Here is a 115,343-nt window from a genome sequence, read left to right as displayed (position 1 = left end):
ATTATATCATAAATTATAATTTATATAATTTATATTTAAACCTAATTATTAACTATAAATTTGAATAAAAGAAAATAATAATATTATGAACTATTTAGGATTAGATAAAGAAAAAATATCATTAACTGTAGACGAACTTAATATTCTTCTTGCAGACTATCATCTATACTACCAAAAATTGAGAAACTTTCACTGGAATGTGATCGGAAAAAACTTTTTCGATTTGCATCAACAGTTCGAAGAAATGTACGACGATGCTAAATTAAAAGTAGATGAAATTGCAGAACGAATTTTAACGCTTCGATTTCAGCCAACTAGTAACTTAAGTGAATATTTAGAGCTTTCCAATTTAGAAGAATCTAAATCTGAACTTACCGATTATAAAATGATCGAACAACTTATTAAAGACCATAGCGTACTTTTAAAACAAATGCGCAAAGTTGTTAAAGCTGCAGATGCTTCTGGTGATGAAGGGACTATAGATTTAATTGGTGCTTACATTAGAGAACTAGAAAAAACAACTTGGATGTTAGATGCATGGAAAATGAAAACTGCAGAAACGCACAAAGCAATTATGGAATAAATAATTAGTGAATGTTTGAAAAATTTAATTTTGAAAAGTCATTAGATTCCTTAGTAGATAAATTAAGCTCTTGGCTTGAAAATATTATCCTGAATCTGCCAAATATTATTTTGGCAGTTCTTGTTTTTGTACTGTTTATAATAGGAGCTAAATATTTAGGAAAACTAGTAAATCGATTATTAACTCCACACGTCAAACAAGATTCAATTCGCTCTATAACTGTTAAGGTTTTAAAAGCAACTATAATCTTAATTGGCTTTTTTATTTCCTTAGGTTTATTAAACCTTAATCAATTATTAACTTCTATTTTAGCTGGTGCTGGAGTTGTTGGTTTGGCAGTAGGTTTAGCCTTGCAAGGACCTTTAAACAATAGTTTTTCAGGAGTAATTTTAAGCTTTTTACCGGAATTACAAATCGGAGATTGGGTAGAAACTAATGGATATGCCGGTACTGTTACTGAAATTAATCTTAGAAGTATCAAGATTAAGCAAAACGATAATAATTTTGTAATCATCCCAAACTCAAAGATTGTAGATGATGCATTTAAAAATTACAGCAGTACAAATAGAACTCGTGTAATTGTAAACTGTGGTGTTGGATATAGTTCAGACCTAGAAAAAGTAAAAAAGCTTACTAAAGATACAATAGCCGACTTGTATACTCAAAATAACCAAGAGGAAGTAGAGTTTATGTATACTGAATTTGGCGACAGTTCTATTAATTTTATAGTTCGGTTTTGGATAGATGCTACCAAAAATTACGAAATTTTAGTGGCTAAGAGTAATGCTATTATTCAGATTAAAAAGGCATTTGATAAAGAAGGTATTAATATTCCGTTCCCTATTAGAACAATTGATTTTTCAAATAATTTGAATTTAAATAAACCTTATACGTCTTCTGAAGAATAAAATTAGAAAGTATATTTTATAAAAAAGCAACGTGTAAATTACACGTTGCTTTTTTATTACAACTTTTTCTTGGCTGCAATTTTATCTAAAGCCAAATTATCCTTACTTCCTAAATGACTGTGTTTTCTTCCTTCTCCTGGTTGATAAGTTCCACTTTGCACCTGTCCTCCTATTTCTTTATAAGCATCTCTAAAACTAGCACCATCGATCACTAAATCATTAATACTATCTACCGTAAACAAGTATTTATATTTATCATCATTTAGATCGATATCCTTAACAATAATCTGAGAAATTGAATATGAAAAAATATCCAAAATCTCTTTTATTCCTTCTACGGAAGTCATACTGTTTTCTTTGATAAGCTGATAATCTCTATGATAACCACTCGGCAAATTATTAGTAATTAAAACCATTTCTGTTGAAATAGCCTGAAGTTTATTCGATTTGCCTCGTATCAATTCGAAAACATCTGGATTTTTTTTGTGTGGCATGATCGAACTTCCGGTAGTTAACTCATCCGGAAAGCTGATGAATCCAAAATTCTGACTCATATACAAACAAATATCCATTGCAAAACGTGCCAATGTGTTTGCCAGTCCTGCAATTGCTGAAGTTACCGTACGTTCACATTTACCCCTGCTCATTTGTGCGGCAACCGAATTATATTTTAAGGTTTTAAAACCTAATTCTTTTGTTGTAAAGTCACGATCTATAGGAAAGGACGAGCCATAACCCGCAGCTGAACCTAAAGGGTTTTGGTCGGCTACTTTTAACGCAGCTTCTAGTTGATACAAATCATCGATTAAAATTTCAGCATAAGCCGAAAACCAAAGCCCAAAAGAAGATGGCATTGCCACTTGCAAATGCGTATAACCGGGAAGCAACTTATCTTTATACTGCTCAGCTAAACTCAAAAGGATATCGATTAATCCTTCCGTTTTTTGATGAATTTCAATTAAATTTTCTTTAAAATATAATTGCATCGCCACCAAAACCTGATCATTACGCGATCTAGCCGTATGTATTTTTTTTCCAGTATCCCCTAAAACTTTGGTCAGCTCATATTCTATTTTAGAATGTACATCCTCAAATTCTTCTTCAATTACAAATTCATCATTTTCAACCTGTTTTTGAAGTTTATCTAATTCGGTTAACAAAGCCGGCACTTCGCTTTTCTCTAAGATTCCGATCTCGCCAAGCATTTTTGCATGTGCTTTCGATGCGGTAATATCATATTTAGCTAGGTACATATCCAATTCCCGATCGTTTCCTACCGTAAATTTTTCTATTTTCTTATCGATGCTTATTCCTTTATCCCAAAGTTTCATTGTGATATATTATTTTTAAACCTCACAGATTTTAAAAGTCAGTGAAGTTTAGTTGATTCTTATTTCAACGCCTTTTCTAATAAGGCGATATATTTTTCTATTCCTTCTTCTACCTCGTTCACATAAATAAATTCATCTGCCGAATGTGATCGTATACTATCTCCTGGACCCAATTTTAGAGAAGAACATTTCAGCATCGCCTGGTCTGATAATGTTGGCGATCCGTAGGTTTTCATTCCTAAATCTAAACCGGCTTTTACCAAATCATGATCTAACGGAATATTCGAAGAATTTAATCGTAAAGATCTTGGCTCGATACTATTTACCGGAGCATTTTTCTGTAAAAAGTCACTAATATCCTGATTCGAATAACAATCGTTCACCCTAACATCAACCACTAAATCAACCTTAGCAGGCACCACATTATGCTGAGATCCTGCTTTAATTTGAGTCACCGTTAATTTCACTTCTCCTAATTGCTTAGAAACTTCAGGAAATTTGACTGCTTCAAACCATTTTAAAACTTCAGCCGTTTTATAAATTGCATTATCTGTATTTGGATGCGCAGCATGAGAAGGCGTTCCTTTTACAACAGCATCAAAAACTACCAAACCTTTTTCAGCAACCGCCAAATCCATTAGCGTTGGTTCACCTACAATGGCCACATCAACTTTTGGCATTATATGTAACATACAGGCAATTCCATTTTTACCGTTGGTTTCCTCCTCAGCAGTACCAGCAAAAATGATATTATAATTTAAATCATTTCTATCATAAAAATAAGTAAAAGTCGCTAGTAAAGAAACCAAACAACCACCGGCATCGTTACTTCCTAAACCAAAAAGTTTTCCATCTAGAATTTCTGCTTTAAATGGATCTTTAGTATAGGCTGCATTTGGTTTTACTGTATCATGATGCGAATTTAAGAGCAAAGTAGGTTTTGCTTCATCAAAAGCCTGATTAGTGGCCCAAACATTATTTAAATGTCTTTTATATTGAATTTTATGCTTAACAAACCACTGCTCTAATAACTGTGCTGTTTGATCTTCTTCTCCTGAAAATGACTGCGTTTCAATTAAATCTTGAAGTAATTGAAGTGCTTCTTGCTGAAGTGCTTTTATTTCCATTATTGAATGATTTTGGTATGCGTTGTATTTTCTTTTAAAGACTGATGATTTCCTAAATGAATTTTCTGAACACCATTTTCTAAGGCTTCAAAACAATTCTGAAGTTTGGGTAACATACCATCAGTTATTACCTTTTTTTCAACTAACGTTTTGTATTCTAAAAAGTCAATTTCTTTAATTATCGATTCATCATCTTCAGCATTTGCTAAAACTCCTTTTTTCTCAAAGCAATAATACAATTCGGTTTCGTAAGACTTACTCATGGCGCGTGCAATTTCCGAAGCGATAGAATCGGCATTCGTATTCAGTAAAACTCCTTCTTTTGTACAAGAAATCGCCGAAAAAACCGGAACAACACCATCGTTCAGTAAAGAATCTATAAATTCAGCATTTACTTTTTCTATATCTCCTACAAATCCATAATCGATATTTTTTACCGGTCTTTTTACCGACAAAATACTTTTTCCATCTGCACCACAAAGTCCGATTGCATTAGTTCCCATTGACTGCAATTTTGCTACAATATTTTTATTGATAAGTCCGCCATAAACCATGGTAATTACCTTTACTGTATCTTCATCAGTAATCCGGCGACCATCTACCATTTTGGTTTCATAACCCAATTTTTCTGAAATCTGAGTTGCCATATTTCCACCACCATGTACCAGAATTTTATGCCCTTCCAGATTTTTAAAATCTTCCAGAAATTCATCGAATTTAATTTTGTCTTCGATCAGCTTCCCTCCTATTTTTACAACTTTTAGTGGTTTCATTTTTTTAGTCGTTAGTAGTTAGATTTGAGATTTCAAGATTTATAGCAAAATAGCAACTCTCTAATCTATATTCTATTTTCGTGATTCTAATTAGCATATTTTCAAATTGAAACATAACCGGCATTAATCCAAACCTTCCAATATTTGTTTTAAAACAGCTTGAACGGCATACGTTCTATTATTTGCCTGATGAATTACAGCTGAATTTTCACTGTCTAAAACTTCATCTGCAATCACCACATTTCGTCTAACCGGCAAACAATGCATCACTTTAGCATCGTTGGTAAGCGCTAATTTCTCTTTAGAAAATGTCCAATTTGAATCGGTAGACAATACTTCACCGTAATTCTCATAACTACTCCAATTCTTCACATAAACAAAATCGGCACCTTTTAAAGCTTCATCCTGATCGTGATAAACTTTAGTATCATTTAGAACTCGGTCGCTTAGATCGTAACCTTCAGGATTTGCAACACAAAACTCAACATCCATTTTCTGCATCATTTCAGCAAAAGAATTTGGTACCGATTGTGGCAAAGCTTTAGGATGCGGCGCCCAGCTTAATACGACTTTTAATTTATCTTTTTTCTTTAATTCGGTGATTGATATCGCGTCGGTTAACGCCTGTAAAGGATGACCGGTAGAACTTTCTAAATTCACTACGGGAACACTTGCGAACTTTTTGAATGCATTAATCACCTGCTCTTCTTCGTCTTTCGCTTTGTCTTTTAACCCAGGAAAAGCACGTACTCCAATAACATCACAATACTGAGACAACACAGCAGCAGCTTCTTTAATATGTTCTGCTTTATCCGAATTCATTATCGCTCCATCTTCAAACTCCAAGGCCCATCCATCTGCACCAACATTCATCGTAAGCACTTCCATTCCTAAAAGTCGGCCAGCTTTTTCTGTACTTAAACGCGTACGTAAACTGGAATTAAAAAACAACAAGCCCAGGGTTTTTCCTTTTCCTAAAGTGGCAGCTGAGTTTTCTTTTTTAAGCTGAATCGCTTCTTGTATTAATTCATCAAGGTTTTCGATATCGTGAACGCTTGTGTAATGTCTCATGAAATTGGTTAATTTTTAGTTTTAAGATTCTGAATTGAATTCAGAATATCTGGCTATATTTTAATATTCTAATAAGATGATGAGATTCCATGCCGAGCACGGAATGATGCAAACTCATTTTGTTATTTTTGATTCGCTAAACTGATCTTTAAAGCTTTAAAGAAGGTATCAAAATGCCGTTTTTCGATATTTAGCGGTGGTAAAATTCTAAGCAACTTTTTGTTAGCAGCAGATCCTGTAAAAATTTGATGTACGTACAGCATGTCTTTTCTAAGATTGGCTATTTCAAAATCGAATTCTAAGCCAATCATTAATCCGCGACCTTTGATATTCTTTATCTGCGGAATTTCTTTTGCTTTCTCCTGAACATAATCGAACATCGCTGAAGCATTTTGCATCAGATTTTCCTTTTCTAGAATGTTTAGCACTGCCAATCCAGCTGCACATGCTAAATGATTTCCGCCAAAAGTAGTTCCCAACATTCCATACTTTGGAGCGATATTTTTATCGATCAAAACGCCACCAATTGGGAATCCGTTCCCCATTCCTTTTGCAATGGAAATAATATCTGGATGAATATTATGCTTCTGAAAAGCGAAAAAATCACCTGTTCTTCCGTAGCCTGCCTGAACTTCATCGGCAATAATCATCGCGCCGTTTTCTTTGGCTAATTTTTCAATTTGCTGATAAAATTCTGTAGTTGCTTCATCCAAGCCACCAACACCCTGAATAACTTCAAAAATAACCGCGGCGACATCTCCTTTTTGTAATTCAGCAGCTAGAGCTTCAGTATCATTAAAAGCGATTTTAGTGATTTTATGACCTTTATTAAACGGCGCCTTAATATTCTCATTATCGGTTACTGCTACCACTCCAGAGGTTCTCCCGTGAAAGGCATTTTCAAAATAAATTACGCGATCTTTTCCAGTTGCAAACGAGGCTACTTTTAAGGCATTTTCATTCGCCTCGGCCCCAGAATTACATAAAAATAGTTGGTAATCTTCACAGCCCGATAATTTCCCTAATTTTTCAGCCAGTTCTACCTGCAACGGATTTTTAATTGAATTTGAATAAAAACCAAGTTGGCGAACCTGATTCGAAATCCCGTTTACATAGGCCGGATGGGAATGACCAATAGAAATTACCGCGTGTCCACCGTATAAATCGAGATATTTATTGCCTTCTTTATCGAAAACATAATTGCCTTCACCTTTTACGGGCGTGATATCAAATAATGGATAAACATCAAAAAGCTCCATATTTATTGTTCTGAAATGTTATTTATTTTTTTAAAAGAGGCTTGTAAACCTTTAATTAGAGAAGAACTTAAACCATTGTGTTCCATTTCGTTCAAACCTTCTATTGTACAACCTTTTGGTGTGGTTACCTTATCGATTTCTTCTTCAGGATGTTTACCCGATTCTACCAATAAACTTGCAGCACCCAAACAGGTATTCATTGCTAATTCCTGAGCATCTTTGGCATCGAAACCAAGTTGTACAGCACCTTGAGTGGTGGCACGAATTAATCGCATCCAAAAAGCGATTCCGCTAGCACAAATTACCGTTGCGGCCTGCATTTTATTTTCGTTAATAATAATACTTGTTCCTAAACGATTAAAAATAGCTTCGGCAATAGCGATTCGCTTTACTCCTTTTTCGTTGCTGCACATGCACGTCATCGATTTGCCTACGGCAATTGCTGTATTTGGCATCGCTCGAATAATAAACTGATCTTTACCGACTATGGCTTCAATTCTATCGATTTTAAAACCGGTAATCGTTGAAATCAATACATGTTTTTCAGTAAGTAGATCTTTAATTTCTTCGAGAATTCGCTCTAATTGCTGGGGTTGAACCGCAAAAATCAGGATATCTGAATTTTTAACGGCTTCCTGATTATCTGAAGTCACCGTAACTTTCGAATATTCTTCGTAAGATTTAATGGCTTCTGTATCGCGTTTAGTTAAATAAAGTGTGGTAAATGCATTGTTTACGATAAGTCCTTTAGCAATCGACTTTCCTAAATTTCCTGCACCGATAATCGCTATTTTCATAGTTTAAGTTTTTAGAAATTGGTTCTAAAAGTAACTGGCTTTAAGATGCAATCCTGAATCTTCAGGCAAACCAAACATCAAATTCATATTCTGTACAGCTTGTCCTGAAGCACCTTTTAATAAGTTATCGATCACACTGGTGATTAACAATTTATCGCCAAATCTTTCTATTTTCAATAATGCTTTGTTGGTATTTACGACTTGCTTTAAATGAATATTTTCATCTGTTACAAACGTAAAAGCCGCTTCTTTATATTGCGCTGCATAAATCTCTTTAGCCTCTTCGACACTACCGGTAAACTTGGTATAAGCAGTTGCATGAATGCCACGAGAGAAATTTCCTCGATTCGGAATAAAGTTTACGGTCGCGCTAAAATCGGGTTGCAGCGATTGTAAACTTTGTCCTATTTCATTTAAATGCTGATGTTCAAAAGATTTATATGCTGAAAAATTATTATCTCGCCAAGTAAAATGTGTGGTTGCTGAAAGTGAAACTCCGGCTCCCGTTGCTCCGGTAACGGCATTAACATGCCATTCGTCTGTTACTTTTTTCGCTTTTGCCAGCGGAAGTATCGCCAGACTTATTGCGGTAGCAAAACAGCCGGGATTCGCAATAAAATTCGCTTTTTTGATTTCTTCTTTTTTAAATTCAGGTAAACCATAAACAAAATCGTGATCACCCTTCATTCTAAAATCGGTACTTAAATCAACAATTTTCGTTTGCGCAGAAAATGTATTTTCAGCTAAAAACTTTACCGAATTTCCATGTCCAAGACAAAGAAAAACGACATCTACTTCAGTATTAATTTCTCCTGAAAATAATAGATCAATTTCCCCAATTAGATCTTGGTGCACTCCTGAAACCGGAGTTCCGGGCCTGGAAGTACTATACACAAAATCGAGTTCAACTTCTGGATGAAAGGTTAAAATTCTAACCAGTTCTCCTGCTGTATATCCTGCACCGCCAATAATTCCTGCTTTAATCATGCTTTGCCAATTTTTCGATTAGTTATTTTCTACTGATTGGTAAATCTTACCAGCATTCGATAAAATCTTGATAAATCCTTTAGCATCGTTAGCTGTCCAGGCTTTATTTTCTTCTCCGTAATTTCCAAAATTACTGTTCATTAGATCGTAAGGAGATGAAATTCCGTCTAAATTAAATCGGTAAGGATGCAGGCTCACAAAAACTTTCCCGGTTACTCGTTCCTGAGAACTTTGCAATAAAGCTTCAAAATCGCGCATTACAGGATCCAAATACTGGCCTTCGTGTAAATGAGTACCGTACCAATTCGCTACATAATTTTTATGTTGTAATTGCCACTTACTAAGCGTATGCTTTTCTAATAAATGATGAGCCTTAATAATAATCGTTGCCGCAGCAGCTTCAAAACCTACTCTACCTTTAATCCCAATGATGGTATCCCCAACATGGATATCTCGGCCTACTGCATACTTTTTAGCGATTTCCTCGAGAATCTGAATGTTATTTTCAGGTGAATCTTCTTTATCGTTAATAGCGGTAAGTTCCCCTTTAGTAAAACTCAGACTGATTTTTCCAACTTCTGTTTCTGAAAGTTGTGATGGAAATGCAGACTCTGGCAAAGACTCATGAGAAGTTAATGTTTCGGCACCACCAACACTGGTTCCCCAAAGTCCTTTATTCACGGAATATTTAGACTTTTCCCAGTTCATTTCAACTCCATTCGCCTTTAAATAATCAATTTCTTCCTGTCGGCTTAATTGTTTATCTCGAATTGGTGTAATAATTTCGATCTCCGGAGCGATAATCTGGAAAATCATATCGAATCTCACCTGATCGTTGCCCGCACCTGTACTACCGTGAGCTATATATTTTGCACCAATCTCTTTGGCATAGTTTATAATTTCAATAGCCTGTACTATACGCTCGGCGCTTACAGAAAGTGGATAGGTATTATTTTTTAAAACATTACCAAAAATAAGATACTTTACCACCTTATTATAAAATGAAGAAACAGCATCGATATTTTTATAGGTGGTTGCTCCTATTTTCTTTGCATTATCTCCAATATTTTGAACTTCTTCATCCGAAAATCCTCCGGTATTCACACTTACTGCATGAACTTCGAAACCTTCGTTAGACAATGATTTTGCACAATATGAAGTATCTAATCCGCCGCTGTAGGCAATAACTACTTTTTTCATTTTTGGTTAGGTTTTAATCTTGTTTGTTTTTTTCTTTTTTATAGAAAAGACTTTGTTTTATATTTTTTAATCGGGTAAAAGTTTTGTCATTAAGGTCGTGCTTTTTTCTATCCTTCTTCTTTTTTTCAGGATCATAAAGCATTCCTGTACACAAACACATTTTACGTTCTGTACGGGTTAGAATATCATAATTTTTACAGGTTTGACAACCTTTCCAAAAGGCATCATCATCGGTAAGTTCAGAAAAAGTAACCGGTTGATATCCCAACTCGTAATTTATTTTCATCACGGCTAAGCCTGTAGTAATTCCAAAAATTTTTGCATCTGGATACTTTTTCCTTGAATAATCGAAAACGGCTTTTTTAATGTCTTTCGCTAAACCCTGATTTCGATAATCCGGATGAACTATTAAGCCCGAATTTGCGACATATTTATCGTGACTCCAGGTCTCTATATAACAAAAACCGGCAAACTTGTCGCCATCCAATGCTATAATGGCATTACCATTCTCCATTTTGGTAATTACATATTCTGGCGTACGACGAGCGATACCTGTACCACGAACTTTGGCAGATTCTTCTATAGTTGTACAAATAATCTCTGCAAATTTTGCATGAGATTTATTAGCAATGACAATCTTCATTTGCTAAACGATTATTAGGATTGAAAAAAATTATTTGAAAGTTCTAACCGAAAGGGGAACCGGACTCACCTAAGTTCCATAAAAATATACACGCACCTACGTGCGGCGGGGAGTGCGGCGATGGCGTACGGGAATAAGGATAAGAGCAGGAGCTGAAGGGCTACTGAATAAAGAAATCAAAAAAAACACCCCTTGATTAAGGAATTTTAAGATTGCTTGTATGTTTAAATTTTGTTTCAATATAAAAAATTTCAAACAATTTTAATTACCAATTATACTATTTATAAAATTGTATCCTGATGTTACTCGTGAAAAATCGATTATTAATAATAAAATTTATTTGATTAATTCATTTAGAATGTGAATATAGGTTTTATAGACGAATAAAACAAAGCTTTTTAATTAAATAATGAACTGAAATAAATCTGGTGTATCATTTAGATACCTGCCATAAAAATTTCGCTCTTTCATTCTATTGATGAGTGGCTCAAAATCCAATTTATTTTTTAGCTCTATTCCTACTACAGCAGGACCATTTTCCCTTTCGTGCTTTTTAGAATATTCAAAATGTGTTATATCATCGGTAGGTCCTAATACCTTATCTAAAAATTCACGTAAAGCTCCTGCTCGCTGTGGAAATGTCACTACAAAATAATGTTTTAAACCAGAGTAAAGTAATGCGCGTTCTTTGATTTCTGCAGTACGTGTAATATCATTATTACTGCCACTTACAATACAAACTACATTCTTACCTTTTATTTCTTCTGCAAAAAAATCTAACGCTGATATTGACATTGCACCCGCAGGTTCTACAACAATAGCATCCTGATTGTAAAGATCTAGGATAGTCTGACAAATTTTACCTTCAGGAACAGTAATCATCTGGTCTAGATTATGCTTACAAATTTCAAAATTTCGACTTCCTACTTTCTGTACAGCAGCTCCATCTACAAAACGCTCTATATGTTCTAATTCTATAAGTTTTCCTTCTTTTAAAGAAGCAGACATTGATGGTGCTCCTTCAGGTTCAACACCGATAATCTTTGTATTTGGTGATAATTCTTTAAATATAGAAGACACCCCAGCTAGCAATCCTCCTCCTCCTAAAGGAGCAAAAACATAATCGATAGGCTCATTGGCTTGTTCTAAAATTTCAAGACCTATAGTTGCTTGCCCTTCTATTACTTTTTCATCATCAAATGGATGGATAAAAACAAGATTATTTTCTATAGCCCTCATCATTGCACTTTTATAAGAGTCGTCGAAAGTATCTCCCTCTAAAACTACTTCTACCCACTCACCTCCAAACATTCTTGTTTGGGCCACTTTTTGGCTTGGTGTAGTACTTGGCATATAAATAACCCCTTTAGCTTTTAATTTATTACAGGCGAAAGCAACACCCTGTGCATGGTTACCCGCACTGGCACAAATTACTCCTTGTTCTAACTGATCTTTAGGCAAACTGGAAATCTTATTGTAAGCACCACGAATTTTATAAGATCGTACTTGTTGTAAATCTTCTCGTTTAAGCATAATATTTGCTCCAAATCGGTTGCTATACGTAAATGATTCTGCTAAAGGTGTATGAACAACAACTTTAGAAATTCTTCCAGATGCTTCTTTAATAGCTTCCAAACTCGGTCTATATGTTTGTGCCAATGCAGTATCCATAATTTATTCGTATATTCTTTTCATTGCTGTCATTGCTTTTCTAAGCTTAGACCCTACTTTTTCTACAGGATGTTGTCTTAGAGCATCATTCACAGCAATCAATTCAAGATTATCAATTCCGGTTTCTTCAGTTCCATAAGCATGACCTATAAAATCTTTGTCTAAATCATTAACATAATCTTTTATTAATGGTTTACAAGAGTGATCGAACAAGTAACAACCATACTCAGCCGTATCTGAAATAATTCGGTTCATTTCGAACAATTTCTTTCTAGCGATTGTATTAGCGATAAGCGGAGTTTCATGTAAGGATTCATAATATGCAGATTCAGCAATAATACCCGCTTCTACCATAGTTTCAAAAGCAAGCTCTACACCAGATTTTACCATAGCGACCATCAATACTCCTTTGTCGAAATATTCTTGTTCAGAAATTTCTTCATCGGAAGCCTCTGTTTTTTCAAAAGCAGTTTCTCCAGTTGCAGCTCTCCACTCCAATAATTCTTTATCATCATTATCCCAATCCCGCATCATTCTAGAGCTGAATTCTCCAGAAATAATATCGTCCATATGTTTTTGGAAAAGCGGACGCATGATTTCTTTTAATTCTTCTGAAATTTCAAAAGCCTTAACTTTTGCAGGATTAGAAAGACGATCCATCATATTGGTGATACCACCATGCTTAAGCGCTTCCGTAATCGTTTCCCATCCATACTGAATTAATTTTGCAGCATAAGCAGGTGCTAGACCATCTGCAACCATTTTATCGAAACTAAGGATAGATCCTGTTTGAAGCAATCCACATAAAATAGTTTGCTCTCCCATTAAATCTGACTTAACCTCAGCTACAAAAGAAGACTGAAGTACTCCGGCTTTATGACCTCCTGTAGCATAAGCATACGCCTTGGCCCATTGTAAACCGATACCTAAATGATCATTTTCAGGGTGTACTGCAATTAATGTTGGCACACCAAAACCTCTTTTATATTCTTCTCTTACTTCACTACCAGGACACTTAGGCGCTACCATTATTACGGTAATATCTTCTCTAATTTGCATCCCTTCTTCAACAATATTAAAACCATGAGAATACGAAAGAACCCCATCTTTTTTAATATATGGCATAATCGCTTTAATTACACCGGTATGTTGCTTATCTGGAGTAAGGTTAATTACTAAATCTGCTGAAGGAATTAGCTCTTCGTAAGTTCCTACTATAAAATTATTTTCTGTTGCATTTTTGTAAGATTGCCTTTTTTCTTTAATGGCTCCTTCTCGTAGCGCATAAGAAATATCTAGACCACTATCTCTCATATTTAAACCTTGGTTAAGGCCTTGAGATCCGCATCCTACAATAACTATTTTTTTATCTTTTAAGGCAGCCACTCCATCACTAAACTCATCTAGTTCCATGAACCTGCACGTTCCCAGCTGGGCTAATTTTTCTCGTAAAGAAAGGCTGTTAAAATAGTTTTTCATGATATTGAATTTGTAGTATTAAATTTTTCTAAGATTCCTGTTATTGGCATTTCACTTTTGGTAACTGCTATAGTTCCTGAACGTACAAACTGCATTAAACCATATGGTTTAAGTGTTTCGTACAATGTGTTTATTTCGTTATGCTTACCGGTTTTCTCGATTACAAAGAATTTTTGTGTAACGGTAACAATACGAGCATTTGTTGCTTTAATAAAATCTTGAACATTAAAATCATCTAAAAATTCCGAAGATTTTATTTTGTACAATGCAGTTTCTTGGTAAACCATTTCTTCATCGGTGTGATAAAAAGCTTTAATAACTTCTATTTGCTTTTCAATCTGACCGATAATTTTTTTGACTTGCTCTTCGGATACATGTATAACAATAATAAATCGCATTACTTCCGGCACTTCACTTGGAGATGCTGTAATACTCTCTATATTAATATGTCTTTTTAGGAAAATAGCCGCTATTCGACTTAATAGTCCTAAGTTATTTTCGGTATATATCGAAACGGTAAAATTCTTCTTTTCCATTATTCTAAAATTATATCTGAAACAGATGCTCCTGTAGGTACCATAGGGAATACATTCTCTTCCTGTTCTACTTTAACTTCTAAGAAATAAGCTTCTTTTGATGCTATCATTTCTGCTACAGCATCTTTAAGCTGACTACGATCGGTCACTCGTGCTGATTTTATATGGTATCCTTCTGCTATGGCTACAAAGTCAGGGTTTGTCATTTCGGTAGAAGCATACCTTCTATCAAAAAATAGTTGTTGCCATTGCCGAACCATCCCTAAAAATCCGTTATTTAAAACCACAATTTTAACCGGAATTTTAGTTTGAAAAATAGTTCCCAATTCTTGAATCGTCATTTGATAACCACCATCTCCTATAACGGCAACTACTTCTCGCTCTGGAGAACCCATTTTAGCTCCAATTGCAGCTGGTAAAGCAAATCCCATAGTTCCCAAACCTCCACTGGTTATATTACTTCGAGTTTGCTTAAAATCTGCATAACGACAAGCTGCCATTTGATGCTGACCTACATCGGAAACAATTACGGCTTTACCATCGGTATTTTTATTGATTTCTTGAATAACTTCTGCCATTCCCATATCCTTCTTGTTTACATCAAGATTAAGGCTTATGACTTTATCGTACTCTATTTTATATAATTCTTTAAATTTATTATGCCACTCTTTATGTTGGTTTGGTTTTACTTGCTCTAAAAGTAATTGCAATGTTTCTTTTACATTACCCAAAATTGGAAAATCTGCTTTTACATTTTTATCGATTTCAGCAGGATCAATTTCCATATGAATCACTTTAGCTTGCTTTGCATAATATTCTAGATTACCGGTAACACGATCATCAAAACGCATTCCTATGGCAATAAGCAAATCACATTCATTAGTTAATACATTAGGTGCATAATTTCCATGCATTCCTACCATACCTACATTTAATGGATGTTTAGATGCTAATGCTGATACACCTAGTATTGTCCAAGCAGCTGGTATTCCGGTTTTTTCAACAAATTCTTGAAATAATGCTTCTGCTTCACCAAGAATAACTCCTTGTCCAAAAACTATTAAAGGTTTTTTAGCTGTATTAATAGCTTCCGCAGCTTTTTCTATCTGAGAATGATTTACCTCAGGGTTGGCTTTGTAACTACGAATGCCTTTACATTTTTTATAGTTAAACTCTAAAGAAGCAAATTGTGCATCTTTAGTAATGTCTACCAAAACCGGACCTGGACGTCCTGATCTTGCGATATAAAATGCTTTTGCAATTATTTCTGGTATTTCTTCTGCTCGAGTTACTTGATAATTCCATTTTGTAATAGGTGTTGAAATACCTACAATATCTGTTTCCTGGAAAGCATCACTCCCTAAAAGATGAGAACCAACTTGGCCTGTTATACAAACCATAGGTGTTGAATCTATCTGAGCATCTGCAATTCCAGTAACTAAATTAGTTGCACCTGGTCCGGAAGTTGCTAAAGCAACTCCAACTTTACCACTTACTCGTGCATATCCTTGGGCAGCATGAGTTGCTCCTTGCTCATGCCTAGTAAGGACGTGATGAATTTTATCCTGGTACTTGTACAATTCGTCGTACACCGGCATAATAGCTCCTCCAGGGTAGCCATAAATAGTCTCTACACCTTCTTCTAACAAACACTTTATTACTGCTTCTGCTCCAGAAACAGTTGTTGAAGTATCTGCCGATGTTTTTTCAAAACTAGCTGTTTTTACTTCCATAATTCACCTTTTTAAAATTCATCAGTCACACATCCGTTAGATGCTGATGATACTGTTCTTGCATATTTATATAACACACCCTTACTGAATTTTAAGTCGGGTGCTTTCCAGTTCTGTTTTCTTTCTGCGATTTCTTCATCGCTAAGTGCTACCGTTATAGAATCATCTTCAGCACTTATTGTAATTTTATCACCATCTTTTAGTAGGGCAATCATTCCACCTTCTTGTGCTTCCGGTGTAATATGGCCTACTACAAAACCATGTGTTCCTCCTGAGAATCTACCATCGGTAATTAAAGCTACATCTTTTCCTAACTTGGCTCCCATAATAGCTGATGTAGGTTTTAACATTTCTGGCATTCCTGGACCTCCTTTTGGACCTTCATAACGAATAACGATAACATCACCTTTTTTTACTTTTCCTCCTGAAATTCCATCATTAGCTTCGTATTCGCTTTCAAAAACTCTAGCAGTTCCGGTGAACTTAAGTCCTTCTTTTCCAGTTATTTTTGCTACAGCACCACCTTCTGCTAAATTCCCATGAAGAATGCGAATATGCCCTGTTTTCTTTATTGGTTTATCTATTGAATAAATTACATCTTGATTTTCTTCTAAATCTGGTACATTTTCAAGATTTTCGGCTAATGTTTTTCCGGTAACCGTCATACAATCTCCATGCAACAAACCATGTTTCAGCATATATTTTTGTACTGCTGGGATACCTCCAATTCGGTGAATATCTTCCATAGCATACTTACCACTTGGTTTAAGATTTGCCAAAAATGGTGTACTATCTACAATTTTCCCGAATTCTTCTATGCTCAATTCTATTTCTGCTGATCGAGCAATGGCTAAAAAGTGAAGTACCGCATTAGTTGAGCCTCCTAGTAAAGTTAATAATCGGATTGCATTTTCTAAAGATTTCTTTGTTACTATATCTCTTGGTTTTAAATCTTTCTCTATTAAAAGTTTCATAGCTTCTCCAGCCTGAATACTCTCTGTTTTCTTTTCTTCACCTACAGCAGGATTAGAACTATTATAAGGTAAAGACATTCCTAAAGTCTCAATTGCTGAAGCCATTGTATTAGCAGTATACATACCTCCACAAGCTCCAGCTCCTGGACAAGCTTTCTCTATTACACTATCGTACTCTTCTTTATCGATATCTCCACTAACTTTTGCTCCCCAAGCTTCGAAAGCTGAAACAACATCTAATTTTTTTCCTTTATGACAACCTGAAGCAATTGTTCCTCCGTATACTAATACAGAAGGTCTATTTAAACGTAGCATCGCCATTAAAGCACCTGGCATATTTTTATCGCAGCCCACTACAGTTACTAAACCGTCGTAAGACATTGCATTTACTACAGTTTCCATAGAATCTGCGATAATATCACGAGAAGGTAAAGAGAAACGCATTCCCGGTGTTCCCATTGAAATACCATCACTAACACCAATTGTATTAAAAATTAGCCCAACAAGGTTTTTAGAAATTGTTCCTTCTTTGACTAACTTAGCTAAATCATTTAGGTGCATATTACAAGGATTACCTTCATAACCAGTACTTGCAATTCCTACAAATGGTTTATTAAAATCTTCTTTAGTTAGGCCTATTGCGTGAAGCATGGCTTGTGATCCTGGTTGTGAATCACTCTGTGTTAAAATGCTACTATATTTATTGTTCATTTCTAATATTTCTCTACTCGTTAGATAAAAATACTTTCTTAAGAATGCCTGTGTTTTGAGGTGAATATTGCTAAATTACTCTCAACGCATGATTAAACAAACTAACAAATTAATTATCAACATTTTAAATGACATGTTATTACGATTTCTGATAGAATTAAAAAGCATTAATTTTCTACTCTTTTAACAAATCTACGCTTTAATTAAGATGAATTAGGCTACATTTTAAGATGGATTATATAAATACTATAAAAAAGCCATCTTAAAAGATGGCTTTATAATTATCAAGAAAAACATAAGTAAAAAAGCTTATTTTAGCTTAATTTTTCAACTCTAAAGTATATAAATCACCACGCCTATCTTTCAAATTACGAACGCTTCCGAAATTGTGTAGTTCTTTAAGTAAATCTAAATCAACATCAGCTAACAAGGTACTTTCTGTATTTGGAGTAGCTTCTGCTTTAACTCCATTTACCGGAAATGAAAAATCTGATGGCGTTAGTACCGCACTTTGTGCATACTGAATATCCATATTATTAACTTTTGGCAAGTTACCTACTGAACCAGCAATGGCTACGTAACATTCATTTTCTACAGCTCTCGCCTGAGCACAAATTCGGACTCTAGAATATCCATTTTGAGTATCCGTCATAAAAGGCACAAAGAGAATACTCATCCCTTGATCTGCTAAAAGTCTGGATAATTCTGGGAATTCTACATCATAACAGATTAGTACTCCTATTTTGCCACAATCGGTATCAAAGGTTTGTAATTTTGTTCCGCCTTTCATTCCCCAAGCAGATTCTTCTGCAGGAGTTATGTGCAATTTTTCGTAACGCTCATAACTTCCATCTCTTCGGCATAAATAGCCCACATTATACATGTGCTCACCAATTACTTGAGGCATGCTTCCTGTTATAATATTTATATTATATGTAATTGCAAAGTCGATAAAAGTTTCTAATAATCGATCGGTATAGGATGAAAGTCCTCGAATAGCCTCCGCTTCATTTAAACTATTAAACTCAGCCATTAAAGGCGCATTAAACAGCTCAGGGAAAAGAATAAAGTCACTTTGATAATCACTTACTGCATCTACAAAAAATTCTATTTGGGAGACTAATGCATCAAAATCCTTAAACAAACGCATTTGCCATTGCACTAAACCAAGACGAACTACTGTTTTAGTACTTTCTACTAATTTTTGAGATTTCGAATAATAGATATTATTCCACTCCATCAAAACAGCATACTCTTTACTTTCGTAATCTCCAGAAAGGTATCCTTTAATAACTTTTTTTACATGAAAATCGTTAGAAAGCTGAAATGATAATACTGGATCGTGTATTTCTTTTAGTTTTACTTTTTCTATATATTTTTTGGGAGTAAGCTCCTCAGAGTACTTAGAATAGTTAGGAATTCGACCTCCAAATATAATAGATTTTAAATTGAGTTGCTCACAAAGTTCTTTACGAGCTTCGTATAGACGTCTCCCTAATCTTTTCCCTCGGTATTCCGGATGGATAAAAACATCTATTCCATATAACACATTACCCGTTTTACTATGAGTATTGAAGTTATCGGTTCCTAAAATGTCTAAATAAGTATGATTATCGTCAAATTTATTGTAATCTACAATTATAGAAAGTGCGCATCCAGCAATTTTATTATCTATAACTATACAAAACTGGCCGTCAGGAAATTTTGTTACTAATGTTTTAATATCTTCCTCACTCCAGTAGTCATCGGGCATTCCGCGATAACTTTTTATCATAGAAACTTTAAGCTCTTTATAATCTTGAACTTTTAAATTTCTTAATTCAATTTTAGCAGTATCCATTTCTTAGAAATCATAAAATAAGAAACGAAGATACTATCTAAACTACCAAGTTAATATAATATTATTATAAAAAGTAATACTTTAAATATCGTAAAATTTATGCTTAACACTATATACAGCAAGTCCTTGCCTACTTTTTACGTTTAATTTATTAAATAAACTTTCTCGGTATCCATCTATAGTTTTAGGGCTTAGATGCATTTTATTTGCAATCTCTTTGTAAGTTAAATCTGTACATACATATTTTAAAAATTCTTTCTCCCTGTTCGATAACTGAGACTTGTCGCTTTTAAAGTTTTCTTTATTTTCTTTCACATCTAACGTATTGTAATAATATCCCTTTTTATCTACATCATCCAAAGCTATTTTTAGTGTCTCTAAATCAATATTTTTCAATAGATATCCTCTACAGCCATAACTTAACATTTTGAGTAAAGTATTTTCATCACTTGCCATAGTAAGGGCGAGCACCTTTAAACTTGGAAAATTACTTTTAAGCCATTCCATTGTAGCAACACCGTCTAAAATAGGCATTCTAACATCTAACAAAACGATATCAGGAACTATTAATTTTTTCTTGAGAAAATCTTGAAGTTCCTTTCCGTTTTTAAATAAATGCAATACCTCATATTCTTTATAAGTATTTATAACTTCTTTTAAAGATTGACCAAAAAGAATATGATCGTCTACAATAACGATTGATTTACTCATAATATATATAGGCTAAGTAGATTTTGGTATAACAAAGATAAATAAGTACAATTACGACGCCAAAGCTTTTAACGTTCAATTAGCTGTATAATAAAGGCTATCAAGGATCTTATAAGTAATTGAATCAAATTATTAAACTAGTATTTAGAAAATTGTTTGAATTGTAGATATCTATTAATAAGACATAATTTAGTTATAAATAATGCACTAAATTAATAAAAAATCCAAATTCATTATTCTTTAAAAAATTGCTTTTTAATTCAATTTTAATCAATGCTTAAAATTGATTCATTAAAATAAATTCACTTTTTAACAATTTTCACATGATTTTATGATAATTATTTAATTTTTAGGGGGTTTTTCCCCTTGAAAACGTTGGAGTATTAACCTACTTTTGAAGTATCATTTTAGTTAGCTAAGGTGTTTTGGGGCAAAAAAGTGTCGCTGAATTGTGAAGTAATTCTGAGTAGGGTCTTTATTACTTCGTTAAACATTCATTCGGCACTTTTTTATTTTACAATAAATCGAATTTTATCCGTAGTAAATTTTTGTGCTAATCTGCACAAACTACTCTCGCTTACCTGTAAAATACGAGGATATCCTCCTGTTGTTTGGCAATCTCTCATTAAAATTATTAATTTTCCAGATGGTGTTAATTGTATTGTACCGGGTAAAACACCTCCTGTTATTATTGGCTCCAAATTATTTAAAAGAACTTCCTCTAGCTGGTAAGCCATACGGTTGTTATTTTTTCCTATGTGGAAAATCTGGTTTTCAATAAATAATTGCTGATTTCTATCTAATTTATGATACTCAGGACCCGGAAAAACTTCAATTTGTTCATTCTTTAAATACATATTTTCATAAATTATTGAAGAATGCGTTTGTACCAAATCGTTGGTAGTGGTTTCAAAATTAAGAATTGAGCCTTTAGCCAATCTTCCATAAGATGTAATCCCTTCATACCAACTTTTACTCCCAAATATTCCTTCAGTTTTAAAACCTCCAAATACAGAAAGATAACTTCTGGCGCCTTCCTTTTTTTGACCAAAACTTAAAACATCTCCCGTATCAACCACATGCACTTTATTATTATCTACTAACTTATCATTTAATTTTGGTGATAAATTTGCTCCCGATATTGCTATTTTTGTAGGATGATTAAATTTCAACTTCGGTCCCATAACTGTTATCTCTAAAACCGCATCATCTGCATTATTACGAAGTAACAAATTAGCAACTTTAGCGGCATATCTATCCAAAACACCACTACTAGGAACACCATATTTCAATAATCCGCTTCTCCCTAAATCTTGAATCGAAGTGTGAAGTCCAGGTTTAATAACGCTTAGTTCACCTATCATATTTAGTTGATTTTAATTGATATTGCTGTTGCTTTACTTTCTCTTTAATATCTTTATATTCTGCTATTGAAACTGGGAAAAATTTTATAAAATCTCCAGCCTGAATTGGTGAAGGAACTTCTTTACTTTTATCAAAAAAATCAATAGGACAATTCCCAATAATTTGCCAACCACCGGGACTTTCTTGTGGATAAATACCTGTTTGTTGCTCTCCAATTCCTACGGCTCCTTTTTCGATTTTTAATCGGGGTTGTGATTTTCTAGAAATATGAAGTTTTTTATTTAAACCTCCTAAGTATAAAAAACCAGGTAAAAAACCCATAAAATACACACGATATAAAGCTTGCGTATGTAGTTTAATAATGTCTGATACAGCAATGTGATTTGTGTTACTGATATAGTCCAAATCTATACCAAACTGTGCATCATAACAAACTGGGATTTCAAAAATAGTTTGTTCTTTTTTTTGTTTTGTATTATAAGTTATCCCAGCGAGTAGCTTTTTTAAGTCTTTAAAATCACTTTCAATATTTATAAGTTCAGAATTATACAAAACCAAAATTTCACGGTATGAATTACTGATTTCTACATTCTTATCTTTATAAAATCGTTTTAATTTCTCTTGAATATATAAAATTTCATCTAAAAGTGCTTCGCTTATTTTCGGTGTAAATTGAATGAGAATAGATTGTTCTCCTAGTTTAGAAATCTTCGGATAAGTACTATCCATAGTATTAAATTATAATATTTTTTTCAGCAAATTTTTTGTGTAAGTATTGCAATATTTCTACTGAATTTGGAGTATCACTATGCAAACAAAATGTGTTAGCATGGCAATCTAATTTATGATTATTTATAGTTGTAATTGAATTTAATAGCACCATTGAAGATAAGTGGTTTAAAACAGTATTTTTATCTGTTATAACAGCATTTTCTTCAGATCTAGGTACTAGCTGATAATTATCTAAATAATTTCTATCTGCAAAAGCTTCTATAACGACCGATAGTTTCCCAAATGCTTCTGAAGCTAATACTGATTCTTGTGGAGCATAAAGAAGTAGAGAATCATCTATAGTACAAATTGCATCTATAATAATTTTAGCAATCTCAGAATTTTTAGCTGCATCGTTATATAAAGCTCCGTGTGGTTTTACATGAGATAAAGTACCACCTTCTGCCTCTACTAACTGTTTTAGACTCAAAATTTGTGCAACTAAACTAGTTTTCAAATCTTCTAAATCAATTTTGATAGACTGACGACCAAAATTCTCTTTATCAGGGTAAGAAGGGTGAGCTCCTATTTTAACTTTATAGTCTAAAGCTAAACTAATAGTTTTTTGCATAGTTTCTAAATTACCTGCATGACCTCCACAAGCAATATTACAACTAGAAATTAAGGGCATTAGTTCTACATCGTAATTACCGCCTTCACCAAGATCACAATTAATATTGATTGTTTCCATAGTTTATTTTAGTAATTCTAAATATAATTTTTTTGTAGAATTAAGAAAGCTTTTTAAAAGGGCATTTAATAAAACTTGCTAAACTACTTCTTTGTATTTAATGCGTAAATAGCAAAAGTAGCTAACCAATGTCCACCTTCGTAAGAATCGTTTACAACATTAGAAAATGAATGGGAAATATGCCTATTTGCAAGTGTTTTTAAATGTCCAAATTGATCAGGATACTGATTTGCCAGACCATACAAAACCCATCCTCTGCTAAAGTTAAGTCCATCTAAATGTACTAATTTCCCATCTTCTCTATCCGATACAATTCCGGGCTCTAGGTCATAATCTGTATTCATTAAGTCAGGCATAAAATCCTTAATCCATAGTATAAAGGCATTTTTCGGCATTGTTTTTCGCATTATATCTATCTCTTCCAAACATGGCGACAAAAAATCGTAACCGCTAGGTTCCCAACCTATAGGGCAATTATCATCTTCTAAATAAAAACTATTTGCACGTTTCGATATCAGATTTTGAAACTCTTTATTATCTGTAGTTACTGCATAATCAAAAGCGAAACTTAACGAAAATGCGGTATTTGTATGTTCCCCTACTCGAATTGGATATTTTAGTTTTGGTAAAAATTCCGAAAATTGATTTACAATATAATTGGTTAAAGGTTGCAAATTTTGGTCTAACTCAGTTGCAAGTGGATCTTCCCAAGTTTTTATTTCTTCAGCTAGTTTTAAAAGCCATGCCCATCCATAAGTTCGCTCGAAACTAATTTCTGATGGACGCTTAAAATAAGCCAATTCAGCCTGTATATTTTCTGCTGAAAGTGATTTTTTTAGTAAACTTCTTACTTGCTCTGCTTGTTTTAAATCTGGATAATTTTTTAATAATGACACTAAGGACCAATGACCATGAACTGAGCTGTGCCAATCAAAACAACCATAAAAGGCAGGATGTAAATTCTTTGGAGTATCTTGGTCGCTATTTTTTTGTAAAGTTTGCCCTGGCTTATTAGGAAATTCTCTACCAATACACTCTAAAGGTAATTTTGCCAGTCGATTTGCTTCCTTTAAAGTAAGCATTATTGGCTCTTCTTCTGTTAGTTCTAAAAAATCAGAATTTTGATCTTTTGAAGTAAACTCTGTAATTGTATCTTTTTTGGTTGGTTGAGTAGTACGTGTTTTTTCATTTTTGCAGCTCGCAATAATACCCGAAAAACATAAAACGAGAAGTAATTTTTGCATTTTCATTAAAATAGTTAATTAAGAAGCAAAGTATTAAAATTATACACGTAACCATAATAAAATACTCCTAAAATTAGCCTAACCAACCCTCTCTATCCAAACTTCTGTATTGTATTGCTTCGCCTACATGAGAAGGCTGTATTTGGCTACTTTCTTCTAAATCTGCAATGCTTCTTGCTACTTTTAGAATACGATCGTAAGCTCTAGCTGATAATTGTAATTTTTCCATTGCCTTTTTTAAAAGCGAAAGCCCTTCAGTATCTAACTCGCAAAACTTTGCTAATTGCCTAGTTCCCATTTGTGCATTATAGTGAATATTCTCCTCTTCTTTAAATCGAATAGTTTGTAATTCCCTTGCTTTAGCAACTCGCTTTCTAATTTCAATACTACTTTCTCCTTTTCGCTTCGCACTTAATTTATCAAAAGGAACAGGAGTTACTTCAATATGAATATCGATTCGATCTAAAAGCGGACCGCTAATTTTATTCAAATAACGTTGAATTTCGGTTGGTGATGAAGTTAAGGGAGAATCAGGATCGTTAAAATACCCACTTGGGCTAGGATTCATACTAGCTACCAGCATAAAACTAGAGGGATAAGTTACTGTAAATCGAGCTCTAGAAATAGTTACTTCCCTATCTTCTAAAGGTTGCCGCATAACCTCCAATACACTTCGTTTAAACTCCGGCAATTCATCTAGAAATAATACTCCATTATGAGAAAGAGATATTTCGCCTGGTTGCGGATAAGCACCACCTCCAACTAAAGCTACATCTGAAATTGTATGATGTGGGCTCCGGAAGGGTCGATAAGTCATTAAGCCATTATGATTCTGAATTTTTCCAACAACGCTATGAATTTTAGTTGTTTCTAAAGCTTCATGCAAAGTCATGGGAGGTAAAATAGATGGTAACCTTTTAGCTAGCATTGTCTTACCTGCTCCGGGCGGACCTACAAGTATAATATTGTGACCTCCTGCAGCTGCTACTTCCATACAGCGCTTAATTGATTCTTGCCCTTTTACATCTGCAAAATCAAATTCTAACTGGTTTAAATTATTGTAAAACTCCTGCCTGGTGTTAATTATGACAGGTTCTAACGGATATTTTTTATTAAAGTGATTGCAAACTTCGGATATATTATCGACACCAAAAACCGACAATTCTGAAACTATTGCAGCTTCTTTTGCATTTTGTTTAGGTAGAATGAAATGCTTAAATCCTTCTTGTTTTGCTTTTATAGCAATAGGGAGAGCTCCTTTGATGGGTTTTAAACTTCCATCAAGAGATAACTCTCCCATTATTATATATTCTGAAATATTATTGGCCTTAATCTGGCCTGAAGCAGCTAAAATCCCTATAGCAAAAGTAAGATCGTAAGCAGAGCCTTCTTTTCGAAGATCGGCCGGAGCCATATTTATTATAATCTTCTTACCAGGAAACTTGAAGCCATTATTTTGAAGTGCAGCGGCAATCCTAAAACTGCTCTCTTTTACTGCATTATCGGGTAATCCTACTAAATGATAGCCAATACCTTTGTCGATATTTACCTCAACTGTAATGGTTGTTGCTTCTACACCAAATACGGCACTTCCATAAATTTTCACTAACATTTAAAAGAGTATTTCTTTTAAATTTAGCAAATACGATAATATAGAGTGTTTATTTTGAACCTATTAACACATTTTTACGATAATAATCTACAATACCATCGATTGGTCTTCTTACGATATTTCCAATTTCAATACCGTATGGTTGAAGAACTGCTCGAATAATATCTTCACTAAAAAATGCAATAGAACCAATAAAATGTACAGGTACAGTACGACATTCTTTATATGGTAATACTCTAGATTTTATAAAATCTTCTAAACCTTCGTGTACTAGTTTATAGAAGTATCCATTTCTTTCGTTTGTGAAAATAAATTCTGCGAAAGATGCTAAATACGTATTTGGATTTTCTTGCTGATAGATATTACGTTTAATTTCGTCACTATCTAATACAAATTTTTCTTCAAATTTAACAACCAATTCTGGAGGCATTCTTTTATAGAAATAATCTCTAATTAGTCGTTTTCCGAAGTAATTTCCACTAGCTTCATCCATTAAAACGTAACCTAAAGAAGCTACTTCTTGATGAATGTCTTTACCGTCGAAATAACAAGAATTAGAACCTGTTCCTAAAATACAAACTATCCCTGGCTGATCTGTTGCAGCATATACTGCAGCTACCATGTCTTCTTTAACTAAAACATCATCAGCATTTGTAAAAAAGTTTGCTATTATTCCTGCTAAACGGCTACTTGGCTTTTCAGTTCCACAACCAGCTCCGAAAAAATGCACACGTTGAACTTGATCTTTAACTTCCCTTAAATCAGCATTTTCTTCAATACGCTGTTCTAAAACTAATTCGGGAAAAACCGCAGGGTTTAGACCTTTTGTACGGGTCTTAAAAACTTTCTCCCCTTCGGCGTTTAATAAAATCCAGTCGCACTTTGTAGAACCACCATCTGCTATTAGTATCATTTAATATAGTATTGATTAGGAGAAAAAAAAAGCCTAAAAAATCATGCTCAAATTCAGCAAAACTGAATAAACCACATGTTTTTTTAGGCTTAGTTAAGTTTATAGAGAAGCAATATGTACTGCTAAGTCTATTAATTTTGCTGAATAACCATATTCGTTATCATACCAAGAGATTAATTTGAAGAAATTATCGTTTAATGCGATACCTGCTCCAGCATCAAAGTTAGAAGTATGTGGATTAGACACATAATCTTGAGATACTACTGCTTCTTCTGTATAAGAAATTACTCCTTTGTAATCTCCTTCTGCAGCTTTTTTGAATGCAGCTTTAATTTCTTCATAAGAAGTTGCTTTTTCAGTTTTCACTGTAAGATCTACTACAGATACATCAGTAGTTGGAACTCTAAAAGCCATACCTGTAAGTTTTCCTTTTAATGAAGGAATAACTTTAGTTACTGCTACTGCTGCTCCTGTTGAACTAGGAATGATATTAGCCATAGCACTTCTTCCTAATCTATAGTTTTTTCTAGATGGAGAATCTACCGTGTACTGAGTAGAAGTACTTGCGTGTACTGTAGTCATTAATCCTTCTACTAAACCAAACTCATCATCGATAACTTTTGCAAGTGGCGCAAGGCAGTTTGTAGTACAAGATGCGTTAGAAACGATATTTTGATCTGCAGTTGCTTCTTTATGGTTAACTCCCATAACGAACATTGGTGCAGTTTTAGAAGGTGCAGAGATTGCAACTTTTTTGGCTCCAGCTTTAAGGTGAGCATCTGCATTATCTAAGTCTGTGAAAATTCCTGTACATTCTAATACAACGTCTACTCCAATGTCAGACCATTTTAAATCTGCAGGATTTTTTTCAGCAGTTACTCGTATTGTTTTCCCGTCTACTACAAGACTTCCGTCTTTTACTTCAACAGTTCCTTTATAATTACCGTGAACAGAATCGTATTTTAAAAGGTAAGCTAAATGATCTACATCTAATAAATCATTAATACCTACTACTTCTACTTTATCACTTTGAGCTGCAATTCTAAAAGCGATACGTCCTATACGTCCAAAACCGTTAATTCCAATTTTTGTACTCATGTTTCTATTTTTAAATTTAAACTGAAGTGATGTTTGCCACCCTTCTTAATTCTTTATCATATTTTGCTTCGCCATCAATGGCATCTTTAAGCGGTACTCGAACAACTTTTTGATGATTTAGACCTATCATTATTTTAGAATCGCCTTCTAACAATGCTTCTACTGCTCCTACTCCTAATTTGCTCGCAAGAACTCTATCGAAACAACTTGGCGATCCTCCACGTTGTGTGTGGCCTAAAACTGAAACTCGAATATCGTAACCTTCCATATGGCTACCTACATATTCAGCTAGTTCGAAAATATTTTTACCACTCTTTTCCCCTTCGGCTACGACAATGATACTGGAGAGCTTTCCGGCTTCTCGGCTTCTTTTTAGTGATTCAATCAAGCGTTGTAAACCATCGGTTTCCTCCGGAACTAAAATTTCCTCAGCTCCAGCACCAATTCCACTATTAAAAGCTATATCTCCTGCATCTCTACCCATAACCTCGATAAAGAATAATCGGTTATGAGAACTGGCCGTATCTCTAATTTTATCTATGGCATCAATTGCAGTGTTAAGTGCTGTATCATAGCCTAATGTAAAATCTGTTCCACTGATGTCATTATCTATTGTTGCAGGAATACCTACTATAGGTAAGTCAAATTCCTGACTAAAATACACACCACCTGTAAAGGTACCATCTCCGCCAATTAATACCAAAGCGTCGATGTTATTTTTTGTTAATTGCTCGTATCCTCTTTTTCTACCTTCTTTGGTTTTGAAATCCATGGAACGAGCTGACTTTAAAAAAGTACCTCCCTTATTTATAATATTACGTACAGATCTGGCATTTAACTCTTCAAAATCACCTTCCATTAAACCTTGGTAACCTCGATAAATACCTACACAATCTATTTTGTAATATTTACAAGCTCTAACTACCGCTCTAATTGCGGCATTCATACCAGGTGCATCCCCACCTGATGTTAATACGCCTATTTTTTTTATCTTGTTTGCCATTACCTCAAAGCTATTTTAATTCTCAAATAAAACCTAATTTATTAAAAAACTAAATCGATTTCGGTTAATAACTAATAAAAACAGCGCAAAAAAGGGGCTGTTTTTATCAAATTAATAATTTATATATTATTTTATTAAAATTTTATATTCCCAAGCATTAAATCTTATTTTTTTTCCTTTTTTAAGAACGAAATCTTTTTCGTTATTTAAATAATCAATAAAATCACCTTCTATACTAACAGTAAATGATCTAGTTTCGTCTGTTAAATTTCCGATAAAAAATATACTCTTATTTCCTTTTTTTCGCTGAAATGAGAAAATAGATTCCTCATCAGAATTTTGAATTTCGATAAATTCCGCTGGTGTTTTTGATCCATCTAAAGCAGGATTTTCATTTTTGAGTTCACCTAATTTCGATAAAATTGGCCAGAATTTATTTTTTTGATGCGGAATGGTATCTTTTTCAAAAAAGCGAAGACGTTTTTGCATATCATATTCCTGTCCACTATAAATTAAAGGTATACCTGGCAGCGTAAAGGTTAAAGCTGTCATTACTTCAGCAGCATCTCCCATTCTTTCTTTAACCGAACCATTCCAACTATTTTCATCGTGATTGGTTACAAAATTCATTAGATAATCATCGTCCTCGTAAGTAGAATCGATCTTTTTCATATAATCGCTTAAATCCTTAGCATTTTGTTTTCCTTGCGCAATTGCATTTAAAATATGATGTCCTTCCCAATTATATCCCATATCGAAAGCTTCTTTAAAGAGATCTTTATCTTCAGATTCTGCTAGCATAAAAATTGGTTTAACCTTTTTAAGGTCCTTTACGGCAAACTCCCAAAATTCGGTTGGTACTTCTCCAGCAACGTCACATCTAAATCCATCGATATTTTGTATCTCCACCCAATAGCGCATATCTTTCCGCATTTCCTTCCAAAGCTCTTTATTATCGTAATTTAGATCGGCTACATCATCCCATCCCCAACTTTCACCGGTTTCAGAATTTATAGGATCTATAATTTCACCATCCTCATTTTGGGTGTAAAATTCAGGATGCTCTTTTATCCAAACATGATCCCATCCGGTATGGTTCGCTACCCAATCTAAAATAACGTACATTCCGTTTTCATGTGCGGTTTTAACTAATTCCTGAAAATCTTCTAAAGTTCCAAATTCAGGGTTAATACCCGTATAATCTGAAATTGCATAATAACTCCCCAAGATCTTTTCACGTTCTACTGGATCTTCTATATCCTCTGCAAATCGGCCATCTGCTGCTTTTCGTTTTACTGAAGATATTGGGTAAACCGGCATTAGCCAGATCACTTTTACACCCAACTCTTTTAGCTGCGGAATATCCTTAGTGAACTCATTAAAAGTACCTTCTGGCGAATACTGACGGATATTCGCTTCATAAATAACCGATTGTCCCAAAATGCTATCATTTATAGGGGCTAATTTTTGAGCTTTTTCGTCTTGAATTTTAACCTGCTTTCCTGAAGTTTCATTTTTACAGGCTGCAAGCATAGAAACTGCAAGCGCCGCTATTATAAATCTTTTCATTTTTATTGAAGTTGAATTAACATTGCATCTTGTGCAGCGATACTTAATTTTTTGTTTAGTGAAATGTTTTCTCCAGAAATAATTTCTTTTCCAGATGTTGAATTTTGAATTCCCTCAACATACTTCATTAAATCTAAAGTCTGTTCTTCAGCACTATTATTGATAACAACCATCACTCGGTTTTCATCATTATATCTGAAATACACATATACATTATTTTCAGGCAAAAACTGAAGCATCTTACCAAATTGTAATACTTCATTTTCATTTCTGAAATTCAGCAGTTTTGAAGTTAAATCGAAATATTTAGCTTGAGTTTCATTTCTTCCTTCCGCAGTAAAAGCCGATTGCTCATCGCCTTCCCAACCACCGGGAAAATCCTGACGAATCGCTCCATCACCTTTGCCTTTATCGCCTCGCATTCCTATTTCATCTCCATAATACAATTGCGGAGTACCTCGCACCGTAGCAATCATTGTCATTGCCATTTTGTATTTTTGATAGTCACCATCATAAATTTCATTAAATCTACCAGTATCGTGATTTCCCATAAACACCAATAAATTATCGGTATTGGCATATAAAAAATCATTTACAAAATTCTCATAAGCTTTAATCATCCCTCGATCCCAGCTAGCATTCTGCTCATGAAACATCGATGTCATGGCATCATGTAAAGTGAAATCCATCACCGATGGTAAATTAGAATTGTAATCCTGAATTGCACCTATAGGGCTATCTTTTTGCCAGTAGCTAATTTGTGCCTGATCGTGCATCCAAACTTCCCCAACAATATTAAAATATGGATATTCATCCATTATCGCTTTTGTCCATTTTGCGATCCCTTCTTTATCATTATAAGAATAGGTATCTACACGAAAACCGTCTAATCCTGAATATTCGATCCACCAAATAGCATTCTGAATCAAATAATTAAGTACCAACGGATTACTTTGATTTAGATCAGGCATTGTTCCTGTAAACCAACCATCTACACAATATTTAAAATCACGTGCTGATTTGTGCGGATCGTATTGCGTAGTCATTCTATAATTAGAATTTTCGTAACCCGGGAATTGGTGTACCCAATCGTAAGTTGGTAAATCTTTAATCATCCAATGCTCACCTCCCCAATGGTTGGTTACATAATCCATTATTAGCTTCATATCTTTTTTATGAAGCTCATCTGCTAAGCGCTTATAATCTTCGTTAGTTCCGTAACGCGGATCGATTTTATATACATCGCTTTGCGCATAGGTATGATAAGAATAACCGGCATCATCATCGGCCAATAAAGGGGTGCTCCAAAGTGCTGTAACGCCCAGATTCTCTAAATAATCTAAATGATCGATCACCCCCTGAATATCGCCACCGTGACGACCACCTTGTTTAGAGCGATCGGCTTTTTCTTGCATTTCTCTAGAAGAATCATTTTCTGGATTTCCATTAGCGAAACGATCGGGCATAATTAGATAAATTGCATCACTCGCATCAAAACCTTCACGAAGTGCCGAACCTGCAGCTCGTTCTTTTAACTCAAAAGTTTTTTTGATGTCTTTCTTTCCTTTTTTACTAAAGGTAAACTCATAATTTCCCGCAGGAAGTGCTGAAGAATTTATTGTTACAAATACATAATTTGGATTCTCGGTTTTTCGAATATTATTGATGATTAGATCATCTTCTGAAGAAACTTGATAAGTACCGATATTTTTTCCGTAGAACATAATCTGAAGTTCTTCCAAATTCATATTACTCCACCAAAAAGGTGGTTCCATTTTATCGATTTGCGCTTGTAACACTCCTGAAAATAATAGCAAGAGGACAACAAGACTATGGGTTATTTTATTTTTCATTTTGTATGTTTTATTTAGATTTCTGAAGTAGAGATATTATAATTTCAACTTTAATGAAGCGATTTTAAAATACTATCCCGGATCAAGTCCGGGATAGTATTTTAAATTTCATTTATAAGAATATCTATTATTTAAAAGAACTATTTTTTTTCGAAAATACTTATCGCATAACCTCCACCCGGTGCTGAAGTCATTTTTAAAGTAGTTCGATTAGTTACTGTTCTTTTAGTAATTTTATACGCCTGTGGATTGGTTTTGTAATCAGCATCTTTAGCATCAGCGTAAATAATTGCCTCATATTTTTTTCCATCTTTTAAGAAATCAAGCTTAATTTTTGACGTTCTTGATTCATTTCCGTTTACATTTCCTACAAACCAATTTCCGGTTCCTTTTGCTTTACGAGCAACTGTAATATAATCTCCCGGTTCAGCTTCTAAATACAGACTCTTATCCCAATCTACCGCTACATCTTTTATAAATTGAAAAGCATCAGGAAAACGCTTATAATTTTCAGGAAGATCGGCTGCCATTTGTAATGGACTATACATGGTTACATACAACGCTAATTGATTCGCTATTGTAGCATTTAAATGAGAATTGTTATCTGGATTCAGTTTGCTAATATCCATTTCAAAAATTCCCGGTGTATAATCCATAGGGCCGCCAATTAGTCGTGTAAATGGTAAAATAGTCACGTGATTAGGTTTAGAGCCTCCAAAAGCTTGATATTCGGTTCCTCTAGCCGATTCATTTCCAATCAAATTTGGCCAAGTTCTGCGTAAACCAGTTGGACGCACTGCTTCGTGAGCATTTACCATAATATGATAATCTGCAGCTTTTTTAACTGCATATAAATAATGATTCACCATCCACTGCCCGTAATGAGTTTCGCCACGTGGAATAATATCGCCTACATAACCGCTTTTTACCGAATTGTAACCATATTTTTTCATAAACTGGTAAGCAGTATCTAAATGACGTTCGTAATTTCTTACGGAACCTGATGTTTCGTGATGCATCATCATTTCCACACCTTTAGATTTTGCGTATTGCTGAAGTTCTTCTACATCAAAATCGGGATATGGAGTTACAAAATCGAATACATAATCTTTTGATTTCCCAAACCAGTCTTCCCAACCTTCATTCCATCCTTCGACTAAAACCGCATCAAAACCATTTTCTGAGGCAAAATCGATATATTCCTTTACATGTTTTGTATTGGCCGCATGAGTTCCGTTAGGCTTCACTTTAGAAAAATCGGTTTCACCCAACTTAACAGATGGTAACTCATCAGTATACGACCACGTGCTTTTACCGGTAATCATTTCCCACCAAACACCAATATATTTAATAGGTTTTATCCAAGAAGTATCTTCAATTTTATTAGGCTCGTTTAAATTCAAAGTAATGTTTGAAGCTAAAATATCACGTGCATCATCACTCACCATAATTGTTCTCCAAGGTGAAACTGCTGGTGCCTGAATATAGCCTTTGTTACCTTGTGCGTCTGGAGTTAACCAAGACTCAAAAATTAAATTTTCATCATCTAAGTTTAAACTCATTAACGAATAATCTTTTAAAGCAGCTTCGTGTAGATTAATATACAAACCATCTTTAGTTTTCATCATTAAAGCGGTTTGTACTCCGGTTTTAGAAAACTGTGTTTGTGAAGCATTAGAAGTTACTGCTCCATCAAAATTATCACGTATTTCGGTTAATTTGGATTTTGTATAATCGTATTCCTGTGTATCATAATCTCCGGGAATCCAATACGCCGTATGATCGCCCGTCATTGCAAATTGCGTATGCTCTTCTTTGATGACGAAATACACTAAATTTTCTTGCTCCGGAAATTCATATCGAAAACCCAATCCGTCATTGAATAACCGAAACCTAATTATCATTTTTCGATTTTCTGAAGGCTGATTTAAAGTAACTGCCAATTCATTATAATGATTTCTAATTTCAGACTGTTCTCCCCAAACCGGTTTCCAGGTTTCATCAAAAGTTGATGTTTTAGTATTTTCAATTTCAAAAGAATCTAATAATGATTTTTTATCATCTTTAAGTTCTAAACCTAATGTACTGGGTTTTATAACTTCTTCGCCCTTATAAAACAACTGATAACTTGGTGTTCCGTCTTCTTTTAAACTGAATTTCATCTTAAGATCACCATCAGGAGATTCTAACTCCTGAGCTTGTAATCCTAAAACCGAAAGAAAAACTGTTATTACTGCTATAATATTTTTCATCTATAAAAATTTAAAAAATGTACTGAGTAAGCACTTTTAGCTATTTACGGTGTTTTGTACTTTAACCGCTTCCCCGTTTAATAATACGGTCATTGGCTCATTTCCATCTACAGAAAAAGTAGTATCATTTTTACCAATATTGATCTTTAGAATCTGGTTTCTGAAATTGACCTTAAAACTAAAACTTTTCCACTGTCTTGGCAATTTTGGTGTAAACGATAATTTATCATTCACCACGCGCATACCTCCAAAACCTTCTACAATACTCATCCAAGTTCCCGCCATACTGGTAATATGGCAACCTTCCTTAACTTCGTGATTATAATCATCCAGATCTAATCGCGATGTTCTTAAATAAAAAGTATAAGCCTGTTCCATTCTACCCAATTTCGCTGCCTGAATGCTATGCACACAAGGAGACAAAGATGATTCATGTACAGTAATAGGTTCGTAGAAATCAAAATGTTTTTTCAGGTTTTCTTCAGAAAAATGATCTTCAAAGAAATAGAATCCCTGAAGTACATCAGCCTGTTTAATGTAGCAGCTTCTTAAAATGCGATCCCAACTCCAATTTTGGTTAATGGGACGCTGCCTTTTGGTAAGTGTACTCACCGGCTCAATTTCCTTGTCTAAGAAACCATCTTGCTGAAGATACACTCCAAATTCTTCAGAATATGGGAAATACATATTTTCAGCTACATCATTCCATTTGGCAATTTCTTCAGTTTCCAAATTAGTTTTAGCCATAATTCGAGTATAATCTTCAGCATATTCCGCTTTAATTTTCTCGATATTTTCGATACAATATACGATACACCATTTCGCTAAATAATTGGTATACCAGTTATTGTTCACATTATTTTCATATTCGTTTGGACCGGTAACTCCAAGAATTACATATTTATTCTTGTCTTTACTAAAATTTGCTCGCTGTTGCCAGAACCTTGCGATGGCAATCATCACTTCTAGTCCCATTTCTGGCACATAACTATAATCATCAGTAAAGCGAACATAATTGTAAATGGCAAAAACCATTGCTCCGTTTCGGTGAATTTCCTCAAACGTGATTTCCCATTCGTTATGGCTCTCCTCTCCATTCATCGTGACCATTGGATAAAGCGCCGCACCATTAGTAAACCCTAATTTTTGTGCATTTTCTTTTGCTTTTTCTAAATGATTGTAACGATAAGTTAGTAAATTCCGAGCGACCTGCTGATCTTTGGTCGCCATGTAAAACGGAATACAATACGCCTCGGTATCCCAATAAGTACTTCCGCCATATTTCTCGCCAGTAAATCCTTTTGGACCAATATTTAATCGTTCGTCTTTTCCTAAATAGGTTTGATTTAGCTGAAAAATATTAAAACGTATTCCCTGTTGTGCTTTTACATCACCATCGATAGTAATATCGGCCATTTCCCAGATCTGCGCCCAGGCTTCTTTTTGCTCCTGAAGTAATTGTGCGAAACCAGAAATTGTAGCTTTACTAAGCACATTTTTAGCCGCTTCAATTAATGAATCTCTTTGGTGATTCATATCGGTTACATAACCTGCATATTTTTGAAGCGCAATTTTCTCTCCCTTATTCACTTTTACCGAATACGAAATACTTACCTGATCATCAGCTTTTTCTACTTCACCTTCAACCTGAATTTTTTCTCCACCTATAGTAATTTCAGATTGCATATAGGCACCTACATGATATTCGGTTTTCAAAGTTTTAGAAACAACAAAAGCCTGATTATTTTCAGCCTCAATTTCTAAAGTCTGCCAGAAACGCTCTTCCCAATTCGCATCTCTATTGGTAATCCCACCATCCAAATATGGCATAAATTTTATAACAGCATCGCTGTTTAGAACCTCAACTTCATAATTTATAGCACCTAATTCATCATCTACTATAGAAAGGAAACGAGTTGCCGTAACTTTTATTTCAAGATCATTTGGCATCACCGCAACAAAACTTCTTTGGTGATAACCTTCTTTCATATTTAGTTCACGCACAAAATCTTTTACCTCTTTACAGGTGTGTAAATCTAAAGCTTCATTATTTACACTAACATTAATTCCTATCCAGTTTGGCGCGTTTAGTACTTTAGCGAAATATTCCGGATAGCCGTTTTTCCACCATCCTACTTTTGTCTTATCGGGGTAAAAAACACCAGCGATATAATTTCCTTGAAAAGTATCGCCAGAGTACTGCTCTTCAAAATTGGCACGTTGCCCCATGGCTCCGTTACCAATACTGAATAAACTTTCAGAAGATTCGACATGTGTAGCATCGAAACCTTCTTCTATAATGGACCATGCATCTGATTTAATATAATCCTGATTCATTGTTGATATTATTTATTTTTTGAGGATTTTTTTAAAAAATTCGATCGAGATTTCAGTAAAATCATTGAAGATATAATTAGCTTCAAAAAGTGTTTTTTCTTCACCAATGCCAATACTAAGCATCCCTCCTCGATTAGCAGCTTCGATACCGGCTACGGCATCTTCAAAAACGATACATTGTTCGGGATTTCGTTGTAAACGTTTAGCAGCAATTAAAAAAACTTCCGGATCTGGTTTAGCTTTACTTACATCGGTACCATCAACAATAGCGGTAAAACTATTTTTCAGGTGTATTTTCTCTAAAATATGTTTGGCATTTTTACTGGCAGAACCTAATGCGTAGGGAATGTTATTTTCTTTGAGAAAATCTAATATTTTTTGTACACCAGGAAGAATCTCAGATTCATCCATTTTATCGATATAGGATAGATAATTATCATTCTTCAATTTCATTTGGTGATTGAATTCTTCTTCTGATAATTCTTTATTTCCCCAATTCAATATTTTTTTTAAAGATTCTACTCGGCTTACTCCTTTTAATTCTTCATTTTGAGCTTTAGTGAAATCGAAACCCAAATCGTTAGCTAGTTTTCTCCATGCCAAAAAATGATATTTAGCAGTGTCTACAATCACGCCATCTAAATCAAAAATGACTGCTTTTTCAGTATTCATAATAATATCTTCTTTTTAGTATTTATTTAATCTTCGCTATCGGTAATGCGAAGGGTTAAAATAGCGGCAATAAAAAAGGCAATACCGCTTGTCATTAACGCATAGATAGGATTGCCTCCATATAGATATTTCACTAATGGGCCACCTATAAGCGCATTGATTATTTGAGGAATTACAATGAAGAAATTAAAAATCCCCATATAGACTCCCATTTTTCGGGGAGGAATAGAACCTGCTAATATTGCATAAGGCATAGCTAAAATACTTGCCCAAGCAATACCGATTCCTACCATGCTTAATATCGCCCAATTTTCATTAGGCATAATATAAATAGATAGTAAGCTAATCCCTCCAATAACTAATGAAACAATATGTGTTTTTTTACGACCAATTTTTTTGGCGATAACCGGTAAAAAAAATGCAAAAATTGCTGAAACAGCATTGTACACTCCAAACAATATTCCCACCCAATCTCCAGCATCTTGGTAAGTTTCACTACTAGAATCGGAAAGTGGTAATCCGTAAATGTGATGTGCAATAGCTGGTGTGGCATACACCCACATTCCAAACAACCCAAACCAAGAAAAAAATTGCACCCAACTAAGCTGACGCATTGTATGTGGCATTTTTACAAAATCGGTAAAAATATCAGTGATTTTGGATTGTTCTTCTTTAGCTACTTCATCTTCTCCGCCATTATCTTCAAATGCTGCTAATTCTTCCGGGCTATACTCTTTAGTGCTAAAAACTGTAATTAGAATACTGATTAGTAAAACTGCAGCTCCTAATATAAAAGAGACTACTAAATTTAATGGAATTTCTCCTTCTGCAGCTCGGTTAGTTATACCAAACCAATTAGTAAGTGCATAAGGTAACCAAGAGCCAACTACGGCTCCAATCCCAATTAATACGGTTTGAATACTAAATCCCAGTGTCCGCTGGTCACTTGGTAAATTGTCGGCTACTAATGCTCTAAAGGGTTCCATGGCAACATTAAAAGATGCATCCATAATCATAAGCATTCCAGCACCAACCCATAACGAGGGAAGCATAGCAGTAAAAAGACCGGCATTAGGCATTAAAATTAATCCTATAGCGGCCAATATCCCACCCGCCATAAAAAACGGACGGCGTCTACCCAACTTGGTCCAAGTACGATCACTATAATATCCAATAATTGGTTGAATGATCAAACCGGTAAGCGGAGCTACAATCCAAAACCAGGAGAGATGTTCTACCTCTGCACCAAAAACTTGTAGAATTCGGCTTGCATTAGCATTTTGCAGTGCAAAGCCCATTTGAATTCCCAAGAAACCGAACGTCATGTTCCATATTTCCCAGAAACTTAATTTGCGTTTTTGCATATCGTTCTTTTAAAAGATTACGATAAGCACGAAGACTTATCAAAACTTATTTTTAGGTAGGAAGTAAAAATATAAGTTTTGAAAGTTTATTTATTTTGAGGGTAAATATAAGCGATTTCTATTAATTATGAGTATGATTTTATTTATTTGTTGACTCTCTTTCCACTAATCCCGTTTCGATAATTATGGTTTTATAGGAATCTTCTTCAGTAGATTTAGTTTCTAATCGTTCAATCAAAAGCCTTGCTGCTTCTTCGCCCATTCGGCTTCCGTGCTGACTAATAGTTGTTAAACTTGGTATAAACCGTTTTGATAATTCGCCATCGGTAAAACCGATCACCTGAACATCAGCAGGAACAGAAAGACCTTTTTTCTGAATGGCTCGAACTGCAGCAACGGCAAAATGTTCGTTAACTGCAAAAATACCATCAACTGTTGTTTGTTCAATAAAAGATGAAATTTCTTCATCTATATCATCGATATTCTCTATTTTCAAGATATTTTTTTCATCAATATTAAATCCATTTTTTTTCAAAGATTCTATGTAACCTTTAGTCCGTAATTTACCAACGCTTATATAATCTACTGTTGAGATTATTCCAATATTTTTACAGCCTTTATCTATTAAAAATTGGGTAGCTTTTTTGGCTCCTATTACATCATCAATAATCACTTTATCTGACGGAATTTCCTCTACAGACCTGTCAAAAAGCACTAATGGCATTCCCTGATTTACAACCTCGGTTAAATGATGATAATCGCCCTTTTGCATGGTTTCCTTAGCAACAGAAAGTATAAATCCGTCTATACTCCCATTGGCTAACATCTCCATATTTAGCACCTCTTTGTCAAAACTATTATCAGAAAGGCAAATTAATACACTATACCCTTTTTCGTTAGCTACTCTTTCTATCCCACTAATTACAGTTGTAAAAAAATGATGTACAATTTCAGGAATTACAACCCCTATAGTTTTAGTTTTTCGATTTTTTAAACTTAAGGCAATGTTATTTGGCTTATAGTTATATAATTTAGCAAAAGCTTGAACTTTTTTTCGAGTATCTTCCCCAATATCTGGGCTATCTCGTAAGGATTTAGAAACAGTAGAGATAGAAACTTCTAACTCTCTGGCAATTTGCTTTAAGGTTAATTTTGGTTTCATAAAATAGTTTTCTGCCTAAGTACTTTCGGATTTATATTCAAAAATAAGAATTTCAGTGCCCTTTCTTATCAATACTTTAATTAAAAACGAAAAGAATTAAAAAAGTTGTCAACACTACAACGTTGTAGTCTCATTATTTTACGATATTCTCAAAAAAAAATGAAATAATTTATATAATTTTAATCTCAGGAAGTAAAAATATAAGATTTAACAAGTAAAATTCAATACTGAAATTTATGAGAACTATTACTAAAGGAATAATAGGGTTACTTTGCTTGTTGCCGATTCAATTCTTTGGACAGGAACAAGTCTCTGGAACAGTTACAGAATCGGCTACAGGAATGCCAGTACCTGGAGCGAATGTAATTGTAAAAGGAACATCTAATGGAACGATAACAGATTTTGATGGTCTATACACTATCGAAAACCTTGTAGTCGGAGACACTATTGCCTATTCATTTTTAGGATTCGAGACTAAAGAAGTAGAATTTACAGGGCAGAAACAGATTAATATATTATTAGAAGAAAATCAATCTCAATTAGATGAAGTTGTAGTGGTAGGTTACGGAACCATACGTAAAAAAGATGCTACTGGAGCTGTTAATCAAATCTCTACTGAAGATTTTAATAAAGGACAGGTTAATACAGCCAGTCAGCTTATAACTGGTAAAATTGCTGGTGTAAATGTCACCTCTGGTGGTGGTGCACCCGGCGAAGGCCAAAATATTAATATTCGGGGTGTGGGTTCTTTATCTTTAGATAGCTCTCCTTTATTTGTTGTTGATGGAATTCCATTAAATAACGAAAGTATAGGAGGATCTCGAAACCCTTTGGATTTTATTAACCCGAATGATATTGAAAGTATGACGGTTTTAAAAGATGCCTCTGCTACTGCTATTTATGGTTCTAGAGCTGCCAATGGCGTCATCATGATTACTACTAAAAGAGGTAAAGGCCAAGATTTTAAATTCAATTATTCTAGCTCAACTACATTATATAGACCTACTGACTACGTAGATGTTTTGGATGCTAATCAATTTAGAGATCTTGTTAACAAAGTCGGAAATGAATCGGCTATTGGATTATTGGGAGATGCAAACACAAATTGGCAAGATCAAATTTATAAAGATGCTATTGGTTTTGAGCATAATTTAAGCACAACTGGTAATATTGGAGGTTTTATGCCAACTCGAGCATCAATAGGTTATACTGACCAAGATGGGGTGTTAGATTCTGATAATTTTTCTAGAACCACGGCTTCTGTAAGCTTACGCCCTTCTTTTATGGATGGTCATTTAAAAATAGCTGTAAATGCTAGAGGAATGTATACTGAAAATACTTTTGCCAATAAAGATGCTATTGGTGCTTCGGTAGACTTTGATCCTACTCAAAATATTTACGATGAAGCCTCTCCATTTGGCGGGTATTACACCTGGTTAAATTCAGATGGATATCAGCAAAATTTAGCTCCTACCAATCCGGTTGCTTTATTACGCTTAAAAGATGATACCTCAGAGATTAGACGTTTCATAGGAAATACTAAAGTAGATTATCGATTCCATTTTTTCCCTGAGTTAACTGCAACGGTTAATATTGGTTTAGACAAAACCAATAGCCATGGTCGAGTAATTACTTCTAAGGAAATGCCTTCTTCTAATACAGATTGGAATGGTTCTTTTACAAACTATCAAAACGAATCTACCAATAAACTATTAGATGTCTACCTTACTTATGATAAGGACATTAACGACAAAAATAATTTAAAAGTAGTTGCTGGATATTCGTACCAAAGTTTTGAAACGCACAAGTTTGATTATAATAGTCTACAAGAAAAAGACGGATTAAATCCAAATACTGTAAATAAATATAAGAGTGTTTTGCTATCATATTTTGGTCGTGCCAATTATAATTTTGATGATCGGTATTTAGTTACTGCAACATTACGTGCTGACGCTTCCTCAAAATTAAATCCGGATGATAGATGGGGATACTTCCCTTCAGTAGCTGTAGGATGGAATATTAATAATGAAACCTTTTTCAATTCAAAAGCTATAAGTCAATTAAAACTTCGTGTGGGTTACGGAGAAATCGGAAACGTAAACGGATTAGGAGATTATAAATTTTTAACTCGATACCAAAAAAGTATCGCTGGTGCTGATTATCAATTAGGCAACAATTATTACCAAACATATCGCCCTGAACCTACCAATAAAAACTTGCGCTGGGAAGTAGGAAACACCTTGAATGCAGGTATCGACTATGGCTTTTTTGATAACAGAATTTCAGGATCTGTAAACGTTTACATGAAAAAAACGCAAGACTTAATTAGTAATGTAACGGTAGATCCTTTTACCAATTTTTCAAACAGAATTGAAAGTAATATTGGGGATATGGAGAATAAAGGAATTGAATTTGAATTAAATGTAATTCCTATCCAAACAGAAGATTTTAAATGGAATATTGGTTTCAATATGGCATATAATAAGAATGAAATTACCAATCTACCCGACCAAGTTGAAAAGGGTGGAATAGACGGTGGTACTGGTAATACTGTACAATTACATAAAGAAGGATATTCTCCTTTTAGTTTCTGGGTATACAAACAGGTTTATAATGAAAACGGAAAACCTATTGAAGGGGCTTATGTAGATAGAAATGGCGACAACCAAATCACTGAAAAAGATAAGTATTTATATAAAGATCCGTATGCCAATGTTACAATGGGCTTAAACACAAATCTAAACTATAAAAACTGGGATTTAGCAGTAGTAACTCGAGCTAGCTTGGGTAATTACGCCTACAATAACATGGCTTCCAGTCGCTCATATGAAGATAAAGCTACTATAAATGGTATTTTAACCAACTTGCACAGCAATTATTATGCTACTGGTTTTAAAAAATTAACAGAGGCTAATTTGAGAAGTGATTATTACGTTCAAGATGCTTCTTTCTTTAAAGTTGATAACATTACACTAGGCTATACTTTCAATCAAATTTTCAAAGAATCTAGCTTACGTATTTATGGATCTGCTCAAAATGTATTAACTATAACCGATTACGATGGTTTAGATCCAGAAATTTATATAGGTGGTGATAATCCAACAACCGGTATCGATAATAATTTTTACCCAAGACCTCGAGTATATACTGTAGGTGTAACCCTTAATTTCTAAAAAATTATGAAAACGATAAACTTGATAAAAAAAATGATGCTAGCTTTACCAATTGCATTGCTAGTATCGTGTCACGACGATCTCGATCAAGATCCTAAAATAAATCCTAATAACTTTACTGAAAATGATGTTTTCTCAAATGCAGATGAAGCAAAAAGCGCTTTAGCAAAATTGTATGCCAGTTTAGCATTAACTGGCCAAAAAGGCCCTTCTGGAGAACCCGATATTACGAGTATAGATGAAGGGACTTCCCAATATTCGAGAATGCTTTTTAACTTAAACGAATTAACTACCGATAATGCCGTTGTTAGCTGGGGAGACCCAGGTTTACCAGATTTACATGCTATGAACTGGGGAGCAGGAAACATTTTTACAACGGCTATGTATTATCGCCTAGCACAAGAAGTATCTTTCTGTAATTCTTTTATTAATAATGCAGAAAGTTTAAGTGAAAATTCTGAAGTAGGTTTTTACATAGCTGAAGCTCGATTTTTACGTGCATTTGCCTATTATAACCTTATCGATTTATATGCGAATATTCCAATAGTAACTGAAGTTTCTACTTCCCTTCCTACCCAAAATTCAAGAGAAGAGGTATTTAATTTTGTTGAATCTGAATTATTAGATGTTCAAGATCAATTAAAAGAAAGCGGTGCCAACGAATATGGACGAGTAGACCGAGTTGCTGCTTGGGCTTTACTTTCTAAATTATATTTAAATGCCGAAACTTGGGTTAATGAAAACAGATATACCGATGCAATTACTTATGCTCAAAAAACAATAAATTCTTCATATGCAATAAATACAACTGATGCTAATGGAAATGGTTCTGCTTACGATGAGCTTTTTCTTGCAGACAATAATAGCAATGGTGCTCAAAATGAATTCATTTTTGTATTAAATTTTGATGGAAATAACTCTAGAACCTATGGAGGTACAAGCTTCTTAGTACATGCTGCTATTGGTGGATCGATGACTGCTTCAGACTATGGAGTAAATGGTGGTTGGGAAGGATTACGGACTACTAAAACATTAGTTTCTAAATTTGATTATGCAGTAAACGAAACGGATGAAGATGGTAATCCAACTTCTTGGAACGATCACCGTGCTTTATTTTACACCGATGGTCAGAATCTAGAAATAAATACAATTGCAAACACTTTCTCTGATGGTTATGCAGTTGTTAAATTCACCAACATAGATAGCGAAGGTAATAGTGGAAATGATAAAGCTGGAAATTTTGTAGATACCGATTTACCCCTAATCCGATTAGCCGATATTTATCTGGTTTATGCAGAAGCTGTAATTCGTGGTGGTTCAGGTGGAGATGTTCAAACGGCTACTAATTATATTAATGAATTACGAGAACGCTCTTTCGGTAACACAAACGGAAATATTTCATCTTCAGACGTTAATTTAGACTTTATTTTAAATGAAAGAGCTCGAGAATTATATTGGGAAGGCCAACGTAGAACCGATTTAATTCGATTTAAAAAATATACATCTGCTAATTATTTATGGCCTTTTAAAGGAGGGGTACAAAATGGAACTTCCGTTTCAGATTATCGAAATGTTTTTCCACTTCCAAGTGACATAATAGCAATTAATTCAAATCTTACACAAAATCCAGGATACTAAAATATTTAAGACTATGAGAAATTTTAAATACCTTTTAATCGCTTTTTTAGGAATTATCAGCTTATTTTCTTGTTCTGATGATGACTTCACATTTATTGCAAAGCAAGATCCTAACGGAATTTCATTCTCCAATACAACATCAGAGGTTTATACCTTAGATGCAGTAAATGCCGATAATCTAGCAGAAAGATTTGTATGGAATTCGGTAGACTTTGGTGTACAAACTCCGGTAAGTTATGAATTACAAGGTGCTACTTCTTCATCTTTTGATGAAATAGACCCTATAAGTAATGGTAAAGAAACAAATGCGGCAGTAACTATAAAAAATATGTTAACATTAGCTAAAGATGCCGGATTAGATAACGATCCTGATACAGAAGCTCCAAATTCTGGAGATCTATTTTTTAGAGTACGTGGATATGTTGGTAGTAACGGTGGTGGAAATTTAGTGGAACAATATTCAGATACACTAACTGTCAGAGTGATGCTTCCAGAAAATACAGATGCTGTAGAACTAAAAAGAGAACTTTATTTAGTGGGGGATGCAACTGCAGCAGGTTGGAGTAACGATAACAACAATACTCCTCTTTTCAGAGATTCTGAAAATGACGACTTATATTATTTTGAAGGTCGTTTTGCAGGAGGTGCCGATGTTGAAGGATTTAAACTATTAGAAAGTTTAGGGAAATGGCAACCACAATGGGGAATTTCAGAAGAAATGGTAACCAGTAGCGAAATTTTAGGTAATGACCCTAATGCTTTTAAAGTTACTGAAGATGCTTATTTCAATCTTACCGTTAATGTTGCTGACGGTACTTATTCTATGGAAAGTATTGATGAAAGCTCTGCTACTTCTTATACAAGTATAGGAATTATTGGGGATGCTACTCCAACCGGTTGGGATGCTGATACAGATATGACACAATCTGAATTTAATTCACATATTTGGTACATTAATGATTTAACTCTAACAGATGGTGAATTTAAATTTAGAGAAAATAATGACTGGGACGTAAGCTGGGGAATTGTTTCTGATGCTTTGAGTGACAAAGCAGAATTAGGAAATTCTAAAAATATGACAGCTTCTTCAGGCATCTATGATATTTGGTTTAATGATCTTGACGGACGTTATATCTTAATTCCACAGATTTCAGAATAAACAACTTAATTGATAAAGGCTGCTGCGGCAGCCTTTTTTAAATCACCTTATTATATGAAAAAGTTAGTTACATCTAATACGCTTCTCTATATATTTATTTTGGTTATTTTCAGTTCTTGTTCTTCTGATGATGATGAAAATATAACTCCTGAACCTGAACCACCAAAAACTGTGAACCCAATTAATCTAGCCGATTTCGACAACGGAAACCGAGTTATGATGCAGGCTTTCTATTGGGATGTAGAACCAAGATTCGAATGGTGGAACACCATAGAGGAACAAGTTAGTGGTTGGTCTGAAAACGGTATCGATCGTATTTGGTTACCCCCTGCAAGTAAAGGCCAATCTGGTGGGTATTCAATGGGATACGATCCTTCAGATTATTTCGATTTTGGAAATTTTAATCAACATGGTACCACTCCCACCCGATTCGGAACAAAAGAAGAGCTCGAAAACCTGATTGCTACAGCACATCAGAATAATCTTGAGGTTATTGCTGATATTGTGCTAAACCATAACTCTGGTGGTGGTTTAGAATACAATCCGTACCGAAAAAAAGAAACCTATACCCTATTTGATGAAACACATGGAAATGCTTCCGGAATGTTTAATAGAAATTATGAAGATTTTTACCCAAATAGTGTAAGTAATTACGATCCGGGAAGTTTATTTTATGAAGAAACCAACCTCGACCATCACCGTGAACACGTCCAAAATTGGTTATGGAAAAACGATAATTCTGTAGCTAAATATTATAAAAACACCATGAAATTTGATGGCTGGCGTTTCGATTATGTATTGGGTTTTGAACCTTTTGTAATTAAAGATTGGCTAAATGAAGTAGGTGGTTTTGCTGTAAGTGAACTTTGGGATGGAAATCCGGAAGTATTGCGAAAATTTGTAAATGAAACGGGGAGTAGCGTATTCGATTTTTCAACATTTTACAAATTAGAAGAAGCTTTTGATAGAAATAACGATCTAACCATATTACAAAAAGATATGCTTTGGAAATCCAATCCGGATAAAGCAGTAACTTTTACTGCCAACCATGATACTGAAAAGGATGAAAATGAAAACAATTTAATTTCAACTGAAAATAAATTAAAAGCCTATGCTTATATTTTAACACATCCTGGATATCCTTGCATATTTTATTCTGATTATCAAAACGAAGCATTTCAAGAATCTATTCAACAACTTATCAAAATTCATAATAGCTTAGCCATAGGCGATGTTACAATTTTATATGTAGATGATGATGAATATATTATGCAAAGAGGTGGCTCCGAAGGTAATCCTGGTTTAATTTTGTACATAAATACTAGCAACAATAACAAACGTAGAGCTATTACTACAGATTGGGAAGATAAGGTTTTAATGGATTATACCTCACATTCAAACTATCAACCAAAATCAGAAATTTTCGGAAAAGTAAGTATAGAAGCTCCCGCAAACTCGTATGCAGTATGGTCTATTATGGAATAAATTAAATAAGAAAAAGTCTATTTAAAGAACAATAAAAATCCGACACTTTTTTGTCGGATTTTTTTGTTAAAAAACAGTTCAATTTAATGGGAAATAATTAGTTTTGCATGCACTTCTTTCTTTATAAGAAAAGTACTATTCTTCAATAAAAGCAAAACAAAAACATTATTTTTTGTTGACTTTCTTATTTTTAATTTTAAATAAAATATTGAAAAACAAGTTATTAACAATCAATATTTGATAACTTTTATATACTTTTTTAGTTGAAACTTTTCAATAATTAATTACATTTATCACTCTTAAATCTTAGTTAGTATTATTTAACCGAAGTGATTTTATGCCTGTACAAACAACACCTCTAAAAGCAACAATTTACACACAAGATGAAGCTTATAAAGCTGCTTTAGAATATTTTAAAGGAGACGATTTAGCCGCTCGTGTTTGGGTAAATAAATATGCTCTTAAAGATTCTGATGGAAATATTTATGAAAATACTCCTAACGATATGCACCACCGGATTGCAAAAGAAATAGCGCGTATCGAGAAACGGTACCCTAACCCGATGACGGAAGATGAAGTATTCGATTTAATTAAAAACTTCAAATATATTGTACCGCAAGGAAGCCCAATGGCCGGAATTGGAAATCCGTACCAAATTGCTTCACTTTCTAACTGTTTTGTTATAGGTAATGATGGTGATTCTGATTCGTACGGTGGAATTATGAAAATAGATCAAGAACAAGTACAATTAATGAAACGCCGTGGTGGTGTGGGTCACGATTTATCACATATCCGTCCAAAAGGCTCACCTGTAAAAAATTCGGCTTTAACTTCAACCGGTATTGTTCCGTTTATGGAACGCTATTCAAATTCTACTCGAGAGGTAGCGCAAGATGGTCGTCGGGGAGCTTTAATGCTTTCTGTTTCGGTAAACCATCCGGATGCTGAAGATTTTATCGATGCTAAAATGGAACAAGGAAAAGTAACGGGCGCTAATATTTCAGTGCGTATTGATGATACGTTTATGAGGGCGGTAGAAAACAACGCTACTTATCAACAAAAATATCCGATTTTCAGTAAAAATCCATTAGTTTTTAAAGATATTGAAGCTGATAAAATTTGGAAAAAAATTGTTCATAATGCATGGAAATCAGCTGAACCAGGAATCTTATTTTGGGATACTATTATTAATGAATCTGTTCCAGATTGTTATGCAGATTTAGGTTATAAAACAGTATCTACCAACCCGTGCGGCGAAATTCCGCTTTGCCCTTACGATTCGTGTCGTTTATTAGCGATCAATTTATTCTCTTATGTAGAAAATCCGTTTACTAAAAAAGCTAATTTTAATTATAAGCTTTTCAAAAAACATATTGAGGCCGCACAACGAATTATGGATGATATTATCGATTTAGAACTAGAAAAAATCGATGCCATTTTAGCCAAAATCGATGCTGATCCGGAAAACGAAGACGTAAAAGGAATTGAAAGAAATTTATGGATTAACATTAAGAAAAAAGCGCAAGAAGGTAGAAGAACCGGAATCGGAATTACTGCGGAAGGTGATATGCTTGCTGCTTTAGGCATTACTTATGGTAGTGAAAAAGGAGTTGAATTTTCTACTGAAATCCATAAAAATATTGCTTTAGAAGCCTATCGGGCATCAGTAAAAACTGCGAAAGAACGAGGTTCTTTTGGCATTTTTGATGCGGATCGTGAAAAAGATAATCCGTTTATTCAACGATTAAAAAAAGCGGACAAAAAACTATATTTTGACATGCTCGAATATGGTCGTCGGAATATTGCTTTATTAACCATTGCTCCAACCGGAACTACTAGCTTAATGACGCAAACTTCTTCAGGTATCGAGCCTGTTTTCTTACCGGTATATAAACGAAGAAGAAAAGTAAATCCAAATGATAAAGATTCACGAGTAGATTTTGTAGATGAAGTTGGTGATAGCTGGGAAGAGTATGTAGTATTTCACCATCGTTTTAAAGAATGGATGCAAGTTAATGGTTACGACACTACCAAAAATTATAGCAATGAAGAAATCGATGAGCTTATTAAAGCTTCGCCATATTATAAAGCTACTTCGAACGATGTAGATTGGCTCAGCAAAGTACGTATGCAAGGAGCCGTACAAAAATGGGTGGACCATTCTATTAGTGTAACTATCAACCTACCGAATAAAGTAAGTGAAGAATTAGTAGGTAATTTATATTTAGAAGCTTGGAAAGCCGGCTGTAAAGGTGTTACCGTATATCGAGATGGGTCTAGATCTGGAGTTTTAATTTCTAATGACGAGAAAAAAGAAGAAGAGAAAGCAGATAATGGTATTTTTCCTACCAAACGCCCAGAAGTTTTAGAGGCAGATGTAGTTCGTTTTCAAAATAACAAAGACAAATGGATTGCATTTATCGGTTTAATTGATGGACGTCCTTATGAAATTTTTACTGGTTTTGCTGACGATGAAGATGGTATCCTGTTACCACGCTGGGTAAATTCTGGATTAATCATTAAAAACAGAAATGAAGACGGTAGCTCTCGTTACGATTTTCAATACCAAAATAAAAGAGGCTACAAAACAACTATAGAAGGCTTATCGCATAAATTTAATCCTGAATTTTGGAATTATGCTAAATTAATATCTAGTACACTTCGGCATGGTATGCCAATAGATAATGTAGTAAACCTTGTTAATAGTTTACAATTAGATACAGAGTCTATAAACACTTGGAAAAATGGTGTTGCTAGAGCGTTAAAACGTTTTATTGCTGATGGTACTATAGCTAAAAAAGAACGATGTACTAATTGCGGTTCTTCAAACTTAATTTATCAAGAAGGATGCTTAACTTGTAAGGATTGTGGTTCCTCTAAATGCGGATAATTAGACTATAGTTAAACGCTTATATTTTTAAATAAAGGGTTGCATTTAGCAACCCTTCTTCGTGAATAAAATTCTTATTTATTTTCTGCTTTTAATTTTTGGAATTGGATATTTAAAATCTTAGTCTATAATCCTAAGTAATTCCAAATGAAAAAACATATAAGTTTAGATGAAGTTTTATCTCACGCCCCAGACATAATTTTATATGCGGCACCAATAATGATTGGTCTGGCACTGCTAGAATTTTATTTTAGTTGGAAACACAAAAAAGAATTATATGAAAAAAAGGATTTTTTAACTTCGCTTAGTATTGGGCTTGTATACGTATTGCAAGGTTTAGTAACCAAATCAATAATGTTTGGTTTAGTACTTTGGGTATATAATGCTGTACCTTGGAGTATTCCTGTAAATTGGTTTACTTGTATTTTATGTTTTATAGTATTAGATTTTTGTAGATATTGGGCCCATCGTTATGGCCACGAAATTAACTTTTTATGGGCTACTCATGTTACGCATCATAATTCAGAGAAATATAATTTATCGACTTCGTTTCGACTCTCTTGGACGCAACAAATAAAAGTTATCTTTTTTATACCAATAAGCTTTTTAGGCTTTCATCCGGTAGTATTTTTTATTTGCCATCAATTAGCGGTTTTATATCAATTCTGGATTCATACTGAACTTATTCGAAAAATGCCTAAATGGTTTAGTTTCATTTTTGTAACGCCTTCTCATCATCGTGTTCACCACGGAACTAACACACACTACTTAGATAAAAATTATGGTTCTACATTTATATTTTGGGATCGGATATTTGGCACATTTCAGAAAGAAGATGAAAAATCGGTTTATGGAATTATCGATCAGCCTAAACACTTTAATCCGGTAAAACATGTATTTCATGTTTGGGTAGACATTTTCAGAAATATGCGCCAAGCTAGTAGTGTAAAAAAAGCATTACTAATTCTGGTACAATCACCAGATACACTTGGTAAAAAGTCATCATCAAGTAAATCTTCTTAAAATTATAAATATTCTAATACTAAAAAAGATACTGTTTAAGCAGCTTAACCTATTTCAAAATTATATCCCATTTTCAATAAATCTTGATAACGTTTATAATCAAATTTATGCAAAAAAGCACCGCGTCTAGATCCGGTTTTATCTTTTTCATTGGTATTAATTAAAAGTTTTAAACTCTTCAATTTCTTTCTAAAATTTCTATCATCTAATGGTTTTTGATAAATCGCTTCGTATAAGGTTTGTAATTGAGGAATTGTAAATTTTTCTGGAAGCAGTTCAAAACCTATAGGCTGGTATCGAGCTTTAGTTTTTAAAGCTTCTAAAGCATCTGTTACCATTTGACTGTGATCTAACACTAAATTAGGTAACTCATCCATATCAAACCAATGTGCACCATGCTTTTTAGTAAGTTCTTTATCGTATTCATCAATACGAATAAGCGCAAATTGGGCTATTGAAATACAGCGGTATCCAGGATCCCTATCTGCCTTTCCGTAGGCTTTAAGCTGCTGCATAAAAACATTCTTCAAACCTGTTATTTCCTTTAAAACTCGTTGTGCAGCATCGGAAACATCCTCTTCTAATTTTACAAACTTACCAATTAAAGACCACTCCCCTTCTAAAGGTGAGACCCTTCTATTAAAAACTAATAACTTAAGCTTTCCTTCATCAAAACCAAAAATTATACAATCGGTAGCCACATACATTTTGTTATCTTGATACAAGTCTTTAGTCATCAGATTTTTTTATTGTTTTAAAAGTGCCCTAAATATAATGAAATAAGTAAAAAATTAACTCAAAAAAAATGAATGTAAATTTTACGTTTATTATATTTGATGTATAAACATCTTAAATAATAAGACTTTGGATACCATACATACTTCAGAAAAATTTCCGGAAGAATTAAAAAATTTCACACCAACACTAAAAGTAGGTTCTCCCGGTAGAATTAATTTAATAGGCGAACATACCGATTATAATAATGGTTTTGTAATGCCTACAGCTATTGATAAAAAAATATTTTTTGAATTCAGCGAGAATAATACCAATAGCACTTGCCGAGTATACAGTGCAACTTATGAGGCTTATTTAGAATTCGACAGTAACAACTTTTCAAAAAGTGATAAAGCTTGGGAAAATTATATTTTAGGTGTAGTTAGCGAAATTCAAAAAAAAGATAAAAAAATTAAAGGTTTCGATTGTATTTTAAAAAGTGAACTTTCTACCGGAGCAGGCATCAGTTCTTCTGCTGCTTTAGAATGCGGTTTTGCCAGTGGGTTAAATACATTATTTCAATTAGACTTATCTAAAATTGAAATTGCACAACTTTCTCAAAAAGCTGAGCACAATTTTGTTGGGAATAACTGCGGAATTATGGATCAGTTTGCATCTGTTCTCAGCAAAAAAGATCATATTATTTTATTAGACTGCGAAAGTTTACAGGCCAATTATATTCCGGCAGATTTTAAAAACTGTAAATTATTATTATTAAATACCAATGTATCGCATAGCCTTGCCGATAGCGAATATAACACACGCCGTAAGGAGTGCGAAAGTGCTGTATCCATTTTAAAAAATACACATCCAGAAATTAATAGTTTAAGAGATGTAACTTTTGAAATGCTGGAAAATGAAAAAAATAAATTAAAAGGTAAATCCTACCAACGTAGTTTATACGTATTACGAGAAAACGATCGGGTTCAAAAAGCTACTGAAGCTATTAAAGCAGGAAAATTAACGGAATTTGGTAATTTAATGTACGGATCTCATGAAGGTTTACAATACGACTACGAGGTGAGCTGTAAAGAATTAGATTTTTTAGTTGAATTCTCTAAAGATAAAAGTTACATCTATGGTTCACGTATGATGGGTGGTGGTTTTGGCGGATGCACCATTAATTTAATTGAAGCCGATAAAATTGAAGAGTATACAAAAGAAGCTGCAAAAGCATATTTCGAAGAATTTCAGATAAAATTAGATGCAATTGCAGTAACGCCAAGCGCAGGTACCGAAATTGAATATTTATAGTATAAAATAATTATAATGGCAACATCAATAAACTCAGTTCCACATAGAAGATATAATATTTTAACTGGAGAATGGATACTTTGTTCTCCACACCGTACCAAACGCCCATGGCAAGGTAAAACCGAAAAAGATACCACACCTAAAAAAGAAAAGTACGATCCTTCCTGTTATCTATGCCCCGGTAATACACGAAGCACAGGAGCAAAAAATCCAGATTACGATGCACCCTATACTTTTGTAAACGATTTTTCTGCTTTGCTTATCGACACTCCGGTTCTAAAAGAAGAAAACGGATTGATGAAAGCAGAAAGTGAAATAGGAATCTGTAAAGTAGTTTGTTTCTCTCCGGACCACTCACTTACCTTACCACAAATGAAGGTGGATAATATTGTGAAAGTTATTCAAACTTGGAAAAAAGAATATAAAGAGTTAGGATCACAAGAAAACATTAATTACGTTCAGATATTTGAAAACAAAGGCGCAATAATGGGTTGTAGCAATCCACATCCACACGGGCAAATTTGGTCACAATACTCTATTCCTACTGAAATTGAAAAAAAATCAGCTCGTTTTAAAGAATATTGGGATACCAATAAACGAAGCCTGTTAGGCGATTACTTACAACAAGAACTAGAAGTAAAAGAACGAATTATTGTTGAAAATGAAGATTTTGTTGCCTTAGTCCCATATTGGGCTGTATGGCCTTACGAAATTATGATTGCTCCTAAAAAGCACTATCAGCATATTGGACAATTAAATGAAAGTGAAGAAAAATCATTTGCTGAAATTTTAAAAAAGCTAACTATAAAATACGATAATCTTTTTGAAACTTCATTCCCCTACTCTAGTGGAATTCATCAAATACCTACTAACGGAAACGAATATCCGGAATGGCATTGGCATATGAGTTTTTATCCGCCTTTATTACGCTCAGCTACCGTTAAAAAATTTATGGTAGGTTACGAAATGTTTGCCGGACCACAACGTGATATTACCGCTGAACAAGCGGCAAAAACACTTCAAAATTTAAGTGATATTCATTATTTAGAGCAATAGTTTTTTTAAAATAACTCTATAAAAAAAGCCCGAATTAAAATTCGGGCTTTTTTATTGTTATTCTATTATTAAACAATTACCAGAACATTGCATATAGCATAGCTATAATTAAAATAATTGCAAAACTACCAATATTGAATACTGGACTTGTTTTAAATAATCCTTTTGTAATTTTAATTGCTTTTTCCTGATCTTTTCCTCCAGTTTCAGCATAACTAATACCTACCATAATCAACATAGTCAAGATCCATGTTGCCATCATTTGGTACATAAATGGCCAAGTAATAAAGAATGGAGACTCTACCCATCCGTTAGGTCCCACTTTAAAATAAAGTGCAATTGGAATTGAAACTAACACACCCCATATTGCTGCTTTGTTTGTGGTTTTTTTCCAAAATAAACCAAGCATGAATACAGCTAAAATACCAGGACTTACAACTCCTGTATACTCTTGAATATATTGGAATACCTGTCCTAAACTTTTTAATTGTGGTGCCAAAATAATAGCAATTACTAGGGCAATACTTGCTGTAATACGACCAACATTAACTAGCCCTTTTTCAGAATTTCCTTTCTGAATATAAGGCTTATAAATATCCATTGTAAAAATGGTTGCTGTACTATTTAACATAGAAGCTAAAGAAGAAACAATAGCTGCTGCTAAAGCGGCTAATACTAAACCTTTAAGACCCGCAGGCACAAACTCTTTAATTAACCAAGGCGCTGCATTATCGTTAATTATAGTTCCATCTCCTCTAAAGAAAGAAGCATCAGCAACTCCTTGTACTATTTCACCACTAACATCTGCATTCATTACAAAAGCAATAATTCCTGGTACAACAGTAATTAAAGGAATTAATAATTTTAAGAATCCCGCCATCACAATACCTTTTTGTGATTCTTTCAAACTTTTAGCGGCTAATGTACGTTGTATAATATACTGGTTAAAGCCCCAATAGTAAAGGTTAGCTACCCAAAGACCACCAACTAGTACTGCAATTCCTGGCAAATCCCACCATGCATCTTTTCCATTAGGTGTTATAATTTCACCTTTATCCAAAATCATAGAGAATTTCTCAGGAACTTGTTCGTAAATTTCCACCATACCATGGAAAATATTTCCATCGCTAGCTACGTGTTCTAAAGCAATATAAGTTGTTATTAATCCACCAATAACAAGTAATACTACTTGTACAACATCTGTCCATGCTACTGCAGAAAGACCTCCATATAAAGAATAAGCAGCTGCAAAAAGAGCTAAACCAATAATACTCTCCATAAATATGCTACCGTCACCAGTACCAATAATAGTGTCTAATGCTGTAGCTCCTAAATACAATACAGAAGTAAGGTTTACAAAAACAAATAAAGCTATCCAGAAAACAGCTAAAATTGTTTTTAAATTTTTACCATATCTAACCTCAATAAATTCAGGTATCGTATATAATTTCTTTTCAATAAAAACCGGCAAGAAAAATTTCCCTACAATAATTAAAGTTAATGCTGCCATCCATTCGTAAGAAGCAATGGCTATACCTAACGCAAAACCAGAACCTGACATACCAATATACTGCTCGGCAGAAATATTTGCAGCAATTAAAGAAGCCCCTATCGCCCACCAAGGTAACGATTTACTGGCTAAAAAATAATCTTCGGAAGTGTCTCCCTTTCCTCTAGATACCCATAGACCTACACCTATAATTAACAAAGCGTACGCAACGAATACTATAATATCTAGTAATTCAAATTCCATATATTGACTGATTTATAAAATTAATATGCTTCATTATGAAGCAAACACTGTTATGTTAAAAAATATAAAAATAATGATTTGACTCAAATGAAATGATTTTTTCACAAAATTTCTTTAAAATTATAGCTTTTTTTTAATCACACTACTACATCAATTGCGCTGAAAACCTAAGTATCATTTTTTTACAGAAAAAGAAAAGCAAATTTTGTTGTAGTATTTTTCATTAGGATTTAATACACTAGACGGAAAATTCCTAAAATTTGGAGAATCTGGAAAATTTTGACCTTCAAAACAAACCGATGGATACTCTGAAATTCGAGTTTGATAGGTTAATTCTTCAGGTAAACTTTCCGGTACATAGACTACGACTCCTGGCTGATTGGTTGTCATATCCAATTTGATTCCGGTTAATGGTGCAAATAATTGCGTTCCTATTTCTTCAGAGTCGCTATTAAAAACAAAAGTATCGTCTACAGGTCTATTCCCAATTAACCGATTTTCACCAAAATCTTTAGCATGTCCTTTTAAATTCATCAAATTACCAGTTGGCAATTGTTTCTCGTCCACTTCAAGAATTTTATCTGCATTAACTCTCATAAAATGGTCGCTAACACTTCCATCTCCATTTAAATTAAAGTAAGAATGGTTTGTAAGATTTACTACCGTTTTTTTATCGGTTGTTGCTTCATATTCAATAACAACATCATTATCCTCTGTTAAAGTATAAGTAGCTACTACTTCTAAAGTTCCCGGATAGTTTTCTTCTCCATCTTTACTGATATATTTTAGTTTAACTGATGGGTTTTCACAATGAGTTTCTTCTAAAATTTCCCAAAATTTATGATGGAACCCTTCTTCCCCTCCGTGAAGATGAACTCCTTTTTCATTATATAAAGAATACGTGTTATCATCTAATTGAAACGTTCCGTTTGATATTCTACCGGCATATCGCCCGATTGAAGCACCAAAACAACGATTAAACGATTTATTTTTTGAAGATGGTAAATCTTCAGCTTTTGGAGAAACTAGCACATTTACTAGATTGTGGTTTTTATCCAAAATTTTTAGACTCACCATGGCTGCACCAAAATTGGTTATCTCTAGTGCCGTTCTTGCTTTGTTGACCAGGGTGACGGTCTTAAGTTCTATATGTTCCAATATTATATATTTAGGTTGATTTTTCCTTAATCCAACGTTGCACATTTTCTGAAAGCGTATTTAACGGTAAAGCGCCATCCAATAAAATAACGTCATGAAATTCTTTAATATCAAAATTCTCTTTTAAAGCTTCTTTTGCTTCCTTCCTTAAATCTAGAATGGTTTTCATTCCTATTTTGTAAGCAGTTGCTTGCCCCGGCATTACGATATGCCGCTCTACCATTTTTATACAGTCGTTTTCAGAATTTGGGGTATTTTCTCGGTAATATTCAATTGCATCTTCTCTAGACCATTTTTTAGCATGTATACCAGTATCTACAACTAAGCGGCAAGCTCTCCATAATTCCATCGATAATCGGCCAAAATCTGAATAAGGATCTTTATAGAAACCTATTTCTTTTGGAATATATTCACTATACAGTCCCCAGCCTTCTACATAAGCGCCATACCCTTCATATTTTCTGAATTTTGGAATATTTTTTAATTCTTGAGCTATTGCAATTTGCATATGATGCCCAGGAATTCCTTCGTGATAAGCTAATGCCTCTAATTGATAGTTCGGCATATTTTTCATGTCAAATAAATTCACATAAAAAATGCCTGGTCTGCTTCCATCAGGAGCAGGCTGTTGGTAAAATGCTTTACCAGCACTTCGTTCTCTAAATGCTTCAACTTGTTTTACCTTAAGTCTAGCTTTTGGTTGTGTATTAAATAACTGATCTAAACTGCCTCGCATTTTATTGATTATCGATTTCGCTTCAGTTAAATATTGTTTTTTATCTTTTGGAGTATTATGGTAATAGAATCTTTCATTTGTACGCATAAAATCGAAAAAGTCTTGTAGTGAGCCTTCAAATTTTACTTCATCCATAATCTTTTTCATTTCTGAATGAATACGAGATACCTCATCTAATCCATATTGATGAATTTCTTCGGAAGTTAAATTTGTAGTTGTAGTTCGCTTTAAAGCTAACTTATAAAAAGCTTCTCCTTTGGGGAACTTCCAAACACCATCATCTGTTGTAGCTCTTTTTTGCTGACTTTCTAAAGTTTCAATTAAAGATTTATATGCAGGTTGTACAGATTTCAATAAAGCATTTTCGGCCTGACTAATTAATTGATCTTTTTCTGACTGCGGTATAGACAATTTAGCAACTTTAGTTTCAAAATCAGCTAACAACGTACTATGCTCTACCGATTTATAAAAAGGCTTTCCTTTTAGAAGATTACGGCAATCATCTAATACTTTATCAAATACAAATTTTGGAGGTACAATACCATTATGTTCTCTAATTTTGATACCTTCTGTAATCTGTTTAAAAGCTTTTTTAAATCCTTTTAATCTTGAAATATAAGCTTTAGCATCAGCAACAGAATCTATTCGATGGGTATTTATTAAAAAAGCAGGTAACGATGAATGGTAACCAAACATTTGGTTTATGGGATAGTTATAAAATCGGTAATCGTAATCTTCAATAGAATTTTCTACTTTTTTTCGGTAGAGTTTATAACTAAGTAAGGTTCCTTTATTTAAAGAATCAGTATCTATACTTTGTAAATATTTTAAACGCTCTCGATTTTGTTCTAATTCTTTAGAATATCGTAAATGTGAAAAATTATCCCATTTTCCATAATTTGTTTTTCGACCTAAACGTGCCTGCATCATAGGCGAATTCTGAACGTCTACTTCAAATTGTTCTTCAAAATAATCATTCAGGATTTTTGAATATTCAGCTTTGGAATAATCGATTTTCCTTTCTTCCTTACAAGAAAATAATCCGAAGATGATAAAGATTATGCTTATATTTTTCAGGCAAATTTTCATAGGCTATTCTTTTAACACTGAAAATTTAATTGAAGAATCTCCAAAAACAGTATGTGTTTGCTTCTGAAAATCTTCTTTTTTTGCTTTAAATATATTGTCCACATAAGTTTGCGGATTTAAATCGATAAGCGGAAACCAAGTGCTCTGAATCTGAATTTGAATTTTATGCCCTTTCTCAAAAGTATGATTCACTGCTTGCAAAGTAATATCTACAGCTGTTTTTTTATTTGCAGTAAAAGGTTTCGGTTTAGAAAAATCATCTCTAAAACGTCCTCGCATCACTTCACTACGCACCATCATGTGGTAATTACTCATTTTTAAATGATCCATTGTTTCTGGATAATTTTCTGCATCAGGTGGGTACACATCAATCACTTTTACCACCCAATCTGCAGCCGTTCCTGTTGTAGCTACTTTTAAATTAGCTTCAATTTCGCCAACCATAGTAATTGGTTGATCTAACGCTTCTGTTTCGTAAACTAAAACATCTGGACGTCTTGCTGCAAAACGCTGATCTCCTGACATATACTCTCTAGGAGTAAAAACAGTTTTAATTTCATCATTATAAGAAACAGGTTTTTTAGGATCGCTAATAAACTCTTGTTTTGTATCGGTAGCTTTGTTTGTTAATTCTTGATTATCGCCTAAGTACAATGTTTTTGAAGAACTATTTTTTGGAGGCCATTCTGTATAATCTCTCCACGTTCTTTTTCCAGTATCATAAATATGGGCTTCGGCTAAATTTAAAGGCTTATCGGTATTTTGTTTTAGAAAGTGATTAAAAAATCGCGTTTCGTAATTCTTCTGAAATTCACTAGAAATACTATCTCCAAAATATACATTCCCAACAGCTTGTCTACCTTGTTCTCTAGCCCAATCACCATGGCTCCATGGTCCATAAACTAAGATATTATAATTGTCACTAGATTTTTCGATTTTTTTATATTCATTAAAAGGGCCATATAAATCTTCAGCATCAAATAATCCACCAACAACCATTACGGCTGGTTTTACATCTTTAAGATGTTGAATAATTCCTCTAGATTGCCAAAATTCATCATAATTAGGATGATTTTTTAGTTGTTGCCAAAACTCATTGTCTTCTTTATAATATTCATCTAAAGAACTTAAAGGCGTATGGTCTAAGAAAAATTGATATTGATCTTCGGTCCCTAATTCAGGTAAACTATACCAAGAAGAAGTGGTTGGTGCATCTTTTTGATAGCCAAATAAAGCAGTAACTCTCCAGTAGCTCAACAAATAAGCCCCATTATGATGAAAATCATCAAAAAAGAAATCTGAAATTCCTGCCTGTGGAGACACTGCTTTTAAAGCTGGGTGTGAATCTACTAGTGAATATACAGCATAAAATCCAGGATACGAGATTCCCCACATCCCAACATTACCATTGTTATTAGCTACATTTTTAACCAACCAATCAATGGTATCGTAAGTATCGCTAGATTCATCTATTTCGTCTCCTTTTTTATTAGGAATATAAGCCCGCATATTATCATATTTCCCTTCACTCATCCATCGGCCTCGTACATCTTGGTATACAATTATGTTTCCTTCTTCCATTAAATATGGATTTGGGCCTATTTGCGAACGCATTTGTCCTTCTCCATAAGGTCTTGAACTATATGGCGTACGTTGCATAATTATTGGATATTCTTTAGAAGTATCTGTAGGAGAATAAATAGTAGTATGAAGTTTTACTCCATCTCTCATTTTTATATCCACTTCCTTTTTTGTGTAATGATCTCGAATATCGAAAGAATGACTGACTTGAGCCACTGAAATTGAGATTGTGAAAAATAATATAATAAATGAAATTGATTGGAGATTTATCTTCATAATATAATTAAATGTATTTTAAAGCTCTAAAGATAGAAATTACGCCTAGAACAGTAAAGGATTTTTATCATTTCAAGTTTGAAAATGTTTTATAGAAACCTTCTGTAAAATTTCAGACCTTAGATTCTTTAAAAAAGAAAAAACAAGCTCCAAAATTAATTAGTATTTTAACACAAAAATCACTGGTTTAATTAGAGTATCTTCAATTGATTTACAGTTTTAATTATTACAGGTTAATCTGATAAAAAATAGGCTTAGCTCACAAATGATATTTTTAAAATAGGCTTGTCGGAATTAGTTATTGCAAATCGGTTATCTGCACGCCTAGTTACCACCCAAACAATTGTATCTTTAGAACATAAAAGCCAAGTACTTTCTTTTTCGGGTAACGACATTTTTTGATCTTTAAAAAAATCGCTTACTTTTTTTCGATTTTTCATTCCAAAAGGATAAAAATAATCGCCTTTTTTTCGATGCCGCAATTGTAATGGGTAGCTCAATTTTTCCGGATTTACATAAATACAATCTTTTCCTATTTCTCGTATTTCAGAAACATACTCAAAATGCAAAGCGCCACCAGAAAACATAATATGGCTATCTTTTTCGGTTATTTCGTAAGTTTTATTAGCATCTGGAGCTGTAATTTCCGTTAACAATAAATAATCACGATCTTTTATTAACCGGTGTGTAGCAGAAAAAACTATTTTTCCGGATTGCGCATCTAATAAATTTTCTACATCGTTCCATTCGGTAAAACCAAAATCTTTAAGCAATTGGTATAATAAAGCTTTAGTATGCGGTAAACGCTTCAGCATCGCAATATCTAAAGAATAGCCGTAATCATTACGTGTTACTGCTTTTCTAAAAATTATCTCAGTATAATCTTCAACTAAATCTAATTGCTCTTTTAGGTAAGTTTGTGTATTTTCAAATCCTTTTAAAAATTGCGGATTCATTTCTTCCAATAGCGGTATTACTTGATGCCGTATTTTATTCCGAAGATATTTTGTTGATGCGTTGCTACTATCTTCTCTCCATAAAATCTGGTTCTCGATAGCGTATTGCTGAATCTCTTGCCGGCTAAATTTCAAAAAAGGTCGTAAAATTTTATCATTTTCAGCTTTAATTCCGGCCAAACCTTCCGGCCCGGTACTTCTCACTAAATTTATAAGAAATGTTTCTAATGAATCGTTAGCATGATGCGCTGTTAAAATATAATCGGCATCTTCTGAAATACGCAATTCTTCAAACCAACGATAACGCAATTCTCGAGCTGCCATCTGTATAGAAAGCTTATGCTTTTCAGCAAATAAACTTGTATTAAAATGCTGAATATGGATGGGAATATCTAATTTTTTGGCATTACTTACAACAAATTCCTCGTCTCCATCACTCTCTTTATCTCTTAAATTGAAATTACAATGCGCAATAATAATATTTAAATTGATTTTTTTACACAAGTGTAATAAAACCATACTATCTACACCACCGCTTACAGCTATAACTAATTTGGAATTTACTAAATAAGGAAAAGCTGATTTTATATGACTTCGAAAGGATTTTTCCATAACCCCAAAGATACAAAAATCGGCTTCTTTTGATTTTAAACGAACCGCTTTTACATAAATTAATCACTAAATTTTCCCAAAACCTGCCGCATAGCACTAGCTTTTACCATACATTCTTCGTATTCACTCTCAGGATTAGATTGTGCAGTAATAGCACCACCTACCGAGAAAGACGCGTATTTACGATCCTCATTATAAAGAATACTGCGTATTACAACATTAAAATCGAAGTCAGCTTCCGGCGTAAAATATCCAATAGCACCACTGTACAAACCACGTTTTGTTTCTTCTAAATCTTCGATAATTTGCATTGCTGAAATTTTCGGAGCACCCGTCATACTCCCCATAGGGAACGTGCTTTTTAAAACCTCAACAGCCGCAAACTCTTCTCGAAGTTCCGCTGAAATTGTAGAAATTAGCTGATGTACTTGTTTAAAAGAATGTACTTCACAAAGCCTTTCTACTTTTACGCTTCCCTTCTTTGCAATTTTAGAAAGATCGTTTCGTACCAAATCGGCAATCATTATATTTTCGGAACGCTCTTTTATGTCTTCAGAGAGGTTTTGAGCATTGTCAACATCAATTTTAGGATCGGTATTTCTAGCTGCTGTTCCTTTAATAGGTTGAGAAATTATAGTATCTCCCTTTTTCTGAATATACCTTTCAGGAGAAGCGCACATCGCATAGTAATCTTCTAATTTTAGAAAACTAGCAAAGGGTGGATTTGAAATTTCATTTAATTCCGTAAAAATATGGAACGGATTTAATACAATATTTTCAGCATAAAACTCTTGGCAAAAATTAGCTTCGTAAATATCGCCCCGATGGATATGCTGTAGCATTTCTGTAACTTTATATAAGTAGTCCTCTTTAGAAAGTCGAGATTGAATGCTAATTGTTTTTTGTTGAATTTCAGGAACTTTTTCAGCAATAACAATCTCGTTAATTTCAGTAAAATCAAAATCGATTTCATCATCTACCATTCGTAAATATTGTACTTCGAGCTTATTCTCTTTTAGTAAAAATAATTTTTGAGGCTGAAAAAAATAGAGCTCAGGAAATTTTAAACTATCATGGTTTTTGCTTGTTAATTTTTCGGTATCATTCTTTAAATCGTAAGAAAGATAACCAAAAATCCAATCGGCTGTAGTTTGCTGATACTCTTTTAATTTATCGAAAGCCTCAACAGTATCGGTTTTAATTGCCGTAAAAGCATTTATGGCTAAAATTGCATCGTATTGCTGGTATTTATCGGGATATTTATTGCTATCTAACCAAACCAACTCCTCACATGAGGATGCCCATGAAAGAAGTTGTTGTTTAAATAAAAGGGGGTCTGAAATATCAAATATCGCTTTTGTGCGCACGCTAATTAAATTTGTTGCGCAAAAGTATTTAATTTTGAAGTAATTTCAGATTCTATTTCAGGATTGGTAATTTCTCCTTCTTTAAAATTATCGTAAAAAACTGGAAAACTTAATGTTTCCACAACGTCTCCACCAAAAATCTTAAAAGCCGTTTTAGCATATGCCATAGCTGAAGCTGCACCACTACCACCAGGAGAGGCTGCTACTAAAAATATTTTTTTATTGTTCAAAAAACCACGATTATGCCTAGATACCCAGTCAATTAAGTTTTTAAAAACTGCCGAAAGACTACCATTGTGCTCGTTAATTGCAATAACAAGTGCATCATTTTTTTCAATTTCCGCCGCAAATTCTTGTGCTTTCTGCGGGATTCCTTTTTCATTTTCTAGATCTTCTCCATAAAATGGTAATTCGAAATCACGAATATCAATTTGTTGTGTTTCAAAATCAGAAGATAATCGATTTAACAAATTAGCCACTAATTGTGCATTTATAGATTTACTGCTATTAGATCCTGCGAATCCTAAAATACGTTTCATTATTTAATTTTTTTAATCTACTCAAATATACTGTTTTAATGAGGTTTTGAACATTGCTTTAAAAAGAAACATTTTATACTAGATATAAGAAATATTTATAGTTTTATATTTCTTAATAACCAAAAAGAGGTTTTATATTTATCTTCTAAACTCACCAATAACTATGTATACATTAAAAAACAAGCAACTACATGTTGGAATACAACAAAAAGGCGTAGAACTTTGCAGTATTAAGAATCTAGAAAATAACAAAGAATATATATGGCAAGCTAATCCTGAAATTTGGGGAAGCCACGCTCCTAACCTATTCCCGATAATCGGGGTTTTAAAAGATGGGCAATATAAATTTAAAGGCAGCCTTTACGATATGCCAAAACATGGTTTTATAAGAAATAATGATAATCTGGAAGTAAAAAACCAAACTAAAACTTCAATTACTTTTATTTTGAAAAGCTCGGAAGAATTATCAAAAATATATCCGTTTAAATTTGAATTTGAGTTAACATTTACGCTTAACGGAAAAACTATTGAAGTTACCCATCTCGTTAAAAATTTAGATAACCAAACTATGTATTTTCAAGTAGGTGGCCACCCTGCCTTTAATGCTCCGCTTTTTGATAATGAAGCTTACGAAGATTATTATTTAGAATTCGACCAAAAGCTTAGCCTAGAATCTTATATTTTAGCAGAAAGCGGATTGGTAAGCAATGAAACCAAAACGATTACTGAAAATGATTCTAAAATTAAGCTCTCCAAAGATCTTTTTAATGAGGATGCTTTAATTTTTAAAGATATTCCTTCTAAAAATGTAGTGTTAAAAAGCAATAAGCATGGTGAAATTTTAAGCGTTTCATATAAAGATTTTAAAAACTTAGGAGTTTGGGCAAAACCGGGCGCTCCTTATGTTTGTATAGAACCCTGGTTAGGAATTGCAGATGTTGAAGGTACCAATCAAAACATCGAAACTAAAGAAGGGATTATAACTCTTGGTTCGGAAAAAGATTTTAGTGCCAGCTATAAAATAAGCATTGCTTAATATTTATAAGGTAAAAAGAAGCAAAAATTTGACTTTCATAACCTACCTTTGCAAAAAATAAATCCCTCACTGTGAGTTTTCAAGACCTAAATTTAAATACTCCGCTACGTAACGCGCTGGAAGATCTTAACTTCCAGAATCCTACGCCTATTCAAAAGCAGGCTTTCCCAGCAATTATGTCTGGTAAAGATGTTGTTGGAATAGCACAAACCGGAACCGGAAAAACGTTTGCTTACCTGTTGCCTCTTTTAAGAATGCTGAAATATTCAGAACAAAAAAACCCTCGCATTCTTATTATGGTACCTACACGAGAATTGGTGGTCCAGGTGGTTGAGGAAATAGAGAAACTAACAAAATACATCAATATACGAGTTGCCGGTATTTATGGAGGAGTAAATATTAATACACAACATCTAGATGTAATACAAGGGCTTGATGTTTTAGTAGCAACACCTAGACGATTGTATGATTTAGTACTTAGAAGAGCCGTACAACTAAAATCGATTCAGAAATTTGTGATTGATGAAGTAGATGTAATGCTAGATCTTGGATTTAAATTTCAGGTAAATAATATTATTGAAATACTTCCTCCTAACCGGCAAAATATTATGTTTTCGGCTACAATGACGGAAATTGTAGAGGATATGATTTATGTAAACTTTAAATCTCCTGAAAAAATTTCTGTAGCTGTAAGCGGAACTCCATTAGAAAACATAGCGCAACAAGCTTATAGAATTGCTAATTTTAACACCAAAACAAATCTTTTACTGCATATACTAGCAGATAAAGAAATGTATAAAAAAATTCTAATTTTTATTGGCGATAAACGTATTGCAGACCGATTATACGATAAATTAGATGAGAAATTTTCTGAAGAAATTAGTTTAGTACATACAGGTAAGAGCCAAAATCACCGATTAAAAAACGTAAGCGATTTTGATAAAGATATAACACGAATTCTTATTGCTACCGATGTTATTTCTAGAGGTATTGATCTTGAAAACATCTCTCATGTAGTAAATTTTGATACACCACAGTATCCAGAAAATTACATGCATAGAATTGGTAGAACAGGTCGTGCAGAAAAAAAAGGTACTTCTTTATTATTTACGACTGAAGCTGAGAAAGAAAACTTACAAGCCATTGAAGAGTTAATGAAAATGGAAATTCCTAAAATGGAAATTCCTGCTGAAGTTGAAATTTCTACAGACTTAATTCCTGAAGAAAAACCTCGAGAAATCGAGATTAATAATCCTAATAAAACTCTTGATGAAGCAGGACCTGCTTTTCACGAGAAAAAAGAAAAAAACAAAAAAGTAAATCTTGGCGGTTCGTATCGTAGAGAAATTGCAAAAAAATATAAGAAACCTAAAACTCGAGGCGATAAAAATGCCAACAGAAGAAGTAAAAAATAAAAAAAGGAGCAATATTTGCTCCTTTTTCTTTTATAGATTAAATTGATTTTTTAAAAGCTTACTAACTTCTGTTTTTCTTCTTTGCAGCTTTTGCTGCTCTCTTCTCTTTAAGACTTAAAACCGGTTCTTTTTTAGCCGAATTTTTAGATGGTGACTTTTCTTTTGCCATAATTTCTAATCGTTAGAATAATTAGCTAAAAGTAATAAATCTTATCTTACAAAAAATCATAATTTTTTAATTTCTAAAAAGTTACCTATATATATTATATTTAGAGTTTATATTCATTAATTTTTTAGTACAATACAGACTGATTAATCTTTAATCAACTCATCTGTCAACTCTTTTTCTTCTACATTAAAATTATATTCAAATGTATAATTTCCATCATCTAATAATTCTTCTCCAACATAGTCAACCGGTATCCAACCATATTTCTCTCCATTTATTGTAATATCAACTTGACCATAACTATATTGATCTTCAAATATTTTATATTCCGTTTTTTCCCCAGGTTGAATATCGCCAAAATTTACATTGTTATAAGTTACATTTTCAAATTTCACCTCACTATTATTGGCTAATCGGATATTTACTTGATTTGTTTGAATTTCAACATCATCATCATTATCAGAACAAGAGAAGATAATAAATAATGATAGTAATACCAGTAATTTTGTTTTCATTGTTTTCATTGTTTTCATTGTTTTCATTTATTAATTTTTGATGGTCTATTTTTTAATTAGATGATTTTTTATTCGAAAGGTTGCGCCTAATTATTGATTATTAATTGGTATTCTAAGAGAAATAGTAAAAAAATCAGTCCCTTTTTCAATATTTAAATTGTAATTTTCACCGTAACTATATGCTAAGCGCTTCCGGATGTTTTCTAAGCCAATTCCTGAGTTTCGATCTAAAATTTCTTTTTGTTTCGGAATCGAATTCTTCAAGAAAAAAATCAATTGATTTTCGATAATTTGAAGTGTCATTTCAATTTCTAAAATTCCTTCAGAAGCTTTCCCGTGTTTAAATGAATTTTCTAAAAACGGTAAGAAAAGCATCGGCGGAATCTCGATATTTGGTGGAAATTCAGCAATAGCAATTTCTGTATATAATCGATCTCCAAAACGTATTTTTTCTAATTCGATATAATCTTCTAAATGCTGAATTTCCCGTCGCAGTAGCACCTTATTTTTTTGTGTTTCGTATAAAATATAATCTAGCAAATCAGCTAATTTTAAGATTATTCCAGGTGCCGAATCTTTTTTGGTAAGCGCTAAACCATAAATAGTATTTAGTGTATTGAATAAAAAATGCGGATGGATTTGCATTTTCAGGTATTGTAATTCCTGAATTTTCAGTTGTAATTCATTTTCTAGCAAAGTATTTTTTAATTCTTCATTATTATTTAAAGTTTTAAAATAAGATTTGGTAAGGCTTAATCCGCAGCCTAAAGCAATTACCAAATAAACTGCAAAAAATATAAAAGCTAAACCTTTTGAAACCGGATAACTTCCACCCCACTCTAATCCAAATGTTAGTAAATATCCATAAAACGCTGAAAAAATAAGTAGCGAAGCTGAAATGACTAATGTATAAAAGGAATATAGTCCCAATAAAAAATACCTCCGCGTGGATAAATACCTAGGAATAATAACAGAAGAAAACGTGTAGGTTGTAGCAATGGTTACGGGCATTAATGCCAAAGAAAATTTAGTTGAAATCCACAAATCTGAATCTTTAACTGCAAAAAAGAACGCATAAAAAAATAGCACTGCTATCCAAAATAAGCTGTGTTGGATTACTTTTTTCAAACTACCTATAAGAAGTTTCAACTTCATGATTTATCTAAATTCAACAGAATTTTTAGACGGTATTCAATAATTCATTCTAACCATCAGCTCATAAAATTGCTAAAATTCAGCTTGGCAAAAAGATTTCTGCGATTAAATACAGAAAACAAACGGTTTTCTACAAGTTTAGCGATAAAAACTTTAAAAAATATGTTGTTTATGTAGAAAAGCAGTAAAATCTTGTCATCTATCGCAAAGTGATTTTTTGAAGCCTTAATGCTCATAAATTTACACCATCAACTTTAAGATGGAGTTATTAAAATGACTTCTTAAACCAATAATTATAAATAAAATAGATTATTATGAGAAAAAAGCTTGCAACTAATGACAACTCCTATAGAGAATATGGGAATGGGAATTTCGGTTGATGCATTTAATGGATTAACCGTATACGGTCACGATGGCGATATAGATGGTGTTCTGTGCAATGGCTGTATATTCCAAAATTCAGATCGGCAATTACATTTAATTTTAGAGCTTATTCTGGCTCCAATATTCAACCTTTAATTGAGATTATCAAAACTTATCTAGAAATACCAAACAAATAAAACTAATTATATCTAAAACTTAATATTATGAACTTTGTACTACTTTATCAAAATCCTGGATTATTCTCTCAATTAGGAGATAGAATTAACGAAGGTGGTCCTTTCGCTATGTGGACAATTCTAATTTGCTTTTTACTTACTATTGGACTAATAATTTTTGCTGCTATAAAATTATCACAGGATCATCTTTTCAAAAAAACGCTCAGTTTAATTCATCACGTAGGTTTATTTGCTTTGGTAAGCGGACTTCTTTTTCAGTTTCTTGGTTTAATACAAATGTTCGATGCGATAGAATCCTGGGGAAATGTTTCTACCGAAATGCTGGCTGGTGGATTAAAAGTAACTTTACTCACTATTATTTTTGGCACTGTAACTTTTCTAGTTGGCAGGCTGGGAATCATTATTTTAACAGCCATAAAAAAGTAAAATTACTACTGAAATTCGTTAATTTTAAGCATTAATTATAAATAAATGGCGGCACCTATTAATTGTATTATCGTAGACGATGAACCCGTTGCACTGGATATTTTAGAAAATCATCTATCTAAAATAGACGATGTTTCTATTCTAGAGAGATGTACAAGTGCTACTGATGCTTTTAATATAATTAGTAGAGAAAATGTTCAGCTTATTTTTCTGGATATTAACATGCCAGAGATTTCAGGAATTTCGTTTGCGAAATCAATCAATAAAAACATACAAATTATTTTCACCACTGCTTATCGAGAATATGCTTTAGAAGGATTCAATTTACATGCCGTTGATTATTTATTGAAACCTATTTCTTTTGAACGCTTATTAGATGCGATCAATAATTACCGGAAAAATCATGCTGAAAAAGAAACCATTATAATACCAGAAAAAGAGTCAGAATTTATTTTTGTAAAAATAGATCGCAAAATGGTGAAAATCAATTTTAACGAACTACTTTTTATTGAAAGTTATTCCGATTATTTAAAAATTCATCTTTTAACGGATACCAAAATAACCAGAGAAACCATTACTGCTATTGAAGAAAAATTACCGAAATCAAAATTTATACGAACACATCGATCTTTTATTATCTCAATAGATAAAATTGAATCATATACCAACGATCAATTGGTTATTCAGCAAAAATCGATCCCTATAAGCCGAAGTTTTAAAGAACAAGTATTAGAAAAACTAGCCGAATATCATTGATTTTGAATTTAAAAATCAATTTATTCGGCTTTATAAAATTCTTCAATATTTGAAAAATTACCATCAATTTTAGGATTTTCAAATCCTAAAATCTTAGTAATTAACGGGTAAATATTTACATTTTCGATACTTTCTATCAGTTTTCCTTGCTGAATATGTGGTCCCTTAGCGTATAAAATACCATGCATATCTTCAGATTCAAATGGGTCGTAGCCATGAACACCTATAGTCTCAGCTATATCTCGGTCATTGAAAATATAACCAGGATCTGCAAGTACTACTACGTCACCAATTCGATAATTGTTATTATAGTGCCACTTTTTAGGCATCTGTCCTTTTTTATATACCTTAAAATGAGTCTCTAGAGACTTCAATGTAGAATAGGTTTCTTCAATTTTATTTTCCGGTAGATAAATTTGAGTTATTATTCCAGGTACTACTGTTGCAGTTTTCGGAATTGTTTTTAATACTGGTTCAAGGTCTATACTATGCGTTTTAGTTTTTATTTCTTTCATTCCGTGATCTGAAGTAATAATTACATCTACGGGAACATCTAGCTTTTTTAATTTCTTCATTAAAAACCCAACTAATCTGTCGGCTTCTTTTACTTTTGAAGCTAAAGCTTTTGAATTTGGTCCGCTTCTATGCCCTTCTGAATCGACCATTGAAAAATAAAGCGACACAAAATGTGGGCGCTCTTTTTCTGGTAACTGGAACCATTTTATAACCTTACGTATTCGTTTTTTATTAGGAACACTACCATCATATTTTAAATAATAATCCGGGAAACTTCCTTGTATGGGGGCTTCAGAACCTACCCAAAAATAAGAAGCTGATTTATAATTATTTTGCTGAGTTAATTGCCAAAGTGGTGTACCACCGTAATAGAAAGGATCTTCTACTAATTCTCGCTTATTAATTCTATATGTTGTATTCTTTATACTATCGTAAAAAGCATTAGCTACCAAACCATGATTACCAGGATATAAACCTGTTACAATACTATAATGATTCGGAAAAGTTTTACTTGGGAAACCAGGAATTAAACTTTTTGCAGCACTACCCTCTTTAATAAATTCCTTAAAATTCTTAGCATCGTATTTTTCTACATAATCATGACGAAAACCATCAAATGAAACTAATAGCAGATAACCCGGTTCTGACTGCTGTGAGAATCCTTGAAAAAATTGTAAAAATAGAATTGTTAAAAATAAAAAGCGTTTCATGTTTGTGTATTATTAATACTACAAAATTACAGTATCTCTATAACTACTACTTTATTAAATCTTTATTTTCATAAAAAAATCCGCTATCTGGAAATTTGCAAATAGCGGATGTAAACTATATTAAAAAGCTTTTATATATGTAAAGCTCGATTATCTGTTGCTGCTAATGCAGCTTCTTTTACGGCTTCAGCATAAGTTGGATGCGCATGGCTCATCCTTGCAATATCCTCGGCAGAAGCTCTAAATTCCATTGCTGTAACAGCTTCAGCAATAAGATCGGCTGTTCGTGCACCAATCATATGCACACCAAGAACCTCATCTGTCTTCTCATCCGCAAGAATTTTGATCATTCCGTCTATGTCACCACTTGCTCTAGAACGACCTAAGGCACGCATAGGGAATTTTCCTTCTTTGTATTTTATTCCTTCTTCTTTCAATTGCTCTTCAGTTTTTCCTACAGATGCTACTTCTGGCCAAGTATAAACAACACCAGGAATCAAGTTATAATCAATATGTGGCTTTTGCCCAGCAATAGTTTCAGCAACAAAAGTTCCTTCTTCTTCAGCTTTGTGCGCAAGCATTACACCTTCTACTACATCACCTATCGCGTAAATATTTTCTACATTAGTTTGTAAATGCTCGTTTACTTTAATTCGTCCTTTATCATCTAAAGCTAATCCAGCAGCATCGGCATTAAGACCATCTGTAAAAGGGCGACGTCCTACAGAAACTAAACAATAATCTCCTTTTAGTTCTACTTCTTTATCTTTTTTATCATCTGCTTTTACAATAATTTCATCTCCATTACGCGAAACAGATTTTACTTTTGTTTTAGTGTAGAACTTCACACCTTGCTTTTTAAGTACTTTAGTAAGTTCTTTTGAAAGCGCACTATCCATAGTTGGTATAATTCGATCCATAAACTCTACTACAGAAACCTCAGCCCCAAGTCGTTTATAAACCTGACCTAATTCAAGACCAATTACACCACCTCCAATAACAATTAAATGTTTTGGAATTTCTTTTAGTTTTAAAGCTTCTGTTGATGTAATTACACGCTCTTTATCTAAGTCAATAAACGGAAGATTAGCCGGTTTACTACCCGTTGCTATAATTGTTTTTTTAGCTTCAATAGTTTCGGTTTCTCCGTCATTCTTTTCAATATTGATATGAGTTTTATCTTTAAAAGAACCAATTCCTTCAAAAACATCAATCTTATTTTTGTCCATTAAGAACTTTACACCGTCACAAGTTTGACTAACTACAGCAGATTTACGCTCCATCATTTTTTCAAGATTTACTTTTACGTCTCCTGAAATTTCAATCCCGTGTTCTTCAAAATGCTTTATAGCATCATGATAATGATGTGAAGAATCTAGCAATGCTTTACTTGGAATACAACCAACATTAAGACAAGTTCCACCCAGAGTAGAATATTTTTCTATGATTGCAGTCTTCATTCCCAGTTGAGCGCAGCGTATGGCTGCCACATATCCACCAGGGCCAGAACCTATAACTGCAACATCATATGTACTCATAATTATATTTTTTTAATGAATTTTAATTCCGCTATCTACAAAAGTACGACTATTCTAGGAATGGACAATTTTTCATAAAAACCTTTATATAGTTTTAATAATTCAAAGCAATCTCTCAATTTTATTATATTTTCAATAAACATTTACCTGATTCACAAAATAATATACATTGAACACAAGCAACCAATCGATCATTTTTTTGCATACTATGCCTTAAAATCGTAACATTACGATCTAAAACTTAATCCTAAGATAGCTAAATACATTTTTAGTATTCTAAGATGACTTTTTTAAACATACCCTAACTTTTATAATTTTTAATGGACAACCCGAACAATCCAACCGAAAATGAAAATATAACTAAAAAAAGAGAATTAAGTATTCTAGAGGCACTCATCCCCGTGTTTGCTCTTATCATAATGCTTGGTTTTAATGTACTGGTGGTTTATGGAGACTTAGCTCTTGATGGGTCGAATCAGTTTATTTTACTCTTAGGTGGGGCTGTTGCGGCAATTGTAGGCTATTTTAATAAGGTGAAGTTTGACACCATGATTGATGAAGTAGCTAAAAATATTCAGAGTACCGCAGGCGCTATTTTAATTTTATTAATGGTTGGTGCTTTAGCCGGAACTTGGCTTATAAGTGGGATAATACCTACTATGATTTATTATGGGTTACAAATTTTAAATCCTACTATTTTTCTTGCTGCTACCGTTGTTATTTGTTCTGTTATTTCAGTAGCTACAGGAAGCAGCTGGACTACTTCTGCTACTGTTGGCATTGCGTTAATAGGGATTGCAGATGCATTAGGTATTCCATTAGGAATGACAGCTGGAGCAATACTTTCTGGTGCGTATTTTGGTGATAAAATGTCTCCACTTAGTGACACCACAAATTTGGCACCTGCAATGGCAGGAACCGATTTATTTACCCATATAAAATATATGGCAATTACTACTGTACCGACAATTATCGTTACTATTCTTGCTTTTATAATAATTGGGTTAAATTTAGAAACCACAGGTTCTACAGACACTTCTTCTATTTTAAATGCTATTAATCATTCATTTAATATATCTCCTTGGCTATTTTTGATTCCTGCTATAGTCATCTTCTTAATTGTTCGCAAAACCTCTCCTTTAATTGCATTACTAATTGGTACTTTACTAGGAGCTATAGCTGCTATAATTGCTCAACCAGAAATTGTATTGTCTATTAGTGGAGCTGAAAAACTTAATTTTGTAAATGCATATCGAGGTATTATGGACTCTATTACAATTGGAGCTTCTATAAATACGGAATCCGAAGCCTTAAACGATTTATTTTCATCTAGTGGTATGCAAGGAATGTTAGGGACTATTTGGTTGATAATTTGTGCTATGGTTTTTGGCGGAATTATGGATGCTATTGGTGCACTAGCTAGAATTAGTAAAGCATTACTTAATTTATTTCAAACAGTATTCGGACTTTTTGCCAGCACAGTATTTAGCTGTTTGGCTTTAAACTTTACTGCTTCCGACCAATATTTAGCTATTGTTGTTCCAGGAAAAATGTTTGCAAAAGCCTATCGCGATAAAGGTTTAGCTCCTGAAAACTTGAGTAGAACTTTAGAAGATTCCGGAACAGTTACCTCTGTATTAATCCCTTGGAACACTTGTGGAGCTTATCATAGTGGGGTATTAGGAGTTCCGGTAGCTTCGTATGCTATTTATTGTTTCTTTAACTATTTGAGCCCTTTTATGACGCTATTATTCGCTGCCTTCCGAATTAAAATAAGAGAACTTTCTACTAACGAAGTTGAAACAGCTTAATATTTTAAAATAAAGTTAATTTATTCAAAAACAATAAGACTATAATTTAAATTTATCACAGTATAAATTTAAAAAATTCGATTTCTATGGTTAAACATAGCTTCGTCGGTATATTTGCTATAGAAATTTAAATTAATAATCAACAAAAATATAAGCATATGTCTATCGTAGGAAAAAAATTTCCAAATTTAAGTGTTAATGCAATGAACGATTTGGGAGACACTTTCAAAGTAAACATTTTAGAAGAGGCTCAGAAAAACAACAAAAAAGTTTTATTATTCTGGTATCCAAAAGATTTCACTTTTGTTTGTCCTACCGAGTTACATGCATTTCAAGATGCGCTTAAAGAATTTGAAGAACGTAACGTAATGGTAGTTGGTGCATCTTGCGATACTCCTGAAGTTCATTTTGCTTGGTTAAACACTTCTAAAGATGAAGGTGGAATTGAAGGTGTTACATATCCAATTCTTGCAGACTCTAATCGTAACTTAAGTTCTCGTCTTGGTATTTTAGACATTACTGAAGAAAATTATGATGAGGAAACAGGAGAAGTAACTTTAGAAGGAGACAATGTTACTTATAGAGCTACATACCTAATTGATGAAGAAGGTACTGTATTTCACGAAGGTGTAAACCATATGCCTTTAGGTCGTAATGTAAAAGAATTTTTACGCTTAGTAGATGCATATACTCACGTACAAAAAAACGGTGAAGTTTGTCCAGCTAATTGGGAAGATGGAAAAGAAGCTATGAAAGCCGACAGAAAAGGTGTTGCTGATTATTTAAGCGCTAACTAAAAAATAAAAATTGCTATGATTAAGGAATTAGATAAAGATAATTTAAACGAAATTGTTTCTGATAACGAAACAGTAGTTGTGCAATATATGGCAGGTTGGTGTGGTAACTGCAGACTTATGAAACCTAAATTTAAAAAGTTAGCAGGAGAGCACGAAAATGCATCTTTCATTTTTGTTGATGCAGAAAAGTATCCAGAAAGTCGAAAAATGGCTAATGTAAATAACTTGCCAACTTTTGCTACTTTTAAAAACGGAGCTTTCGTAAATCAAGTTCAAACAAATAAGTTTGACGTATTAAAAGACTTAGTAAATGAAGTTACCAGTAATTAAGCACTTACAGCGAAATAATGAAATTGAAAAACTTCAGGCTACAGTTGAAGTTTTAGAAAATTTCACAGAACACCGTTCTGTTTCTGAAGAAGAAATGGATGTCGTGGGCGAATTAATCACAAACATTTGTGGAGCTATCGAGGTTCATAAAATGGTAAGTGAAGAAGGAATGAAAGAAAGCGATGCTGCTAATGCATTCGTAAAAAAAGTTTTAGGATCTATAGATCAGTAAAACTGAAAATATATTTAGATTAAAACGGGCTAATTGTTAATTCAGTTAGCCCGTTTTGTTTTATGAAAATTTTAGTACCTCTCCATTCAAAATAATTTAAATTTATCAGCAAGAATCTAACAATAGAACCATGTCTGAAATAATTTTTAAAGGAGAACGAGTTATTACTTATGGCGATCTTCCTGAAGTAGGCGAAAAAGCACCTCACTTTGAACTTATCAAAACCGATTTAAAGAAAGCTAAGCTAGAAGATTTTAAAGGAAAACGAGTTATATTAAATATATTTCCTAGTATCGATACTGGAGTTTGCGCAAACTCTGTAAGAAATTTTAACAAAAGGGCTACCGAGTTAGAAAACACTGTTGTACTTTGTATCTCTAGAGACCTGCCCTTCGCACAAAAAAGATTTGTAAACGATGAAGATTTGAAAAATGTTGTTAACTTGTCTGACTTTAAAGAACGTGAGTTCGGAAAAGATTATGGCGTAGAAATGATTACAGGTCCTTTAGAAGGCTTATTATCTCGCGTTGTAATAGTTTTAGATGAAAATTTAAATGTAATACATACGCAACAAGTACCAGATATTGCAGAAGAGCCTAATTATCTGGCTGCGTTAAAAACGCTACTATAATTATGAAAAATAGTTTCCTTGGGAAACGTATTCGTGGTGGAGGTTATGCCTTAAAAGGTGCATGGCTGCTTATTAAAAAAGAACCTAGCGTACAAGTTCAATTTTCTATTTCAATAGTTATGACTTGCGCTGGGTTCTTTTTTAATATTACCAGTACAGAATGGATTGCACAATTATTCGCTATTGGATTAGTAATGAGTGCAGAAGGTTTAAATACAGCAATAGAAGCCATAGCCGATTTTATTCATCCAGACTTTCATCACAAAATTGGGCATATTAAAGATGTGGCTGCAGGAGCTGTATGTTTTGCTGCAATAATAGCAATAATTGTAGGTTGCATAATCTATATTCCTTACTTAATAGCATAGTTTCTTTTAACTTATTTAATAAGGTTAAAGTTATTTTAAAAGAATTTTTTTATTCTTCCCTACCCACCTTTGTTTTTAATTTTAAAGGAAAACTGTTTTTATGAGAAAATTATCAATACTTATTGCTTTTATCATAGGCTTTGGGATATTTGCAAGTCAAGCTCAAGAATTTAAAGAACTAGACTTAATGCTAGAGAACTACGAATATCCTTACCCTGTTTCCTTTTTCAAATTTAAAGCTCAAAAAGAAGACTATAAAATGGCTTATATGTATGTTAAGCCATCAACAAGTAAAAGTAACGGTAAAACTGTTACGCTTCTTCATGGAAAAAACTTTAATGGAGCATATTGGCAAACTACTATCGCAGCGCTTACTAAAGAAGGATTTAATATATTAGTTCCAGATCAAATAGGCTTCGGAAAATCTAGTAAACCTGAGCATTTTCAATATACATTTCAGCAATTAGCTAAAAACACAAAAGGGCTTATTGATTCATTAGGAATAAAAAAAACTACAATACTAGGGCATTCTATGGGAGGTATGTTAGCCACTAGATTTGCTTTAATGTATCCAGAAATTACCGATAAATTAGTATTAGTAAATCCAATTGGCTTAGAAGACTGGAAGTTAAAGGTTCCTTACCAAAGTGTAACTGACTGGTATAAAGGTGAACTAGGTAAAACTTATGAAGATATTAAAGCTTATCAAACAGAAAGCTATTACGATGGTGAATGGAATCAAGATTATGCAAAATGGGCCAAACTTTTAGCCGGATGGACTTTAAACAAAAATTACGATAGAATAGCTTGGAACGCAGCCTTAACATATGATATGGTGTTTACTCAGCCTGTAGTTTATGAGTTTAAAGAAATTAGTGTCCCCACTTTATTGATTATTGGTACTAGAGATCGAACCGCTTTAGGAAAAAATTTAGTTTCTCCAAAAGTAAAATCAACAATGGGTTTGTATAATAAACTAGGGAAAATTACTCAACAAAAAATTCCAAATTCGGAACTTGTAGAGATTCCTAATACAGGACATTTACCACATATAGAGCGCTTTCAGAAATTTATTATTCCACTTATAGACTATTTACAAAAATAAGCCTTTTCTATACGCGTTATTACATTAAATTAGCCTCTTTTAAAATAGAATTTAAATTCATTACTTTAAAAGTGGCTAATTTGTATTTTTGCCAAAATTCCTAAAAACATCTATGGCTAAAAAGAAGACCAGAACCCGAAAAAGTAAAACACCGAAAAAGAAATTTTCGATTACCCTAAACCGTCATCAAAAAGTGGTTTTAGGAAGTTTTCTAATGCTTTTTGGATTGGCTTTAGTGGTCTCATTTATCTCCTTTTTATTCAATTGGAAAACTGATCAAAGTAGTTTATCAGAGTTTAGTAATCGTTCTATCGAAGCTAAAAATTGGCTTAGTAAATTTGGTGCTTTAATTAGTGATTTCTTCATATATAAAGGATTTGGTATCGCTAGTTTTTCATTAGCCATTTTAACTACTGTATCTGGTATACACCTTTTCTTTGGCTACTCTTTAAAAAAATTAAGCTCCTATTGGTTTTGGGGCATACTTGTTATGATTTGGTGTTCTATAACTTTAGGTTTTTTCACTAATTATTCTATTTTAGGAGGAACTATTGGTTTTGAAATGAATGACTATTTTCAAGACTATTTAGGTTTATTCGGAACTATTTTATTGCTATGCTTTTTATTTCTAGCATATGTAACTTTGCGTTTTAGAATAACTCCTGAAAAAGTAGCTCATTTTTTAAAGTCTAAAAAACAAGACATAGATGCCGAATTTGAAGCGGCTAAAGTGGCTTCAGCTAAAAAAATGACAGCTAATGAAACGGAAGAAGAAAAAAGCTGGAAAGAAAAACAAGAAATAAAAGAAGATTCTTCAGTAAAAAACACTTCATCCGAGACAATTGAAAATGAAGAAGAAGATCTGAGATCTGAAATTAATTTTGAAAATAACTTACAGGAAGAAACCAACATCTCAAAAAAACAAGCTAAACAAACCCCTGAGACAAAAGAGGAAGTGGCTATGGAAATAGAAGCTACTCCTGAAGAAGAAGAGGTTGATGAAGATAGTTTAAGCAAAAAATTAGTAAGTGATTTTGGCGAATTTGATCCAACATTAGAACTGGCAAATTATAAATTTCCACCTTTAGAATTATTAAAAGACTATGGAGGCAGTATTACCATTGATCAAGAGGAGTTAGAAGGAAATAAAAACAGAATTGTTGAAACACTAAAAAATTATAAAATTGAAATTGCCCAGATAAAAGCTACAGTTGGGCCTACGGTGACGCTTTACGAAATTGTACCAGAAGCAGGTATCCGAATTTCAAAAATTAAAAATCTAGAAGATGATATTGCACTTTCTTTAGCGGCTTTAGGAATTCGTATCATTGCTCCTATTCCAGGAAAAGGTACTATTGGTATAGAAGTTCCTAATAAGAATTCTAGCATTGTTTCAATGCGATCGGTAATTGCTTCTCAAAAATTTCAGAATGCCGAAATGGAATTACCAATGGCTTTAGGTAAATCTATAAGTAACGAAACCTTTGTTGTAGACTTAGCTAAAATGCCACACATGCTAATGGCTGGAGCTACAGGACAAGGTAAATCCGTAGGATTAAATGCAATCCTTGCTTCTTTACTTTATAGTAAACATCCCGCAGAAGTTAAATTTGTATTAGTAGATCCTAAAAAAGTAGAACTTACTTTATTTAATAAAATTGAACGCCATTATTTAGCAAAATTACCTGACACCGAAGAGGCTATTATTACGGATAATACCAAAGTTATTAATACACTAAACTCATTGTGTATTGAAATGGACGATCGGTATGAATTGCTAAAAGATGCAATGGTTCGAAATATTAAAGAATACAATGTAAAATTTAAAAACCGACAATTAAATCCGGAAAATGGCCATAAATTCCTACCGTATATTGTATTAGTAGTTGACGAGTTTGCCGACTTGATTATGACAGCCGGTAAAGAAGTAGAAGCTCCTATTGCTAGACTTGCGCAATTAGCACGTGCAATTGGTATTCATTTAATAATAGCTACTCAGCGGCCATCCGTAAATGTAATTACGGGTATTATTAAAGCCAACTTCCCGGCCAGAATTGCTTTTAGGGTAACCTCTAAAATAGACTCTAGAACCATATTAGATGGTCCGGGTGCCGATCAGTTAATTGGGCGTGGTGATATGTTATTTACACAAGGAAGTTCAATGAAGCGTTTACAATGTGCATTTGTAGATACCCCAGAAGTTGATAAAATAACTGAATTTATAGGTTCGCAAAAAGCCTATCCCGATGCTCACCTGCTACCAGAATACGAAGGTGAAGATAGTGGCACAGGAGTTGATATAGATATAAGCGATCGTGATAAGCTATTTAAAGAAGCTGCAGAAGTTATTGTAATTGCACAACAAGGATCTGCTTCTTTATTACAGCGTAAGCTTAAATTAGGATATAATAGAGCCGGAAGAATTATAGATCAGTTAGAAGCAGCGGGTATTGTTGGCCCATTTGAAGGCAGCAAAGCTAGACAAGTTTTAGTGCCGGATTTATTAGCTTTAGAACAATTATTAAACGAAGAAACGCAATAAGCAATTAAAATGAAACAAGTAATCACAATGCTACTTTTAGTAGCAGGAATAGCAATTCAAGCTCAAAATTCAGCTAAAGCTGAAAAACTACTAAATCAGGTTTCCAATAAAGTTAGCAGCTACAACAATATGGTTATCGATTTTAAATATTCTTTAGAAAATGCTTCAGAAAATATTCATCAAGAAACACGTGGAGATGCTAGTATAAAAGGAGATAAATATCGATTGAATTTTATGGGAACCACACAGTTATTTGATGGAGAAAAAGTATACACTATAATTCCTGAAGATGAGGAAATTAATATTTCGAATTACGTAGCTGAAGATGAAAATAATATTACTCCATCTAAAATGTTTACTTTTTATGAAGATGGCTATACCTTTGCCATGGATAAATCGAAAAATATTAATGGAAGAAATATTCAATTTGTAAAGCTTACCCCTAAAGATAGCAATGCAGACGTAAAAAAGATCTTATTAGGTATTGATGAGCAAACCAAAAATATTTATAATTTAATTCAAACACAGCCTAATGGCACTACTATAACCATTACAGTGAAAAGTTTTAAAACCGATCAATCGCTTCCAAAGAAAATTTTCACTTTTGATGAAAGCCGTTACGCAAATTATTATATCAATCGACTAGATTAAAATTTCCTTTTTTTGAAAATACTAGACCGTTACATACTAACAAGTTATCTAAAAACTTTTTTTACTGTATTTGTAATTTTAATGTTCATTTTTATACTACAAGCCATTTGGCTTTATATAGGTGAATTAGCAGGAAAAGATTTAGATGCAGAAATTATTTTCAAATTTTTAATTTATACAATGCCAAAATTAATACCTATGGTATTGCCGTTAACCATATTATTAACTTCGATTATGGTTTTTGGAAATTTTGCTGAAAATTATGAATTTGCTGCAATGAAATCCTCTGGAATTTCATTGCAAAGAGCCATGCGTGGCTTAACGTTCTTTATTTTACTAGTTGGTTTCACAGGTTTTTTATTTTCCAATAATATTATTCCGGCTGCTGAATTCAAATCTATTAACCTTCGTAAAAATATTGCTAAACGAAAACCGGCAATGGCCATTACCGAAGGTATTTTTAACGATGTTGGAGATTACAACATTAAGGTTGGCAAAAAAACTGGTGATAATGGGCAGTTTTTACATGATGTTATTATACATACCGGAACAAAAAGAGGGGATAATTATACCGTCATAAAAGCAAAAAATGGAGAATTAAGTGGTACAAATTCCAATGTTCTATCACTAATTCTAAAAGACGGGAATTATTATAATGAAATAGAACCGAGTGATTATTCAAAAAGAAAAAAGAAACCTTTTGCTAAAAGTTACTTTGATAAGTATACTATTAATATAGACCTCTCTAATTTTAATGATGTAGATATGGATGATGAAAACTACACCACTCAAAGCATGCTTAAAATTGGAGAACTCAAAAAAAGTATCGATAGTTTATCAACTGATTATAATAAAAAATTAGAAGCTTTTTCTGAGTCTATGTATAGTCATTCAGGAATCACCTCTATAAACACCAATTTCACCCCAAAAAAAAATAAAAATTATAAAGATTCCATTAAAAATTCTATTCTAGATAATTTCAATAGTAGTCAATCGGAACGTATTATTAATTTGGCAGAAAGTACACTCAGTGCTACTATATCACATCTAAATTTAAAAAAAGAAGAATTTAAGCAACGCACAAAGAGACTTAATAAATTCGAAATAGCTTTACATGAAAAATATGTATTAGGAATAGCGTGTATTTTATTATTTTTTGTGGGTGCACCTTTAGGAGCGATTATTCGTAAAGGAGGTATGGGATTACCTATGGTTGTTGCCATTTTACTATTCTTAACCTATCACTTTATTGGTATTTTTGCTAAAAATAGTGCAGAAGATGGTAGTATTAGTCCGTTTATTGCAGCTTGGTTAAGCACAATAATTATGCTGCCCTTAGGTGTTTTTCTAACGTATAGAGCTACAACAGATAGAGGACTATTTACTTTTGATTTCTTTATAACTCCTTTCCGTAAAGTTCTTAAAAAGTTTGCTTTAATAAAAGGCAAAAAGAAATAGATTAGATACCTTTGTTTTATAAAAAAAACAAAATGGCACAAATAAATAAAGGTCATAAATCATTCCAATTAAATTCTATAAAAGAAGCAATTGAAGATATAAAATCAGGAAAAGTAGTTATTGTTGTAGATGATGAAGATCGCGAAAACGAAGGTGATTTTGTTGCAGCAGCAGAGAAAGTAACTCCTGAGATGATAAATTTCATGGCTACTCATGGTCGCGGATTAATTTGTGCACCTATTACTGAAGATCGATCTAAAGAATTAGGTTTAAATTTGATGGTTGATGAAAATACGGTACTTCATAACACACAATTTACAGTATCGGTAGATCTTATAGGACATGGTTGTACTACTGGAATTTCAGCCCACGATAGAGCAAAAACGATTAAAGCATTAACTGAAAAAGAAACGAAACCGGAGGACTTAGGAAGACCGGGGCATATTTTTCCGTTACGTGCTAAAAATGGGGGTGTTTTAAGAAGAACAGGACACACAGAAGCTTCAGTAGATTTAGCTAGACTTGCAGGACTTCAATCATCAGGAATTTTAGTAGAAATTTTAGATGCAGATGGCACTATGGCTAGACTACCTCAACTAATAGAAGTAGCTAAAAAATTCGATCTGAAAATTATTTCTATTGAAGATTTAGTAGCCTACCGTATGAAGTACGATTCTTTAATTATAAAAGAACAAGACTTCAACTTACAAACTCGATTTGGTGAATTTCGATTAAGAGCTTATAAGCAAACTACAAATAATCAAATCCATATTGCACTTACAAAAGGTGCATGGCAAGAAGATGAAGATGTTTTAGTTCGCGTAAATTCAACATTAGCCAATAACGATTTATTAGGAACATTAACTAATCAAGTAGATAAAAAATTAGATTCAATGTTCGAAGCTATTAATAAAGAAGAAAAAGGAGCGATCGTCTTTATTAATCCGGCTGCAAAACCTCTAAGTTTACTTACTCGACTAGAAGAGTTAAAAGAAAATCAGCAAAACGGAATCGTAAAAGCTACTCAATTACCTATGGATCAAAAAGATTTTGGGATTGGTGCCCAGATTTTACATGATCTAGAGATTAGCAAGATTAAGCTTCTTACTAATTCTGAACATACGAAACGTGTAGGCATGATTGGCTATGGTTTAGAAATTGTAGATCAAGTAAACTATTAATATATTGAAATTATGCTATCTTCTTCGGATCGACGAACTTTCTTAAATTCGGAGAAGATATCATCTTTTGCTCTTATTCCAACCGGCAACACTAAAACCGATTCTAAATTTAGTTTATCAAGTTCTAAAAGAGCATCTACCTTTTCTGGTACAAAGCCTTCCATAGGGCAAGCATCTATAGATTCAACTGCACAAACGGTTAGTAAATTCCCTAAGGCTAAATAAGCCTGATTTTTTGCCCAATTTCGAATTTCTTCATCAGATTTTTTTTCAAAATCTTTCATTAAAAAATTTTTAAACGGATCTAAAATTTCATCAGGAGTTTCTCTTATTTTTTTTACACGTTCAAAATAATTGGCAATAAATTCTTTATTAATATTTTTCTCTATACACAAAATTAAAACATGAGAGGCCGAATCTAACTGAGGTTGATTCATTGAATACTCCCGTAATTTTTCTTGTACCGGTTTATTTTTTACGACGACTAAACGTATTGGCTGCAATCCGTATGAAGTAGCTGTTAAGTTAAAAGATTTCTTTAAAATTGCTATTTTCGCTTCAGAAATAGTCTTGTTCTCATCAAATTTCTTTACCGCATACCTCCATTCTAATGCCTTTATGCTCATCTTGTAATTTTTATTTTTCACAAATCTAAACAATACAAACTGTAAGTATGTTCTTTAAAAGAATATTATTTATCTTCGAAATCTATCTAAAAAAAATGCATGCAATTTCTTAAAAAATCGATTTTGTATTTTTCATTATTTCTATTAGTAGGGATCATAATTACCTATGGTTTATCCGCATATATTAAAAAAGATACCACTTCTAGAATTTACAATACCATCTCTGAAGTTCCCAAAACTAAAACGCTTATAATTTTAGGAGCAAGCGTCCATACCGATGGGCGCCTATCCCCTATTTTAAAAGATCGAGTAGACACGGCTATTGATTTGTTTAGAAAAAATAAAGCTCAACAAATATTAATTAGCGGAGATCATATTCTTGATAACTACAATGAAGTAAAAGCAATATCGGATTACTTAATAGAAAATAATATTCCTAAAAGGAAATTATTACTAGACCACTCCGGACTTAATACTTACGATAGTATGTATAGAGCATATCATGTTTTTGGTATTACTGACGCTATTGTTGTTACACAAGATTTTCACTTACCCCGAGCCATATTTATTTCAAAACACTTAGGTTTAAATTATTACGGATTTGAAGCTTACGAAAATGAATTTAAAATTGAGAATGAAAATAGAGTTACAAAACGAGAAAAATTAGCTAATTATAAAGCTGTTTTCGAAGTGGTTTTCAATATTAAACCTAAAATTACAAAGCTATCTTTAGGCATACCTAAAAGTAATTTATAATATGAAATTAATTATTAAAATCAAAAAGCTCGACAATTGTCGAGCTTTTTAGTATATCGATACTAATTATACTTTAAAAATAATAGCTAAAATTAGCTGATAAGTTTCTACCAATCTGTGGGTTTACTGTAGACCATCCGGTATAGTATTCTTCATCATTCAAATTATTCAACTTTAAAGTAATTCCAAATTTATCATTTTTATAAAATATAGATGCATTTAAAACACTATACGAATCGAGAGTAAAAGTACCTGCTAAATTTTGATTAAGAATCTTATTTTCACTGCCATAATTTCCGCCAAAACCAATACCAAAATTATTTAATACTGAATTTGAAAACTTATAGGTTGCCCAAAAATTAGCTAGATTTTGTGGTCCTGCACTTTCAGGACGACGCCCCAAGTAATTATCTCCCTCAGCTCCTTTGGTAAGTTTACTCTCATTATAACTGTAATTTGCAATTAAATTTAGTCCTTCTACAGGAGAAGCTGTAATACTCGCTTCATATCCACGGCTATATAATTCTCCCCCTTGAGTATATACCTGTGGTGCAATTGTCATTACCGTATTGGTTACCTCGATGTCATAGTATGATAAGGTAGCTGCTAATTTATTATTAAGCAAATTAAGTTTAACACCTCCTTCAAGTTGTTTTGCATGCTCGGGATCAAACTCATAATTTTTATTGTTTCCATCTAAGTCTTTCCCTACCTGTGGTGCTACGTTACTAAAACCATCCTGATAATTAGCGAATATCGATACCTTGTCTAATACTGGTTGATACACCACTCCAAACTTAGGTGACCATGCAGTTTGGCTATTACTTTCACTTTCAAAACGGTCTACACGTAAACTTGCCATAATCGATAATGCTTCGATAGGATTAAAAATATCTGAAACATAAGCACTGTAAATTTCTTGTCTTGAAACTGAAGGAGATATCTCTGAATTTGCGAAAAGCGCATCTACACCAGTCTTAGATAAAATTCCACTGTCGTAATCACTTATGTAAGAATTAGGATCTGTAATTCCGTAAACACTGGCATTTACATTTGCCGCACTGGCATTCCCAATATATACAAATCCATTTCCTAAATATCCTGTTCCGTTATTTCTTACTTCTTTATTATAATAATCTAAACCAGCAACAACACGGTTTCTCATTTCGCCAAGTTTAAAATCTCCAATGAAATTTTGTTGAATATCGGTAGTAAGTGTAGTAGAATTTTGGTGATTCATATTTCTAGCGAAAACAACCCCGTCTTCTAAAACTACTCCATTAGCTGGATCGTCTCCCTTAAATGCTGAAGTACCTTCATACAAATAAGAATAATATCCTTTTGCTTTTGCTGAACTTTGAGAAAATGCAGTTTGTGATGTCCAGCTATCAGATAATTTATAATTCATCTGTGCTTGTATGCTATACATAGGATTTTCGATACCTAAATCATCTGATGTATACGACCTATTATTATCGTAGCCCAGTTCGTCCAAATTATTTACGACTAGCTTAGAACCTCTGTCCAAGAAAAGCATAGTTTGGTTGGTACTTTCTACTTGATAAATTTCAGTATTAATTAAAAACGAAAGACGATCATTTACCTGATAAGATAAAGATGGCGCAAAGAAAAATGACTTTCTAAAACCTGCATCCTGAAAACTTTCTTGCGTATTGTAGGCTGAATTTACTCTTAAATTCACTCCTTCACCTAAGGGTAAATTCACATCTGCAGTTAATCTATTTAAACCATAACTTCCAGAAGTATACGAAACATTTCCTCCAAAATGATTATATGGCTTTTTGGTAATCACATTAATTAAACCTCCATAAGAAACTACAGAACTTCCAAATAAAGTTCCAGATGGACCTTTAATTACTTCTATTGATTCAATATTCTGAGGATCCGGACTTCCATTGGTTAATGCTGGCAAACCATTAGTTAAATTAGGTTGTACTGCAAATCCACGTAAAGAATAATAACCTGCTCCATCTGAACCTCTCCCTGTAGATTCCCATAACTTGGTAATTCCGGAAGCATTTTTAAGCGCATCATCAAAATTAGTAACTACTTGGCTTTCTAATAATTCTGAAGATATGGTATTATAAACCTGGGGATTTTCTAAGCGATTCAACGGAAGCTTAGCCACATAATTACTAGTATTTCTAGTAAAATTATTTCGAATTGACTTTCCGTTTAAAAGCACTTCAGATAAACTTTCTTGATTTCTAACCATTATTATTGTACCCAAATCAGAAGTGTTCTTGCTACTAACTACAACTTTAACTTCTTTAGATTTAAAACCTACATACGAAATGTGAAGTACATAGGTTCCTTCAGAAATATGACTAATTTCAAACGTTCCATCAGATAAAGTTTCTGCTCCAACCGGAGTTTTAAGAACCTGAATGTTTGCGTTGGCAATTGGATTACCCGAAGTTGTAGTGACTTCACCTTTAATTTTACCAAAATTTTGTGCGAAAAATAAATGACTAACGAACATAAAAATAAGCGTTAGTAAATACTGATACTTCATAATTAGATTATATAATTTAGAACTATTTTAAATAATAGCAAAAGTATATTGCTTTATTTAAAAATAAAAGCATATTTAGATTTAATTAAAATAAAATAATGTAAGTGTTTCAAAAAGAAGAAATAAAACAAAGGTTCTTAAGGACAATTTATTTTAAAAACTATTATATTAGAAATTCTAAAAAAAGACTATGATTAAATTGGTAATAACCGATATGGATGGAACTTTGCTAAACGACCAGCATGAAATTCATCCAGATTTTTGGGAGATTGAAGAAAAATTATTAGATAAAAATATACTTGTAGCTGTAGCTAGTGGTCGCCAGTATTACAACCTTATTCAGCAGTTTGATCGGCTAAAAAACAGAATGATATTTTTTGCTGAAAATGGCAGCTATGTAGTACACCAAGGTAAAGAATTATATACCGATACAATGGATAGAGACCAAGCAAATGTCTTTATTAACAAAGGTCGAGAAGCCGAAGGTTGTAATTTAGTTTTATGTGGTGTTAAATCTGCTTACGTAGAAAATAATGATAAAGCTTTTACAAGTGAAATTAAAAAATTTTACGAACGCTTAGAAGTGGTAGACGATCTTACTAAAGTGAAAGATAAAATTTTAAAAGTTACACTTTGTAATAAAAATGGAGTCGAAAAAAACACCTATCCTCTTTTTGAAGAATTTAAAGATGATTATAAAGTAGCCATTGCTTCTCCTATTTTTATAGATATTATGACGAAAACCGCCAATAAAGGGAATGCCATACACGGTGTACAGAAAAAATTAAATATTTCTCCTGAGGAAACTTTGGTTTTTGGTGACTATTTAAATGATTTAGAGATGATGCAAAATGCTAAATATAGTTATGCAATGAAAAATGCTCATCCAGAAATTATAAAAGTCAGCAATTACATAACAGATTATGATAACAATGAAAATGGTGTGTTACGAACTATCGAAAAGCTTGGTCTATTAGACGACTAACGTACGATTATAGATGTTTTGTCTAAACCGGTATTTCCGGTTTTAGTATCAAAAGCATAGACGGTAACCGAATAGTTCCCAGCATTAAGATTTACAGTAGCCGAAAAAGTATTTGCTTTTTCGGTTGCTTTTAATTCTACTTCTTTAGCAGTCTCTCCATTTTCTAATAACGCTTTAATTTCATAAGTTGACGCATCCCATAATCCGCCTTCAGCAACCGGACAACCACACATCATAACAATATTAGCACTTACTTCAAATTCCCCTTGAATTATCTCGTGAGTTTGAGGACTCAAAATATCTACAATAAAACCTGGGATTTCTAACATTACACCATCTCCTAAAATATCTTTATGAGGCAAAATCCACATTTGTGTTGCTGCTTTTACAACGGCCTGTTTTTTAGCAATTGGTGCAAATGCTTCTATTTCAACAAAAGTGGGCTTTTTAATATCCAGATTTGCTAAAAATCCAGCAGTTTTTTCATCGGTTAATCGTTTACCACGTATTACCGGCTGTTTAATTAGTAAATCGGTATTTCCAGTAGCGCCTTTAGTAATACCTTCTGCTAAAATGCTATTTGAATAATAATCTCTTATTATAATTTTTGCTCCGCCTATAGAACTGCCTATAAATTTGGCATTTTTGGCTTTTGCTCTTACCATTACCTGAGTTTGAGCAGTTACATTTCCTATAGCAAAACTAAAAAAAACTAAAAAAAATAAATATTTCATGTTGTTAAGATACTGAATTTATAGCACCTTCTACCGGAGAAGACTGTTCAAAATTTTTAGGATCAGCTTCATACTTTTTTACATAATCCCTAATAATTTGTAATTCGGATTCCATAAAATCATTAGCTTCCATCGAGTCCGCTAACTGAAGCCATGGTTTTATCTTTTTATAGTCATATTTTCCTATAACCATAAATGGCGTTCCATTCCTTTTTAATTGGTTACCGTTTAGCTGCCACATAGAAGCCCAATTATAAATAAATTCAGCATCATCCATATAAAGTCTAACACAAGCATGACTTGCTGGATAACCCGGTAAAGAATATTGATGAGTCCCTACTCCTTCAAAATTCATAAAGTTAAAATAATAGGGTAAAATCCAGTTATCGTTTACCGAACTTACTTTTCGTTTCGCTTTATAATTACCATAATGCAATCCATCAGGAGTTGGTGTACTCTTTTTACCGCTACTTACAGGACCCCATTTTATTAATTTACCTTTCTCGTATAAAGCAAATGCTTGTATACGTTGAGAGATTATAACTGTTTTGGGTAATTTTTCTATCATTCCTAATTCTATTGGAAAAGGAGTATAATCCATTAAATTAGAAGTTATAGTATCTGGTACTACCAATTGTTTACCCGCCCACACTTTACGTGAATCTATTCTATTTAAAGCATAAATAGTTTTACGCTCTCGATTAGAAAATTTAGTATTAAAAGTATCTAAATCCTCTTTGGTTTTTAAAGAATCTATAGAATATTTAACTAAAAGCCTATCCATAGGTGGTTCTAAACGGATAGTGTCCAAAACAGTCACAGGTACCTCGGTAAGCTTTTTCTCTTTTGTATTCTGGCAACTACCAATTAATAGTACTACTAATAATACAACGAGTTTTAAAAAAATTGTCTTCATAAAATTGCATATAGGCAAAAGCATCAGCAAAAATAAGACATAAGGTTTCTTCAACTTACTAAAAACGAGTTAATTCTTTGTTGAATTCTTATTAAGAAAGATATTTTAAATATACGCTTCAATATAGAATTTCAGATGAAACTTACTGCTAAAAATACCATTCAACTATAGAAATAGCTATATAGGAATTAATAAAAGCGACATTAATCTAATTAATACCACACCATTTTTAATAAAAAAGTATTTTTAACCATCGAAAAATAATTATTTCGAAATAATAATCGATTTAACAAAGATTTTATTTACAGCATTCTATTTTTAAATCGAAATATTATAAATTTTAAAAAAATTAAAATACTAGTTTAACACCCAAACAAATTGAATATATCCCTTAATAATTTATGAATTTTTGGTCTTTAAGCAAAGCTAAAAACAAAGAAGGCAAAATAGCTATAGTAACAGGAGCAAATGCCGGAATTGGTTTTGAAACAACAAAAGGATTTGCCAAAATTGGTATTATAACCATTATGGCCTGCCGAAATTTAGAAAAAGCAAAAAAAGCAAAAGATGAAATTTTAAAAATCTATCCAAATGCAAGACTAGACATTATACCTATTGATTTGGCTGAACTAAGTTCTGTAAAAGAATTTGCCAAAACTTTTAAAAAGAAATATGATTCTTTAGATATATTAGTTAACAATGCAGGTGTTATGATGACGCCTTTGCAAAAAACATCTGATGGTTTAGAGTACCAAATGGCAACTAATTATTTTGGTCACTTTTTATTGACGGGCTTACTAATCCCTGTTTTAGAAAAATCTTTTAGATCTCGAGTAGTTAATTTAAGTAGTATTGCCCATAAATGGGGAGATATTCATTTCGATAATCTTAATGCTGAGAAAGGCTACAATCCTAGAAAATTTTACGCTCAAAGCAAATTAGCCTGTTTAATTTTCGCCTATCATTTAGATCGAAAATTAGTAAACAAAAATTACAATATTCATGCATATGTTGCACATCCTGGAGTTTCTAAAACAAATCTAATGCAACATTTACCAAAATTCTTTAAATTTTTATCACCGATTTTAATGCCTTTATTATCACAATCAGCAAAACGAGGAGCTTTACCTATTTTACGAGCTAGTTTAGATGATACGCTAAATGGAGGTGAATATATTGGCCCATCTGGAAAGAAACAATATAAAGGCCATCCGGTTATTGTTGATTCTGATTACCATTCGAAAGATGAAGAAAAAGCAGAAAGACTCTGGAAAGTTTCAGAAAATTTAGTCGGCTTCAACTATTTATAACCTTTCTGAATATTATATAAAAAACAGCGCTTAAAAGCGCTGTTTTTTTTTGTTTATCAAACTAAATTAATAAAGTACTCGAAACTTAATAGTTCCTTCAATACTTTTCAATTCTTTTATTACATCATGATCATATTTTTTATTAATATCAGTAATTACATATCCAATTGTTTCATTGGTTTTTAAATGTTGCCCTACAACATTAATATCGCAAGTAGCTAAAACTCTATTGATATGGGCTATAATACCTGGTTTATTTAAATGAATATGAATTAATCGGTGTGCATTTTCCAAACGAGGTAATTGTAAATTTGGGAAATTCACACTATTAGTAGTTCCTCCTGTATTAATGTATTCTATAATTTTACCAGGTACAAAATTTCCGATATTTTCTTGCGCTTCCTCTGTACTTCCTCCAATATGCGGAGTAAGAATAAGGTTTGGTAAACCTTTTAATTCAGAAACAAATTCTTCGTTATTTGTTTTAGGTTCTTTAGGGAATACATCTATTCCAGCTCCTTTAATTTTTCCTGATTTTATATGTTTATGTAAAGCTTTTATATCGATTACCGAACCTCTACTCAAATTCAATAAATACGAACCCTCTTTTAATAAAGAAAGTTCTCTATCACCTATAATATTCTTATTCTCTTTTCTGCCGTCTACATGAAAAGAAATAACATCTACAGTCTTTAAAAGTTCATCTAAACTATTACACTTAGTTGCATTTCCTAATGCTAAGCGTTCAACCAAATCGTAATAATAAACATCAAAACCAATGCTTTCTGCTAAAACCGAAAGTTGAGCTCCTATATTTCCGTAACCTACAATACCTAGTTTTTTCCCACGTATTTCAAAGCTTTCGGTAGCCGATTTATTCCAAACTCCATTATGCATTTCCGAAATTCGATCAGGTAAATTTCGCATCAAGAAAATAATTTCACCAATTGCTAATTCAACAACCGATCTGGTATTACTATAAGGTGCGTTAAATACTGCAACACCTTTTTCTAAACATGCTTCTAAATCTATTTGATTAGTACCAATACAAAAAGCACCTACCGCCATTAAACGGTTAGCATGTTCTAATACTTTTTTTGTAAGCTGTGTTTTAGATCGAATTCCTAAAACATGTACGTCTTTAATTTGTTCACAAAGTTCTTCTTCATCTAACGCTCCAGAAACGGTAACTACATTATAGCCTTCTTCTTTCATAATGTCTACAGCATCTTGGTGTACATTTTCAAGAAGTAATACTTTAATTCGGTTTTTTGGATACGATATTGCTTTATTCATTTTATGGAGATATAAAAATTCGTCAAAACTTGGCGTTATATGGTCTGCTTTTTCGAGAACCTTATCTCGCTCAACGTTTTCTGTAAATGCGTAAAATTTGTTTGCTAGTCCTGCTGCTTTAATTTCGTAATCGGTATAACCATCACCAATTACGTAAACATCGCCTTTTAAATCTAAGGATTGTAATTGTTTCACTTTACCATTATTGCTACTTAATACATTTTCGGTATTAAAGCTTACAATTTTTCGGTTTTCGTCAAATACAAAATCATTTGCAAAAACATGGTCTGGCTTAATCCCTAATTCGGCTACTATCGGTATTATAAATTCTTTAAAACCATTCGATATTATATAAATATTTTCTCGATTTTCTCTAAAGAATTCTTCATTTCGACGGAAAGATTTTGAAATACGGGTTTTCAAATTCTCGATTAAAGGTGCTAAATGCTTTTCTTCAGCATCTAAAATTTCTAAACGTTCTCGCAGCGAATCACGAAACGCTAAATTACCTTCCATTCCCCTATCTGTAAGCGACACTAATTCTTTCAACTTCGCTTCTTTATCAGGTGCATCGGCTAACGATATTTCGCCTAATACATCTAAAGCTTCCACTTGTGTAAAAGTGCTATCAAAATCTATAACGTAATTTCTGTTGGTTTCCATCTTATTTAAGTTGCTCCAAATTTGCTTTTCCCAAAACTAAGACTTTTAAAACTTTTTTAATATGCATCTCCGTAAAAAAACCAAGTAACTTAATAGGATTTTAAAATTCTATAATTTTATGTAGAATTCGTACAATTTCAATTTAAAATAATTAAAGTTTAAGGTAATACGCTTCAAAAAATATATTTTTTAAAAAAAATTATCGTACTAAATTCTACATAAGTCTTTATGCTATTTCATTCAGAATTTATTTGAATACCTTTGTAAAAGTTCGCTTTACTATCTTCCTAATAAATAATAATAGCTATGAAAATTTTACATACTGCCGATTGGCATATTGGTAAAAAATTGCATAAACACGACTTATTTGCCGATTTTGAATTATTTATAGATTGGCTTTGTACATTAATTTCTGCAGAGCAAATTGATGTCCTATTAATTTCAGGCGATGTTTTCGATTTGGCGAACCCATCTTCAGATGCTAGAAAACAGTATTACCAAGCACTTATTAAATTACAAAAACTAAACTGTAAAATTATAGCCACTGGTGGCAATCACGATTCTCCAGCGATGTTAGATGCTCCTAAAGAAATTTTACATGAGCTTGATATTGATATTATTGGAGGATTGCCAGAAATACTAAGCGATACTATTATTCCTATTTATAATGTTGAAAAAAAAGTAGAATTGGTAATTGCGGCTATACCATTTTTACGAGATGCCGATTTACGAACTGCTAATGAAGGAGCTACCTACCAAGATCGTGTAGAAGCAATTCGTTTAGGAATACAACATACTTTTGAAAAAGCAGCCGATATTTGTCAAAATCAATATCCGGATACTCCTGCTCTAGCAATGGGACATTTATTTGCTGCAGGAATCGAAACTTCAGATAGCGAACGTGATATCCAGATCGGAAACCAAGCTGCTTTTAATGCTTCACAATTCGGAAGTTTTTTCAATTATATTGCGTTAGGGCATATTCATAAACCACAACGTGTTTCCGCAGAAATTCCGGTTTTTTATAGCGGCTCCCCTATTCCACTTTCATTCAGCGAACGCAAAGACGATAAACGAATTTTAATTATAGATACTGAGAACTCTTGGGAACCTAAAAGTGTTACTGTTCCTAATTTTAGAAAACTAATTAGAATTAGTGGTGATTTAAACGATATTCAATTAAAACTAAACACCCTAAAAAATAATACTGGATTGGCACATTTAATTGAAGTAGATTTAATAGACGATTTATACGATGCCCAAAAAATATATACTTTAGACGAGCTTGTTACCGGCTTTAAAAAACCAGGTTACGAAATTGTAAAGCAACGCGCTCAATTTAAAAACAAACTAAAAGGAACTGCCGAATTATATACAGAATCTCAACAACTCGAAGATTTAAAACCTACCGATGTTTTTTCTGAATTATTAACGGCACACGAATACAACTCAGAAACTAGAGATGAAATCTGGAGTGCTTTTAATGAAATTCTAGAAGAAATTCAACAATCTGAAAATGCTGCGCAATAATATGAAGATTTTAAAAATAGAATTCGAAAATATAAATTCGTTACGCGGATTACAGAAAATCGATTTTACAAAATCTCCGTTTGTAGCAAGTTCGCTATTTGCCATTACCGGCCCAACAGGAAGCGGAAAAAGTACCATTTTAGATGTAATTTGCCTAGCGCTATTTAATCATGTTCCTAGATTAGGTAAGATTACTAAAAACGAAATAATAAGCAAAGGTGCTATTCTTACTCGTAATCAAAAAGAAGCTTTTACGAAAGTTACCTACCAAAGTAAAGAAGGATTATTTTCTTCTCAATGGTCTATTTCAACTAACAGAAATGGAAATTTGAGGGATTACGAAATGGAAATTTCCAATCTGACTACAGGAAAATTAATCGATTTAAAAAAATCGGATGTACCGGCAAAAAACGAAACCTTAATAGGCCTAAGCTATAACCAATTTATAAAAGCAGCCTTATTGGCTCAAGGTGAATTTGCTCAGTTTTTAAAAGTAAACAAAGCAGAACGAGGTGCTCTTCTAGAAAAAATTACGGGCACCGGAATTTACCGCCAATTAGGTATCAAAGCCTTCGAAAAAAACAGAGATGCCGGTAAAGAAATTTTACAGCAACAACAAGAAATTAACATCATCCAAAAATCCTTATTAAACGATGAAGATTATGCTGAAATTTCTACTAGATATAAAGAGAAACAAGCTGCTTGCCAACCGCTGGAAAAAGAAATCCAAAAACTATCCAAATTCGTTGAATTAAAGCAAGAAATTCAACAGCAAAAAAATACCATTACTAAAATTTCTTCGGAAAAAAATCAAGCGGAAGAAAACCTCAACCAATTTGCTAACCATAACGGAAAATCATTAATTGCTCACGAAAATATTCAGCAGTATGCTGGGGATTTACGAAACTGGAAATTGAATACAGAAAACCTAAATGCTCTTTCTAAAGAAATTACTGAAATTGAAACGAGCATTACTGAAAACAAAGAGGCTTTTACAAAACTATATACCGAAGTTTCTTCATTACTGAGATCTGAAGTTTCTGTAAACGATTTTGAAGCGAAATTGGATGCATTTACTGCAAAAGTCCAAGAACTTGAAGAAGCACGAAAAGAAAAAGGTAGAGAATACAGTAAATTAGTTGATGAGTTTAAATTGAAAACAATTGATTTAAACCTGAATTTTAGAAAAAATCCGGAAGAAAATATTCTGCAGTTGCAAGCAATCATCAATTCGGCTACCAATACTATAAAAAAATACGAAGCGGAATTAGGTAATTTAAACCTATCAAATTCAGAAGCTGTAAAACAGCAACTTAAAGAAAAAATCGAGCAAACTCGCAAAGCGCAAAAAGCGAATGCAAAAATCGATGAAAGCGATAAAGAATTAAAACGAATTGCTTCAGAAAAAGATACCATAAAAAAAGAAAGCGAAACGCTTCCGCAGCAAATAAAAGAATTAAAAACTCAAGTTCAGTTTAAAGAAAAAGAGTTCGAAAATTTAGAACTTCAGAAGAAAAACCAGTTACTGGAAGCTAAATTAGAAGAATTACGTCCTAATTTAAACGATAATGAACCTTGTCCGCTTTGTGGAGCAACACATCATCCTTTTGCAGAACATACTCCTGAGAAAGATAATCGGCTAGATGAAAGAATTGCTCTAGCTCGTAAAGAATTACAAGTCAATTTATCGAATTTGACTAAAATACAAGCCAATTTCAACAATTTCCAGTCAAGATTTAAAGTACTCGAAAATCAGGAGCAGCAATGGAAAACTATTTCCGAAGAAAAAAGAACAGCTTTTAAAACCACATTTAAAGGTTTCGATTTTGCTACTGAAGCCATTTGGGAAACTAAAATTGCCAAGTTAAACCAGCAATTTGAATGTATTGAAAAGTGGGAAAAAGAACAAAAACGTTCAGAGATTGCTAAAAATGCTATTCCGGAAATGGAACGCACTAAGGCTGTAGTAAATAAAGGTCGGGAAATTGCTTCAAAACTAAAAGATTTATATGCTGGAGACGATATTTCAGCTAAAAACCGAGAGTATCACCGCAGGTTTACCGAACTAAAACAACAAAACGAATATTCACTAAAACAAAGAGAGAATTTAAAAACTAGATTTCAGAAATTAACAAGCGAAATAGCTAGTTTAGAAACGCAGCTAAATACAGTTTTATTAGAAAAAGGATATTCAAATATACCACAAGCTTTAAACGATTTGTTACCGGAAAAGGACTATTTGTCGTTAAGAGATAAACGTGATAAACTTCAGCAAGAAGTGTCGAAATTAAAAACTTCGCTGCAGGTATTACAAGAGCAATTAAGCGAAAAGCAAAAACTAGATATTGAAGAATCTACCGCTGAGCTCCAGCAACAAGTAAGTGAAAAACGCCAAAAACTTACTGAATTAAATGATGCTTGCAAAGAGTTTCACCGCCAATTACAAAACCAAAAGGAAAATCTAGAAAAGCTAGATAAAATTAAACGAGAAATTGCCGACAAAGAAAAACAAATTAAACGTTGGCGTTTGTTAGATGAATTAATTGGAGATGCTCGAGGCAGAAAATTTAATGAGTTTGCTCAAGATCTAACACTTTCTCAATTAATTGCCTTAGCAAATAAGCGTTTAGCAGAACTTAATGATCGATACATTATCGATAAACCAACCGGGGATGAAGATGATGGTCTTGTAGCAATTGATGAGCATATGGGTGGCCAACGACGCTCGGTTAAAACTTTATCAGGCGGAGAAACTTTTATTTTGAGTTTATCGATGGCATTAGCTTTGTCTGATTTAGCTTCTAAAAATGTAGAAATAAATAGCTTATTTATCGATGAAGGCTTTGGAACTTTAGATCCTGAAACCTTAGACCAAACTCTAGATACTTTGGAGAAATTACAAGCTGAATCATCCAAAACAATTGGAATTATTAGCCATGTAGATTCTTTAAAAGAACGTATTGCAACCCAAATAAAACTGACCAGAAACGGACAAGGATACAGTTCAATAGAAATTAAAGGATAGTATTATTTTTATTTAATTTTAACATTTATGGTAGTGTAAAATCAAAAAGTTATTCTTATTTTTAGATATACTTAACAATTAAAATCTAAATCCTCGCTTTAATTGTTATTTTTTGACTTAAAAACGATAACGTTTTCGTTGAATTAGATTAATAACTGAAATACTACTGTTTGTTAAATTTATTGTGTATGAAAGGAACCACTGTTTAGTTTAAAAAGTAAGTTGATTGAATTAAAACCGGAATCTTTTTAAATTCCGGTTTTATATTTTTATTTCAAAATAGACTGCACAAAAATGGCAAAACGTTCCTATTAACACAAAAACATGAAATATTGCGTGGTTATATTTCAATTTATTTAAGCTAAATAGTAGTGCTCCAACCGTATAAGAAATACCTCCGGCTAGAAGCCAAATTAGTCCTTCGGAAGATAAATTTTCTAGTAAAGGCTTAATCGCTAAAATAATAATCCAGCCCATTGCTACATACATTATAGTACTAAGCGTTTGATATTTGCCAGTATAAAATATTTTTAAAATAATACCGAGTATTGCTAACAACCAAATGCTTATAAAAATAATCCAACCGATTGTTCCATGTAAACTTAGTAATGAAAATGGGGTGTAAGTTCCGGCTATCAAAACATAGATAGAAGCATGATCTAAAATATTTAAACGATATCTTTTAATTTCTGATTTAGCGCTATGATATAGTGTCGACGCTAAATATAATAACAACATACTTAATCCAAATACTAAAAAACTAAAACAAACTATTGAATCTCCTGTTTTTAAAGCCTTTTTCAATAGAAGAACAAATCCAAGGATGCTTAACACAAATCCAAAAGCATGAGATATAACGTTTAACCGCTCTTCGTAATGTGGATAATAGTATACACGATTATTAGCTGCCATACTAAAGATTTTAAGCAAAATTATCAATAATTCAACAATTCTTACTTTAAAAGAATCGGAAAATCATTTTCTCATCTATTGAATATTACAAAATTAACTACTTCATAATATTACTAGAATCAACTTAATTTTAGGATAACTTTTAAAGAATAAATCCAAGTAATTTTACAGAAAAAAATTATGCTTTTACCAAACTTAACAAAAACAGTATTAGATACTATAACATTGCCTGTTAATTACGATAATATAAGCCAAACTATAAAAGATGCTAATGGAGTATTGATTTGTGATGTAAGGGGTTGGGGGAAAATTCAATTTATGGATAAAGCTGAAGAGCGTCATGATGCCATTGGTTACACCATAGCAGAATTATTGAACGGATTACAAGCATAAAAAAGTATTTTAGATTTAGGATCATATATTTTTACCTGTATAAGTAAAATGTATTTTATTTAAGTCGGTTTTTAATCATTCTTACCTTATTTTTTATAAATATCATAAATCGAATAACTAGGTTTTTTTTCATCCTATGAATTTCTCTTTTAAGATGAGCATTTTCAACTTTTAAAAATTGTAATTCACTAACTAGATATGCATTTTCATTAGAAATTAAATCCTTAGATTCTTCATAAGCAATATCAAACCGATTTTTTATTAGTAGACCTATAGATTTAAATGACAATTCCTTTTTTATGAAATTTTCTGCATTTAAGGCTTTGTGTTTCCGATCTTCTTTATTCTTATAAACCTTTTGCATCTTCAGAATTGCATCTTCCATTTTGGGATGGCCCCATATTGTATTAGGGCCAAAATTTTTATCAGTGGTTTTAATGAGACCTATTTCTGAATCTACTAAATAACTATTTTCATGATTCATGAATTGAGTATTCCCAGAATAATTAGTTGCAATTGTTGGTTTTCCGAAAAACATAGCCTCTGCCATCGTTAAACCAAAACCTTCTGAATGATGCATAGAAACATAACAATCACAACTATTTATTAGATGATTCGTATTGTTTTTATCTAAATCAACATTATAAATTTTTATATGTTTATATAAAGCTACTTTCTTTATTAAGAAGCTACTTTCTTTTTTAAATCTTTCTGCTCCTACTGTTTTAATAATTAATTCAACCTCATCAGAATCATTAAAAGCTTTTGAAAAAGCATCAATCAAAAAAAAAGGATTTTTTCGTTCTATTGAACTATGATAGCTAAATATAAATAAAAAACTAAATTTAGTTTCATCAAAATATTTTTTTTTCTTGATATCATTAACTCCATTCAATTTAAACTCTATCGGATGAGGAATTACAGATATAGGATTATTATAAACTTTTTTAAAAACATTTCTACAAAATGTTGAAGCTGTCCAGATTTCATTAAATAGATTTAGATTTTTTGTAAATTTAGATGGAATATATTCAGATTCCCACATTAAAAACAAAATGCTATATTTAAATTTAAATAGTTCAGGATCTATAAGTCTAAAAAAAGTATCTAAATCTCCTAAGGAAATTTGAATTAAATTTACTGAAAAGTTTACATTGAAAGTATAATTTGGATTTCTTTTCATTTTTTCAAAATCTATCAAATTAAAGGAAATATTTTGGCTTTCTATGGCTTTAATATTTAACCTAACTGCTTCTCCAAGTCCAAATTTACCTTCAGTATACCCAATAATGTTTATTCCTTTACCACCTTGCTTCATACTAACTTTCTAAAACTGTTTCTGTTTCATTTTCAGTATTTAATGATTGGAGAGTCACTAAATTTTTATACGTCCCATTTAACTTTAAAAGCTCTTGATGAGTCCCTTTTTCTACTATTAAACCTTTTTTCATTACTACTATTAAATCTGCATTCTGAATTGTTGAAAGACGGTGAGCTATAACTATAGATGTTCTATTTTCCATCATATTCTCTAAAGCATCCTGTACAAGCTTCTCAGATTCTGTATCTAAAGATGATGTAGCCTCATCTAAAATCATTATTGGTGGATTCTTCATTACGGCTCTTGCTATTGCTATACGTTGACGTTGGCCACCAGAAAGTTGATATCCTCCATCTCCAACGGTATGCTGATAGTTATTTGGAAAATCATTTATAAAATTATGTGCGTTTGCTATTTTAGCTGATGCTACTATTTTCTCTTCATCAGGATTTTCAATTCCTAGAGAAATATTATTCGCAATACTGTCGTTAAATAAAATCGAATCTTGCGCGACAATCCCCATTTGATCTCTTAGCGATTTAGCTGTAACATTTCTAATATCTGTTCCATCAAAAGTTATACTCCCTTCTGAAACATCATAAAACCGAGTTAATAAATTAGCTAATGTAGATTTTCCACTGCCCGACTCTCCTACAAGTGCTACTACTTTTCCCTTTGGGATTGTCAAATTGAAATTCTCTAAGACATAATCATCTTTATATTTAAAAGAAACATTAGTAAACTTTATTTCTTTAGTAAAATCAGTAATAACTTTAGCATCAGATTCTTCTTGCAAAGGATCTTCAGCATCTAAAATTAACGCAACTCTCTCATAAGCTGCATTCCCCCCTTGTAAGGCATGATTAGCCTTAGTTATAGCTTTTGCAGGTGTTAAAATTTGATATGCCAAGCCCATATAAGCTATAAATGCTCCTCCACTTAAAGATTGATCTACTAGCACTAAAGATCCTCCATAAATCAAAAGAATTGAAATTGCAAAAATACCTAAAAATTCACTTGCTGGGGCAGAAAGACTCATTGTCTTACCTATAGAATTATTAAGATTATTAATATTTTCAGTAAAACCTAAGAATTTTTTTGAGAAAAAACGCTCAGCATTAAAATTTTTAATAATCTTAATTCCCCCTAGAGTCTCCTCTATATTCGAAAGCAACTCACCTTCCATGGCAAAAATATTTCCTGATTGGCTTTTTATACCTTTAGTTATTTTGGAAATTAAAAAACCAGAAATTGGTATAAAGAAAAAGACAAAAATTGTTAGTTTCCAACTAATTACAATCATTCCTCCCAAAGTGAATATTATAGTTAAAGGCTCCCTTATCATCATAAGAACACTCATAAAAGAAACTTTTATAGTATTAATATCAGAAGTCATTCTAGCTATAAGATCTCCCTTTTTAGCATCCGAAAAGAAACTAACGTTTAAACTTATTACTTTATTATAAACATCTTGTCTTAAATCTTTTAGTATTCCATTATTTAAGTAAGTCATGTATAATATAGAGAGGTAATTAAACAAGTTCTTCAGTAAAAATGTACTAAGAACAAATCCTACAACTATAATTAATGTATATAATGGTCCCTTTGTTATTCTAGTTGTAGTAATATAATAGTTAAGGTAATCTTCGAAATAATGTAAGTCAAAATCGCTTATACCATTAAAAACTGGTTTTACAGTTATTTTCTCTCCCTCTTCGAATAAAACTTTTATCATTGGTAATAATGAAAGCATCGATAAAGAAGAAAAAAAAGCGTATAAAATATTAAATGCAATACTTAATAATTGATAATGCTTGTATGGAATAAGATATTTTAGAAATCTTTTAAAACTTTTCATTTGAATTTAATAATGTAATTAATCTTTAAATTGGACTGTCTGCTATAATACTTTTATAGACTTTTATATATTCTTTAGCGGCTTTATCCCACGAAAACATATTTGAACGTTTTTTATAATTAGTTACATATCTTTCTTTATTAGTTTCAAATTGAGAAATTCCATCTTCAAATACAGTTACCATATATAGAGGATCAAAATTATCCCAATAAAAACAATCTTCCCCGCCTACTTCTGGTAGAGATGTCATATTAGAAAGGAATATCGGTTTACCAAAAGTCATTGCCTCAATAACAGGCAATCCAAATCCTTCTCGCAAAGATGGGAAAGCAAAAGCAAGGCAATTTCTGTAATAAACCCGTTTTTCACTTTCACTTATAGCTCCTTTAAAAAAAACTTTGCTCTCAAGTTTCTCTTCTTTAATTTTCAACTTTAATTTTTCTGCATATTCGGTGTTATCACTACCTGCAATAACTAAATTTATTCCTTTCAAGTGTTTTACCATCTCTATGAGTGTGTGAATATTCTTTTTTTCATCTACTCTGCCAATCGTAAAAATAAAAGGTCTTATAGTTTTTTTGTGAAAGAATTGATCTTGATTTAAATCAAATGAATTATTAATTATAGGATTTCCATTATAAATTACATACTCTGGAATGTTAGGTATATCAAAATGAGCGTGAGTGTTTTTTTTTGTGAATTCAGATATATAAACTAATGCAGAACTCCTATTTAGTTTTTCCTTAAACTGATTTATTCGTTGCTCTAATCGAATTCCATTATCCTCTTCTATAAAATTAATATCATGTATGGTCAATAAATATGGTATACTATTAGAAAACGGTTCTATTTTAGTGTTCTGATTAACCGAGTGCCATAAGTTGAATTTTTTCTTTATTCTAAAAAAAGGATAGCGTGTAAACTGAAAATATTTATTATAGCTAAGCTTTCTTCCTATTTTTCTCTTAGTTGAAGAATTGTTACAATTAATTATTACTTCATGTTCATTTAAAAACTCTTTTTCATCACTCAATGATTTTGCTAAATTAAAATTGAATTGACCAAAACCACTTTTTAGGTTTTGTATATTATGAGTCTCCAAAAAAACCTTCTTTAAACTACATGAATCATTTCTAAACATAAGTCTATTTTGAAAATTTATCCTTAATTTAACTATAGATTAAAACCTATAGTTAGGCTATAGATATATAAATCTAAAATGGTTGCGTTAATTTTTCTAAAAAATTAAAACCAAAAGATTAATTTGCTTCAATTCAATAAATTAACTTAAAAAATTAAAATAAATTGATTATCATCTACGATTTAAATTAACAAAACTAATAATTTACTTACATTTCACAACGCAATTTTTTAAATGATATTTTATTTGAATATCCGTAAGCATTCATAACATAAAAATTTAAAGTAAATTTCCTAAAAAATTACTTCTATGAATTTGTTTACTTTTACAGCCAATTTTGATAGTAAAGAGGCCTGCCGCATGCATTATAAAGAGCAGCGGGATAAAATCGGGCCTGTTTGTAAGTACGGAGGCCAGTAGCTCTTTTGGATAAAAAGCAGGTGGAGCTATGAGTGTAAACAATGCAGAATCAGAATCACCCTTCGCAGTGGAACGATCATACAGAGTTCAAAGCTTTCTTTTTTGACCTAGTACAAAACCATGTTTCTAATGAGTGCAACTCGCCACTAAAAAAGGATTTTCCAGTAAAGAGATCCAGACCCAGCTAGGCCTTAAAAGATATGAACCGTTCTGGGCGATGATGCATAAAATACGAAAAGCGATGGGCAAGTGGGATGCCCGCTATACTTTAGAAGGAATGATCGAGATCAATGAAGGCTATTTCATATTGGAATCATCTGAGGTATAACAGTATAAAGGCACCCGTGGACGGGTAACTGTTGGAAAACAGAATGTGGCCATCATGACTGAATCCACTCCTTTGGAAGATATAAATACCGGAGAAAGATCAAGACAGGCTGGCTATTTTAAGGCAAAGGTTCTCAACAGTCATGCGGCGGGGGAAATTAATCAAAAGGTACGAGAATCTATCGATCAAAAGAGTATAGTGTTTACCGACAAAAGCACTTCGTATATGGATATAGCTGATTATGTTGAACTTCATATCAGCGAAAAATTCAATAAAGACACTACCAAAGAAACTTCAAAATGGATGCATCTTGCCATAAGCAATGTAAAAAGAAACCTGCTGGGGAACTACCATAAAATCAATGGAAAGTATTTACAACTATAATTAAATGAATTTATCTATAAATTAAACCGCAGGTATTTTAGAGAGCGGCCTCTTTGACCGGCTCATAATTACCTATATCACAGAGCTGTGACACCAAACGGGTATTCAGATTATTTTGTAGATTAAATAACACACTGTACTATCTAAATTTATTTTAATTAGTTTTGGTGTTTATCAAACTCTAAAAAATGTCATTCCTTATGAAACTAAAAAATATTTTTTTTCTATTAGCAGTTATTTCAATACAACTCCCCATAAATGCTCAAGACTCTTTAGAAAAGCAAGAAACCATACAGCAATTAAAAATTTTACCACTTCGAGATGGTGCTTTCGATAGTTTCTTAAGCTTAATGGATATTAATATAACAGAAAGTAAAAAAGAAGATGGAGTATTAAATTCTTTATTATATCGGCAGCAATCAAACACTAAAACAATGGTTCTATTTGAGCGTTTTAAAAACCAAGAAAGTTTTGAAGCCCATAATGATAAAGTTTATGCTCGCTCCACAAATGGCATTGCACCTGCTGCTACCGCTATGCGATTGGAAACAATTACACTTTCAACGATTCCTGAAATTTCAATTGATATTATACAAAAAAATACAGTTTTTCCCGAAAATGCAAGCTATAGCATTTATATTGTGAAAAACGGAAACAATACTGGTTTCATTCAAGCAGCAAAACAATTGGTTAATGAAATTAGAACACAGGAAGACAATGAAAGTATTTCTGTTTTCCAAGACTCTGAAGATACCAATCGATTTATTATTTTTGAACAATGGGCAACAAAAGATGCCCTAGCTTCCTTTGAAAGGAGCTCAAATTTTAAGCAATTTAATGCTATTACAAGTCCGTTACTAGTTTCTAAAAACCGAGAATTACTTCAATCCATTTCTGAATAAACCGTAAAATACATTCCTATAGCTTATTTTTAATTAATTAAGCTTTTGTATTAACACTTTTTACTTGAGCAAACCTATGAAGTTAAAGAAAACGATACGGATAATTGCTTTCTTCTTTTTTATCTGTTTCCATCTTATTTTTCTTACTTCTATATTACTAGATAAACTACATCACGTTTGGGTTATAGCTGGAATTGTATTCATTTCAGCTATTATCACCTATGCATACTATCATAAAAGTATGGATGAAGAAGATCATTTTCTTGAAGATTTACAAGATATAATCTATGTAGTAATTGGAGGTGTGTTTACCTATTTTATAAGCAACTATTTAAATCTAGGCTCCGTTATAGGAGCCGGTTTAACGGGGACTTTAGCTTCTTTTGCTCCTGCATTTATAAAAAACAAACCCATGAAACGTTTTCCCGTAGCTTGCTATTGCGGAGCTTTTGTTGGAATGACGGCCCCAAATGTAGCCGAAGGCTATTCGTTTATTATATTCGCAACCTTCATTACGGGTGTATTTTTTTCCGCAGCTAAAAATGTATTTAATGGATACGGCGGTAAATTGGGAACAATAGCATTTGGTGGAGTTGCAATTACTTCATTATTAATTTATCTTTTTGCATAATACAATTTAGTAGCTTATTTAATTCCTCCAAAAGCACCAAAACACATATTTTTATGTAAAACTTCAGTCTTTTTAAAACCTACTTTCTTCATTAATTCTAATTGATAAGTCATAGATCTTGGTGTATCTTCTTTTTCTATATACGCTAATACTTTTTCTCGATATTCTTTTCCATCTACACTTTCTAAATAATCACCATAACGTTCCCATACATATTCATTAACAAATTCGGTTTCTTGGGTTATTAAATCTGAAATCATTAAACATCCTCCTGGTTTAAGTAAATTATACAATTTAAAGAAGGTTCTTTCCCAATCATTATTATCTCTTAAATGATGTAATACAGCACCGGCTAATATAATATCGAAATTATTTTCTTTTAAATTAACTTCTCGAATATCTCCTTGAATAATAGTTACCTCATTATTGGTTTTAGCTGATACTCTTTCTTTGGCTTTATTCAACATTGGCTTGCTTAAATCTACTAACGTACAGTTTAAATCAGCAATTTTACTTAACATTTTTAAAGTATAATTACCTGCTCCACAGCCTATATCTAATAAATTTTGAGAATTAGGTTTTATTCTTTTAGAGGCTTCTGTTAAAAGCTCAAGAGAAATTTTCGCATCGATTGTTGCTACTTGTCCGGTCTCCAAATTTGAAAATCGTTCAACATCATTATCAAATCGCTCTTTAATTTCTTTAACTGTTGACTTTTTCATTTTATATAATTTTTATTCAATTTCAAATGTATAGTTCTTTTAATTGTTTTAAAAAGACTTATTTTGTCAACTAATAATACTTTTAAGATATAGCTATCGAATTAAGACACTTAAAATATTTTTTAGCGGTAGCTGAAGAATTAAATTTCACAAAGGCTTCTAAAAGGCTTTGTATTTCTCAACCTCCATTGAGCAGACAAATAAAAGAACTGGAAAATGAACTGGGCGCTAAATTATTTGAAAGGAATAATAAAAAAGTTAGTTTAACGGATGCGGGTAAATACTTCAAAAAAGAAATTACAGCTCAATTGCAAAATTTAGAGTCAATAGCTTTAAAAACAAGAAAGATTTCAGAAAATATAAGTGGAGAATATAGTGTGGGATATATCAGTTCAACATTCTCAGGAGAAATTACAAAGCTTATTCAATTTTTAACGGAACGATATCCTTTCTTAAAAATTAAATTATATGAAGTCTCTACTGTGAAACAAATTTTAGCCTTAGAACAGAATAAATTAGATTTGGCAATTATAAGAGCTCCTTTAATGTCAACAAAAACAAAATCTACCCGTTGGTTTAAAGATTTTTATTCGTTGATTTTTAATAATACTGTATATAAAAATATTAAGGATCTATCTGATATGAAAGATAAGGTTTTTATATTTTTCAATAAAGATTACGCACCAGTATATTATAATTCTTTTATTCAAATTTGCGCTCAATACGGTTTTACACCAAACATTGTTCATGAATCGAATAACATCAATTCAATAATTCAATTGGTAAGGAATGGATTAGGAGTTTCTATAGTCCCAAGTAGTTTAAAAAATAGCCATATTTATTCAGAATTATCTTTTTTAGATTTAGATAAAAAATTTACTACAGATGTTTTACTTGCAACACCTAAAAACCAAGAATCGCAAATAACAGATTCTATTATATCATTTTTAAAAGGATAATTTTGGAATTATACACAACTGATATTGTTATTATAATTACGGGTATTTTGGGTAGTCTAATCACCTATATCATCAATAATAATTTTAAACAGGGAGGTGTTCGTGCATCTGCTATGCCCTCCCTTGTTGTTGGTTTATTTTTTTATCTTTTTCCGGAAGTTTTATCTCCATATTTAACCCACCAGATTCCGTTAGTTTTTATAGGTGCTTCGTTTGTTGGAATGGTATCAAACCAATTACTACATCAACATATTTTTGTTGGTTTAGCCGGATTAATATTTGCAATAACTTATATAAATACAGGAACTTTTTTTAAAGGCTTTGGTGGAGCATTAGGAACTACTGCTTGCATTGCAATCCTAACAGCAACAGGATTAGCTAATTTGCTTAAACATAAAGGTATTAAAAGAAAAAAGAATGTAGAGAATAATTGAAAAACTAAAAAAGTCCCCTTAAAATATTTTATTTTAGTAAAATGAAAAAGTTAACTCCTAGACCAGATATTGGTCAGCATAAAAAAGCATACAAAGCATTTTCTCGGTTTATGCAATTTTTAGACGTAATTAACCAAGAAGAGCGGATAGAGGATTTAGCTTCAGATGTTGAAGAAAAAATCAATACTGAAATTGAAAAAGTAAATACTGTTCCTTTAAAAAAGTTAAATTCTCAAACACGTAAAAGTCAGATTAAAATTCTTCAAATTATAGAAAAAGAATTAAAACTGGTGCCTAAAGATTATTATCGAAATACTTGGTTAGGCTTTGGTATAGGCGCTTTTGGAATTCCTATAGGTGTAGCAATAGGTATCGCTCTAGACAATATGGGATATTTAGGTATAGGATTACCAATAGGGCTAGCTATTGGATTATTAATAGGAATTGCTAAAGACAAAAAAGCAGCAAAAGAAGGAAGACAATTAAAAATGGGAGTATAAAAAAAAGCCCATCAAAAATTTGATGGGCTTTTTTATAACTGAACTTCTTATTTTTTAGAATCTAAAATTTCTTTATAAAACGGAACGATTTGGTCAGCCATCATTTTATCTTCTTCAATTGAAGGGTGTGCTCCACAACCTGTTTCTGGTATGGTTTCAAAATCGAAAAAGTATATTTTTTTATCTTGTTTTTTGAAGTGATCAACGACATTATTTAAACATTCATGTAAAATTTCTTGACGTTCTCCAGAAACCATAGGGCTATCTAAAATAGCGATTTCGGGGTTGTCTCTAGTGTCTATAATGTGTTGTACAAATTTAACGTATGCATCAACATAATCCTTTTTACTAAAGGGTAAGCGTTCATGTTTACCGTCACCTTCGGATAAATCGTTAGTTCCTAAATTAATACTTACTAAATCCGGATTAAAATTTTTAGCTGTATACGCTTTTGTTGAATCGGTATTTAAATATAAATTATCATATACATCAGGTACAGTTGGCCCAGGTACATCCCAATTTCTGTACATTCCCCACCCTGAAATAGATGATAATACGAAATCAGCATCTAAGCGATTCGCAGAAATCGTTGCATACGAATAATACGCATTATGAGAATCGTACCAAGAACCTTCTCCACATGCATAAGCTGTGGTATCGTTACCAAAACCAGAAGTAATAGAATTACCCACAAACTCTATTTTTATAGATGGCTTAGTTGGTGCTTTTTCTACATTTTTTCCTTTTATACCGTTAACAACTAAATTACCAGTACTAGCTTCTGTTAATTTATAAAGTTCCACCAAAGTATCAGTTTCAGAAAGTGGAATTTGAATAGTATTCACAGTGTCACCTTCAATACGTAAACGCTTTTTATATTCTTTATTAGTCACTAGTCCTAAAAAAGCATGTTCATCTTTAAGATCTGTTTTTGCATATACGGTAATAGTATCTTGCCCTTTATGTTTAAATGTAATTCTTGAAGCCGGGCTAATCATTACCAAAGCAGAATCTCTAGCATCGGTTCTACCAGAAATGGCAAAAATATTGGTGTTATTTGGCGAATATAACTTAGCTGATTCTTCGGTCTTTGAAGTTTCTTTACAACTCCACAAGCTACAGGCTACAACTGCAGCCATTAGTACTGTTTTTTTCATTGATATAGTTAATTTGAATATAAGTTTCAAGGTACTAAATTAGAGAATGTTTTTCCATAGTTATTAATAAATATTGAAGATGTTTTTTCAAAAAAAACGACTATTAAAAAAATAAATTTTCTATATAGAAAAATAGAGCAAACAGGAATAACAAAATTCTGAAAAATTGTACCTTTAAACGTCAATTTAAAATTGATTATGGCATGAAAAAAATAGGGATTTTATATTCTAGCGTAGATGGCCATACTAAAGAAATTTGCACTGTTCTTTCTAAAAAATTAGCAAAATCCGATAAAAAAATTACGCTAATTCCTATTAGTAAATTTAATAAAAATATCACTGATTTTGAAGTGATCGTTATTGGAGCGAGTATTCGATATGGCAAACACCGAAAAGAGGTTTTTAAATTTATCGAACAACATAAAGCTAAATTTCCTAAACTAAAAACTGCCTTTTTCTCAGTTAATTTAGTCGCTAGAAACTCCAATAAAAATTCACCAGAAACAAACCCATATCTACTTAAATTTTTAAAAAAGATAGACTGGAAACCTGATTTACTAGAGGTATTTGCCGGAAAATTAGATTATAAAGCATATTCCTTTCTAGATCGAATTATGATTCAATTAATTATGAAATTAACTCACGGCCCCACTTCTTCTAAAGAAGCAATAGACTATACTAACTGGGAAAAAGTAGCTCGGTTTTCAGAAAAAATAATGCAACTAACTTCTCCTCCTTCAAAATAGAAATTACAATTTTGCTGATTGCTAATTTAAATTTGTGCTGTTATTATCGATTTTATGTTTCAGGATATATCGTCAAAAAAAAGATTTTTAATTATCAAAAAAGCCTGTTTTACAACAGGCTTTTTTGATTTTATTGATCTAGTAAAAAGTTTAGGCTTCGCAGCTAGAACAGTTTACAATATTAGAAACAAATTCTTTTGAAACACTCTGACTTCTTTGATAGTACAAAGTTTTTACGCCTAACTTCCAAGCTTCAATAAGTAACTTATTAACTTCTCGTACCGGAATTCCAGCGGGTATATTAAGATTAAGACTTTGCGCCTGATCGATAAATTTTTGACGTACAGAAGCTTGTTGAATAATTTCTAACTGACTTATTTCTTTAAAGGTTTTAAAGATATCTCTTTCTTCTTGAGTTAAAGAATCTAGATGTTGCACACTACCGTGGTTAAGCATTATACTTCTCCATGTATCTTCATTATCTAAACCTTTTTCTTCAAGCAATTCTTTAAGGTATTTATTTTTACGCATAAAATTACCTTTTGCTAATCCAGCTTTATAGTAATTACTGCTAAAAGGCTCGATACCTGGTGAGGTTTGCCCTAGAATTGCAGATGAAGAAGTTGTAGGCGCTATAGCCATCAACGTAGTATTGCGAAGTCCGTAACCTTTTAAAATTTCAGGTTCTCCGTAAATAGAAGCCAATTCCTTACTAGCTTTTGTAGCTTTCTCACTTATTTTTTCGAAAATTTGATGCGTTAATCCTTTTGCCTTCATTCCTTCAAAAGGAATTCTGTTTTTTTGCAAGTAAGAATGCCATCCCATTACTCCTAATCCTAAAGCACGGTGGTTTTTCGCAAATTTATTGGCTGCAGATAAATAGTGATTCCCTTCAGTTTTTGCTATAAACTCTTGCAACACACCATCTAGAAAATATACAGCTAACTTTACAGCTTCAGTATCTTTCCATTCATCATATAACTCTAGATTCATAGATGATAAACAGCAAATAAACGACTCGTCTTCTGTTGAAGGTAAGGCTATTTCAGAACATAAATTACTAGAATGAATTGTTCTGTTTTTATCTTTATAAACCTGTGGCTTAAAACGATTAATATTGTCTTTATATAAGATATACGGCAATCCTTTTTGCTGACGACTCTCTAAAACTTTAGCCCAAATTGCTCGTTTATCGGTATCGCCATCAATCATTTCTTGCATCCAATAATCTGGAACACAAACTCCGTAAAATAAATTTTGAATTGGATTTCCGATATTTTTAATCTCTAAAAATTCTTTAATATCCGGATGATCAATATCTAGATAAGCTGCAAATGCTCCTCTACGCACTCCACCTTGAGAAATAGTATCCATTGCAGTATCAAAAAGTTTCATAAAGCTAGTAGCTCCACTGCTTTTTCCATTATCGGTAACCGCACTACCACGACCGCGTAATTCACCAAAATATCCGGAGGTTCCGCCCCCTATTTTGGTTTGCATAATCACTTCTCCTAATTTATGAGTGATCCCTTCAATATTATCTGGAACATATACATTAAAACAAGAAATTGGCAATCCGCGTTCAGTTCCCATATTGGCCCAAATCGGAGAACTTAAACTCATCCAACCACGTTCTATCATTTCAATAAAAGCCTCAGCTAATTCTGGTTTATATAAACGTTTTGCTGATGCAGTTGCAATACGCTCAATAGCTGCTTTTACTGTTTCTCCTTTTAGCAAATATCCTCTATTTAATATTTGCTGACTTTCTTCGTTTAACCACCACAATCTTTTGTTTTGAGGTTGCTCTGTAAGTTGCTCTAAGGGCTTTGTTGTCATTTATGGGCTTTTTCTGAATTACTAACCTAGTATATTACTATACTATTGAACTACTAAATTATTTTGTTTTAGAATAAATCTTCAGCGGTAATACTTTTATCGTGCTTGGTATAATCTACCGGTCTTCTAGCAAAGAAATCGTCTAAACTATTAGCAAAAACTTCTTCTTCGAACCACTGCATAGGTTTATATTCTGCTGCGGAAATATTGTAAATTTTTGGAATTCCAATTTGTGTTAAACTTTCGTCTAAACGGAATTTCATGAAATCCATTAAATTCTTTTTATTGATATTATCTAACTCACCACTTTCAAAAATCCAGTCTAAAATTTCTTCTTCAACTTCTATAGATTTTTTTACAGAATCTGTTAGTTTCTGAATTAATTTATCATCAAAATAATCTGGGTTTTCTTCACGAATTTTATTGATAATATAAATACCAGCATTAGCGTGAATTTGTTCATCTACAGATGTCCAAGCAATAATATTACTCACATTTTTCATTACGCCTTTGAAACGATTAAAATATAGTACAATCGCAAATTGACTAAAAAGTGATACATTTTCTATAAGAATGGAAAATAAAATTAAAGAAGATACATAATCTTTAGGTTCTTCTGCATTGGTATGCTCTAATGCTTCAGTTAAGTAATTAATTCGGTGCTTTATAGCGGGTACTTCTATTACTTTTTCAAACTCATTATTATAACCAAGTACTTCCAATAATCGAGAATAGGCTTGTGAGTGACGGAATTCACATTCAGCAAATGTACTTCCTAATCCGTTAAATTCCGGTTTTGGTAAATGCTTGTAAAGATCTCCCCAAAACGATTTTACAGCTACTTCAATTTGTGCAATAGCAAGTAAGCTCTTTTTTACTACATCTTTTTCTCCTTCTGATAAATGAGAATGAAAATCTTGTATATCTCCTGTAAAATCTACTTCAGAATGTACCCAAAAAGAACGATTAATGGCATCTGTAAAATCTAAAACACCCGGATATTCAAAAGGCTTGTAATTAACTCGTTTATTAAAAATACTCATATTACTATACTATTATTTGTGAGACTCTTCCATTTAAAAAACCGAACTTAACAACTAATCATCGTTATAGTCTGGTTTTTCTGATCGTCTCCGGACCTACCGGGAAACCATTTTACATTATAAAAACGTACTTAAAAAAACAGCTACAATTCATTTTTAAATACGTTTTTTTATCAGCATCCAAACTTACAAAGTATCGTCGATACTTTGATATCTTGAAACATAATTTATTCACAAACTTGTGAACAATTTTAAATTTAAATAAAAAAAGTTATCAAAAAATATTTTTAAAACACTAAAAAACAGCATTTTAATTTTACAAAAATTAAAAAAGTTATCAAAAAACAATTATTACTATTATTTTTTTTGGATAAATATAATTTTAAAGGAAAGATTTTATGAGCGCAATTTCTATTTTTTTTTGCAAAACTAATAGTTAAATTTTCAAGTTTATTAAAACTTTTATTTACCAAAAAAATAAGTAATTTTTTTAAGTTTTTTTATAACAGAATTATTGAGCTGCGCACCCCTTGCTATGACTAGTATTTGATAGATTTAATTGCATAAAAATCAATATTAAAAACGTATTTTTATATAATTCATAAAAAATTAATC

At 32.6% G+C, this 115,343-nt stretch carries 94 protein-coding genes and 1 pseudogene; 39 read left to right on the top strand and 56 right to left on the bottom strand.

Annotated elements, in window-relative coordinates; genetic code table 11:
• The first annotated feature begins 85 nt into the window (after window positions 1–85).
• Complete coding sequence (locus ACN0WI_RS08065; RefSeq protein WP_417886167.1) at window positions 86–583, top strand: Dps family protein; 498 nt, start codon at window positions 86–88, stop codon at window positions 581–583.
• Between the two features lie 11 nt (window positions 584–594).
• Window positions 595–1,491, top strand: coding sequence for a mechanosensitive ion channel family protein (locus ACN0WI_RS08060; protein WP_417886166.1), 897 nt, complete (start codon window positions 595–597; stop codon window positions 1,489–1,491).
• 56 nt (window positions 1,492–1,547) lie between these two features.
• On the opposite strand, the gene argH is transcribed toward ACN0WI_RS08060, so the two are convergent.
• The 31 genes from argH to ACN0WI_RS07905 all read right to left on the bottom strand — a co-directional run bounded on the left by argH (window position 1,548) and on the right by ACN0WI_RS07905 (window position 40,240).
• Window positions 1,548–2,822: an argininosuccinate lyase gene (gene argH / locus ACN0WI_RS08055; protein ID WP_417886165.1), complete on the bottom strand. Its 1,275-nt coding sequence runs from the start codon at window positions 2,820–2,822 to the stop codon at window positions 1,548–1,550.
• A gap of 59 nt (window positions 2,823–2,881) precedes the next feature.
• A complete protein-coding gene (locus tag ACN0WI_RS08050; protein WP_417886164.1) occupies window positions 2,882–3,949 on the bottom strand; it encodes a M20/M25/M40 family metallo-hydrolase in 1,068 nt (355 codons plus the stop codon).
• Window positions 3,949–4,722 (bottom strand): acetylglutamate kinase, encoded by a 774-nt coding sequence (argB, locus tag ACN0WI_RS08045; protein ID WP_417886163.1) that lies wholly within the window; start codon window positions 4,720–4,722, stop codon window positions 3,949–3,951. The genes ACN0WI_RS08050 and argB overlap by 1 nt, the downstream gene beginning before the upstream one ends.
• Window positions 4,723–4,845: 123 nt before the next feature.
• The gene (locus tag ACN0WI_RS08040) at window positions 4,846–5,793 is read right to left on the bottom strand and encodes an N-acetylornithine carbamoyltransferase (protein WP_417886162.1); all 948 of its coding nucleotides are present in this window, start codon (window positions 5,791–5,793) and stop codon (window positions 4,846–4,848) included.
• A gap of 122 nt (window positions 5,794–5,915) precedes the next feature.
• The gene (locus ACN0WI_RS08035) at window positions 5,916–7,052 is read right to left on the bottom strand and encodes an aspartate aminotransferase family protein (protein WP_417886161.1); all 1,137 of its coding nucleotides are present in this window, start codon (window positions 7,050–7,052) and stop codon (window positions 5,916–5,918) included.
• Window positions 7,053–7,054: 2 nt separating this feature from the next.
• Window positions 7,055–7,849 (bottom strand): pyrroline-5-carboxylate reductase, encoded by a 795-nt coding sequence (proC, locus tag ACN0WI_RS08030; protein WP_417886160.1) that lies wholly within the window; start codon window positions 7,847–7,849, stop codon window positions 7,055–7,057.
• Window positions 7,850–7,873: 24 nt separating this feature from the next.
• A complete protein-coding gene (gene argC, locus ACN0WI_RS08025) occupies window positions 7,874–8,836 on the bottom strand; it encodes an N-acetyl-gamma-glutamyl-phosphate reductase (RefSeq protein ID WP_417886159.1) in 963 nt (320 codons plus the stop codon).
• An 18-nt stretch (window positions 8,837–8,854) separates the two neighbouring features.
• Window positions 8,855–10,036 carry an argininosuccinate synthase gene (locus ACN0WI_RS08020; RefSeq protein ID WP_417886158.1) on the bottom strand — a complete coding sequence of 394 codons (1,182 nt, stop codon included), beginning with the start codon at window positions 10,034–10,036 and terminating at the stop codon, window positions 8,855–8,857.
• Between the two features lie 13 nt (window positions 10,037–10,049).
• Window positions 10,050–10,679 carry a GNAT family N-acetyltransferase gene (locus tag ACN0WI_RS08015; protein ID WP_417886157.1) on the bottom strand — a complete coding sequence of 210 codons (630 nt, stop codon included), beginning with the start codon at window positions 10,677–10,679 and terminating at the stop codon, window positions 10,050–10,052.
• 402 nt (window positions 10,680–11,081) lie between these two features.
• Window positions 11,082–12,350 carry a threonine ammonia-lyase IlvA gene (gene ilvA / locus ACN0WI_RS08010; RefSeq protein WP_417886156.1) on the bottom strand — a complete coding sequence of 423 codons (1,269 nt, stop codon included), beginning with the start codon at window positions 12,348–12,350 and terminating at the stop codon, window positions 11,082–11,084.
• 3 nt (window positions 12,351–12,353) lie between these two features.
• On the bottom strand, window positions 12,354–13,829 hold the full coding sequence (ilvC, locus tag ACN0WI_RS08005; RefSeq protein WP_417886155.1) for a ketol-acid reductoisomerase: 1,476 nt from the start codon (window positions 13,827–13,829) through the stop codon (window positions 12,354–12,356).
• Complete coding sequence (gene ilvN, locus ACN0WI_RS08000) at window positions 13,826–14,365, bottom strand: acetolactate synthase small subunit (RefSeq protein ID WP_417886154.1); 540 nt, start codon at window positions 14,363–14,365, stop codon at window positions 13,826–13,828. Before ilvN ends, ilvC begins: the two co-directional genes overlap by 4 nt.
• Window positions 14,365–16,098, bottom strand: a complete 1,734-nt coding sequence (gene ilvB, locus ACN0WI_RS07995; protein WP_417886152.1) for a biosynthetic-type acetolactate synthase large subunit — start codon at window positions 16,096–16,098, stop codon at window positions 14,365–14,367. Before ilvB ends, ilvN begins: the two co-directional genes overlap by 1 nt.
• An 11-nt stretch (window positions 16,099–16,109) precedes the next feature.
• The gene (gene ilvD / locus ACN0WI_RS07990; RefSeq protein ID WP_417886151.1) at window positions 16,110–17,783 is read right to left on the bottom strand and encodes a dihydroxy-acid dehydratase; all 1,674 of its coding nucleotides are present in this window, start codon (window positions 17,781–17,783) and stop codon (window positions 16,110–16,112) included.
• Between the two features lie 319 nt (window positions 17,784–18,102).
• On the bottom strand, window positions 18,103–19,623 hold the full coding sequence (locus tag ACN0WI_RS07985) for a bifunctional GNAT family N-acetyltransferase/carbon-nitrogen hydrolase family protein (protein ID WP_417886150.1): 1,521 nt from the start codon (window positions 19,621–19,623) through the stop codon (window positions 18,103–18,105).
• Between the two features lie 81 nt (window positions 19,624–19,704).
• Window positions 19,705–20,334 carry a response regulator gene (locus ACN0WI_RS07980; protein ID WP_417886149.1) on the bottom strand — a complete coding sequence of 210 codons (630 nt, stop codon included), beginning with the start codon at window positions 20,332–20,334 and terminating at the stop codon, window positions 19,705–19,707.
• A gap of 509 nt (window positions 20,335–20,843) precedes the next feature.
• The gene (locus tag ACN0WI_RS07975) at window positions 20,844–21,698 is read right to left on the bottom strand and encodes a biotin-dependent carboxyltransferase family protein (RefSeq protein ID WP_417886148.1); all 855 of its coding nucleotides are present in this window, start codon (window positions 21,696–21,698) and stop codon (window positions 20,844–20,846) included.
• Window positions 21,688–22,428 carry a 5-oxoprolinase subunit PxpB gene (gene pxpB / locus ACN0WI_RS07970; RefSeq protein ID WP_417886147.1) on the bottom strand — a complete coding sequence of 247 codons (741 nt, stop codon included), beginning with the start codon at window positions 22,426–22,428 and terminating at the stop codon, window positions 21,688–21,690. Before pxpB ends, ACN0WI_RS07975 begins: the two co-directional genes overlap by 11 nt.
• Window positions 22,429–22,432: 4 nt before the next feature.
• The gene (gene pxpA, locus ACN0WI_RS07965; protein WP_417886146.1) at window positions 22,433–23,161 is read right to left on the bottom strand and encodes a 5-oxoprolinase subunit PxpA; all 729 of its coding nucleotides are present in this window, start codon (window positions 23,159–23,161) and stop codon (window positions 22,433–22,435) included.
• Window positions 23,162–23,244: 83 nt separating this feature from the next.
• Window positions 23,245–24,405 carry a DUF2891 domain-containing protein gene (locus ACN0WI_RS07960; RefSeq protein ID WP_417886145.1) on the bottom strand — a complete coding sequence of 387 codons (1,161 nt, stop codon included), beginning with the start codon at window positions 24,403–24,405 and terminating at the stop codon, window positions 23,245–23,247.
• Window positions 24,406–24,478: 73 nt separating this feature from the next.
• The gene (locus ACN0WI_RS07955; RefSeq protein ID WP_417886144.1) at window positions 24,479–26,017 is read right to left on the bottom strand and encodes a YifB family Mg chelatase-like AAA ATPase; all 1,539 of its coding nucleotides are present in this window, start codon (window positions 26,015–26,017) and stop codon (window positions 24,479–24,481) included.
• A gap of 49 nt (window positions 26,018–26,066) precedes the next feature.
• Window positions 26,067–26,930 carry an N-acetylglucosamine kinase gene (locus ACN0WI_RS07950; protein WP_417886143.1) on the bottom strand — a complete coding sequence of 288 codons (864 nt, stop codon included), beginning with the start codon at window positions 26,928–26,930 and terminating at the stop codon, window positions 26,067–26,069.
• 99 nt (window positions 26,931–27,029) lie between these two features.
• A complete protein-coding gene (gene gap / locus ACN0WI_RS07945; protein WP_417886142.1) occupies window positions 27,030–28,028 on the bottom strand; it encodes a type I glyceraldehyde-3-phosphate dehydrogenase in 999 nt (332 codons plus the stop codon).
• Window positions 28,029–28,044: 16 nt separating this feature from the next.
• Window positions 28,045–29,031, bottom strand: coding sequence for a 6-phosphofructokinase (pfkA, locus tag ACN0WI_RS07940; RefSeq protein WP_417886141.1), 987 nt, complete (start codon window positions 29,029–29,031; stop codon window positions 28,045–28,047).
• A gap of 126 nt (window positions 29,032–29,157) precedes the next feature.
• The gene (locus tag ACN0WI_RS07935; protein WP_417886140.1) at window positions 29,158–30,600 is read right to left on the bottom strand and encodes an alpha-amylase family glycosyl hydrolase; all 1,443 of its coding nucleotides are present in this window, start codon (window positions 30,598–30,600) and stop codon (window positions 29,158–29,160) included.
• A 2-nt stretch (window positions 30,601–30,602) separates the two neighbouring features.
• Window positions 30,603–32,453 (bottom strand): glycoside hydrolase family 13 protein, encoded by a 1,851-nt coding sequence (locus ACN0WI_RS07930; RefSeq protein WP_417886139.1) that lies wholly within the window; start codon window positions 32,451–32,453, stop codon window positions 30,603–30,605.
• Between the two features lie 140 nt (window positions 32,454–32,593).
• Window positions 32,594–34,705 (bottom strand): glycoside hydrolase family 97 protein, encoded by a 2,112-nt coding sequence (locus ACN0WI_RS07925; RefSeq protein WP_417886138.1) that lies wholly within the window; start codon window positions 34,703–34,705, stop codon window positions 32,594–32,596.
• Window positions 34,706–34,741: 36 nt separating this feature from the next.
• Window positions 34,742–37,042: a glycoside hydrolase family 65 protein gene (locus tag ACN0WI_RS07920; RefSeq protein WP_417886136.1), complete on the bottom strand. Its 2,301-nt coding sequence runs from the start codon at window positions 37,040–37,042 to the stop codon at window positions 34,742–34,744.
• Between the two features lie 12 nt (window positions 37,043–37,054).
• Complete coding sequence (pgmB, locus tag ACN0WI_RS07915) at window positions 37,055–37,714, bottom strand: beta-phosphoglucomutase (protein WP_417886135.1); 660 nt, start codon at window positions 37,712–37,714, stop codon at window positions 37,055–37,057.
• Window positions 37,715–37,740: 26 nt separating this feature from the next.
• Window positions 37,741–39,078 (bottom strand): MFS transporter, encoded by a 1,338-nt coding sequence (locus ACN0WI_RS07910; protein WP_417886134.1) that lies wholly within the window; start codon window positions 39,076–39,078, stop codon window positions 37,741–37,743.
• Window positions 39,079–39,217: 139 nt separating this feature from the next.
• Window positions 39,218–40,240, bottom strand: coding sequence for a LacI family DNA-binding transcriptional regulator (locus ACN0WI_RS07905; protein ID WP_417886133.1), 1,023 nt, complete (start codon window positions 40,238–40,240; stop codon window positions 39,218–39,220).
• Between the two features lie 236 nt (window positions 40,241–40,476).
• Between ACN0WI_RS07905 and ACN0WI_RS07900 the strand changes: the two genes are divergently transcribed.
• The 6 genes from ACN0WI_RS07900 (at window position 40,477) to ACN0WI_RS07875 (ending at window position 51,608) form a co-directional block, all read left to right on the top strand.
• Window positions 40,477–43,413: a SusC/RagA family TonB-linked outer membrane protein gene (locus tag ACN0WI_RS07900; RefSeq protein WP_417886132.1), complete on the top strand. Its 2,937-nt coding sequence runs from the start codon at window positions 40,477–40,479 to the stop codon at window positions 43,411–43,413.
• A 6-nt stretch (window positions 43,414–43,419) separates the two neighbouring features.
• The gene (locus ACN0WI_RS07895) at window positions 43,420–45,051 is read left to right on the top strand and encodes a RagB/SusD family nutrient uptake outer membrane protein (protein ID WP_417886131.1); all 1,632 of its coding nucleotides are present in this window, start codon (window positions 43,420–43,422) and stop codon (window positions 45,049–45,051) included.
• Window positions 45,052–45,064: 13 nt separating this feature from the next.
• Entirely contained in the window at window positions 45,065–46,210 is a 1,146-nt protein-coding gene (locus tag ACN0WI_RS07890; protein WP_417886130.1) for a SusF/SusE family outer membrane protein, read from the top strand.
• A gap of 54 nt (window positions 46,211–46,264) precedes the next feature.
• Window positions 46,265–47,695, top strand: a complete 1,431-nt coding sequence (locus tag ACN0WI_RS07885) for an alpha-amylase (protein WP_417886129.1) — start codon at window positions 46,265–46,267, stop codon at window positions 47,693–47,695.
• Window positions 47,696–48,032: 337 nt separating this feature from the next.
• Window positions 48,033–50,585 (top strand): adenosylcobalamin-dependent ribonucleoside-diphosphate reductase, encoded by a 2,553-nt coding sequence (locus ACN0WI_RS07880; protein WP_417886128.1) that lies wholly within the window; start codon window positions 48,033–48,035, stop codon window positions 50,583–50,585.
• Between the two features lie 147 nt (window positions 50,586–50,732).
• Window positions 50,733–51,608: a sterol desaturase family protein gene (locus tag ACN0WI_RS07875; protein WP_417886126.1), complete on the top strand. Its 876-nt coding sequence runs from the start codon at window positions 50,733–50,735 to the stop codon at window positions 51,606–51,608.
• 44 nt (window positions 51,609–51,652) lie between these two features.
• Here ACN0WI_RS07875 and ACN0WI_RS07870 read toward each other — a convergent pair whose 3' ends face one another.
• Window positions 51,653–52,345 carry an NUDIX hydrolase gene (locus ACN0WI_RS07870; RefSeq protein WP_417886125.1) on the bottom strand — a complete coding sequence of 231 codons (693 nt, stop codon included), beginning with the start codon at window positions 52,343–52,345 and terminating at the stop codon, window positions 51,653–51,655.
• A 127-nt stretch (window positions 52,346–52,472) separates the two neighbouring features.
• On the opposite strand from ACN0WI_RS07870, the gene galK reads away from it, so the two are divergent.
• Together galK and ACN0WI_RS07860 are read left to right on the top strand one after the other, a co-directional pair.
• A complete protein-coding gene (galK, locus tag ACN0WI_RS07865; protein WP_417886124.1) occupies window positions 52,473–53,636 on the top strand; it encodes a galactokinase in 1,164 nt (387 codons plus the stop codon).
• Window positions 53,637–53,651: 15 nt separating this feature from the next.
• Entirely contained in the window at window positions 53,652–54,692 is a 1,041-nt protein-coding gene (locus ACN0WI_RS07860) for a UDP-glucose--hexose-1-phosphate uridylyltransferase (protein WP_417886123.1), read from the top strand.
• 76 nt (window positions 54,693–54,768) lie between these two features.
• Here the strand turns inward: ACN0WI_RS07860 and ACN0WI_RS07855 are convergent, their stop codons facing one another.
• From ACN0WI_RS07855 to ACN0WI_RS07825, 7 genes are all read right to left on the bottom strand, one after another.
• Window positions 54,769–56,445, bottom strand: a complete 1,677-nt coding sequence (locus tag ACN0WI_RS07855) for a sodium/sugar symporter (protein WP_417886122.1) — start codon at window positions 56,443–56,445, stop codon at window positions 54,769–54,771.
• 174 nt (window positions 56,446–56,619) lie between these two features.
• Complete coding sequence (locus ACN0WI_RS07850; RefSeq protein ID WP_417886121.1) at window positions 56,620–57,603, bottom strand: aldose epimerase family protein; 984 nt, start codon at window positions 57,601–57,603, stop codon at window positions 56,620–56,622.
• 10 nt (window positions 57,604–57,613) lie between these two features.
• A complete protein-coding gene (locus ACN0WI_RS07845; RefSeq protein ID WP_417886119.1) occupies window positions 57,614–59,428 on the bottom strand; it encodes a DUF885 domain-containing protein in 1,815 nt (604 codons plus the stop codon).
• A gap of 3 nt (window positions 59,429–59,431) precedes the next feature.
• Window positions 59,432–61,285: a CocE/NonD family hydrolase gene (locus ACN0WI_RS07840; protein WP_417886118.1), complete on the bottom strand. Its 1,854-nt coding sequence runs from the start codon at window positions 61,283–61,285 to the stop codon at window positions 59,432–59,434.
• Between the two features lie 254 nt (window positions 61,286–61,539).
• Complete coding sequence (gene tilS, locus ACN0WI_RS07835; RefSeq protein WP_417886117.1) at window positions 61,540–62,853, bottom strand: tRNA lysidine(34) synthetase TilS; 1,314 nt, start codon at window positions 62,851–62,853, stop codon at window positions 61,540–61,542.
• A 59-nt stretch (window positions 62,854–62,912) separates the two neighbouring features.
• On the bottom strand, window positions 62,913–64,220 hold the full coding sequence (gene pabB, locus ACN0WI_RS07830) for an aminodeoxychorismate synthase component I (protein ID WP_417886116.1): 1,308 nt from the start codon (window positions 64,218–64,220) through the stop codon (window positions 62,913–62,915).
• A 5-nt stretch (window positions 64,221–64,225) separates the two neighbouring features.
• Entirely contained in the window at window positions 64,226–64,759 is a 534-nt protein-coding gene (locus ACN0WI_RS07825; RefSeq protein WP_417886115.1) for an NADPH-dependent FMN reductase, read from the bottom strand.
• Between the two features lie 163 nt (window positions 64,760–64,922).
• On the opposite strand from ACN0WI_RS07825, the gene ACN0WI_RS07820 reads away from it, so the two are divergent.
• Together ACN0WI_RS07820 and ACN0WI_RS07815 are read left to right on the top strand one after the other, a co-directional pair.
• Entirely contained in the window at window positions 64,923–65,795 is an 873-nt protein-coding gene (locus ACN0WI_RS07820) for an aldose 1-epimerase family protein (protein WP_417886114.1), read from the top strand.
• Window positions 65,796–65,866: 71 nt separating this feature from the next.
• Window positions 65,867–67,210: a DEAD/DEAH box helicase gene (locus tag ACN0WI_RS07815; protein WP_417886113.1), complete on the top strand. Its 1,344-nt coding sequence runs from the start codon at window positions 65,867–65,869 to the stop codon at window positions 67,208–67,210.
• 312 nt (window positions 67,211–67,522) lie between these two features.
• Here ACN0WI_RS07815 and ACN0WI_RS07810 read toward each other — a convergent pair whose 3' ends face one another.
• Entirely contained in the window at window positions 67,523–67,921 is a 399-nt protein-coding gene (locus tag ACN0WI_RS07810) for a hypothetical protein (protein WP_417886112.1), read from the bottom strand.
• A 63-nt stretch (window positions 67,922–67,984) separates the two neighbouring features.
• Window positions 67,985–69,049 (bottom strand): sensor histidine kinase, encoded by a 1,065-nt coding sequence (locus ACN0WI_RS07805; RefSeq protein WP_417886111.1) that lies wholly within the window; start codon window positions 69,047–69,049, stop codon window positions 67,985–67,987.
• A gap of 336 nt (window positions 69,050–69,385) precedes the next feature.
• Between ACN0WI_RS07805 and ACN0WI_RS07800 the strand changes: the two genes are divergently transcribed.
• From ACN0WI_RS07800 to ACN0WI_RS07790, 3 genes are all read left to right on the top strand, one after another.
• Window positions 69,386–69,568, top strand: coding sequence for a hypothetical protein (locus tag ACN0WI_RS07800; protein WP_417886110.1), 183 nt, complete (start codon window positions 69,386–69,388; stop codon window positions 69,566–69,568).
• A gap of 68 nt (window positions 69,569–69,636) precedes the next feature.
• Window positions 69,637–70,035 (top strand): hypothetical protein, encoded by a 399-nt coding sequence (locus ACN0WI_RS07795; protein WP_417886108.1) that lies wholly within the window; start codon window positions 69,637–69,639, stop codon window positions 70,033–70,035.
• A gap of 45 nt (window positions 70,036–70,080) precedes the next feature.
• The gene (locus tag ACN0WI_RS07790; protein WP_417886107.1) at window positions 70,081–70,791 is read left to right on the top strand and encodes a LytR/AlgR family response regulator transcription factor; all 711 of its coding nucleotides are present in this window, start codon (window positions 70,081–70,083) and stop codon (window positions 70,789–70,791) included.
• A 20-nt stretch (window positions 70,792–70,811) separates the two neighbouring features.
• On the opposite strand, the gene ACN0WI_RS07785 is transcribed toward ACN0WI_RS07790, so the two are convergent.
• Window positions 70,812–72,017, bottom strand: coding sequence for an ectonucleotide pyrophosphatase/phosphodiesterase (locus ACN0WI_RS07785; protein ID WP_417886106.1), 1,206 nt, complete (start codon window positions 72,015–72,017; stop codon window positions 70,812–70,814).
• A gap of 131 nt (window positions 72,018–72,148) precedes the next feature.
• Window positions 72,149–73,555 (bottom strand): dihydrolipoyl dehydrogenase, encoded by a 1,407-nt coding sequence (lpdA, locus tag ACN0WI_RS07780; RefSeq protein ID WP_417886104.1) that lies wholly within the window; start codon window positions 73,553–73,555, stop codon window positions 72,149–72,151.
• 320 nt (window positions 73,556–73,875) lie between these two features.
• Between lpdA and nhaC the strand changes: the two genes are divergently transcribed.
• The 11 genes from nhaC (at window position 73,876) to ribB (ending at window position 84,661) form a co-directional block, all read left to right on the top strand.
• Window positions 73,876–75,366 (top strand): Na+/H+ antiporter NhaC, encoded by a 1,491-nt coding sequence (gene nhaC / locus ACN0WI_RS07775; RefSeq protein ID WP_417886103.1) that lies wholly within the window; start codon window positions 73,876–73,878, stop codon window positions 75,364–75,366.
• Between the two features lie 158 nt (window positions 75,367–75,524).
• Window positions 75,525–76,163 (top strand): peroxiredoxin, encoded by a 639-nt coding sequence (locus ACN0WI_RS07770; RefSeq protein WP_417886102.1) that lies wholly within the window; start codon window positions 75,525–75,527, stop codon window positions 76,161–76,163.
• Between the two features lie 15 nt (window positions 76,164–76,178).
• Window positions 76,179–76,493: a thioredoxin family protein gene (locus tag ACN0WI_RS07765; RefSeq protein WP_417886101.1), complete on the top strand. Its 315-nt coding sequence runs from the start codon at window positions 76,179–76,181 to the stop codon at window positions 76,491–76,493.
• On the top strand, window positions 76,474–76,725 hold the full coding sequence (locus ACN0WI_RS07760; protein ID WP_417886099.1) for a DUF6952 family protein: 252 nt from the start codon (window positions 76,474–76,476) through the stop codon (window positions 76,723–76,725). Before ACN0WI_RS07765 ends, ACN0WI_RS07760 begins: the two co-directional genes overlap by 20 nt.
• 130 nt (window positions 76,726–76,855) lie before the next feature.
• Window positions 76,856–77,356 carry a thiol peroxidase gene (gene tpx / locus ACN0WI_RS07755; protein ID WP_417886097.1) on the top strand — a complete coding sequence of 167 codons (501 nt, stop codon included), beginning with the start codon at window positions 76,856–76,858 and terminating at the stop codon, window positions 77,354–77,356.
• 2 nt (window positions 77,357–77,358) lie between these two features.
• Window positions 77,359–77,724: a diacylglycerol kinase family protein gene (locus ACN0WI_RS07750; RefSeq protein ID WP_417886096.1), complete on the top strand. Its 366-nt coding sequence runs from the start codon at window positions 77,359–77,361 to the stop codon at window positions 77,722–77,724.
• A 100-nt stretch (window positions 77,725–77,824) separates the two neighbouring features.
• Entirely contained in the window at window positions 77,825–78,829 is a 1,005-nt protein-coding gene (locus tag ACN0WI_RS07745; RefSeq protein WP_417886095.1) for an alpha/beta fold hydrolase, read from the top strand.
• Between the two features lie 112 nt (window positions 78,830–78,941).
• Window positions 78,942–81,371: a DNA translocase FtsK 4TM domain-containing protein gene (locus tag ACN0WI_RS07740; RefSeq protein WP_417886094.1), complete on the top strand. Its 2,430-nt coding sequence runs from the start codon at window positions 78,942–78,944 to the stop codon at window positions 81,369–81,371.
• Window positions 81,372–81,380: 9 nt separating this feature from the next.
• A complete protein-coding gene (locus tag ACN0WI_RS07735; RefSeq protein WP_417886093.1) occupies window positions 81,381–82,022 on the top strand; it encodes a LolA family protein in 642 nt (213 codons plus the stop codon).
• Window positions 82,023–82,034: 12 nt separating this feature from the next.
• Window positions 82,035–83,480 (top strand): LptF/LptG family permease, encoded by a 1,446-nt coding sequence (locus ACN0WI_RS07730; protein ID WP_417886091.1) that lies wholly within the window; start codon window positions 82,035–82,037, stop codon window positions 83,478–83,480.
• A gap of 32 nt (window positions 83,481–83,512) precedes the next feature.
• Complete coding sequence (ribB, locus tag ACN0WI_RS07725) at window positions 83,513–84,661, top strand: 3,4-dihydroxy-2-butanone-4-phosphate synthase (protein WP_417886090.1); 1,149 nt, start codon at window positions 83,513–83,515, stop codon at window positions 84,659–84,661.
• Here the strand turns inward: ribB and ACN0WI_RS07720 are convergent.
• Window positions 84,658–85,287 (bottom strand): NAD(P)H-dependent oxidoreductase, encoded by a 630-nt coding sequence (locus tag ACN0WI_RS07720; protein ID WP_417886089.1) that lies wholly within the window; start codon window positions 85,285–85,287, stop codon window positions 84,658–84,660. The genes ribB and ACN0WI_RS07720 overlap by 4 nt on opposite strands.
• Before the next feature lie 99 nt (window positions 85,288–85,386).
• On the opposite strand from ACN0WI_RS07720, the gene ACN0WI_RS07715 reads away from it, so the two are divergent.
• Window positions 85,387–86,043 (top strand): SanA/YdcF family protein, encoded by a 657-nt coding sequence (locus ACN0WI_RS07715; protein ID WP_417886087.1) that lies wholly within the window; start codon window positions 85,387–85,389, stop codon window positions 86,041–86,043.
• Between the two features lie 73 nt (window positions 86,044–86,116).
• Here the strand turns inward: ACN0WI_RS07715 and ACN0WI_RS07710 are convergent, their stop codons facing one another.
• Window positions 86,117–88,579 carry a TonB-dependent receptor domain-containing protein gene (locus tag ACN0WI_RS07710; RefSeq protein ID WP_417886086.1) on the bottom strand — a complete coding sequence of 821 codons (2,463 nt, stop codon included), beginning with the start codon at window positions 88,577–88,579 and terminating at the stop codon, window positions 86,117–86,119.
• A gap of 190 nt (window positions 88,580–88,769) precedes the next feature.
• On the opposite strand from ACN0WI_RS07710, the gene ACN0WI_RS07705 reads away from it, so the two are divergent.
• Window positions 88,770–89,564: an HAD family hydrolase gene (locus ACN0WI_RS07705; protein WP_417886085.1), complete on the top strand. Its 795-nt coding sequence runs from the start codon at window positions 88,770–88,772 to the stop codon at window positions 89,562–89,564.
• On the opposite strand, the gene ACN0WI_RS07700 is transcribed toward ACN0WI_RS07705, so the two are convergent.
• Both ACN0WI_RS07700 and ACN0WI_RS07695 read right to left on the bottom strand, forming a co-directional pair.
• Window positions 89,561–90,298, bottom strand: a complete 738-nt coding sequence (locus tag ACN0WI_RS07700; RefSeq protein ID WP_417886083.1) for a hypothetical protein — start codon at window positions 90,296–90,298, stop codon at window positions 89,561–89,563. The genes ACN0WI_RS07705 and ACN0WI_RS07700 overlap by 4 nt on opposite strands.
• Before the next feature lie 4 nt (window positions 90,299–90,302).
• Entirely contained in the window at window positions 90,303–91,214 is a 912-nt protein-coding gene (locus tag ACN0WI_RS07695) for a L,D-transpeptidase (protein ID WP_417886082.1), read from the bottom strand.
• Between the two features lie 401 nt (window positions 91,215–91,615).
• Here ACN0WI_RS07695 and ACN0WI_RS07690 point away from each other — a divergent pair, with 401 nt between their 5' ends.
• Window positions 91,616–92,524, top strand: coding sequence for an oxidoreductase (locus ACN0WI_RS07690; protein ID WP_417886081.1), 909 nt, complete (start codon window positions 91,616–91,618; stop codon window positions 92,522–92,524).
• Between the two features lie 66 nt (window positions 92,525–92,590).
• On the opposite strand, the gene serA is transcribed toward ACN0WI_RS07690, so the two are convergent.
• Window positions 92,591–94,483, bottom strand: a complete 1,893-nt coding sequence (serA, locus tag ACN0WI_RS07685; protein WP_417886080.1) for a phosphoglycerate dehydrogenase — start codon at window positions 94,481–94,483, stop codon at window positions 92,591–92,593.
• A gap of 306 nt (window positions 94,484–94,789) precedes the next feature.
• Between serA and sbcD the strand changes: the two genes are divergently transcribed.
• Window positions 94,790–96,013, top strand: a complete 1,224-nt coding sequence (sbcD, locus tag ACN0WI_RS07680; RefSeq protein ID WP_417886079.1) for an exonuclease subunit SbcD — start codon at window positions 94,790–94,792, stop codon at window positions 96,011–96,013.
• Window position 96,014: 1 nt separating this feature from the next.
• Window positions 96,015–99,038: an AAA family ATPase gene (locus ACN0WI_RS07675; RefSeq protein ID WP_417886078.1), complete on the top strand. Its 3,024-nt coding sequence runs from the start codon at window positions 96,015–96,017 to the stop codon at window positions 99,036–99,038.
• Window positions 99,039–99,299: 261 nt separating this feature from the next.
• Here the strand turns inward: ACN0WI_RS07675 and trhA are convergent, their stop codons facing one another.
• A complete protein-coding gene (gene trhA, locus ACN0WI_RS07670) occupies window positions 99,300–99,950 on the bottom strand; it encodes a PAQR family membrane homeostasis protein TrhA (protein ID WP_417886077.1) in 651 nt (216 codons plus the stop codon).
• 180 nt (window positions 99,951–100,130) lie between these two features.
• Here trhA and ACN0WI_RS07665 point away from each other — a divergent pair, with 180 nt between their 5' ends.
• Window positions 100,131–100,343, top strand: a complete 213-nt coding sequence (locus tag ACN0WI_RS07665) for a hypothetical protein (RefSeq protein WP_417886076.1) — start codon at window positions 100,131–100,133, stop codon at window positions 100,341–100,343.
• 55 nt (window positions 100,344–100,398) lie between these two features.
• On the opposite strand, the gene ACN0WI_RS07660 is transcribed toward ACN0WI_RS07665, so the two are convergent.
• From ACN0WI_RS07660 to ACN0WI_RS07650, 3 genes are read right to left on the bottom strand one after another with little or no spacing between them, the layout of a single operon-like run.
• Window positions 100,399–101,661: a glycosyltransferase gene (locus ACN0WI_RS07660; RefSeq protein ID WP_417886075.1), complete on the bottom strand. Its 1,263-nt coding sequence runs from the start codon at window positions 101,659–101,661 to the stop codon at window positions 100,399–100,401.
• Between the two features lies 1 nt (window position 101,662).
• The gene (locus ACN0WI_RS07655; RefSeq protein WP_417886074.1) at window positions 101,663–103,522 is read right to left on the bottom strand and encodes an ABC transporter ATP-binding protein; all 1,860 of its coding nucleotides are present in this window, start codon (window positions 103,520–103,522) and stop codon (window positions 101,663–101,665) included.
• Window positions 103,523–103,547: 25 nt separating this feature from the next.
• Window positions 103,548–104,663, bottom strand: a complete 1,116-nt coding sequence (locus ACN0WI_RS07650) for a glycosyltransferase family 4 protein (protein WP_417886073.1) — start codon at window positions 104,661–104,663, stop codon at window positions 103,548–103,550.
• Between the two features lie 309 nt (window positions 104,664–104,972).
• On the opposite strand from ACN0WI_RS07650, the pseudogene ACN0WI_RS07645 reads away from it, so the two are divergent.
• The 3 genes and pseudogenes from ACN0WI_RS07645 (at window position 104,973) to ACN0WI_RS07635 (ending at window position 107,328) form a co-directional block, all read left to right on the top strand.
• Window positions 104,973–105,886: pseudogene (locus ACN0WI_RS07645) on the top strand (IS1595 family transposase).
• Window positions 105,887–105,995: 109 nt separating this feature from the next.
• The gene (locus ACN0WI_RS07640; RefSeq protein ID WP_417886072.1) at window positions 105,996–106,697 is read left to right on the top strand and encodes a putative quinol monooxygenase; all 702 of its coding nucleotides are present in this window, start codon (window positions 105,996–105,998) and stop codon (window positions 106,695–106,697) included.
• A 76-nt stretch (window positions 106,698–106,773) separates the two neighbouring features.
• Window positions 106,774–107,328, top strand: coding sequence for a hypothetical protein (locus tag ACN0WI_RS07635; protein WP_417886071.1), 555 nt, complete (start codon window positions 106,774–106,776; stop codon window positions 107,326–107,328).
• A 14-nt stretch (window positions 107,329–107,342) separates the two neighbouring features.
• On the opposite strand, the gene ACN0WI_RS07630 is transcribed toward ACN0WI_RS07635, so the two are convergent.
• Window positions 107,343–108,050, bottom strand: a complete 708-nt coding sequence (locus ACN0WI_RS07630; RefSeq protein WP_417886070.1) for a class I SAM-dependent methyltransferase — start codon at window positions 108,048–108,050, stop codon at window positions 107,343–107,345.
• Window positions 108,051–108,139: 89 nt separating this feature from the next.
• On the opposite strand from ACN0WI_RS07630, the gene ACN0WI_RS07625 reads away from it, so the two are divergent.
• From ACN0WI_RS07625 to ACN0WI_RS07615, 3 genes are read left to right on the top strand one after another with little or no spacing between them, the layout of a single operon-like run.
• The gene (locus tag ACN0WI_RS07625) at window positions 108,140–109,009 is read left to right on the top strand and encodes a LysR family transcriptional regulator (RefSeq protein WP_417886285.1); all 870 of its coding nucleotides are present in this window, start codon (window positions 108,140–108,142) and stop codon (window positions 109,007–109,009) included.
• 2 nt (window positions 109,010–109,011) lie between these two features.
• On the top strand, window positions 109,012–109,443 hold the full coding sequence (locus ACN0WI_RS07620; RefSeq protein WP_417886069.1) for a hypothetical protein: 432 nt from the start codon (window positions 109,012–109,014) through the stop codon (window positions 109,441–109,443).
• 41 nt (window positions 109,444–109,484) lie between these two features.
• Complete coding sequence (locus ACN0WI_RS07615; protein WP_417886068.1) at window positions 109,485–109,943, top strand: hypothetical protein; 459 nt, start codon at window positions 109,485–109,487, stop codon at window positions 109,941–109,943.
• Window positions 109,944–109,990: 47 nt separating this feature from the next.
• On the opposite strand, the gene ACN0WI_RS07610 is transcribed toward ACN0WI_RS07615, so the two are convergent.
• On the bottom strand, window positions 109,991–111,100 hold the full coding sequence (locus ACN0WI_RS07610) for an SGNH/GDSL hydrolase family protein (RefSeq protein WP_417886067.1): 1,110 nt from the start codon (window positions 111,098–111,100) through the stop codon (window positions 109,991–109,993).
• Between the two features lie 203 nt (window positions 111,101–111,303).
• Between ACN0WI_RS07610 and hemG the strand changes: the two genes are divergently transcribed.
• Window positions 111,304–111,846 (top strand): menaquinone-dependent protoporphyrinogen IX dehydrogenase, encoded by a 543-nt coding sequence (gene hemG, locus ACN0WI_RS07605; protein ID WP_417886066.1) that lies wholly within the window; start codon window positions 111,304–111,306, stop codon window positions 111,844–111,846.
• A 150-nt stretch (window positions 111,847–111,996) separates the two neighbouring features.
• On the opposite strand, the gene ACN0WI_RS07600 is transcribed toward hemG, so the two are convergent.
• Complete coding sequence (locus ACN0WI_RS07600; protein ID WP_417886065.1) at window positions 111,997–113,685, bottom strand: ribonucleoside-diphosphate reductase subunit alpha; 1,689 nt, start codon at window positions 113,683–113,685, stop codon at window positions 111,997–111,999.
• A gap of 68 nt (window positions 113,686–113,753) precedes the next feature.
• Entirely contained in the window at window positions 113,754–114,728 is a 975-nt protein-coding gene (locus ACN0WI_RS07595) for a ribonucleotide-diphosphate reductase subunit beta (protein WP_417886064.1), read from the bottom strand.
• Window positions 114,729–115,343: the final 615 nt, after the last annotated feature.

This window comes from Zunongwangia sp., assembly GCF_048269745.1.
Classification (GTDB): domain Bacteria; phylum Bacteroidota; class Bacteroidia; order Flavobacteriales; family Flavobacteriaceae; genus Zunongwangia.
The sequence above is the reverse complement of the archived record's forward strand: the minus strand, read 5'-3'. Positions and strand labels throughout refer to the sequence as shown.

Excerpts from the sequence above, each read along its gene's own strand:
- ilvD (WP_417886151.1), bottom strand. The coding sequence starts at position 17,783 with ATGAACAATAAATATAGTAGCATTTTAACACAGAGTGATTCACAACCA.
- ACN0WI_RS07705 (WP_417886085.1), top strand. The coding sequence starts at position 88,770 with ATGATTAAATTGGTAATAACCGATATGGATGGAACTTTGCTAAACGAC.
- ACN0WI_RS07820 (WP_417886114.1), top strand. The coding sequence starts at position 64,923 with ATGTATACATTAAAAAACAAGCAACTACATGTTGGAATACAACAAAAA.
- ACN0WI_RS07795 (WP_417886108.1), top strand. The coding sequence starts at position 69,637 with ATGAACTTTGTACTACTTTATCAAAATCCTGGATTATTCTCTCAATTA.
- ACN0WI_RS07880 (WP_417886128.1), top strand. The coding sequence starts at position 48,033 with ATGCCTGTACAAACAACACCTCTAAAAGCAACAATTTACACACAAGAT.
- ACN0WI_RS07920 (WP_417886136.1), bottom strand. The coding sequence starts at position 37,042 with ATGAATCAGGATTATATTAAATCAGATGCATGGTCCATTATAGAAGAA.
- hemG (WP_417886066.1), top strand. The coding sequence starts at position 111,304 with ATGAAAAAAATAGGGATTTTATATTCTAGCGTAGATGGCCATACTAAA.
- ribB (WP_417886090.1), top strand. The coding sequence starts at position 83,513 with ATGGCACAAATAAATAAAGGTCATAAATCATTCCAATTAAATTCTATA.
- ACN0WI_RS07875 (WP_417886126.1), top strand. The coding sequence starts at position 50,733 with ATGAAAAAACATATAAGTTTAGATGAAGTTTTATCTCACGCCCCAGAC.
- ACN0WI_RS08015 (WP_417886157.1), bottom strand. The coding sequence starts at position 10,679 with ATGAAGATTGTCATTGCTAATAAATCTCATGCAAAATTTGCAGAGATT.
- argH (WP_417886165.1), bottom strand. The coding sequence starts at position 2,822 with ATGAAACTTTGGGATAAAGGAATAAGCATCGATAAGAAAATAGAAAAA.
- ACN0WI_RS07675 (WP_417886078.1), top strand. The coding sequence starts at position 96,015 with ATGAAGATTTTAAAAATAGAATTCGAAAATATAAATTCGTTACGCGGA.
- ilvN (WP_417886154.1), bottom strand. The coding sequence starts at position 14,365 with ATGGAAAAGAAGAATTTTACCGTTTCGATATATACCGAAAATAACTTA.
- ACN0WI_RS07925 (WP_417886138.1), bottom strand. The coding sequence starts at position 34,705 with ATGAAAAATATTATAGCAGTAATAACAGTTTTTCTTTCGGTTTTAGGA.
- ACN0WI_RS07980 (WP_417886149.1), bottom strand. The coding sequence starts at position 20,334 with ATGAGTAAATCAATCGTTATTGTAGACGATCATATTCTTTTTGGTCAA.
- trhA (WP_417886077.1), bottom strand. The coding sequence starts at position 99,950 with ATGGCAGCTAATAATCGTGTATACTATTATCCACATTACGAAGAGCGG.
- ACN0WI_RS07745 (WP_417886095.1), top strand. The coding sequence starts at position 77,825 with ATGAGAAAATTATCAATACTTATTGCTTTTATCATAGGCTTTGGGATA.
- ACN0WI_RS07700 (WP_417886083.1), bottom strand. The coding sequence starts at position 90,298 with ATGAAATATTTATTTTTTTTAGTTTTTTTTAGTTTTGCTATAGGAAAT.
- ACN0WI_RS07825 (WP_417886115.1), bottom strand. The coding sequence starts at position 64,759 with ATGAAACGTATTTTAGGATTCGCAGGATCTAATAGCAGTAAATCTATA.
- ACN0WI_RS07885 (WP_417886129.1), top strand. The coding sequence starts at position 46,265 with ATGAAAAAGTTAGTTACATCTAATACGCTTCTCTATATATTTATTTTG.
- ACN0WI_RS07985 (WP_417886150.1), bottom strand. The coding sequence starts at position 19,623 with ATGGATACTGCTAAAATTGAATTAAGAAATTTAAAAGTTCAAGATTAT.
- ACN0WI_RS07905 (WP_417886133.1), bottom strand. The coding sequence starts at position 40,240 with ATGAAACCAAAATTAACCTTAAAGCAAATTGCCAGAGAGTTAGAAGTT.
- ACN0WI_RS07665 (WP_417886076.1), top strand. The coding sequence starts at position 100,131 with ATGCTTTTACCAAACTTAACAAAAACAGTATTAGATACTATAACATTG.
- ACN0WI_RS08050 (WP_417886164.1), bottom strand. The coding sequence starts at position 3,949 with ATGGAAATAAAAGCACTTCAGCAAGAAGCACTTCAATTACTTCAAGAT.
- ilvC (WP_417886155.1), bottom strand. The coding sequence starts at position 13,829 with ATGAAAAACTATTTTAACAGCCTTTCTTTACGAGAAAAATTAGCCCAG.
- ACN0WI_RS07900 (WP_417886132.1), top strand. The coding sequence starts at position 40,477 with ATGAGAACTATTACTAAAGGAATAATAGGGTTACTTTGCTTGTTGCCG.
- ACN0WI_RS07720 (WP_417886089.1), bottom strand. The coding sequence starts at position 85,287 with ATGAGCATAAAGGCATTAGAATGGAGGTATGCGGTAAAGAAATTTGAT.
- ilvB (WP_417886152.1), bottom strand. The coding sequence starts at position 16,098 with ATGGAAGTAAAAACAGCTAGTTTTGAAAAAACATCGGCAGATACTTCA.
- ACN0WI_RS07785 (WP_417886106.1), bottom strand. The coding sequence starts at position 72,017 with ATGAAACGCTTTTTATTTTTAACAATTCTATTTTTACAATTTTTTCAA.
- ACN0WI_RS07765 (WP_417886101.1), top strand. The coding sequence starts at position 76,179 with ATGATTAAGGAATTAGATAAAGATAATTTAAACGAAATTGTTTCTGAT.
- serA (WP_417886080.1), bottom strand. The coding sequence starts at position 94,483 with ATGGAAACCAACAGAAATTACGTTATAGATTTTGATAGCACTTTTACA.
- ACN0WI_RS07615 (WP_417886068.1), top strand. The coding sequence starts at position 109,485 with ATGAAAAAGTTAACTCCTAGACCAGATATTGGTCAGCATAAAAAAGCA.
- ACN0WI_RS07960 (WP_417886145.1), bottom strand. The coding sequence starts at position 24,405 with ATGCAAAAATTACTTCTCGTTTTATGTTTTTCGGGTATTATTGCGAGC.
- ACN0WI_RS08040 (WP_417886162.1), bottom strand. The coding sequence starts at position 5,793 with ATGAGACATTACACAAGCGTTCACGATATCGAAAACCTTGATGAATTA.
- ACN0WI_RS07790 (WP_417886107.1), top strand. The coding sequence starts at position 70,081 with ATGGCGGCACCTATTAATTGTATTATCGTAGACGATGAACCCGTTGCA.
- pxpA (WP_417886146.1), bottom strand. The coding sequence starts at position 23,161 with ATGGAAACAATCAATATTAATTGTGATCTTGGTGAAGGCGGTAATTAC.
- argB (WP_417886163.1), bottom strand. The coding sequence starts at position 4,722 with ATGAAACCACTAAAAGTTGTAAAAATAGGAGGGAAGCTGATCGAAGAC.
- ACN0WI_RS07600 (WP_417886065.1), bottom strand. The coding sequence starts at position 113,685 with ATGACAACAAAGCCCTTAGAGCAACTTACAGAGCAACCTCAAAACAAA.
- tpx (WP_417886097.1), top strand. The coding sequence starts at position 76,856 with ATGTCTGAAATAATTTTTAAAGGAGAACGAGTTATTACTTATGGCGAT.
- ACN0WI_RS07855 (WP_417886122.1), bottom strand. The coding sequence starts at position 56,445 with ATGGAATTTGAATTACTAGATATTATAGTATTCGTTGCGTACGCTTTG.
- tilS (WP_417886117.1), bottom strand. The coding sequence starts at position 62,853 with ATGGAAAAATCCTTTCGAAGTCATATAAAATCAGCTTTTCCTTATTTA.
- ACN0WI_RS07950 (WP_417886143.1), bottom strand. The coding sequence starts at position 26,930 with ATGATACTAATAGCAGATGGTGGTTCTACAAAGTGCGACTGGATTTTA.
- ACN0WI_RS07715 (WP_417886087.1), top strand. The coding sequence starts at position 85,387 with ATGCAATTTCTTAAAAAATCGATTTTGTATTTTTCATTATTTCTATTA.
- ACN0WI_RS08035 (WP_417886161.1), bottom strand. The coding sequence starts at position 7,052 with ATGGAGCTTTTTGATGTTTATCCATTATTTGATATCACGCCCGTAAAA.
- ACN0WI_RS07860 (WP_417886123.1), top strand. The coding sequence starts at position 53,652 with ATGGCAACATCAATAAACTCAGTTCCACATAGAAGATATAATATTTTA.
- ACN0WI_RS07890 (WP_417886130.1), top strand. The coding sequence starts at position 45,065 with ATGAGAAATTTTAAATACCTTTTAATCGCTTTTTTAGGAATTATCAGC.
- lpdA (WP_417886104.1), bottom strand. The coding sequence starts at position 73,555 with ATGAGTACATATGATGTTGCAGTTATAGGTTCTGGCCCTGGTGGATAT.
- ACN0WI_RS07695 (WP_417886082.1), bottom strand. The coding sequence starts at position 91,214 with ATGAAGACAATTTTTTTAAAACTCGTTGTATTATTAGTAGTACTATTA.
- gap (WP_417886142.1), bottom strand. The coding sequence starts at position 28,028 with ATGAGTACAAAAATTGGAATTAACGGTTTTGGACGTATAGGACGTATC.
- sbcD (WP_417886079.1), top strand. The coding sequence starts at position 94,790 with ATGAAAATTTTACATACTGCCGATTGGCATATTGGTAAAAAATTGCAT.
- ACN0WI_RS07735 (WP_417886093.1), top strand. The coding sequence starts at position 81,381 with ATGAAACAAGTAATCACAATGCTACTTTTAGTAGCAGGAATAGCAATT.
- ACN0WI_RS07635 (WP_417886071.1), top strand. The coding sequence starts at position 106,774 with ATGAAGTTAAAGAAAACGATACGGATAATTGCTTTCTTCTTTTTTATC.
- ACN0WI_RS08065 (WP_417886167.1), top strand. The coding sequence starts at position 86 with ATGAACTATTTAGGATTAGATAAAGAAAAAATATCATTAACTGTAGAC.
- ACN0WI_RS07955 (WP_417886144.1), bottom strand. The coding sequence starts at position 26,017 with ATGTTAGTGAAAATTTATGGAAGTGCCGTATTTGGTGTAGAAGCAACA.
- ACN0WI_RS07760 (WP_417886099.1), top strand. The coding sequence starts at position 76,474 with ATGAAGTTACCAGTAATTAAGCACTTACAGCGAAATAATGAAATTGAA.
- ACN0WI_RS07805 (WP_417886111.1), bottom strand. The coding sequence starts at position 69,049 with ATGAAGTTGAAACTTCTTATAGGTAGTTTGAAAAAAGTAATCCAACAC.
- ACN0WI_RS07640 (WP_417886072.1), top strand. The coding sequence starts at position 105,996 with ATGAAACTAAAAAATATTTTTTTTCTATTAGCAGTTATTTCAATACAA.
- ilvA (WP_417886156.1), bottom strand. The coding sequence starts at position 12,350 with ATGGATACTGCATTGGCACAAACATATAGACCGAGTTTGGAAGCTATT.
- pgmB (WP_417886135.1), bottom strand. The coding sequence starts at position 37,714 with ATGAATACTGAAAAAGCAGTCATTTTTGATTTAGATGGCGTGATTGTA.
- ACN0WI_RS07935 (WP_417886140.1), bottom strand. The coding sequence starts at position 30,600 with ATGAAAAGATTTATAATAGCGGCGCTTGCAGTTTCTATGCTTGCAGCC.
- ACN0WI_RS08060 (WP_417886166.1), top strand. The coding sequence starts at position 595 with ATGTTTGAAAAATTTAATTTTGAAAAGTCATTAGATTCCTTAGTAGAT.
- ACN0WI_RS07610 (WP_417886067.1), bottom strand. The coding sequence starts at position 111,100 with ATGAAAAAAACAGTACTAATGGCTGCAGTTGTAGCCTGTAGCTTGTGG.
- ACN0WI_RS07910 (WP_417886134.1), bottom strand. The coding sequence starts at position 39,078 with ATGCAAAAACGCAAATTAAGTTTCTGGGAAATATGGAACATGACGTTC.
- ACN0WI_RS07710 (WP_417886086.1), bottom strand. The coding sequence starts at position 88,579 with ATGAAGTATCAGTATTTACTAACGCTTATTTTTATGTTCGTTAGTCAT.
- ACN0WI_RS07810 (WP_417886112.1), bottom strand. The coding sequence starts at position 67,921 with ATGAAAACAATGAAAACAATGAAAACAATGAAAACAAAATTACTGGTA.
- pfkA (WP_417886141.1), bottom strand. The coding sequence starts at position 29,031 with ATGGCAAACAAGATAAAAAAAATAGGCGTATTAACATCAGGTGGGGAT.
- ACN0WI_RS07840 (WP_417886118.1), bottom strand. The coding sequence starts at position 61,285 with ATGAAGATAAATCTCCAATCAATTTCATTTATTATATTATTTTTCACA.
- argC (WP_417886159.1), bottom strand. The coding sequence starts at position 8,836 with ATGATTAAAGCAGGAATTATTGGCGGTGCAGGATATACAGCAGGAGAA.
- ACN0WI_RS07740 (WP_417886094.1), top strand. The coding sequence starts at position 78,942 with ATGGCTAAAAAGAAGACCAGAACCCGAAAAAGTAAAACACCGAAAAAG.
- ACN0WI_RS07845 (WP_417886119.1), bottom strand. The coding sequence starts at position 59,428 with ATGAAAATTTGCCTGAAAAATATAAGCATAATCTTTATCATCTTCGGA.
- ACN0WI_RS07975 (WP_417886148.1), bottom strand. The coding sequence starts at position 21,698 with ATGATAGGTGAACTAAGCGTTATTAAACCTGGACTTCACACTTCGATT.
- ACN0WI_RS07690 (WP_417886081.1), top strand. The coding sequence starts at position 91,616 with ATGAATTTTTGGTCTTTAAGCAAAGCTAAAAACAAAGAAGGCAAAATA.
- proC (WP_417886160.1), bottom strand. The coding sequence starts at position 7,849 with ATGAAAATAGCGATTATCGGTGCAGGAAATTTAGGAAAGTCGATTGCT.
- ACN0WI_RS07750 (WP_417886096.1), top strand. The coding sequence starts at position 77,359 with ATGAAAAATAGTTTCCTTGGGAAACGTATTCGTGGTGGAGGTTATGCC.
- ACN0WI_RS07660 (WP_417886075.1), bottom strand. The coding sequence starts at position 101,661 with ATGAAGCAAGGTGGTAAAGGAATAAACATTATTGGGTATACTGAAGGT.
- ACN0WI_RS07770 (WP_417886102.1), top strand. The coding sequence starts at position 75,525 with ATGTCTATCGTAGGAAAAAAATTTCCAAATTTAAGTGTTAATGCAATG.
- ACN0WI_RS07595 (WP_417886064.1), bottom strand. The coding sequence starts at position 114,728 with ATGAGTATTTTTAATAAACGAGTTAATTACAAGCCTTTTGAATATCCG.
- ACN0WI_RS07930 (WP_417886139.1), bottom strand. The coding sequence starts at position 32,453 with ATGAAAAATAAAATAACCCATAGTCTTGTTGTCCTCTTGCTATTATTT.
- ACN0WI_RS08020 (WP_417886158.1), bottom strand. The coding sequence starts at position 10,036 with ATGAAAAAAGTAGTTATTGCCTACAGCGGCGGATTAGATACTTCATAT.
- ACN0WI_RS07895 (WP_417886131.1), top strand. The coding sequence starts at position 43,420 with ATGAAAACGATAAACTTGATAAAAAAAATGATGCTAGCTTTACCAATT.
- ACN0WI_RS07650 (WP_417886073.1), bottom strand. The coding sequence starts at position 104,663 with ATGTTTAGAAATGATTCATGTAGTTTAAAGAAGGTTTTTTTGGAGACT.
- ACN0WI_RS07655 (WP_417886074.1), bottom strand. The coding sequence starts at position 103,522 with ATGAAAAGTTTTAAAAGATTTCTAAAATATCTTATTCCATACAAGCAT.
- pxpB (WP_417886147.1), bottom strand. The coding sequence starts at position 22,428 with ATGGATAGTACTTATCCGAAGATTTCTAAACTAGGAGAACAATCTATT.
- nhaC (WP_417886103.1), top strand. The coding sequence starts at position 73,876 with ATGGACAACCCGAACAATCCAACCGAAAATGAAAATATAACTAAAAAA.
- ACN0WI_RS07630 (WP_417886070.1), bottom strand. The coding sequence starts at position 108,050 with ATGAAAAAGTCAACAGTTAAAGAAATTAAAGAGCGATTTGATAATGAT.
- ACN0WI_RS07870 (WP_417886125.1), bottom strand. The coding sequence starts at position 52,345 with ATGACTAAAGACTTGTATCAAGATAACAAAATGTATGTGGCTACCGAT.
- ACN0WI_RS07800 (WP_417886110.1), top strand. The coding sequence starts at position 69,386 with ATGACAACTCCTATAGAGAATATGGGAATGGGAATTTCGGTTGATGCA.